This is a genomic window from Pseudomonas koreensis, from assembly GCF_025447595.1.
In the GTDB taxonomy this organism is placed as follows: Bacteria; Pseudomonadota; Gammaproteobacteria; order Pseudomonadales; family Pseudomonadaceae; genus Aquipseudomonas; species Aquipseudomonas koreensis_H.
This window is the reverse complement of sequence record NZ_JAOEJU010000001.1, coordinates 115,343-230,685: the sequence shown is the minus strand read 5'-3', so window position 1 is coordinate 230,685 and position 115,343 is coordinate 115,343. Positions and strand designations below refer to the sequence as shown.

General features: G+C 59.9%; 102 protein-coding genes, 2 tRNA genes and 1 pseudogene (1 of these 105 cut by a window edge). 41 read left to right on the top strand and 64 right to left on the bottom strand.

Annotated features, from left to right (window positions below):
* Positions 1–22 precede the first annotated feature (22 nt).
* The 4 genes from N8H71_RS00955 (at position 23) to N8H71_RS00940 (ending at position 2,076) form a co-directional block, all read left to right on the top strand.
* On the top strand, positions 23–292 hold the full coding sequence (locus N8H71_RS00955) for a FecR/PupR family sigma factor regulator (protein ID WP_262192360.1): 270 nt from the start codon (positions 23–25) through the stop codon (positions 290–292).
* A 164-nt stretch (positions 293–456) separates the two neighbouring features.
* Positions 457–951 (top strand): PaaI family thioesterase, encoded by a 495-nt coding sequence (locus N8H71_RS00950; RefSeq protein WP_262192359.1) that lies wholly within the window; start codon positions 457–459, stop codon positions 949–951.
* 24 nt (positions 952–975) lie between these two features.
* Entirely contained in the window at positions 976–1,383 is a 408-nt protein-coding gene (locus N8H71_RS00945; RefSeq protein ID WP_262192358.1) for a RidA family protein, read from the top strand.
* 30 nt (positions 1,384–1,413) lie between these two features.
* On the top strand, positions 1,414–2,076 hold the full coding sequence (locus tag N8H71_RS00940) for a glutathione S-transferase family protein (protein ID WP_262192357.1): 663 nt from the start codon (positions 1,414–1,416) through the stop codon (positions 2,074–2,076).
* Positions 2,077–2,085: 9 nt separating this feature from the next.
* On the opposite strand, the gene N8H71_RS00935 is transcribed toward N8H71_RS00940, so the two are convergent.
* Genes N8H71_RS00935 through N8H71_RS00920 form a run of 4 tightly spaced genes read right to left on the bottom strand, consistent with a single transcriptional unit; the run spans position 2,086 to position 6,320 of the window.
* Complete coding sequence (locus tag N8H71_RS00935; RefSeq protein ID WP_262192356.1) at positions 2,086–3,204, bottom strand: agmatine deiminase family protein; 1,119 nt, start codon at positions 3,202–3,204, stop codon at positions 2,086–2,088.
* A 46-nt stretch (positions 3,205–3,250) separates the two neighbouring features.
* Positions 3,251–4,354, bottom strand: a complete 1,104-nt coding sequence (locus tag N8H71_RS00930) for an extracellular solute-binding protein (RefSeq protein ID WP_262192355.1) — start codon at positions 4,352–4,354, stop codon at positions 3,251–3,253.
* Between the two features lies 1 nt (position 4,355).
* Entirely contained in the window at positions 4,356–5,264 is a 909-nt protein-coding gene (gene aguB, locus N8H71_RS00925; protein WP_262192354.1) for an N-carbamoylputrescine amidase, read from the bottom strand.
* Positions 5,265–5,267: 3 nt separating this feature from the next.
* Positions 5,268–6,320, bottom strand: coding sequence for an agmatine deiminase family protein (locus N8H71_RS00920; RefSeq protein WP_262192353.1), 1,053 nt, complete (start codon positions 6,318–6,320; stop codon positions 5,268–5,270).
* A gap of 138 nt (positions 6,321–6,458) precedes the next feature.
* Here N8H71_RS00920 and N8H71_RS00915 point away from each other — a divergent pair, with 138 nt between their 5' ends.
* Positions 6,459–7,343 (top strand): LysR substrate-binding domain-containing protein, encoded by an 885-nt coding sequence (locus tag N8H71_RS00915; protein ID WP_262192352.1) that lies wholly within the window; start codon positions 6,459–6,461, stop codon positions 7,341–7,343.
* Here N8H71_RS00915 and N8H71_RS00910 read toward each other — a convergent pair.
* Both N8H71_RS00910 and N8H71_RS00905 read right to left on the bottom strand, forming a co-directional pair.
* Positions 7,325–8,380, bottom strand: coding sequence for a radical SAM protein (locus N8H71_RS00910; protein WP_262192351.1), 1,056 nt, complete (start codon positions 8,378–8,380; stop codon positions 7,325–7,327). The genes N8H71_RS00915 and N8H71_RS00910 overlap by 19 nt on opposite strands.
* 175 nt (positions 8,381–8,555) lie before the next feature.
* Positions 8,556–9,503 carry a LysR family transcriptional regulator gene (locus N8H71_RS00905; protein ID WP_262192350.1) on the bottom strand — a complete coding sequence of 316 codons (948 nt, stop codon included), beginning with the start codon at positions 9,501–9,503 and terminating at the stop codon, positions 8,556–8,558.
* 134 nt (positions 9,504–9,637) lie between these two features.
* Between N8H71_RS00905 and N8H71_RS00900 the strand changes: the two genes are divergently transcribed.
* The 4 genes and pseudogenes from N8H71_RS00900 (at position 9,638) to N8H71_RS00885 (ending at position 11,831) form a co-directional block, all read left to right on the top strand.
* On the top strand, positions 9,638–10,042 hold the full coding sequence (locus N8H71_RS00900) for a RidA family protein (RefSeq protein ID WP_262192349.1): 405 nt from the start codon (positions 9,638–9,640) through the stop codon (positions 10,040–10,042).
* A gap of 78 nt (positions 10,043–10,120) precedes the next feature.
* Positions 10,121–10,678, top strand: coding sequence for a helix-turn-helix domain-containing protein (locus N8H71_RS00895; RefSeq protein ID WP_262192348.1), 558 nt, complete (start codon positions 10,121–10,123; stop codon positions 10,676–10,678).
* Between the two features lie 85 nt (positions 10,679–10,763).
* A pseudogene (locus N8H71_RS00890) lies at positions 10,764–11,321 on the top strand (HD domain-containing protein); the annotation flags it as partial.
* Positions 11,319–11,831, top strand: coding sequence for a GNAT family N-acetyltransferase (locus N8H71_RS00885; protein WP_262192934.1), 513 nt, complete (start codon positions 11,319–11,321; stop codon positions 11,829–11,831). The pseudogene N8H71_RS00890 and the gene N8H71_RS00885, both read left to right, overlap by 3 nt.
* Before the next feature lie 12 nt (positions 11,832–11,843).
* On the opposite strand, the gene N8H71_RS00880 is transcribed toward N8H71_RS00885, so the two are convergent.
* The 5 genes from N8H71_RS00880 to N8H71_RS00860 form a co-directional block, all read right to left on the bottom strand.
* A complete protein-coding gene (locus N8H71_RS00880; RefSeq protein WP_262192347.1) occupies positions 11,844–12,074 on the bottom strand; it encodes a hypothetical protein in 231 nt (76 codons plus the stop codon).
* Positions 12,071–13,108, bottom strand: coding sequence for a catalase family peroxidase (locus N8H71_RS00875; RefSeq protein WP_262192346.1), 1,038 nt, complete (start codon positions 13,106–13,108; stop codon positions 12,071–12,073). Before N8H71_RS00875 ends, N8H71_RS00880 begins: the two co-directional genes overlap by 4 nt.
* A 5-nt stretch (positions 13,109–13,113) precedes the next feature.
* Entirely contained in the window at positions 13,114–14,571 is a 1,458-nt protein-coding gene (locus N8H71_RS00870) for an aldehyde dehydrogenase family protein (RefSeq protein WP_262192345.1), read from the bottom strand.
* Positions 14,572–14,590: 19 nt separating this feature from the next.
* Positions 14,591–16,120 (bottom strand): GMC family oxidoreductase, encoded by a 1,530-nt coding sequence (locus N8H71_RS00865; protein WP_262192344.1) that lies wholly within the window; start codon positions 16,118–16,120, stop codon positions 14,591–14,593.
* 115 nt (positions 16,121–16,235) lie between these two features.
* Positions 16,236–17,159 carry a LysR family transcriptional regulator gene (locus tag N8H71_RS00860; protein WP_262192343.1) on the bottom strand — a complete coding sequence of 308 codons (924 nt, stop codon included), beginning with the start codon at positions 17,157–17,159 and terminating at the stop codon, positions 16,236–16,238.
* A 150-nt stretch (positions 17,160–17,309) separates the two neighbouring features.
* Here N8H71_RS00860 and N8H71_RS00855 point away from each other — a divergent pair, with 150 nt between their 5' ends.
* From N8H71_RS00855 to leuD, 3 genes are all read left to right on the top strand, one after another.
* Positions 17,310–18,239: a LysR substrate-binding domain-containing protein gene (locus tag N8H71_RS00855; protein ID WP_207985944.1), complete on the top strand. Its 930-nt coding sequence runs from the start codon at positions 17,310–17,312 to the stop codon at positions 18,237–18,239.
* A 116-nt stretch (positions 18,240–18,355) separates the two neighbouring features.
* Complete coding sequence (gene leuC / locus N8H71_RS00850; RefSeq protein ID WP_262192342.1) at positions 18,356–19,777, top strand: 3-isopropylmalate dehydratase large subunit; 1,422 nt, start codon at positions 18,356–18,358, stop codon at positions 19,775–19,777.
* Positions 19,778–19,780: 3 nt separating this feature from the next.
* Positions 19,781–20,389 carry a 3-isopropylmalate dehydratase small subunit gene (leuD, locus tag N8H71_RS00845; RefSeq protein ID WP_262192341.1) on the top strand — a complete coding sequence of 203 codons (609 nt, stop codon included), beginning with the start codon at positions 19,781–19,783 and terminating at the stop codon, positions 20,387–20,389.
* A gap of 37 nt (positions 20,390–20,426) precedes the next feature.
* Here leuD and N8H71_RS00840 read toward each other — a convergent pair whose 3' ends face one another.
* Positions 20,427–21,344 (bottom strand): LysR substrate-binding domain-containing protein, encoded by a 918-nt coding sequence (locus N8H71_RS00840; protein ID WP_262192340.1) that lies wholly within the window; start codon positions 21,342–21,344, stop codon positions 20,427–20,429.
* 131 nt (positions 21,345–21,475) lie between these two features.
* Here N8H71_RS00840 and N8H71_RS00835 point away from each other — a divergent pair, with 131 nt between their 5' ends.
* A complete protein-coding gene (locus tag N8H71_RS00835) occupies positions 21,476–22,813 on the top strand; it encodes a 2-hydroxycarboxylate transporter family protein (protein WP_262192339.1) in 1,338 nt (445 codons plus the stop codon).
* Between the two features lie 37 nt (positions 22,814–22,850).
* Here N8H71_RS00835 and N8H71_RS00830 read toward each other — a convergent pair whose 3' ends face one another.
* The 11 genes from N8H71_RS00830 to N8H71_RS00780 all read right to left on the bottom strand — a co-directional run bounded on the left by N8H71_RS00830 (position 22,851) and on the right by N8H71_RS00780 (position 38,349).
* Entirely contained in the window at positions 22,851–24,422 is a 1,572-nt protein-coding gene (locus tag N8H71_RS00830) for a diguanylate cyclase domain-containing protein (protein ID WP_262192338.1), read from the bottom strand.
* A 29-nt stretch (positions 24,423–24,451) separates the two neighbouring features.
* Positions 24,452–24,757, bottom strand: coding sequence for a hypothetical protein (locus N8H71_RS00825; protein WP_262192337.1), 306 nt, complete (start codon positions 24,755–24,757; stop codon positions 24,452–24,454).
* 46 nt (positions 24,758–24,803) lie between these two features.
* Positions 24,804–26,426: a methyl-accepting chemotaxis protein gene (locus tag N8H71_RS00820; RefSeq protein ID WP_262192336.1), complete on the bottom strand. Its 1,623-nt coding sequence runs from the start codon at positions 26,424–26,426 to the stop codon at positions 24,804–24,806.
* A gap of 195 nt (positions 26,427–26,621) precedes the next feature.
* Positions 26,622–27,275: a response regulator gene (locus N8H71_RS00815; protein ID WP_262192335.1), complete on the bottom strand. Its 654-nt coding sequence runs from the start codon at positions 27,273–27,275 to the stop codon at positions 26,622–26,624.
* 31 nt (positions 27,276–27,306) lie between these two features.
* A complete protein-coding gene (locus N8H71_RS00810) occupies positions 27,307–30,522 on the bottom strand; it encodes a hybrid sensor histidine kinase/response regulator (protein WP_262192334.1) in 3,216 nt (1,071 codons plus the stop codon).
* A gap of 81 nt (positions 30,523–30,603) precedes the next feature.
* Positions 30,604–31,800: an EAL domain-containing response regulator gene (locus N8H71_RS00805; protein ID WP_262192932.1), complete on the bottom strand. Its 1,197-nt coding sequence runs from the start codon at positions 31,798–31,800 to the stop codon at positions 30,604–30,606.
* Entirely contained in the window at positions 31,790–34,576 is a 2,787-nt protein-coding gene (locus N8H71_RS00800) for a response regulator (protein ID WP_262192333.1), read from the bottom strand. Before N8H71_RS00800 ends, N8H71_RS00805 begins: the two co-directional genes overlap by 11 nt.
* Positions 34,577–34,656: 80 nt before the next feature.
* Positions 34,657–34,971 carry a hypothetical protein gene (locus N8H71_RS00795; RefSeq protein WP_007955454.1) on the bottom strand — a complete coding sequence of 105 codons (315 nt, stop codon included), beginning with the start codon at positions 34,969–34,971 and terminating at the stop codon, positions 34,657–34,659.
* Positions 34,972–35,012: 41 nt separating this feature from the next.
* On the bottom strand, positions 35,013–35,315 hold the full coding sequence (locus N8H71_RS00790) for a hypothetical protein (protein ID WP_262192332.1): 303 nt from the start codon (positions 35,313–35,315) through the stop codon (positions 35,013–35,015).
* 109 nt (positions 35,316–35,424) lie between these two features.
* Positions 35,425–37,050, bottom strand: coding sequence for a methyl-accepting chemotaxis protein (locus N8H71_RS00785; protein ID WP_262192331.1), 1,626 nt, complete (start codon positions 37,048–37,050; stop codon positions 35,425–35,427).
* Positions 37,051–37,140: 90 nt separating this feature from the next.
* Entirely contained in the window at positions 37,141–38,349 is a 1,209-nt protein-coding gene (locus N8H71_RS00780; RefSeq protein ID WP_262192330.1) for an EAL domain-containing protein, read from the bottom strand.
* 577 nt (positions 38,350–38,926) lie between these two features.
* On the opposite strand from N8H71_RS00780, the gene N8H71_RS00775 reads away from it, so the two are divergent.
* The 5 genes from N8H71_RS00775 to N8H71_RS00755 all read left to right on the top strand — a co-directional run bounded on the left by N8H71_RS00775 (position 38,927) and on the right by N8H71_RS00755 (position 42,235).
* The gene (locus N8H71_RS00775; RefSeq protein ID WP_041475227.1) at positions 38,927–39,112 is read left to right on the top strand and encodes a DUF1843 domain-containing protein; all 186 of its coding nucleotides are present in this window, start codon (positions 38,927–38,929) and stop codon (positions 39,110–39,112) included.
* A 34-nt stretch (positions 39,113–39,146) separates the two neighbouring features.
* The gene (locus tag N8H71_RS00770) at positions 39,147–39,773 is read left to right on the top strand and encodes a DUF1842 domain-containing protein (RefSeq protein WP_007955470.1); all 627 of its coding nucleotides are present in this window, start codon (positions 39,147–39,149) and stop codon (positions 39,771–39,773) included.
* Positions 39,774–39,813: 40 nt separating this feature from the next.
* Entirely contained in the window at positions 39,814–40,392 is a 579-nt protein-coding gene (locus tag N8H71_RS00765; protein WP_262192329.1) for a DUF1842 domain-containing protein, read from the top strand.
* 103 nt (positions 40,393–40,495) lie between these two features.
* The gene (locus tag N8H71_RS00760; RefSeq protein ID WP_262192328.1) at positions 40,496–41,959 is read left to right on the top strand and encodes a GDL motif peptide-associated radical SAM/SPASM maturase; all 1,464 of its coding nucleotides are present in this window, start codon (positions 40,496–40,498) and stop codon (positions 41,957–41,959) included.
* 201 nt (positions 41,960–42,160) lie between these two features.
* Positions 42,161–42,235: transfer RNA gene (locus N8H71_RS00755), tRNA-Gln, on the top strand.
* A 51-nt stretch (positions 42,236–42,286) separates the two neighbouring features.
* On the opposite strand, the gene N8H71_RS00750 is transcribed toward N8H71_RS00755, so the two are convergent.
* The 3 genes from N8H71_RS00750 to N8H71_RS00740 form a co-directional block, all read right to left on the bottom strand.
* A complete protein-coding gene (locus tag N8H71_RS00750) occupies positions 42,287–42,679 on the bottom strand; it encodes a DUF1801 domain-containing protein (protein WP_262192327.1) in 393 nt (130 codons plus the stop codon).
* 147 nt (positions 42,680–42,826) lie between these two features.
* Positions 42,827–43,165: a hypothetical protein gene (locus tag N8H71_RS00745; protein ID WP_262192326.1), complete on the bottom strand. Its 339-nt coding sequence runs from the start codon at positions 43,163–43,165 to the stop codon at positions 42,827–42,829.
* Between the two features lie 86 nt (positions 43,166–43,251).
* Positions 43,252–43,899, bottom strand: a complete 648-nt coding sequence (locus N8H71_RS00740) for an ATPase (protein WP_262192325.1) — start codon at positions 43,897–43,899, stop codon at positions 43,252–43,254.
* A 163-nt stretch (positions 43,900–44,062) separates the two neighbouring features.
* On the opposite strand from N8H71_RS00740, the gene N8H71_RS00735 reads away from it, so the two are divergent.
* From N8H71_RS00735 to N8H71_RS00710, 6 genes are all read left to right on the top strand, one after another.
* Complete coding sequence (locus tag N8H71_RS00735; RefSeq protein ID WP_085604716.1) at positions 44,063–44,308, top strand: hypothetical protein; 246 nt, start codon at positions 44,063–44,065, stop codon at positions 44,306–44,308.
* A 51-nt stretch (positions 44,309–44,359) separates the two neighbouring features.
* Positions 44,360–45,391, top strand: a complete 1,032-nt coding sequence (gene ahr, locus N8H71_RS00730; RefSeq protein ID WP_262192324.1) for an NADPH-dependent aldehyde reductase Ahr — start codon at positions 44,360–44,362, stop codon at positions 45,389–45,391.
* Between the two features lie 154 nt (positions 45,392–45,545).
* The gene (locus N8H71_RS00725; RefSeq protein ID WP_262192323.1) at positions 45,546–46,733 is read left to right on the top strand and encodes an MFS transporter; all 1,188 of its coding nucleotides are present in this window, start codon (positions 45,546–45,548) and stop codon (positions 46,731–46,733) included.
* A 104-nt stretch (positions 46,734–46,837) separates the two neighbouring features.
* Complete coding sequence (locus N8H71_RS00720; RefSeq protein WP_262192322.1) at positions 46,838–47,722, top strand: LysR family transcriptional regulator; 885 nt, start codon at positions 46,838–46,840, stop codon at positions 47,720–47,722.
* A gap of 112 nt (positions 47,723–47,834) precedes the next feature.
* Positions 47,835–47,996: a hypothetical protein gene (locus N8H71_RS00715; protein WP_166673434.1), complete on the top strand. Its 162-nt coding sequence runs from the start codon at positions 47,835–47,837 to the stop codon at positions 47,994–47,996.
* A gap of 53 nt (positions 47,997–48,049) precedes the next feature.
* Entirely contained in the window at positions 48,050–48,640 is a 591-nt protein-coding gene (locus tag N8H71_RS00710; RefSeq protein ID WP_162130482.1) for a helix-turn-helix domain-containing protein, read from the top strand.
* A 66-nt stretch (positions 48,641–48,706) separates the two neighbouring features.
* Here the strand turns inward: N8H71_RS00710 and N8H71_RS00705 are convergent, their stop codons facing one another.
* Complete coding sequence (locus tag N8H71_RS00705; RefSeq protein WP_262192321.1) at positions 48,707–49,216, bottom strand: hypothetical protein; 510 nt, start codon at positions 49,214–49,216, stop codon at positions 48,707–48,709.
* Between the two features lie 390 nt (positions 49,217–49,606).
* On the opposite strand from N8H71_RS00705, the gene N8H71_RS00700 reads away from it, so the two are divergent.
* Positions 49,607–50,068 (top strand): DUF3574 domain-containing protein, encoded by a 462-nt coding sequence (locus tag N8H71_RS00700; RefSeq protein WP_262192320.1) that lies wholly within the window; start codon positions 49,607–49,609, stop codon positions 50,066–50,068.
* On the opposite strand, the gene N8H71_RS00695 is transcribed toward N8H71_RS00700, so the two are convergent.
* The 32 genes from N8H71_RS00695 to N8H71_RS00540 form a co-directional block, all read right to left on the bottom strand.
* On the bottom strand, positions 50,065–51,429 hold the full coding sequence (locus N8H71_RS00695) for an APC family permease (RefSeq protein WP_262192319.1): 1,365 nt from the start codon (positions 51,427–51,429) through the stop codon (positions 50,065–50,067). The genes N8H71_RS00700 and N8H71_RS00695 overlap by 4 nt on opposite strands.
* Before the next feature lie 42 nt (positions 51,430–51,471).
* The gene (locus N8H71_RS00690; protein WP_262192318.1) at positions 51,472–53,859 is read right to left on the bottom strand and encodes a TonB-dependent receptor plug domain-containing protein; all 2,388 of its coding nucleotides are present in this window, start codon (positions 53,857–53,859) and stop codon (positions 51,472–51,474) included.
* Positions 53,860–54,247: 388 nt separating this feature from the next.
* On the bottom strand, positions 54,248–54,913 hold the full coding sequence (locus N8H71_RS00685; RefSeq protein WP_262192317.1) for a sulfite oxidase-like oxidoreductase: 666 nt from the start codon (positions 54,911–54,913) through the stop codon (positions 54,248–54,250).
* 143 nt (positions 54,914–55,056) lie between these two features.
* Complete coding sequence (locus N8H71_RS00680; RefSeq protein ID WP_262192316.1) at positions 55,057–56,112, bottom strand: substrate-binding domain-containing protein; 1,056 nt, start codon at positions 56,110–56,112, stop codon at positions 55,057–55,059.
* Positions 56,113–56,143: 31 nt separating this feature from the next.
* Entirely contained in the window at positions 56,144–57,169 is a 1,026-nt protein-coding gene (locus N8H71_RS00675; RefSeq protein WP_262192315.1) for an ABC transporter permease, read from the bottom strand.
* Positions 57,162–58,718: a sugar ABC transporter ATP-binding protein gene (locus N8H71_RS00670; protein ID WP_262192314.1), complete on the bottom strand. Its 1,557-nt coding sequence runs from the start codon at positions 58,716–58,718 to the stop codon at positions 57,162–57,164. Before N8H71_RS00670 ends, N8H71_RS00675 begins: the two co-directional genes overlap by 8 nt.
* Positions 58,719–58,726: 8 nt before the next feature.
* Positions 58,727–59,398 (bottom strand): methionine ABC transporter permease, encoded by a 672-nt coding sequence (locus N8H71_RS00665; protein ID WP_279309486.1) that lies wholly within the window; start codon positions 59,396–59,398, stop codon positions 58,727–58,729.
* Positions 59,395–60,195, bottom strand: a complete 801-nt coding sequence (locus tag N8H71_RS00660) for a methionine ABC transporter ATP-binding protein (protein ID WP_262192313.1) — start codon at positions 60,193–60,195, stop codon at positions 59,395–59,397. The genes N8H71_RS00665 and N8H71_RS00660 overlap by 4 nt, the downstream gene beginning before the upstream one ends.
* A complete protein-coding gene (locus N8H71_RS00655; RefSeq protein WP_262192929.1) occupies positions 60,192–61,001 on the bottom strand; it encodes a MetQ/NlpA family ABC transporter substrate-binding protein in 810 nt (269 codons plus the stop codon). Before N8H71_RS00655 ends, N8H71_RS00660 begins: the two co-directional genes overlap by 4 nt.
* Before the next feature lie 43 nt (positions 61,002–61,044).
* Positions 61,045–62,097 (bottom strand): isopenicillin N synthase family dioxygenase, encoded by a 1,053-nt coding sequence (locus N8H71_RS00650; protein ID WP_262192312.1) that lies wholly within the window; start codon positions 62,095–62,097, stop codon positions 61,045–61,047.
* Positions 62,098–62,336: 239 nt separating this feature from the next.
* Positions 62,337–62,804: a hypothetical protein gene (locus N8H71_RS00645; protein ID WP_262192311.1), complete on the bottom strand. Its 468-nt coding sequence runs from the start codon at positions 62,802–62,804 to the stop codon at positions 62,337–62,339.
* A 21-nt stretch (positions 62,805–62,825) separates the two neighbouring features.
* The gene (locus tag N8H71_RS00640) at positions 62,826–63,167 is read right to left on the bottom strand and encodes an immunity protein Imm33 domain-containing protein (protein WP_431768296.1); all 342 of its coding nucleotides are present in this window, start codon (positions 63,165–63,167) and stop codon (positions 62,826–62,828) included.
* Between the two features lie 52 nt (positions 63,168–63,219).
* Positions 63,220–63,732: a DUF4265 domain-containing protein gene (locus N8H71_RS00635; protein ID WP_279309484.1), complete on the bottom strand. Its 513-nt coding sequence runs from the start codon at positions 63,730–63,732 to the stop codon at positions 63,220–63,222.
* 49 nt (positions 63,733–63,781) lie between these two features.
* Positions 63,782–64,045 (bottom strand): PAAR domain-containing protein, encoded by a 264-nt coding sequence (locus N8H71_RS00630; RefSeq protein ID WP_262192310.1) that lies wholly within the window; start codon positions 64,043–64,045, stop codon positions 63,782–63,784.
* 53 nt (positions 64,046–64,098) lie between these two features.
* Positions 64,099–64,659, bottom strand: coding sequence for a hypothetical protein (locus tag N8H71_RS00625; RefSeq protein WP_262192309.1), 561 nt, complete (start codon positions 64,657–64,659; stop codon positions 64,099–64,101).
* 2 nt (positions 64,660–64,661) lie between these two features.
* Positions 64,662–69,365, bottom strand: a complete 4,704-nt coding sequence (locus tag N8H71_RS00620; RefSeq protein ID WP_262192308.1) for an RHS repeat-associated core domain-containing protein — start codon at positions 69,363–69,365, stop codon at positions 64,662–64,664.
* On the bottom strand, positions 69,362–72,286 hold the full coding sequence (locus tag N8H71_RS00615) for a type VI secretion system tip protein VgrG (RefSeq protein ID WP_262192307.1): 2,925 nt from the start codon (positions 72,284–72,286) through the stop codon (positions 69,362–69,364). Before N8H71_RS00615 ends, N8H71_RS00620 begins: the two co-directional genes overlap by 4 nt.
* A 124-nt stretch (positions 72,287–72,410) precedes the next feature.
* On the bottom strand, positions 72,411–72,926 hold the full coding sequence (locus N8H71_RS00610; RefSeq protein ID WP_262192306.1) for an Hcp family type VI secretion system effector: 516 nt from the start codon (positions 72,924–72,926) through the stop codon (positions 72,411–72,413).
* A 321-nt stretch (positions 72,927–73,247) separates the two neighbouring features.
* On the bottom strand, positions 73,248–74,162 hold the full coding sequence (gene catA / locus N8H71_RS00605; RefSeq protein WP_262192305.1) for a catechol 1,2-dioxygenase: 915 nt from the start codon (positions 74,160–74,162) through the stop codon (positions 73,248–73,250).
* A 41-nt stretch (positions 74,163–74,203) separates the two neighbouring features.
* Positions 74,204–74,494, bottom strand: coding sequence for a muconolactone Delta-isomerase (gene catC, locus N8H71_RS00600; RefSeq protein ID WP_007958078.1), 291 nt, complete (start codon positions 74,492–74,494; stop codon positions 74,204–74,206).
* Positions 74,495–74,512: 18 nt separating this feature from the next.
* Entirely contained in the window at positions 74,513–75,634 is a 1,122-nt protein-coding gene (locus N8H71_RS00595; RefSeq protein WP_262192304.1) for a muconate cycloisomerase family protein, read from the bottom strand.
* Positions 75,635–75,656: 22 nt separating this feature from the next.
* Positions 75,657–76,418 (bottom strand): 1,6-dihydroxycyclohexa-2,4-diene-1-carboxylate dehydrogenase, encoded by a 762-nt coding sequence (locus N8H71_RS00590; protein ID WP_262192303.1) that lies wholly within the window; start codon positions 76,416–76,418, stop codon positions 75,657–75,659.
* A 27-nt stretch (positions 76,419–76,445) separates the two neighbouring features.
* Entirely contained in the window at positions 76,446–77,453 is a 1,008-nt protein-coding gene (gene benC / locus N8H71_RS00585; RefSeq protein ID WP_262192302.1) for a benzoate 1,2-dioxygenase electron transfer component BenC, read from the bottom strand.
* 46 nt (positions 77,454–77,499) lie between these two features.
* A complete protein-coding gene (benB, locus tag N8H71_RS00580) occupies positions 77,500–77,988 on the bottom strand; it encodes a benzoate 1,2-dioxygenase small subunit (RefSeq protein ID WP_262192301.1) in 489 nt (162 codons plus the stop codon).
* Positions 77,988–79,343 (bottom strand): benzoate 1,2-dioxygenase large subunit, encoded by a 1,356-nt coding sequence (gene benA, locus N8H71_RS00575; RefSeq protein ID WP_262192300.1) that lies wholly within the window; start codon positions 79,341–79,343, stop codon positions 77,988–77,990. Before benA ends, benB begins: the two co-directional genes overlap by 1 nt.
* A gap of 141 nt (positions 79,344–79,484) precedes the next feature.
* Positions 79,485–80,441: an AraC family transcriptional regulator gene (locus N8H71_RS00570; RefSeq protein WP_262192299.1), complete on the bottom strand. Its 957-nt coding sequence runs from the start codon at positions 80,439–80,441 to the stop codon at positions 79,485–79,487.
* Between the two features lie 189 nt (positions 80,442–80,630).
* The gene (locus tag N8H71_RS00565; protein ID WP_262192298.1) at positions 80,631–82,571 is read right to left on the bottom strand and encodes an ATP-binding protein; all 1,941 of its coding nucleotides are present in this window, start codon (positions 82,569–82,571) and stop codon (positions 80,631–80,633) included.
* Between the two features lie 350 nt (positions 82,572–82,921).
* Positions 82,922–85,048, bottom strand: coding sequence for a TonB-dependent receptor family protein (locus tag N8H71_RS00560; protein WP_262192297.1), 2,127 nt, complete (start codon positions 85,046–85,048; stop codon positions 82,922–82,924).
* A gap of 238 nt (positions 85,049–85,286) precedes the next feature.
* Positions 85,287–86,537, bottom strand: coding sequence for a hypothetical protein (locus tag N8H71_RS00555; RefSeq protein ID WP_262192296.1), 1,251 nt, complete (start codon positions 86,535–86,537; stop codon positions 85,287–85,289).
* Positions 86,458–88,203 carry an ATP-binding protein gene (locus N8H71_RS00550; RefSeq protein ID WP_262192295.1) on the bottom strand — a complete coding sequence of 582 codons (1,746 nt, stop codon included), beginning with the start codon at positions 88,201–88,203 and terminating at the stop codon, positions 86,458–86,460. Before N8H71_RS00550 ends, N8H71_RS00555 begins: the two co-directional genes overlap by 80 nt.
* 230 nt (positions 88,204–88,433) lie before the next feature.
* Complete coding sequence (locus N8H71_RS00545; RefSeq protein WP_262192294.1) at positions 88,434–88,715, bottom strand: hypothetical protein; 282 nt, start codon at positions 88,713–88,715, stop codon at positions 88,434–88,436.
* 61 nt (positions 88,716–88,776) lie between these two features.
* The gene (locus tag N8H71_RS00540) at positions 88,777–89,547 is read right to left on the bottom strand and encodes an AraC family transcriptional regulator (RefSeq protein WP_085688259.1); all 771 of its coding nucleotides are present in this window, start codon (positions 89,545–89,547) and stop codon (positions 88,777–88,779) included.
* Between the two features lie 239 nt (positions 89,548–89,786).
* On the opposite strand from N8H71_RS00540, the gene N8H71_RS00535 reads away from it, so the two are divergent.
* From N8H71_RS00535 to N8H71_RS00515, 5 genes are all read left to right on the top strand, one after another.
* Positions 89,787–91,418, top strand: a complete 1,632-nt coding sequence (locus N8H71_RS00535) for an APC family permease (protein ID WP_262192293.1) — start codon at positions 89,787–89,789, stop codon at positions 91,416–91,418.
* Between the two features lie 22 nt (positions 91,419–91,440).
* On the top strand, positions 91,441–92,367 hold the full coding sequence (locus N8H71_RS00530; protein WP_262192292.1) for a 4-hydroxyproline epimerase: 927 nt from the start codon (positions 91,441–91,443) through the stop codon (positions 92,365–92,367).
* 55 nt (positions 92,368–92,422) lie between these two features.
* Entirely contained in the window at positions 92,423–93,370 is a 948-nt protein-coding gene (locus N8H71_RS00525; RefSeq protein ID WP_085688253.1) for a dihydrodipicolinate synthase family protein, read from the top strand.
* An 80-nt stretch (positions 93,371–93,450) separates the two neighbouring features.
* Positions 93,451–95,043: an aldehyde dehydrogenase (NADP(+)) gene (locus N8H71_RS00520; protein WP_262192291.1), complete on the top strand. Its 1,593-nt coding sequence runs from the start codon at positions 93,451–93,453 to the stop codon at positions 95,041–95,043.
* On the top strand, positions 95,033–96,295 hold the full coding sequence (locus N8H71_RS00515) for an NAD(P)/FAD-dependent oxidoreductase (RefSeq protein ID WP_262192290.1): 1,263 nt from the start codon (positions 95,033–95,035) through the stop codon (positions 96,293–96,295). Before N8H71_RS00520 ends, N8H71_RS00515 begins: the two co-directional genes overlap by 11 nt.
* Before the next feature lie 15 nt (positions 96,296–96,310).
* Here N8H71_RS00515 and N8H71_RS00510 read toward each other — a convergent pair whose 3' ends face one another.
* Positions 96,311–97,486 carry a XylR family transcriptional regulator gene (locus tag N8H71_RS00510; protein ID WP_262192289.1) on the bottom strand — a complete coding sequence of 392 codons (1,176 nt, stop codon included), beginning with the start codon at positions 97,484–97,486 and terminating at the stop codon, positions 96,311–96,313.
* A 188-nt stretch (positions 97,487–97,674) separates the two neighbouring features.
* Here N8H71_RS00510 and xylA point away from each other — a divergent pair, with 188 nt between their 5' ends.
* From xylA to N8H71_RS00490, 4 genes are all read left to right on the top strand, one after another.
* Positions 97,675–98,991, top strand: a complete 1,317-nt coding sequence (gene xylA / locus N8H71_RS00505; RefSeq protein ID WP_262192288.1) for a xylose isomerase — start codon at positions 97,675–97,677, stop codon at positions 98,989–98,991.
* 142 nt (positions 98,992–99,133) lie between these two features.
* On the top strand, positions 99,134–100,135 hold the full coding sequence (xylF, locus tag N8H71_RS00500; protein ID WP_262192287.1) for a D-xylose ABC transporter substrate-binding protein: 1,002 nt from the start codon (positions 99,134–99,136) through the stop codon (positions 100,133–100,135).
* Positions 100,136–100,301: 166 nt separating this feature from the next.
* Positions 100,302–101,858, top strand: a complete 1,557-nt coding sequence (gene xylG / locus N8H71_RS00495; protein ID WP_262192286.1) for a D-xylose ABC transporter ATP-binding protein — start codon at positions 100,302–100,304, stop codon at positions 101,856–101,858.
* Complete coding sequence (locus tag N8H71_RS00490; RefSeq protein ID WP_262192285.1) at positions 101,859–102,995, top strand: sugar ABC transporter permease; 1,137 nt, start codon at positions 101,859–101,861, stop codon at positions 102,993–102,995.
* Between the two features lie 77 nt (positions 102,996–103,072).
* On the opposite strand, the gene N8H71_RS00485 is transcribed toward N8H71_RS00490, so the two are convergent.
* The 3 genes from N8H71_RS00485 to N8H71_RS00475 all read right to left on the bottom strand — a co-directional run bounded on the left by N8H71_RS00485 (position 103,073) and on the right by N8H71_RS00475 (position 106,434).
* Positions 103,073–105,349: a hypothetical protein gene (locus N8H71_RS00485; protein ID WP_262192284.1), complete on the bottom strand. Its 2,277-nt coding sequence runs from the start codon at positions 105,347–105,349 to the stop codon at positions 103,073–103,075.
* A gap of 24 nt (positions 105,350–105,373) precedes the next feature.
* A tRNA-Arg gene (locus tag N8H71_RS00480) sits at positions 105,374–105,448 on the bottom strand.
* Between the two features lie 92 nt (positions 105,449–105,540).
* A complete protein-coding gene (locus N8H71_RS00475; protein WP_262192283.1) occupies positions 105,541–106,434 on the bottom strand; it encodes a LysR family transcriptional regulator in 894 nt (297 codons plus the stop codon).
* Between the two features lie 126 nt (positions 106,435–106,560).
* On the opposite strand from N8H71_RS00475, the gene N8H71_RS00470 reads away from it, so the two are divergent.
* The 6 genes from N8H71_RS00470 (at position 106,561) to N8H71_RS00445 (ending at position 112,885) form a co-directional block, all read left to right on the top strand.
* Entirely contained in the window at positions 106,561–107,550 is a 990-nt protein-coding gene (locus tag N8H71_RS00470) for a zinc-dependent alcohol dehydrogenase family protein (protein WP_262192282.1), read from the top strand.
* Positions 107,551–107,832: 282 nt separating this feature from the next.
* Positions 107,833–108,750 carry an MBL fold metallo-hydrolase gene (locus N8H71_RS00465; protein ID WP_431768298.1) on the top strand — a complete coding sequence of 306 codons (918 nt, stop codon included), beginning with the start codon at positions 107,833–107,835 and terminating at the stop codon, positions 108,748–108,750.
* A gap of 154 nt (positions 108,751–108,904) precedes the next feature.
* Positions 108,905–110,434 (top strand): ATP-binding protein, encoded by a 1,530-nt coding sequence (locus tag N8H71_RS00460; protein ID WP_262192280.1) that lies wholly within the window; start codon positions 108,905–108,907, stop codon positions 110,432–110,434.
* Positions 110,431–111,048, top strand: coding sequence for a response regulator transcription factor (locus N8H71_RS00455; protein ID WP_262192279.1), 618 nt, complete (start codon positions 110,431–110,433; stop codon positions 111,046–111,048). Before N8H71_RS00460 ends, N8H71_RS00455 begins: the two co-directional genes overlap by 4 nt.
* 115 nt (positions 111,049–111,163) lie before the next feature.
* Positions 111,164–111,529 (top strand): response regulator transcription factor, encoded by a 366-nt coding sequence (locus N8H71_RS00450; RefSeq protein WP_262192278.1) that lies wholly within the window; start codon positions 111,164–111,166, stop codon positions 111,527–111,529.
* Between the two features lie 153 nt (positions 111,530–111,682).
* Positions 111,683–112,885, top strand: a complete 1,203-nt coding sequence (locus tag N8H71_RS00445; protein WP_262192277.1) for an NAD(P)/FAD-dependent oxidoreductase — start codon at positions 111,683–111,685, stop codon at positions 112,883–112,885.
* A gap of 164 nt (positions 112,886–113,049) precedes the next feature.
* Here the strand turns inward: N8H71_RS00445 and ycaC are convergent, their stop codons facing one another.
* Complete coding sequence (gene ycaC / locus N8H71_RS00440; protein WP_007958138.1) at positions 113,050–113,682, bottom strand: isochorismate family cysteine hydrolase YcaC; 633 nt, start codon at positions 113,680–113,682, stop codon at positions 113,050–113,052.
* A gap of 226 nt (positions 113,683–113,908) precedes the next feature.
* Here ycaC and N8H71_RS00435 point away from each other — a divergent pair, with 226 nt between their 5' ends.
* Positions 113,909–115,343, top strand: the 5' portion of a protein-coding gene (locus N8H71_RS00435; protein WP_262192276.1) for a sensor domain-containing diguanylate cyclase. It continues 167 nt past the right edge of the window; the window shows 1,435 of its 1,602 coding nt (coding positions 1–1,435); the start codon lies at positions 113,909–113,911; the stop codon falls past the right edge of the window.

Sequence of the window (115,343 nt, the reverse complement as noted above, 5' to 3'; positions counted from 1 at the left end):
TCGGCCATCGTGGAAACCGTCAATGAACGACGCAGATGAAGAAATCCTGAACCAGGCAGCGCACTGGTGCCTGCGCCTGCAAGACGAAACCTGCACGCCCGACGAACGCCAGGCGTTCCAGCAATGGATTCAGATCGACCCGCGCCATGCTTTCGAATACGCAAAGATGCTCGAGGTCTGGGAATTGAGCGATCAACTGCCGGACGAGCGCGAAAAGTCGAAAAAACGCAAAGCCACGACGCTGCCCTGCAGTTTCGAAGAGTTTCAACGCAACCTGGCGCAGCGCACCTAGTGCGCCGCGACACGCTGGGGTTGTTGATCTGACGTTAAGCTACGCCCGCCCTGGCTCGGCCAGTCCTGCACCGCCTGAGCAAACAATCGCATTGCTCAAGCTTCGTCCTTTATTCAGGGTTAGAATCCGCCCGGTTCGGCTAACAGTTTAAGGATGATCCCGGCATGTCCACCCACGGCACTTCCCTGCAAGACACCGCCGCCCCCGAGGGCGTCTGCTTCGGCTGCGGCAGCAGCAACCCGCACGGCTTGCACATCAAGAGTTTCTGGCACGAGGACGGCGTGCACATCATGGCCGAGCATGTGCCTGAAGCCAAATACTGCGGCTGGCCGGAGCTGGTCTACGGCGGCCTGATCGCCATGCTGGTGGACTGCCATTCCAACTGGACCGCGATGGCTTATCACTACCGAGCCGAACAACGGGAACCCGAAAGCCTGCCGCGCATCAACTGCGTCACCGGCAACCTCGGCATCAAGTTCATCAAACCGACGCCAATGGGCGTACCGCTGACGCTGAAGGCCAGAGTCGACGGTGAAGTCGGGCGCAAGACCCGGGTGATCTGCGAGGTGTACGCCGGGGAGGTGCTGACGGCGGTGGGTGATTCGGTGTTCGTGCGAGTGGATACCGAGCAGTTGGCAGCGGCCGCGCACGGTCGCTGAAATCCGTCATTGAAGGTAAACACGATGCCCGATCGCAAAATCATCATCCCCGACTCCATGAAAACCATCGTCGAACGCGCCGGTTACGCCCCGGCGGTTCTGGTCGGCAACACGCTTTATTGCGCCGGCCAGGTGGGCCGGACGGCTGACTTGAAGGTCATCGAAGACCCCGAACAACAGTTCATACGTGCCTGGGAAAACCTCGACGAGGTGTTGAAGGCCGGCGGTTGCACTTTCGACGATGTGGTGGAGATGACCACCTATCACGTCGACATGAGCCAACACATGCCGGTGTTTCGTGACGTGAAGAACCGCGTATTCCCCAAGGGCTTCTGCGCCTGGACCTGCATCGGCGTCAGCGAACTGGCCCATCCGGGGCTGCTGGTGGAAATCAAATGTGTGGCGGTGCGCAGGCGCGCTATACCTGAGTAACGCCATTCCCCCTCATTGAGGTGTTGAACGATGGACTTGACCCTCTACTACCACCCGTTGTCGTCCTACTGCCACAAAGCGCTGATCGCCCTCTACGAGCACGGCGTCGCGTTCGAGAAACGTTTGATCGACCTGTCCAGCGAAGCCGAACGGGCCGAGCTTCAGGCGTTGTGGCCGCTGGTCAAATTCCCGGTGCTGCGCGATCACGCCCGCCAGCGCACGGTGCCGGAGTCGAGCGTGATCATCGAGTATCTGGATCATCAACCGGGGCAGTCGAAGCGACTGATTCCCGAAGACTGGGAGGCCGCGCTGGACGTGCGTCTGTGGGACCGGTACTTCGACCATTACGTGATGACGCCGATGCAGCAGATCGTCGCCGACCGCATCCAGTCCGCCAACGGCGACCTGAGCAGTCAGCGGGCGCTGCTGGCCACGGCGTACGGCATGCTCGAACAGCAACTGGCCGACCGCGAATGGATCGCCAGCGCGGATTTCAGTCTGGCCGATTGCTCCGCCGCGCCGGCCCTGTTCTACGCCAGCACGCTGGTGCCGTTTGCCGCCGGGCAACCGCGCCTCAGTGCCTACTTCGAACGGCTGGTGCAGCGCCCGTCGTTCAGTCGGGTCATCGAAGAAGCCAAACCATGGTTCGACTTCTATCCCTTTGCCGAGGCCCTGCCCCAACGTTTCCGCTGAGGCTCGGCCTTATGCCGGCTTGTGACTGGTCACGCAGTGAATCCCGCCACCACCGGCCGCGATGGCGTCGATATTGATCTGCACCACGTCGCGGTTCGGATAGAGCTTTTTCAGCAGGTCGAAGGCCTTCTTGTCCGCGTCCTTGTCGCCAAACTCCGGGGCGATCACCGCGCCGTTGATCACGAAGTAGTTGATGTAGCCGGCCGCGAAGTCGTCGTTGTCCTTGTTGAACTTGGTCTTGCGCGGTTTCAGCGGTGGCGACACGGTGTGGATCTGCAACGAGCGACCATCGGCGTCGGTGGCCTTTTTCAGGATTTCCAGGTGCGCCAGGGTGACCTTGTTGTCGTAGGAGCGCGGGTCGGTGTCGAGGTTGGCGATGACCACGCCGGGCGTGACGAAGCGCGCGTAGAAATCGACGTGGGCGTCGGTGATGTCCTTGCCCTTGATACCCGGCAGCCAGATGATTTTGCGCAGACCGAGGCGTGCTTTCAGTTCCGCCTCGACGTCAGCCTTGCTCCAGCCGGGGTTGCGGTTTTCGTTGACCCAGCAGCTTTCGGTCATGATCGCGGTGCCGTGGCCGTCGACTTCGATGCCGCCGCCCTCGCCCACCAGTTCGCTGCGCTGGTAGGTCGCCTGCGCATCGGCCGCCACGCGTTTGGCGATCTTCGCGTCTTTCGAGTGCTGCTGTTTGTTGCCCCAGCCGCTGAAATTGAAGTCCACGGCGCCCAGGCCGTTCTTGTCGTCGATGACGAAGTTGGCGCTGATGTCGCGCATCCAGATGTCGTCGAGGTTGGCGATCTGGTATGTGATGTTGGACGTGCCGCAAATCTCTTCGGCCAGGCTGCGTTCGCTGCTGCGGCAGTAGATGGTCAGCGGTTCGTAGCGGGCGATGGCGCGGGCGATCCGGCCGAGGGCTTCCTGAACGTCTTCGGTGAAGTCTTCCCAGATCGCGTCCTGCGCGCCGAAGGCCATGTAAGCGCGTTCGTGCTTGTCGCCCTCGTCGGGCATGAACCAGCGACCTTCGCTGGCCGCCAGTACGCGCGCCGGTGACAGGCCGAGGCCCATGACGGCAGCGCCTACGCCGGCGGCGACTGAAACCTGTTTGATGAACTCGCGACGAGTTGGCATGCGTAACTTCCTGATGTGTAAGGGGCTGCCGAAGCAGCCCGAAAAATCACTGTGCAGTGGCGGTCTTGAACTTGGTCCAGGTGCGCATGCGGGCGCGCATGTCGGCCTGGGGAATATCCTTGCCCGGTATCAGACGAGCATAGGTCGCTTCGTCGAGGTAGATGTCCGGGTTGTTGCGCATGGCCTCGTCCACGCTTGGCCGGGCCTTGGCGTTGGAGGTCGGGTAACCGGTGAAATTGCTGATCGCGGCCATGTTCTCCGGGCGCATCACGAAGTTGATGAATTCGTAGGCGTATTCCGGATGTTTGGCATCGACCGGAATGGCCATGGTGTCCATCCACACCGTGGTGCCTTCGCGCGGCACGCGGTACTGGAAGCGGGTCTGCTTGCCGGCGCTGTCCGAAGTGCGCTGGGCCTGGGTCATGTCGCCGCTGTAGCCGAGGGACAGGCACAGGTTGCCGTTGACCAGATCGGTCACCGGTTGCGACTGGAACTTGCGGATGTACGGCCGCAACTTCATCAGCAAGTCACTGGCCGCCGCCAGATCCGCAGGCTTGGCGCTACGCGGGTCGCGGCCCAGATAGTTGAGCACCACGGCCAGCACTTCGTCCGGCGAGTCGATCATCGAAATCCCGCAATCGGCAAACTTCGCGGCCAGTTCCGGTTTGAACAGCATGTCGAGGCTGTTGACCGGGGCGTCGGCCATGCGCTGTTTGATCTGCTCGGCGTTGTAGGTCAGGCCGATGGTGCCCCAGGTGTAGGGCACAGTGGCCTTGTTTGAATGCTCGTAATGGCTGCGCAGTTTTTGCAGGCCGGGCTCGATGTCGTTCATCGCCGTGACTTTTGATGCATCCAGCGGCAACAGGCTGCCGGCGCGCATCAGGCGTTCGGCCACGGTGTCGCCGGGGAAGATCAGGTCGTAGCCGCTGCCGCCGGACAGCATCTTGGCTTCCAGGGTTTCGCTGCCGTCCATCACGTCGTAGATCACCTTGATCCCGGTTTCGGCGGTGAATTTGGTCAGTGTGTCTTCAGCGAAATAATCCGCCCAGTTATACAGCCGCAGGGTCTTGTCTTCGGCGTGTACGGCCGGCATCAAACCGGCCAGCGCCAGGCCCAGAGCGCCCAGCAACCACTTGTGTGAAGTAGGCATATCAGACTCCTTGAGGATTCCAGCGGGCGTTAAGGTGACGGCCGTCCTGGCTCAACAATGCGCCATACATTTCCGGGCGACGGTCGCGGTAGATGCCCCAGCTCAAGCGATCTTCACGCATGGCTGCCAGATCCAGGCTTTGCACCAAAACACCGGTGCTGGCGCGGTCGGCTTCGGCGAGCATTTTTCCCTTGTGGTTGCAGATGAACGACGAGCCGTAGAAATTCATTTGCAGCGCCGCATCGGTGCCGGCCACTTCACGGCCAACCCGGTTGGACGCGATCACCGGCAGCAGGTTGGCGGCAGCGTGGCCGCGCATGGTCATCTGCCAGTGGTCCCGCGAATCCAGATCCGCGCAGCCCGGTTCCGAGCCGATGGCGGTCGGGAACAGCAATAACTCGGCGCCCATCAACGCCAGGCAGCGCGCAGTTTCCGGGAACCACTGATCCCAGCAGATGCCCACGCCCAGACGGCCGAATGCGGTGTCCCAGACTTTGAAGCCGGTGTCGCCGGGGCTGAAATACTCCTTCTCCTGATAGCCGATGGCGTTGGGGATGTGAGTCTTGCGGTATACGCCCAACAGGCGCCCGTCGGCATCCGCCACGCTCAGGGAGTTGAAGTAGGCATTGCCGGCCTTCTCGTACCAGCTCAGCGGCAGCACAACGCCCAGTTCCCGGGCCAGCGCGGCGAAGCGCGACAGCACCTGACTGTCGCGATACTCCTCGGCCAGCCCCATGTGATGGTGACTCTGCTCGATGCAGAAATACGGCGTGGCGAACAGCTCCTGCAACAGGATCACTTGCGCGCCCTGCGCGGCAGCATCCCGCACAAGCTGCTCGGCGCGGTCGAGGTTGCTTTTCAGGTCCCAGGTGCACGGCATCTGGGTGGTGGCGACTTTGAGCAGCGTCATCGATCAACCCTCCACCGGCCAGGCTGGCTGTTGCTGGGTAATGCAGTGCACACCGCCGCCACCGTGGGCCAGATGATTGATCTGCACCGGCACCACTTCGCGTCCCGGGAACGTCTTGGCCAGCGTTTCTGCCGCCACATGGTCGGCCTCGATGCCGTACGCCGGCATGATGATCGCGCCGTTGGCGATGTAGAAGTTGGTGTACGAGGCGCAGAACACTTCGGCTTCGGTGTCCACCGCGTCGGTGGCTTCATACAGCTCGATCAGCTCGAATTTACGGCCCTGGGCATCGGTGGCCAGTTCCAGTGCACGGCGGTTTTCCCGCACGACGTCGGCGTACACCGAGCTGCGATCGTGAGTCGCATCCACCAGCAACACGCCGGGACGAGCGAAGGCGCAGACGCCATCGACGTGGCCGTCAGTCATGTCGCCAGTGACGTAATCCGGATCGCCCGGCAGCCAGATGGTTTTCTTCACGCCGAGCAGACGGCTGAAGATTTCTTCCATCTCGGCCTTGCTCACGCCGGGGTTGCGGTTGGGGTTGAGCAATACTGATTCGGTGGTGATCAACGTGCCCTCGCCGTCAACGTGGATCGCCCCGCCCTCGTTGCTCAGCGACGTGCCGAAGCACTCGCCGCCCAGGTGATTGAGCACGCGACGGGCCAGGCTTTCGTCCAGGTCATGGGCCGATTTGCCACCCCAGGCGTTGAAGCGCCAGCTCACCCCGGCCAGACCTTGGTCCGGGTGAACCACGAAGCTCGGGCCGGAGTCGCGGCACCAGCTGTCGTTGACCGCCAGCGGAATCAGTTCGATGTTCGGCCCGCACAAGGCTTTGGCGCTGGCGATGGCCGACGGATCGACGACCATTTTCACCGGCTCGAACCGGGCGATGGCGTTGGCGACGCGGGCGAAATCTTCCTGCACCAACGGCAAGGTTACGCGCCAGCCCGACTCCCACAAGGCCTTGTTGTGGGGCCAGACCATCCAGGTCGCCGCGTGCGTCACCCACTCTGCCGGCATCATCCAACCGCTGTTGTTGTTTTTGTTCTGCTGCATGGTAAAAAGCCCTTTGAGTTAAGCCATTGTGTTCAATGAAAAACAGCCTTGGCGGCGTTGATGTGCATGCTAATGGCGGTCTTAAGGGCAAACAAACGATGGATTTAGCGGAAAACTGATTAGAGGAACTTATCGATCATGCTGAAACACTGGCCACCCCTCAGCTCGTTGCGCGGCTTCGAAGCCGCCGCAAGGCTGGGCAGTTTTCACAAGGCCGCCGAAGAGCTGAGCCTCACGCAATCGGCCATCAGCCAGCAGATCCGCAGCCTTGAGGCGTACCTGGAACAGCCGCTGTTTTTCCGCAGCGGGCGCAGCGTGGCGCTGACGGACGCCGGCCACGATCTGCTCAGCACCACCCAGGCGATGCTGCAACAACTGTCGGTGGGCATCCGGCGACTGGGGCAGTACCAGAAACCCAATCAACTGGTGCTCAACACCACGCCGGCGTTTGCCCGGCACTGGTTGCTGCCACGGCTGGGAGATTTCCGCCGTCAGCATCCGAATGTGGATTTGTGGATTTTCAGCACTGATGAAGTGCCGGACATGGCCACCCAGACCATCGATCTGGCGGTACGCGACGACATCAGTTCGCAGGCCGAATGCAGCTTCAAGGTGCTGCACGCTGACCGGCTCTATCCGGCGTGTCATCCGGGCCTGCTGAGTATGCCGAGTGCGCAGCGGACAACGCTGCACGGCGAGCGGGAAATGGACTGGAGCCATTGGGCGGTGGAATCGGGGATTGATGTCGGCCAACAGGATCAGGGTTTGAATTTCTCTGATCCGGGCCTGCTGCTGGACGCGGCGTGTTCAGGTCTGGGGATTGCGCTGGTCAGCCAGTTGCTCAGCCGCCAGGCCCGGGAAAACGGGTTGTTGCAGCCACTGGTGGAGGAAACCATTCGCGGCCCGAACTGGGCGATGCTGACGCACCGCGACAGCGAGAACGACCCGATGGCGCGGTGCTTCAGTCAGTGGCTGACAGCTCAACTGGCAGAGGAGCCGCTGGCTCAGACAGCCGTCAAATGACCTGCACCCGGCCGGCCCTCCAGTCGCCCGAACAGTACGTAGTGCTGATAACCGCTGGTGAAAGCCCCGGCGGAAATCGCGTTTCTGACATCCTGGTTCAGCTCCAGATATTGTGCTTCGTCAAATTGTTCGGCACTGACTTCGCCACTGCGTCCGAGCCTGTCGCTTTCGATCGGCAAGCCCATGATCGTGCGCCGCTGGAAGTCGATAATCCGGTTGACGGCGTGGCTCTCCAGCGGTCCCCGATTGGACTGCGCCGAGTAGATGTGTAATCCGTTGTTCGCACAGCGATTGCACATGTCGACGCAGTTCGGCTGAGTGGACTTGAGCCTGGTCAGTTGTGCCAGTGGCATGTCCAGGTATTTGCCGACCTGATATTCGGTCTGATTGAAAATGGAACAACACAGGATGGTGTTGCCATTGCAGTCGAGCACCAGCCAGTCATCCTTGAGCCCGCATGCCTGTTTCGGATAATGGCGGACCAGATTGACCAGATCGTCGAAGGGCGGTAGCGCGAGCCGCTGCAGGGTCTCGCGATCAGTGTCTGTCACCGACGGGTCGCGCTCGATCAGCGCCAGCGTCTTCTCCAGCGGCATCATCACTGAATAACCGGTCGAGAACTCGAAGCCCAGATTCTGGCTGAATTCGCGCATCAGCCCTTCTTCTTCCATGTTGTCGAGGTAGCGGTGGTAGTAGACCTCGATCCGCGTGTTCAAGCCATGTTGCTGCTTGAGCTCATGCAGTTTGATCATGTTGGCCTTCACGACCTCAATGTCACCGCCCACGTGTCCCTGTTCGTAAGTCTGCTGATAAAACCCGGACAGCGAGATACGGAAAAACCATGGATTGGCGAGCATCGCCGTCTCCATGTTTTTCGCCAGATTCAAATTGGAACTGATACCGCTCTGCAAACCGGCGGCGTTGATGATCTCGACAAATTCGCCGATCCGCGGGTGGATCAACGGCTCGGTCCAGTTATAAAGAAAAATCGACTCGACCCCTTCGCTTCTGGCCTTCTCGACGATCTTCCTGAACATGTCAACTTGCATGGCTTTTTTGAAGTTGACGTTTTCCGAGTTCCCCATCGGACACGAAGGGCAGCTCAAATTGCACGCGCCGACAATATCGATGTACATATTCATTGCGAGTGAAGCTCCTTGGGTGAATAGCGGTGCATCCAGACTTGCCGACTTTATTGATCGCCGATATTCGCTATTTTTTTGACAGTCCGGGAGCGCGGCCAGCAAGTTCCGCGCCATTGGCACGCGTGGCCATCAATTCCACGATCCAGTCGATAAATACCCGTAGCTTTTGGCTGATATGCCGGTTCGGCGGGTACGCAACGTACAGCGGCATAGGGTCAAGCGCCCAACCCTCGAACAGCGCAACCAACTCACCCCGCGCCTCGTGCACCGCCGACATGTAACGCGGTAGCCAAAGCACACCCAGACCTGCCAGGCCTGCGGCCAGATAGGCGTTGCCATCATCGACCGCCAGGATATGCCGGCCCTTGATCAGCAGATTCTCCGTGGCATTGCGCAAGGCATAAGGCACCGGTTTGCCGGTGCGAGCCCAGAGGAAACCGACCACCCGATGATGGCTGTCTTCCAGCTCACGGGGATGCATCGGGGTGCCGGCGCGGGCCAGGTAACCGGGCGCGGCATACACGCCCAGTTGCAAATCGGCGACCCGCCGGGCCATCAGCGATTGATCGCGCAGCTCCCCGCCACGGATCACGCAATCGACGTTCTCATCGATGATGTCGACGATCCGGTCGCTGACGCCCATGTCGATCTGGATGTCCGGATACCGCGCGCAAAACTCGGGCAGCGCCGGCACCAGAATCAGGTTGGCCAAGGGGCTCGGCACATCGACCCGCAAGCGTCCCTTGGGCTGGGCCGCCGCGCCGGGAAGGCTGGTCTCGGCATCGTCCATGTCCGCCAGCAACTTGATCACCCGCTCGTAATAGGCCGCGCCGTCCGCCGTTACGTTGACCTTGCGTGTGGTGCGGTTGAGCAACTTCACTCGCAGGCGCGCCTCCAGTTGCTGGACGAGCTGGGTCACGGTGGTCTTGCTCATGTGCAGAGTGTCGGCGGCCTTGGTGAAACTGCCGGCCTCCACCACTCGGGCGAAGGCTTGCATCGCGTCAAAACGGTCCATATCCCACCTCTGATAGCGGCTCGATTGTTTGGGATTTGCAAACAGTGATCGCCAAGGTTGCGCGTTTATCGTGCCGGTGCAAGCCCTTAGAGTTTCTCCATCGCAGGTTTTCAACCCATTGAAGGAGACACCTCATGACCAATGCCAAGCCAAAACGCGACGTGGTTTTCCCGCCGGGACGCCATGCCCTTTACGAGCGCAATCGTTATTCGCCGGCCGTTCGTTCCAACGGTTTTCTGTTCGTTTCCGGTCAGGTCGGCAGCCTTGAGGACGGCTCGCCGGAGCCGGATCTCAAGCAACAGGTGCGACTGGCCTTCACCAACCTCAACGCGATTCTCGGCGCGGCCGGCGCCAGTTTCGATGACGTGGTGGACGTGACGGTGTTCATGGTCGACCCGCAATCCACGTTTGAAACCATCTGGGAAGTGGTGCCGGAGTTCTGGGGCGAGGCGCCGCATCCGACCATCACAGCGGTCGGCGTGACGTGGCTTTACGGGTTTCAATTCGAGATCAAGGTGATTGCCAAACTGCCGGAATGACCTGATATCGCGTCGATTTGCAGCACGGGCCGACAGTCTTCAGACTGTCGGCCCGCATTCCTTTTGCGATCCATCGCCATGTCCGACACCTTGTTGAAGCCCAGCCTGCCCGGCATCGCCCTGCGCCGCTGGCGCGTGCTGCACCGCGTCAAGCAGAGCCATGCCGCCGAGTTGTTCAAGGTTACCCAGTCGACGATTTCTCGCTGGGAAAGCGGCGTGCAGGCGATGGACCCGGACGCCCATCTTCAGCTCGAACGGCTGCTCGCGGCACGACTCGACAGCGCCGCCGATCAGGCCCTCGCACGACTGGTCACGGACAGTGCGCGCCCGGTTCACCTGGTCTGCGACCTGACCCATTGCCTGCTGGCCTGCTCCCCGGCCCGCGCCGCACAGTTCAGCAGTCCGTTGAGCGATCTGCTGGGGCAATCGCTGTGGCGCTTTGCGACGACGGAAATCCAGCACAAGGAGTCCTTGCTGGATGACACCGGTTGGCGAGAAGTCCCGGCGCCGCCGGCACTGGAATTCGTCACTGGCCGCAACGACTCGAACCTCGTGCCCATCCGCGAAAGCCTGTGCCGCTGGACGCGGATCGCGCTCTCGGATGGCACCGCTGCACGGCTGGTGGAAACGCTGTAGGCCGCGCGCCGCATATTTTATGCGTGGACGATGATCGAGGTCGCGCCTAGGCTTTGAGCCCTGCACTCTTTATCCCGGCCACTGTATGAACCTCGAAAAAATCAAGGGACGCCTCGAATTCCTGCGTGAAGCAGAACGGCTCAAGGACGTCCTCAGAAGCGCACACACTTCCTCCGGTCGCAACGAAAGCACCGCCGAACACAGCTGGCGCCTGTGCCTGATGGCGATCGTGTTCGCCGACGACCTGGCCGGGCTCGACGTGCTGAAAGTCCTGACGATGTGCGTCATCCACGACCTCGGCGAAGCCATCAACGGTGACATTCCGGCGGTCGATCAAGTCGGTTTTCCCGACAAGGGCGAACAGGAGCGCAATGACTTGCTGCTGCTCACCTGCTCCCTGGACGACGCGCTGAGAAACGAAATCCTCGCGCTCTGGGACGACTATGAAAACGCCCGCTCCCCCGAAGCCAAAGCTGTGAAGGCCCTCGACAAGCTGGAAACACTTTTACAACACACTCAAGGGAAGAATCCGCCAGACTTCGACTATGGCTTCAACCTGGCCTACGGCAAGCAATACACCAACGCCGATCCGCTGTTCGAAACCCTTCGAACCCTGATCGACCGCGATACCCGAGAGCGCATGAACACAAACATCACAATCCGCAACGAACGCCCCGAAGACATCGACACCATCGCCCGAATCACCGAGGCCGCGTTCCAGCACGAAGAGCACTCCAGCCACACCGAACAATTCATCGTCAACGCCCTGCGCCGCGCCGGCCAGCTCAGTGTTTCGCTGGTGGCGGTGGAGAACGACACGGTGGTCGGCCATGTCGCCATTTCCCCCGTGACAATCTCCTCCGGCGCTCAAGGCTGGTACGGCCTCGGCCCGATCTCCGTGTGCCCGACCCGCCAGCAGCAAGGCATCGGCTCGGCGCTGATGAAAGCCTCGCTGGCAGAATTGCAGCGCATTGGCGGGGTTGGCTGCGTGGTGCTTGGCGATCCGGGCTACTACGGGCGTTTTGGCTTCAAGGCCCATGCCGGTCTGGAGTTGCCGGGGATTCCGGCGGAGTACTTTCAGGCGCTGGCGTTTGGCGGTGAGTTGCCGGTCGGTGTCGTCAGCTACCACAAGGCTTTTGACGCCACCGAGTGAGGCGCGGATCGCTTAGCGCACCAACCACCGCGCCATCAACCGCGAACTCTGCGGCATCAGCCAATACACCATGTTGAACGATATCAACCCGGCCACCAGCATCTTGAACAACCACCCCGGCAATCGCAGGTCCGCCAGTTCCAGCAGCGCCGCCAGTGCCCACGGCATGGACACCGACAGCGGCCACACGACCAGCCATGACACCAGCCATTGTTTCCAGCGGGCGCCGGCCTCGGGCTTCATGGTTGCTGGCGCCGTTGCACGGCGCGCTGGTAGATGCGGTCGCGGGCCAGGGTCATCGGGTCGCGGCTCAGGGCGATGCCGTCGAGCAATCGGCCGGGGCTGAAGTCGAGGCGTTGCTGGGCGGTTTGCTGATCTTCAGCAGGCACCAGCAAATCGAGCGTGAAGATGCCCAGTTCGACTTCGCGGCGGTTTCTTGGCCACGGGATCGAGCCGTCTTCGACCACGTCGCCCGGTGCTGCCAGTTGCGCGATCAAACGCATCTGCGCGGGGCCCTTCGCCAGTCGAGCCGTCAGATCATCCTGCAAGTAATCGGCTGGCATCCGGGCGGCTTGCTGGTCGCTGAGCAGCGATTGTCCGGTTAACGGTTCGATTCGATAGCGAACGATCTGCTCCTGGTTTTCATGGTTGCTGAAGACCAGCGCGTTAACGCCGAAGTACTCGATGCTGGTGTAGCTCGACGGTGCCGGTTTGGGTGTTTCCAGAAAGTGTTTGGCCCTTGGATGCTCCGCCAGAAAAGCCTGCAACGGCTGCGGATCCGGCGGCGTGGCGACCGTTGCAGCGATGCCTTTCAGGAAGCCGAGAAATTCCAGAGGCGTGGCCACCGGAAAACCGTCGAACGAGTGGCCGACAATGTCGGTGAACTCGCCGTTCGGCAGTTTGAAGCGCACCGCAAGGCCGCGCGGGCTGGCCAGCGGATCGCCGTCCACCGTGGCCGGCACGCCACTGAAGTTGGAGAACCGCAGCACCACCGGCACCGGTTTCCCCTGCAAATGGGCTGCACGGCTGAGACTCGCCGCCGCCGGTGAAGCCGTGAAAGTCCCGTTCACCAACAGACCTTTGGCATGGGTCGCACGAAAGCCAGGATGCTTGCCGAACGTGGCGTACAGCGCATCCAGCAGCGCGTCGTAGAGTTTGTCCTGTGACACCGGATCAGTCCTTGTGAAAGTCAGCGGTTGTTCGCCAGCGGCATAGGCCGGGGACGCGCTCAGCGCCCCCGCCAGCACCGCGACGATCCACGGTCGGGATAATCGCATCGCGGTCACTCCTGACGCCGACCGGGATTGAGCGCGATGTGTTTGTACTCGACAAAATCATCCATAGCCGCCACGCCGTTCAGACGCCCCTGCCCCGACTGTTTGAAGCCGCCCTCCTCGAACTCGTCGTAGACCACCGCCCAGTCGTTGACCCACACCGTGCCGGCCTCCAGCTCACGGGCGACCCGCAGCGAGCGGTCGATGTCGCGGGTCCAGACGCTGGCCGCCAGACCAAACTCGCTGTTGTTGGCCAGTTCGATAGCCTCGGCTTCACTGTCGAACACCTGCAGGGTCAGCACCGGGCCGAAGGTTTCGCGCTGGACGATGGCCATGTCCGGATCGCTGACTCGCAGCAGCGTCGGCCGATAGAACGCGCCTTTGGCCAGCGGCCCGTCAGTCACCGGTCCGCCGCGCACGATGACTTGCGCACCGGCGGCAATCGCCTCTTCCACCACCTGATTGACCCGCTGCACGTTGGGCTTGTCGATCAGCGGCCCCATGTCGCTGGCCGGATCCGCCGCCGGCCCGACCCGCACCGCTTCAAGTCGAGCGGCAAGGCGTTCAGTCAACACGTGGGCAATGTCGCGCTGCACCAGCAGGCGCGAACCGGTCATGCAGAACTGACCGGAAAACACCGTGAGCGCCTTGACCAGCGTCGGCACCACGGCGTCGAGGTCGGCGTCGTTGAACACCAGCATCGGCGTCTTGCCACCCAGCTCCAGCCCGAAGCGCTTGAGGTGTTGCGCCCCCGCCGCCGAGATCGCCCGACCGGTGCCGGTGCTGCCGGTGAAGCTGATGACCGGCACCTTCGGCGACTCCACCAGATGGATCGAACCGGCCGCGCCCTGCTCGCTGAACAGGTTGATCACGCCGCGCGGCAGCGACGGCGCTTCACTCATGATCCGCGCCACCAGCGCGTTGGTCTGCGCGGTCTGCCCCGGCATCTTGATCACCGTGGTGCAACCGGCGGCCAGGGCCGGGGCCAGCGAACGGATCATCAGCACCACCGGCGAATTCCACGGCACGATGATGCCCGCGACACCGACGGCCTGACGGATCACCAGAGAGATCTTGCCGGGCCGAGGTTGCGCGGCGCGGCCATATTCGGTGCGGGCCAGCGCGGCGTAATAGCGCAATTTGGACGGCACCATGCCGACTTCGAAGGCGGCCTCGGGACGGATCTTGCCGTTCTCCAGCGCCAGCGTGTCGATCAGCTCGGCGGCGTTGAGCTCGAAGACGTCCGCCAGTTCCAGCAAGACCTGCGCACGCAGCTGACTGTCGTCTTTCCATTGGGTGTGCGTGAAGGCCCGTTGCGCAGCGTCGATGCCTTGCTGCGCTTCGGCCAGTCCGCCTTCTGCGTAGCGACCGATCAGCTCATAAGTCGCCGGGTCGATGGAATCTTTGTAGTCACCGGAATCCAGCCACAGGCCGTCGATCCAGTTCAAAACCTTGGTGTTGTTCATGGCGAAAACTTCCTTGGATTCAGGCGTAGAGAACGGCGATTTTTTCGGCGGTGGCGATCACGGTGAGGTTGGTGGCAACCGACGGCACGTCCGGGAAGATCGAGGCGTCGACCACCCGTAGGCCCTGCACGCCGATCACTCGGGCTTCGAGGTCGACCACCGCATGCGCGTCACCCGGCCGGCCCATCGGTGCGGTCGAGGTCGGGTGGTGATAGGTGTCGAGCGTGGCTTTGACGCTGGCCAGCAAGGCGTCGTCGGAGTCGTTGCCCTGCCCCGGATTCAGTTCGGAATGGATCAAACCCTTGAGTGGCGCCGTCGCCCCGATCCGCCGCGCCAGACGAATGCCGTCCAGCAGACGCTGGCGGTCCATGGGTTCGGCGAGAAAATTCAGATCGATGTTCGGCGCCACCGACGGATCGCGACTGGCCAGCGTGACCTTGCCCCGGGACAGCGGCCGGGTCAGCGCCACCGCGAGCACGAAACCGACCTGGGTCGGGCTCTGATCGTGGGGAAACAGGTGGGTCGCGGTGATGTGAATGTCCAGATCGCCGTGCTCGGCGCTGCGGCTGTGGGTCCAGAGCTTGGCGCCGATGGCCGGTGACTGGCGGCCGATCAGGTCGGGTTTGGCGGCGTAGGCGTTGTAGTAGAACGGGTGATCCGCCAGGTGTTGCCCGACCGGCAATTCGGCGACCGGCTCAATGTCCAGTGCGCGCAGATCGTCGCCAGGGCCGATGCCGGAGCGCAGCAGGATCGCCGCGCTGCCGTAACTGCCTGCCGAAAGAATCACTTCGTTGGCGCGTAATTGCTCGCCATTCGCCAGTTGCACGCCCACCGCACGTTTGCCGTCGAACAGCACCTTGTCCACCAGGCTGTCGGCGAGAATCTGCAAGTTGTCGCGGGCGCGCACCTCGTCCGTGAGGTAGGCCATGCCGGTGTTGACCCGCACGCCGTCGACGATGTTCATCGGGTACGGGCCGACGCCGTTGGCATTCGCGCCGTCGAAGTCGTCGATCATCCGGTAACCGTTGGCGACCGTGGCGTAGATGAAGGCTTTCTGCATCGGCGTGACGTCGGCGCTGCCGAGTTGACGCACCGGCAGCGGCCCGTCGTGGCCATGCAATGCGCTGGCGCCACCGCTGTGGCTTTCCAGTTTCTTGAACGAGGGCAGCAACTCTTCGTAGCTCCAGCCCGGCAGATTCCAGCGCTGGAAGTCCGTGGCTCGGGCGCGGATCGCCACCGCGCCGTTGATGGCCGAACTGCCGCCCAGCACTTTGCCGCGCAGCGCGCCGATCGGGTGTTCGACGTAACCTGGCTGGGAGCTGTAACCCCACTCGAACTGGCGATCGCCATTGGCACCGACCACATCGCTACTGGCGACGATTTCGGGATACTCGCCCGGGGCAAAACTCTGGCCCGCCTCCAGCAACAGCACCTGGCGCCCGACGTTTTCACTCAAGCGACGGGCCAGCACCGCGCCGGCGGAACCGCCGCCCACCACGATCACATCGACCGGGGCACGCGGGGCAGAATTTACAAGGGTATCGTTCATCGGTTTCTTCCCTGTCAGGCGTCAAAGCGCGCCTGTTGAGGAAGAGCTTATTGAAGGGCTCGAGGGCTCATAAGCCGGGGAAAAACGAATCGCGGTTTCGCTTTTCCCGAACGGCTCAACCGGCCGAATGGGCCGCGAGCAATTGCTCCCACACCGGTGGACTGCCGATCTGTTCGCAGAGAAAATCGGTCAGCGCCTGCAACTTCGGCGAAGCCCGCTGGGAGCGCCGGTACACTGCTGAAATATTCCCGCCCCGGGGCGCGTAAGGCGCCAGCACCTCCTGAAGTTCACCGTCCACGATAGCTTGCGCCGCCAGAAACGTCGGCAGAATCGCCAGCCCCATGCCGGCCTTCGCCGCTTCCATCAGTTGATGACCGTTGTTGGTGCGCATCCGGCAGCGCACGCGAAACGATTCCAGCGCATTGTTCACCGGCAACGTCCACATGCCGTGGGGTTCGCGGTTCACGTAGAGCATGGCGAAATGCTCGGACAGTTCCTGCGGGGTTTGCGGCGTGCCATGGGCGGCCAGGTAATCGGGACTGGCGCAGATGATGTGGCGATTGGCGGTGATGGTTTTCGCCACCAGCGAGGAGTCCGGCAACTCGCCGATGCGGATCGCCGCGTCGTAGCGTTCTTCGTGCAGGTTGACGTGGCGGTCGTCGAATTCGATGTCCAGCCGCAACTCGGGATAGCGCACCGCGAACGACGACAGGATCGGCGTCAGGTAACGAATGCTGAACGCCATCGGCGCCGCCAGTCGCAGACTGCCGCGCAGGCTCGATTGAAAGGCCTGCACCGCGTCCTCGGCCTCCTCGACCTCCGACAGAATCCGCACGCAATAACGATAAAACACCTCCCCGGCCTCGGTCAGCCGCGCCTGCCGTCCGCGTTCAAGGACGATGCTGCCGAGGCGTTTTTCCAGTTGCGCAATCCGCTGGCTGACCATGGATTTGGCGGTGCCCAATTGCCGGGCTGCCTCGGTGATACTACCGGTGTCGACCACCATGACGAACGATTGCATCTCGCAAAGCTTGTTCAAGTTCTACATCCAGTGTGTGCAAGGTTCAGGCGTCGCAATCTACGGCTCGCCCGGCTTCGGCCACCAGTACCGAAAACGGGCCGCTGCTTCCCACACAATGGACAATCGGGCTTGTATAGTTGGCGTCCCTTTTCCAGCGAATCCCGCCCCGTGCTAGACCTCAATGACCTGCAGTATTTCGTGATGGTGGTGGACCACGGTGGCTTTGCGCCGACGGCGCGGGCACTGGGCATTCCCAAGTCCAACCTGAGCCGGCGCATTGCCTTGCTCGAGGAGCGTCTGGGTGTGCGCCTGATCATCCGCAACACCCGGCACTTCTCGGTGACGGAGCTGGGCCAGACCTACTACGACCATTGCCGGGCGATGCTGAAACAGGCCGAGGCCGCCGAAGCCGCGATTGCCATGACCCGCGCCGAACCGGGCGGTGTGTTGCGCGTGACGTGCCCGACGACGCTGCTGGAAGAATGCGTCGGCGGGATCATTACGCGTTTCATGGCCATGCACCCGCGTGTCGAAGTGCATCTGGAGGCCAGCGACCGGCAGGTCGACGTGGTGGCCGAAGGCGTCGATCTGGCGTTGCGGGTGCGACCGCCACCCTTGCAGGATTCCGAGCTGGTCAGCCGGGTGTTGTCGCAGCGACCGCAATGCCTGGTCGCCAGCCCTGCACTCTTGAGCCGGCTCGGCGAACCCCGTGAGCCGGAAGACCTGTCGCGCTTCCCCAGCGCTCACCACGGCAGCCCGCAGCAGGTCTACAGCTGGACGCTGTTCCATCAGGACGGCTCCGAATTCACCCTGCAGCATCGCCCGCAATTGATCACCAAAGGCCTGCCGATGCTGCGTTGCGCGGCCATCGACAGCGTGGGCGTTGCGCAGATGCCGATGTCGCTGGTGCATGACTTCATCGAGCGCGGTCAACTGGCGGTGGTGCTGCCCGACTGGGCGCCGCGCACGGAGATGATCTATGCGGTGTTCGCCAGCCGTCAGGGCATGCTGCCGTCGCTGCGGATGCTGATCGACTTCATGGCCGAGCAGTTCGAGTTGCTGGACGATCCGCTGCGCGGAATGCGCGCAAAAGCCTGAGACCATTGCTCACGGTTCGTGTTCAGCCGCTTCACCGATGCGCTCTTGATGCCATTTCTGCGATCAATATTCTGTCCTCATGTTGTTTTTGCCCCGGACAGAAAAGAGCGCAAGCCATGCCCAGCCCGAGAACGCTGTACCAGAAGCACATCGACAGTCACACCGTCTGCACCCTCGACGATCAGGGCCATGTGCTGCTTTACATCGACCGCCAGGTCGCCAACGAATACACCAGCCCGCAAGCCTTCAGCGGTCTGCGCGAATCCGGGCGCGATGTCTGGCGGCCTGCGGCGACGCTGGCGGTGGTCGATCATGTGAACCCCACTTCACCGAAACGCATCGCGACCATGCCCGACGCCGGGGGGGCGCGACAGGTGTCGTACTTCGAAGAAAACTGCCGCGACTTCGGCATCGAGCTGTTCGATGTGCTGGACAAACGCCAGGGCATCGAACACGTCGTGGCGCCGGAACAGGGTTTCATTTTGCCGGGCATGGTGGTGGCGGCCGGTGACAGCCACACCACCACTTACGGCGCGCTGGGTGCCTTCGGTTTCGGCATCGGCACTTCGGAAATCGAGCACCTGCTGGCGACGCAGACTCTGGTCTACAAACGTCTGAAAACCCTGCGCGTGACGGTCAACGGTGAGCTCGGCGCAGGCGTCACGTCCAAGGACATCATCATGGCGCTGATCGAAAAGATCGGCGCTTCCGGGGCCACCGGTTATGCGATTGAATTCGCCGGCCCGGCCATCAGCGCCCTCAGCGTCGAAGCGCGCATGACCATCTGCAACATGGCCGTGGAGGCCGGCGCCCGTGGGGCGTTCATGGCGCCGGACGACAAGGTCTTCGCCTATCTGCAACGCAAGCCGCGAGCGCCCAGAGGCAAGGTCTGGGAACAGGCCGTCGAGCGCTGGAAAACCCTGCACAGCGATCATGGCGCTGTATTTGATCGTGAAGTCAGCCTAGACGTCGCCGCTCTGGAGCCGATGGTGACCTGGGGCACCAGCCCCGATCAGGCCTCGCCGGTCAGCGGACACGTTCCGGACCCGGCCTCGCAGCCCGATCCGATCCTGCGTCAGGGCCTGCAGCGCGCCCTCGACTACATGGGGCTGACGCCCGGCATGCCGCTGAACGAAGTAACGATCAGCCATGCCTTCATCGGTTCCTGCACCAATGCGCGGATCGAAGACTTGCGCGATGTCGCCCGCGTGGTGCGCGGCAAGCGTGTGGCGGCCCACGTGCGGGCGATGATCGTTCCCGGCTCGACGCTGGTGCGCAATCAAGCCGAAGACGAAGGGTTGGCGCAGATCTTTCTCGACGCCGGTTTCGAGTGGCGGCAATCGGGTTGCTCGATGTGCCTGGCAATGAACGACGACGTGCTCGCACCGGGTGATCGCTGTGCGTCCAGCACCAATCGCAACTTCGAAGGCCGTCAGGGCGCCGGTGCGCGCACCCACCTGATGAGCCCGGCGATGGTCGCCGCCGCCGCCATCAGCGGCCATTTGACTGACGTGCGCACCGTCGCGCTGGAGGCTTGAACCATGCAACCTTTCGACACCGTCAGCGGCAGCGCCGCGCCGTTTCTTGCGTCCAACATCGACACCGACGTGATCATGCCCAAGCAGTTTCTCAAGGGCATTGATCGCCAGGGGCTGGATCGCGGGCTGTTCTTCGATCTGCGCTTTCTCGCCTCCGGCGAACCCAACCCGCAATTCGTGCTCAACCAGCCGGCCTGGCAGGACGCGGCGTTTCTGGTGACCGGCCCCAATTTCGGCTGCGGTTCGAGCCGCGAGCACGCGGTGTGGGGCTTGAAGCAAGTGGGGATCCGGGCCTTGATCGGCACCACGTTCGCCGGGATTTTCTACGACAACTGCCAGCGTAATGGCGTGCTGGCGATTCAACTGGACGACGCGCAGTTCAAGCGTGTAGCCGAGGCGATCAGCGTTCCGGCGACCGCGCGGATCAGCGTGAACCTGGCGCAGCAGACCCTCGAGCTGGCGGACGGCACGCTGATCGGCTTCGAGATCGATCAGTTGCGCAAACAGTCGTTGCTGCTGGGACTGGATGCCATCGGCACCACGCTGCAACGCATCGAGCAGATCCGCGCCTTTGAAGCGCGGCATCTGGCGGACAATCCCTGGCTGGGCTGAACACAAAAAACGGGCGACTCACTTGAGTCGCCCGTTTTCATTCCACAGACAAATCGCGGAAGTACTCTTCCAGAAACTCCACGCACACCCGCAGTTTCGCCGACTCACTGAGCCGCACCGGATAGACCGCCCAGACGTTGGCGCTCTGGGTGTACTCCTCCAGCACCTGCACCAGTCGCCCCTGCTCAAGCATCGGTTTGACGTCCCACATCGAGCGCAACAGAATCCCGCCGCCGCTCAAGGCCCACTCCAGCACGATCTCGCCGCTGTTGGAGGACAGCGGGCCGCTGACCCGCACCGACTCTTCCTGCCCGTCCTTGGTCAGGTTCCAGATACCGAAGGCGTTGTTGCGTTCCTTGAGCACCAGACAATCGTGGTCCTTGAGCGCTTCAAGCGACTGTGGCGTGCCCCGGCGTTCCAGATATTCCGGCGTGGCGCACAGCACACGCCGGTTGCTGACCAGTTTGCGGGCGATGTGCTGACCCGGGACGTCGTCCCCGACCAGAATTTCCAGATCGAAGCCCTCGCCCACCAGATCCACCACACGGTCGAAGACGTCCAGACGAATGTCGAGTTTGGGGCATTCCCGGGACAGTTCGCAGATCGCCGGCGCCACGTGATTGCGACCGAAACCGAAGCTGCTGCAGATGTGCAGCGAGCCCGCCGGCTGGTGCCGGGCCTGGGAGATTTCGCCGAGGAACTGATCGAAATCCCCCAGCAGTTTCTCCGCCCAGATCCGCACCCGCTCGCCATCGTCGGTCAACGCGATACGCCGGGTCGTGCGGTGCAACAGCTTGGTCGCCAGCGTAGTTTCCAGCACCGAGATACGTTTGCTGACGTAGGCCGGTGAGAAGCCCAGCTCGTCAGCGGCGCTGGCAAAGCTGTTCTTGCGGATGACGGTGAGGAACACCTTGAGGTCTTCGGGCAAGGGAAATTGGTCACGATTCGTGTTCATAGGCCGCATGCTTCCGCTGTTTATCACGCATTTTGCGAAGGATACCATCGAATCACCGCCTCGCCACCCGAGCCCGGTGCACCGTGGTTTCCCGTCAATCCTCGATAAAAACAAACATGAGGACATGCGTCATGAGCGACTCCCTTGAGCAATCCCTGAACGTCGACGGCCCGCGCGCCGGCGGCTTCATCCAGCGCCTGCGCACCTACGAGATCGGCGTGATTCCGCTGCCGATCTTCCTCGGCATTGCCGTGATCGTGTTTCTGTCGGCCCACCTCGGTTTTCTGCCGAAGAACATGATCGGTGGACTGGCCGTGATCATGACCATGGGCGTGTTCTTCGGCCAGATGGGCTCGCGTCTGCCGATCCTGCGGGATATCGGTGGCGGCGCCATCCTGTGCCTGATGCTGCCGTCGGTGCTGGTGTTCTACGGCTTCTTCGGCGCGCCGACGATCGACGCGACCAAAATGCTGATGAAGGAAGCCAACTTCCTGTACTTCGTGATCGCCAGCCTGGTGGTCGGCAGCATCCTGGGCATGAGCCGGTTCATTCTGGTCCAGGGCATGATCCGCATGTTCATCCCCTTGCTGGCCGGCACCCTGGCCGCCGTCGCGAGCGGGCTGATCGTCGGCAAGCTCGCTGGGTACAGCGTCTACCACACGTTCTTTTTCATCATCGTGCCGATCATCGGCGGCGGTATCGGCGAAGGCATCCTGCCGCTGTCCCTGGCCTATTCGGCGATCCTCGGCGGCACGCCGGACATCTACGTCGCGCAACTGGTCCCGGCGGCCGTGGTCGGCAACATTGCAGCGATCATCTGCGCCGGTTACCTGGCACGGATGGCGCTGAAACGCCCGGCCATCAATGGTGAAGGCGCACTGATCCGGGCCCGGGCCGAGAACGACAAATTCAAGGTCAAGGAAGAAACCGGCACCAGCATCGACCTGCGGGTCATGGGCGCCGGGGTGCTGGTCATCTGCACCTTCTTCGTGCTCGGCGGCCTGCTGGAAAAGGTCGTCGGGATTCCGGGGCCGGTGATGATGATTCTCGCGGCGGTGCTGTTCAAATACGTGCGCGTGCTGCCGGAGAAACTGGAAAAAGGCGCGCAGTCTTTCTACAAACTGGTTTCCGCCGCCTTCATCTGGCCGGTGATGATTGGCCTGGGCATGCTGTATGTGCCGCTCGACAGCGTGGTGAAGGTGTTTTCGATCGGCTATGTGCTGGTGTGCCTCAGCGTGGTGGTGTCGATGACCGTCGCCGGTTTTTTCATCGGCAACCTGATGAAGATGTACCCCATCGAATCGGCCATCGTGACCTGCTGCCACAGCGGCCTGGGCGGCACCGGCGATGTCGCGATCCTGTCGGCCTCGAACCGGATGTCGCTGATGCCCTTTGCACAGATCTCCACCCGGATCGGCGGCGCCTCGACGGTGATTCTGGCGACGCTGGTGTTGGGGTTCGTCGCCTGAATGCTGGGGGAATGCCGGGTGATAACCATCGCCCCGGTCAGGTGGCGTATTCCGGCTGCGTATAGAACCGCACCGCATTCTTGCCGGCCTCCTTGGCTTCATACATGGCCTGATCCGCGCATTTCACCAGCAACTCCGGCGTTTTGCCGTGCTCCGGATAGATGCTCACGCCGATACTGGGCGTGACGGACACCCAGTGTTCGTCCACCAGGATCGGTTCACCCACCGACAGCAACAGCTTGCGAGTGATGGGGGCGATCTGTTCAAGCTGGTGGATGTCTTCCAGCACGATCGCAAACTCATCACCGCCCAGGCGGGCCACGGTGTCCACGTCTCGCAGGCAAGCCTTCAAGCGCGACGCGATAGTGGTCAGCGTGCCGTCCCCCACCGGATGCCCCAGGCGATCGTTGATCTCCTTGAAGTGATCCAGGTCCAGGAACAGGATCGCGACTTTCGCACCGGAGCGCTGCCCACGGGCGATGGCCTGGGTCAACCGCTCGCGAAACAGCAAACGGTTGGGCAGATCGGTCAGCGGGTCATGGGTGGCCAGGTAGCCCTGGAACTCCTGCTCGGCATGCTGTTTGGTAATGTCGCTGCACACCGCCGCGTAATGCAGCTCGGACTCGTTGAGACCGCTGATGGCCGTGATAGCCAGGGATTCGAGGTAAAGATCGCCACTCTTCTTGCGATTCCACAACTTGCCTTTCCACTGCCCTTCTTCCTTGAGGCTCTGCCACATGTCAGCGTAGAAATCACTCGATTGCCGGCCTGAGCTCCACAGGCTCGGATTCTGGCCCAGCACCTCCGATTCGGTATAACCGGTCATCGCGGTAAAGGCCGGATTGACCTTGGTGATTTTCCCCAGCCGGTCAGTGATGATCACCCCGTCCATGGTGATGTTGAACACCTGATCCACCAGCCACAGATGCTCGCGGGATTTCTGCTCCGCCGCATCGCGCTGCTTTCTCCACAGTAACGACATGCGAATGCCGGCAACGCCTCCCACGACCACCAGCACGATGAGCGCAATGGTGATGAGCAGGAACTTGTCGAAAATCACCTTGCTCTTGTTGGCAAATTGCGCGGCTTGATCAAGGTTGACGTTGATGTCCTGCGTCAACAGTTGATCCAGGTGATCCAGAAAAGGCACCCGTTGCTGGTACCAGGTCATGACCTCCTCGCTGCTATGGGTTTCCAGTAACTGCAAGGCTTGCCGCGCCATCCCGGCCAACTCGGGCAGATCCTGTTTGATCTGCTCGGCGAGCCGACTCTCTTCTTTGCTGCTGACCCCAACGGGATAATAGAGCTGCCACTCCCTGGCGATATCGTCCAGTTTCGCTTCGATTTCCTGCGCGTACTCGTCAGTCTTCCCGGGATTACGGTGGGCGAAAATCTTCCACTGCAGACGGCGGACGTTGGTCTCCGCCGAACGGATGTTGGCGAGATGCCCGATGGGGGCGGAGTTGCCGAAATACATGACCCGGATGTAACCATCGAGCCGGTTGACCGTCAGCAACACACCCAGCACCAGCAGGATCACCAACACCATTCCAAGCCCGATGACCGCATAAATGCGTGAACTGGACTTTCGGCTCAAAAAAGACCGCATGACAAATACCTGCCTTGGCCCTGCTCACATCACCGACGCTGCGGAATGTGATCATTGCTTATTATTAGTTTTAGAAGACGTGCTGCCGGCCGGGAAAACACCTTGGGACGAAAGTTCCTGTCCAGCCAGGCGTTGAGTTCATACAGCCTCACCGGTGCCATGCCGGGGTAGTCGCGCAACGCGTCAAACACCTCGTCTCGGGCATGAGGTCTGGCACGCAGATCCCGGCTTTCGATGTACTGATTGACGAACCAATGGATATCGCAGGTTTCCTTTCTCGATATATAGATCGTGCTCAAGCTATCCGGATACTGGTTCATGATCTCGGGCGCCATTGTCGACTCCTGCTGCAATGAAAGTCATAACCAAACCAACCAGCGATCAGAGGCTGAAGCGGCCGATCAACTTGTTCAGGTCTGAGGCCAGCGCGGACAGTTCGCCGCTGGCGATGAATATCTGATCCGCTGCGGCCGTGCTTTGCGCCGACAGGTTATTGATGCTCACCAGGTTCACATCCACCGACTTGGCCACTTGTGCCTGTTCTTCCGAAGCGGTCGCGATCATGCAGTTGCGTTCGTTGATGTCGGTCACGGCCCGGGTGATTTCGGTGATCGCTTCCCCTGCCTCGCGGGCAATCTTCAGGGTGCTGATTGCTTCCAGATCCGTCTGGCGCATGGAGCTGACTGCCTTCTCGGAACCGGACTGCACGTTGCGGATCATCTCTTCGATTTCCTGCGTCGAGACCTGCGTGCGATGGGCCAGAGCCCGCACTTCGTCGGCGACCACGGCAAAACCGCGCCCCTGTTCACCCGCCCGCGCCGCCTCGATCGCGGCATTGAGCGCCAGCAGATTGGTCTGCTCGGCAATGGCGCGGATGACGTCGAGTACCTTGGCAATGCTTTCCGTCTGATTGGCCAGCTGTTCGATTTCAACGCTGGTGCCCTGCACCGCGCTGCTGAGCTTTTCGATGGACACGATGGTCTCCGTGACCCTGTCCATGCCCATCTGTGCAGAACTCTCGGACTGACGGGTGGATTGCGAGGCCGCCACCGCATTACGGGCCACTTCCTCAACCGCTGCCGTCATCTGGTTGACCGCCGTGGCTGCCAGCTCGGTTTCCATGCTCTGTTGGCGAACGCCCTCGTTGGACTCGTGGGTGATCGCGCTCATCTCTTCCGCCGAGGCCGCCAGCAGCGAAGACGATTCGGAGATGTGATTGATCGTGCTTTTGAGGCTGGTGAGCATCTCGGCAGTGGACTGTTGCAGTTCGGTCAGCTCGTCATGGCCTGACACCTCGACGGTCCCGACCAGGTTACCGGCCGCGATCTTCTTGGTGGTCGCCAGCAGTTCACGCAAGGGCAGGATCAGGCTGCGGGTGAAAAAAAGCGTGAGAAAGAACGTCACGACCAGCGCAATCGCGATGACGATGGCGGTGGTCACGGTGCTTTCATGGGCTTCATCGCGCGCCGCGGTGCTGGATTTTTCAGCGCGATCCGCCATCAGGCTCTGCAGGTCTTCGGTGGACTTCAACAAGGCCTCAGCAGCGGGCGCCGAATTGGCCTTGATAAAGGCGACCAGTTCTTTTTGCGAGGCGCTTTCACCCAGCTGCAACAACTGATCGATTTTCTGGCTGAACACATCGACATTCGTATTGACGATATCGAATCGGGCCTGCTCTTCATTACCAAAGATTAACGGGACATAGGCCGCCGTGACGCTGCGCAAGGTTTCCCGGAGTTTGCGGACTTGCTCGGCGCGAGCCGTGAAATTCTGCGAATCGTCCACGGCGAAAAGCAGGTTGGCCACTCGCAACCTGTAAGCAGCCGCTTCAATCCGGGCTGCCTGGCGCACACTCGGCAGGCAGTTGTCCTGCAAATCGGTCACTGCCCACTGGACACTGTCCATCCGCCAGATGGATTGCCATCCGAGGATGACCAGCAGCAAGGAGGTAATGCCGAAACTGATCAGGGTTCGGGGAACCAGCTTTATCTTTCTGAAAAACATCCGCACCACCGCCTTGTTCGAGTCTGTCGAACGAAATTAATCAATGAGCGTTGGGTGGGCCGGTAAACAATCAACCAACGGAGTGCACGCAATTGCACGCCCGGTCACCGCCACGCTCGCGCCACATTAGCGGTCGACCGCGCGCCGGCTCTATCAGGCAATCCTGAAAATGAGGGCTGGGAAGGAAGAAACAGATTATTGGAACAGGTTGGCTTCCAGGCAAAAGGTGATCAGCTCCTGATCGCTGCTCACGTTGAGCTTGCGCATGGCCGTGACCTTTTGCGTGCTGATGGTCTTGGCACTGCGATTCTGGTCTTCGGCGATGTCCCGCAGGCTCATCCCCGAAATAAACAGACGCAGGATTTCCAGTTCGCGAATGGACAGCAACGCCAGGCGCTCTTCGACGTTCTGCTGGTTGTCCACCACCGAGAGTTTCTTCACTTCCGGGCATTCATAGTTGCGCCCCTGGCTGAGTGCATCGAGTGCCTTCTGGATTTCCAGGTGGACCTGGCCTTTTTGCACCACACCGGCCACTCCCAGATCGTACAGCCGGGACAGAATCAGGCCGTTGGAGACCATGGTCAGAATCAGTATCCGCAGGTCGGGAAAGTGCCGGACCAGGTATTTGGTCAGCTTCAGCCCATCCCCGTAGATCGAGTTCTCGGGCATGTTGTAGTCGGTGATGAGGATGTCCGGCACCCGCGCACTCAACACCTTGACCAGTTCGGTGGAGCTCGACGCCTCGCCGATGACCTCGAACCGCTGGTCACGCTCGACCAGCTCCCGCACGCCCAGCAGAACGATCGGATGATCGTCGGCGATGACGACGGTGATTTTTTGCCTACTCATTGGGATATCCATGTGAATCGATTGGCACCAGTCATATTGATTTCAACAAGTCGGACAACCCGTCCAGCGCCTGCTCTATGTCAGCGACCAGGCCGGCCTCCAGCGAACGCTCGCGGACTTGATGTTCCAGTTGCCCGAACACCGTCGACAGCTGATCCGCCCGCACCACCGACAACGCACCGCTGACTGAATGCAGCCGCTGTACGACATCGGTTTGCCTGCCATTGGCGATGGCCACGCGAACAGCGTCCATGTCCTGTTGCATCGTGCTGTGAAAAAGGCTGCGCATTGCCGCTGACAGTGTGATGGCCGGCTGGACGGGAACCGTTTCCTCCGCCTTCAATGGTTCGGCCACCGGGTCGCGCTTGTCGCTCCCGAGATGGCTCAGAGTGCTCATCAGGTCCGTCAGCCGCAGTGGCTTGACCATCCAGGCACTCATTCCGGCCGACTCGCAGCGCTCACCCTCATCGCGCATCGCATTGGCGGTGATACCGATGATCGGCACCTGCCCGTCGGTCTGGCGAATCTGGCGGGTGAGCTCATAGCCGTTCATGACCGGCATGTTCACGTCGCTGAGTACCGCATCGAAATCGTCCTGGTTCCAGACCTGCAAGGCCTGAAGGCCGTTGCCCGTGACGGTGACCTCGCAGCCCAGGGATTCGAGCTGCTCCTTGAGGATAGCCTGATTGATCAGGTTGTCTTCGGCGACCAGCACGTGCAGGTTCAGCCTCGGCAGTGCGGCCTCGGCCAGCGGCGAGAGCGCAACACCCGCAGGGTCGGTGGCCTGGAGCACGCCCTCGGCAATGGCTTGAATGTGCTGCGCACTGACCCGCGCGCCCGTGTCGGTGTGCTCAGGCACGAGCGGCCCTTCGTATTCGCAGCGCAGGACCTTGCCGTTCCACGTCAGGGGTACGTCATCCGTCGCCAGCAGATCGACCAGCAGCGCGCCGGGCGGCAGCTCTTTGGATCGGGGTGAAATCACCGTGGCGCTGGCCCCCCAGTGCGTCATCCACGCCTGAACGTTGTCCGCCAGTTCCCGAACGGGTGCGCGGATGTAGATCTGCCGTCCGCTCAGGTCCGGTCCGGCCTTTTCGGTTCGAGGGGTTTGCGGCAGCGTCAACGGCAGCACGACGGTGAGGCTGCTGCCCAGCCCCTGTTCGCTGACCACTGAGATACTTCCACCCATCAACGCAACGAACTGACTGCAAATCGACAGGCCCAGCCCGGTACCGCTGATGAGATTGCTGGTGTGTGCCTGATAAAAGGGTTCGAAAATGTGCAGCTGTTGTTCCGCGGTGATGCCGATCCCGGTGTCGGTGACCTGAACCTGCAACTGGGGGCCCTGCCCTTCGTGCTGCAGCAGCTGACAACGCAGGACCACGCGCCCGAGGCTGGTGAACTTCACCGCGTTGCTCAGCAGGTTGTTCAGAATCTGTCCCAGCTTGACGTCGTCCCCGTAAATCAGCTGTGGAATGGCCGGATCGATGCAGGCGTAGATCTGCAGGTTTTTCGAGCGTGCACCAGCAACGTGGGCGGCCACGGTGGCTTCAATCAATGCCAGCGGAGAGAAAGACACCGGCTCGAGGGTCAGTTGGCCGGATTCGATTTTCGACACATCCAGCACGTCGCTGATGATGTCCAGCACCGTCGTGGAGGAAATCTGCATGGTGCGCAGGTAATCGAGCTGGCGTGGCTCCAGCGGGGTCAGCCCCAGCAGTTCCAGCGTCCCCAGCACGCCGTACAGTGGTGTGCGGATTTCATGGCTCATCGTCGCCAGGAAGATGGTTTTCGCCTCGCTGGCTTTCTCCGCCTGTTTTTTTGCCTGGCGCAGCGCCACCGAACGTTGCTGATGCTCGGTGACATCGGAGAACGCGCAGATCAGCACGTCCTGATCCTGGTAACGGGCGCTCGCGTAGTTGACCAGGTAGTGACGCTCCTGCAACGCCATGCAGGCTTCTCCGCTCAAGGTCACACCGGGTTTGCGAAACAGCCGGGAGACTTCCTGGGCAACCACCGTGCTTTGTTGTGCCCGCTGGTTTTCCATGACCACCCCGCCGTCGGCGAGACGGATTACCACCAGCCCGGCGGGGGCGCTTTCCACGACCGAGCGATTGAAGGCCTGGCTTTCGACGAGACGATCCTGGGCAACCTTCGCCGGAATCACCACGTGCTTGCGGTAGTAGACGTATAAAAGCCGGAAGCACACCGCCAGCAAAATCGACAGACCCAACAAGCGCAGGACCGGCAACGCCGCCCATTCGGCGAGATGGCGGTAATCGACGAAATACTGCGCCACCCACCGTTCGCCCGTGGTCGACAGGTCGGCGTTGGTGATGGACAGCCCTTCGCTCGACCAGAAAAAACCCGGTGCCTCGACTGGCGTTTCGAGACGCCCGACCAGGGTTTCACCGTCAGGGCCGACCAGCGCGAAACGGCCATGAAACGGCAGCCCGGAGTCCGCCGCCCCTTCGTTCGAGTGACGGATGTCGGACAGCGTGACGACGGCCACATGATCCATACCGCTGTCGACGCGCGTGTGGTTGATCGGCAGCTCGCCGGTGACAAAGGCGGCCACTTGCAGGACAGGCTCCTGCCCGACCGTCTCCGGCACAGGCCGGACCCAGCGGACACTGCGGCTGTTCGAACGGTTCGTGTCAATGATCTGCCGGTACAGGTTCTGCAGGGTCTGGGAATAGTTCTGTCGGGTGAGCAGGTTTTCATCGCGGAACTCGCCTATTGCGGGCACCACCAGCCGGGCCGGGCTTTCAGGGCTGAAGACAAATACCTGAGGCGACAACAGGCTCGATTGGGCCCAGAACCGGCTGTAATAGTTGGTCAGGTGCCAGCCGATCGAGGACAGCGCGTTCAGACTGGTCTGGCCCTGATCGCTCGGCATCTCGACCATGAACGGCAAGGAAAACGCGCCTTCGGAAACCTGATAGACACTGTTGTGTGCGTCGCTGAATTGCAGGTTCTGCTTGAGCCCGCTCGGCACGCTGGCCATCGCTTCCGTCGGGGCGACCAGTCGATCGGAGATCGCCTGCAGGAACACCTCCTGCTCGCGCAGGTTTTTCATCACCCGCACAAAGTGTGCGTCGGCCTTTTCCCGCTCGCTGTCGAACAGGCGCATGATCGCCCAGGCGTTCGTCACCACCAGCACGAACACCAGCCCCAGCGACAACAGCAGTCCGCTGCCCAGGCGCATCGAGCTTCTGGCCAGCGATCCAAACAGACTATCGGTATTCATTGCGTGTCTCGAAAGCTCCTGCACCACTGGGGTTCATGGTTGAACCATAGACAACGTTTTCACCCCGGCCAGCGCCGGGGTTCAAATGCCGTCGCGCCTGCCGGGGCCGTCCGCAGACAGCAGGCCCAGAAACTGTTGTGAATGCACCGCTTTGGAAATCAGGAACCCCTGCACCTGATCGCAGTCAAGCCGACTCAGGAGCGCGAGTTCCCCGGCTGTTTCCACGCCTTCGGCCACGACGTTCAGGCCAAGCCGCTTGCCGAGGGCGACGATGCTGCTCAGGGCCGCCTCCAGGTTCTCGTTCTCGACGCAGCCGCTGACCAGCGAGCGGTCGATCTTGAGCTCGGTAAAGGGCGTGGAAACCAGATTGAAGTAGGAACTGTAGCCTTTGCCAAAATCATCCTGAGCCAGACCGAAACCCTTGAAGCGCAGCCGGCAGACGCCTGCGAAATAATGGCCCTGGTGCTCGGTGGCGGAGCTTTCCATCAATTCGAAACTGATCTTCGACGGAATGCCGCCTCGTGCCAGGACGAGATCGTGAAGGCGATCCGGCAAGTCATCACTGGCCAGCAGGTGCGTCGGCAGGTTGATCGAGACCGGCACATCGTAGCCCTGCGCTCGCCAGGCCGATTGAGCGCTGATGGTGTGGGCGACAAACTCCATCAACAGCGCCTCTTCCAGATTGTGCCGGATGATGCCCGGCAGAAAGTCCCTGGGCATCAACAGGTCGTCGATGCTTCGGCGCCATCGAGCCAAGGCCTCCGCCGCGACGATGCGCCCCGTCGCCAGTGATTTTTTTGGCTGGAACCACGGCTGGATCTGACCGCTGCTGATAGCCGCGGTCAGGTCGCCGGAACTGAAATGGGTGGGCGCCTTCAACGCTGTAAAAGCGCCGTTACCCGCTGCAATGGCGTGTTTGATCGTGTCCTGCAGGGCTTCGAATCTGACGGGTTTGCTCAGCACGCCCGCAACGCTGAAGCCCAGGCTTCGGGCCGCCAGGCTGACACTGCTCAGCATGCGCCCGTAGGCGATGCTCATGAATGCCAAGACCGGTTTGTACTCAAGTTCCGCAAGGTGCTGGACCAGTTGCACACCGTCCATGCCCGGCATCATCAGGTCACTGAGCAACAGGTCAAAGTGCCGGCTCTTGAGCAGTTCAAGCGCGTGGTGTCCATTGACCGCCGGCTGGACGCAGACGCCGCCCAACGAGCCGAACATCTCAAGCAGGTACTGAAGTTGAAAGGGGTTGTCCTCGACAACCAGCACGCTATAAGCCATCGACATTCACCCTTTCGTAGTGTTGCAGGCAATTGAACAGCGCACCCAGGCCAAATGGTTTCACCAGCAATTGCTGCATGCCGGCCCCCAGGCAACGGTCACGTTCGTCACGCATCGCATTGGCAGTCGCGCCGATGATCGGCGCGGTACAGCCGAGGCTGCGCAATCGACGGGTCAGGTCGTAGCCATTCATGCCCGGCATATTGATGTCGGTCAGAATCACGTCGAAGTCGTCGGCCGCCCACAGCACCAGCGCTTCAGAGGCATCGCTCGCCAGCACGACCTGACAGCCCAGCTCTTGCAGCTGATCCTTGAGGATCAACTGATTGATCAAGTTGTCTTCGACCACCAGCACCTTGATCGACAGTTTCTCGCAGACGTCCGCCTCCAGCAGGCGTTGCGGATGATCAACGCTTCCCTGGGCCTGAATGACTGCATCGAACAGGCCGTTGAGATCATTGAGCTCGACGTCCCAATGATTGAACGTCTGCCCTTCCGCCTGGCATCCATCGGGGCTCACCACAATGCTCGCGCCTTTCCAGTCGCAGCAAAGGAGGCCTTGTGCCTGGGGGTGTATTTCGATCAGCACCGCCGACGGATCCGCACCGGTCAGGGGCGGCTTGCCGATCTGCGCCCTGGCGCCCACCGTTCGTAGCCAGCCTTCAACGTACTCCGCCATCTCCAGCACAGGCGAATACACATACACCGGTGCCTGGGAAAACCCGCGTTTGAGCTGAACCTCGGCCGTTGTCGAGACGCACTCCAGCGCAACGTCCAGGGTAAAGCTGCTGCCCAGCCCCGCCGCACTGACCACCCGAATGTTGCCATTCATCAGCAACGCCAGCCGCTGACAGATCGACAACCCCAGCCCCGTTCCGGCAACCACGTTGGTGGCACTGCCGGTCTGGTAAAACGGCTCGAACAGAAACACCTGATCCTCATGGGTGATGCCAGGGCCGGTGTCCGAGACTTGCCAGCAGACCTCCAGACAATCCCCGGCCGCCGCGCCCGCCCTCACCCGCAGGACAACCTGCCCGCTGTCGGTGAATTTGACGGCATTGTTCAGCAGATTGTTGAGGATCTGCCTGATCCGGGTCACATCCCCGCGCAATACGGCGGGCAGACCGGGATCGATCCACGAATAAAGCAGCAGCCCCTTGCTGCGCGCTGCCCCCCGATAGCTCTGCACGACGCTGTAGACCAGGTCCAGCGGTGAAAAATCGTGGATCTCCAGGGCCAACTGACCGGCCTCGATTTTCGCAACGTCCAGCACGTCGCATACCAGGTTCAACAGCGCCGTCGAAGAGCTTTCAATCGCGTGCAGATAGGATTTCTGCTGGGCCTTGAGTTCGGTTTTGCCCAGCAGTTCCAGCGTACCGAGCACGCCATACAACGGTGTGCGGATTTCATGGCTCATGGTGGCGAGGAACAAGGTCTTTGCCTCGTTCGCCGCGTCGGCCATCTGTTTGGCCATGGCCATCGCCGCTTCCACCTGTTTGCGCGAACTGATATCGCTGAACGCGCAGAACAACACGTCTTCGCCGTTGTAGCGTGTCGGCACGAAGCTGAGGTAGAGATGACGGCCATTGCCGGCCTGGAACTCGTCCGACTGGTTCGTTTCGTTCTCGTCGAACGCCCGCTCGATCCAGCCGTGGCACAGGCGTTCGCGCTCGTTGCACTCGCCCAGCCACTGCTCCGACAAGCGGTTTTCCAGCACCACCTGCCCGTCGGCACGCCGCAGAACACAAAGAGCAACCGGTGCGGTCTGGATCACCGCCCGGCTGAACGCTTCGCTTTCGATCAGCGCATCAATGCGCTCGGTGGCGGGTGTTATCAGGCGGCGTTCGATACGTGACACCAGTCGGTTGACCATTAGTGTGATGAACGCAATCAACGCGATCGAAATCGCCAGCGGCCACCAGAGCACATGCATCAAGGACAGCAGGTCAATCGAGTAGTAGATCTGCCAGTTGGAAAATCCCAGTTGCCGGCGCATGACCAGCCGATCCGGAACGGCGCCCGGGCCTGAGAATCCGAAGTTCTGGCCGATCTCCAGGCGCAGAGCGGGCGAAGGCAGCGCCACCCCGGCACTGCTCATCATGATTTCGCCACTGGCATTGAGCATCATGAACTGCCCGGCCGTATCGTCATGCAGGGTGTTGGTGACGTCGGATGCATCCATTTCCATGCCGATCCAGCCTGATTGCGCACGACTGCGATCCATCAGAGTGAACACATAGATGCGCGGCGGTGAGGCACTCTGATCGCTCATCCAGACTTCCTGGCTGACGGCCGGCATCTGTTCACCGAGTTGGTGCAGTCGCTGCAGGATATCTCCGGACAACGGTGCAATTGGCGCCGAACTGCCGTTCAGATAAAACGCCGGAAAGTCAGGCTCATCCGTCACATACACCAGGTTGATCCGGTTTTTTTCAAGAAACTCGACGGCGCGCTGCGAGAGCGGCAGGTTCCACGGTCTGGCGGCGTTGGCGGCGCCCGCCTCGTTCGCCGCATTGAGTTTGTCGAGTGCCGAGAACGCCAGACATCTGAGCAACACTTCGCGCTGAGTGAAAAACACCCGCGCATGGGTGATGGCGTCACTCATGTAGCCTTGGCGCCGCGAAATCTCGCTGCTGAACACGGAACTGAGCGTGACGATGGCACCGGCGACCATGCCCAGCACGAGCAACTGGGCAAACAGGCGCAACAACCTGCGCGCCGCTTTCGGCGTAGAAAAATAGGCATCGGCAGGCTGGAGAAATTGCTTGAGTTTCATGGCGCAAGGGTAGAGCCCGGCCCCCGCCGCACACCATCAGGCAAACCTTAAAATGAGCCGCCCCGGCACGCCGTCCTGATTCACTGCGCCTTGCGCGCAGCGTTTCTCAATCGGCTCAAACCACCGCCCGGTCCAAGGAATCGGTCCATGGAGTGAAGGTGTTCCAGCTGCATATGTGCGGTGAACAGGTCAATCAGGTCAACGATCTCCGGTCCAACCTTTTCACCGCAGTACAGCACCGCCGCCAGCCGCCCCATGATTTCGGCGTTCAGGCGCGAACGCTCGCGCACTGCATGGGGCGTCGCGTCCTTTCCGATGTCTTTGTAAACGACCGGGATCAACGCACCGCCAATCGCGTCGATCAACTCCCGCATGTCCAGATCGGCAATCTTCATGGGCACCCTCCTGCAAAAATTCTGTTTCCTGTAAGGCCCGGTCAACGCAACAACAGGGCGGTGATACAGGCCCCGATCGCCGCGCCGATGCCGGCAGACAGGCCGGCGACCAACGCTGCCTGCAGCATGGCGCTAAGAAAAATCTGCCGTGACTGTTTTTCGAAGCGTTCCATGCCGGCGCGCTGCTTGACCTCCGCCGTGCTCAATACGCTGCGAAGCTGTCGGTGCGCCTGCACCAGTTCGGCGTTGGCCGACAGCATGTTCACGGCCAGGTCGTTCGCCGCTTTCGATGCAGCGTTGCCGATCGCCGTGACGCCGACCATCGCCCTGTTCAGTTCAGCCACGAATGGATCGACACCCGGCAAAACCCGCTCGGGCGGCAATTCCTTTGCAATCGCTGGCTCACACACAATGTCTGCGCCCATCACTTACCCCAGCCTGTGAATGTGAGTCTCAAGTCCTGAATCGTTTGGTCAGGTCTGCCATGGCAATCGCCAGTTTCGACAGTTCGTTGCTCGCCATCGCGGTCTGATTCGCCCCGGTCGAGGTCTGCATCGACAGATCGCGGATGCTGACCAGGTTGGTATCCACCGAACGCGCGACCTGCGCCTGCTCTTCCGAAGCGGTGGCGATCATGAAGTTTCTTTCGTTGATCTCGGTGATCGTGCGCGCAATCTCCGCCAGCGCCGAACCCGCCTCATGGGCGATGCTCAAGGTGTCCTGGGCGTTGACGCAGCTGTTGGACATGGCCAGCACAGCCTGATCCGCCCCCGCTTGAATATCGGCAATCATGTTTTCGATTTCTTTGGTGGACTCTTGCGTACGGTGAGCCAGCGCCCGGACTTCATCCGCAACCACGGCAAATCCTCGCCCCTGGTCTCCCGCTCGCGCCGCTTCGATTGCAGCGTTCAAGGCCAACAGATTGGTTTGCTCGGCGATGGCACGAATCACGTCCAGCACTTTGCTGATGCTCTGGGCCTTGACCGCCAGCCCCTCCACTTCCCCGCTGGTTTTTTCCACCGTGGCGGTCAGGCCCTGAATCGCCTTGACCGTCTCCGTGACGCGCTGGGATCCGGTGCGGGTCGAACGCTCCGACAGCTGCGCGGATTCGGACGCAGAGGCCGCGTTCCTCGCCACCTCTTCCACCGCGACGGTCATTTCGTTGACCGCCGTAGCGGCCTGCTCGATTTCGTTGTTCTGGCGCTGAATCCCGGCACTCGACTCTTCGGTGACGGAATACATTTCTTCCGCTGCCGAGGCCAGTTGACTGGACGAATCCCCCATGTGGCGAATGGTGTCGCGCAGACTGGCCTGCATCGCGGCAGTCGACGCCATCAGATCGGCGAGCTCGTCTTTGCCGGTGATTTCAAGATCGGATCGCAGATCGCCTTCGCTGATGCGTTTATTGACGTCCAGCACTGCCAGCAACGGAACCGTGATGCTTCGGGCAAAGACAATACCCAGGAAAACACTGATCAACAGCACAGACAGACCAATCCCGATGACCGTCTTGATCGAACTCTGGTAGATCCCTTCTGACTCGATACCGGATTGCTGACCACCCAGGCGGTTCAACTCGACAAGTTTGCCGACGGCGACCTGAAGTTCGTTGGTCGGTTGCCGGATATTCTGATCGATGTATCGGGCAGCGGCGGTTGCATCACCCGACTGTGCCAGCGACAGGAAACCGTCCAGCTTATTGTCGTAGTTGGCGACCCCGGACTTGACCTGTTCGTAGAGGGCTTGCTCTTCCTTGCTGCTCACCTGCCCCTGATAACCCTCCACCAGTTCTTTCAACTTGACCCGGGTGGTGGCCAGGGTATCAGTGGAGATTTTCCGGACATCATCACTGCTGGTATTGATCAACCTGAAACTTTCCAGGCGCAGGGTCAGTACCATCGAATTGATCAGGCCGGCCTGACGGACGCTTTCCATCCAGTTCTTTTCAATCTCCACGGCGGCCGCGCGCACCCGCCCCATCTGCGACAGCGCGATCCCGCCCAGCGCCACCACCAGCACATTTATTATGAAAAAAACCAATATGGCCCGTTGAACGAGCCTGAACTTCCTAAGCAGCATATTCTCAGTCCTACATGAAACCGACCTGACCTGTTCATCAGCGGTAGTTGAGTCTATTAACGAGAAATGCAGAAAACGATCAGGCGATCCTTAATTGCCAGGCGGCAAGTTGCAGCCGCCATCACCTGCGAGCAAGTCGATAACACCCTGTTCATCGAGCAGACCGGCAATCAATCCGCCCTGGACTTCATCGCAGCCGATCTGTCGCAGTAACTTCAACTCCTGCGCTGTCGTCACGCCTTCGGCAACGACCGTAAAACCCGACTGCTTGCTTTCGAACACGACGCTGGCCAACGACGCCGCCAGTCTTTCATTGGTGATTGCGCTTCGAAGTAGCGGCAGAAAGATTTTGACGTCGGTGAACAACCGCACATCCAGCCGGAAATAAAAACTGTATCCCTGGCCGGCATCACTGTGAGTCATCGCGAATCCGTGCAGCCCCAGTTGATAAATCGACTCGGTGTATGGCCCCAGACTCTCGCGCCTCAGGCACTTGCGCAGATCCAGCCCGATAGAACCCGGGTCCCCTCCTCGCAGGATCACTTGCTCATAGAGGCGATCCGGATAGTCGGCGCCATCGAGCAGATAAAGCGGCAACTTCAGCCAGACAGTTATGTTGTGCCCCCGTTGCCGCCACGCCCGCTGAACAGCGATGACCTTGTCCAGAACCTGATCGAGCTCCGGCTCGGTAGACTCCCGTTCAAACACCGCCTCGACGGCCACAACCCGGCCGTCCTGCAGGTTGATCCGGGGTTTGTAGCGGATCTGAAAGTCTGGCGACGGGTTGAAATCCTGATCATGCGCCAACAGCTGTTCTGCCCGAGCCACCGCGCGCAGGGCCAGTGATTTGATCTGTACGCTGCGCAAGTCAGCGACGTCGGCCGGTCTGGATATCGAACCGACCACCGGGAAACCGAGGTTGCTGACCGCCAGAATCGCACTGACCGTCCGTTGCCTGGAACGAGCGTTGACGATCGCCAGAGCGGGCCTGTGCGGGAGCGCTGCGGCTTTGCGAATCAACGCCGCCCCCTCTTGCTCCAGCAACTCCAACGGCCCCAGGATCATGTCGGCCGGACGTTCATTCAGCCGCTCGACGGCCTCTCGCAGGGTTGCTGCGTTCTGCAGGGTCACGTCGCCCATGCTCGCCTTGATCGCCTGTAAAAAGCGGCTGGAGGATGCATCCAGCCCGACCACCAATATCGTGTAGAACAAGGCCAGCCCTCCTCGGCGCGCAGCTCGGAGTGTCCGGTTCCGAACGCCTGCCAACCCTGCGAATGGTCTTTTATCGGGTTTTATCAATCCATAAGCCGATCCTGAAAAAGCATGCGCGAGCCGTTGCAGAGCCCGTTTGCCTGAGCGGCATGACCGTTCGGCGCTTTTTCTGGCAGCCCTGCACAAACGGGTCTAGGGTTGCGTGGCTGGCAAAATGCTGGCCACTTGGCAAACGTCGCTCGACGAGCGCCATCAGCGGCACTGGAAGAAAAATCAGGGATGGTTTTTGTGCTTGCGCGGGTATTGCACTCTTGAAGAGTGAACGACCTATCCCTGTGTTTCGTTGCTTTCTATCAAGGACAGAAAGATGACCAACGTACAGGCGAGATTCCCCCGTTTGCCCCATCGGCAACCCCCTTCACTGACACCCGAGGCCAGGCCTGACGGTTTTGGCTGACGACGCTTGCGCGTGAGCCGGCGCTGCGGCGTCGCCCCTGCGCGAACCCTGTTTGCGGATTGATCAGATCCCGACGGATCAGGTTGTCACGTCGCCGAGAATCCCGGTTGCCGGAATTCTGGCCGATGTCGTTCGCCTGCCTGTCAGGAAAGGCGCCCCTTCTGCGCAAGGGGTCGAGCGGCACACACCCACGAGGAAGGCCTCGATATGACCGGTTCAAACCACAACATCCCGCCCTACGGCGTCGCCATCCAGAGCGCGATTACCGGCGGCGATCTGCAGCAGATGAAGACTTTGTTGAAGCAGCGCGATTCAACGAAGCCGGAAGCGAAGGAGCTACAAACCGCGTACGAAAAACTGGCCAAAGAAGTTTCTCGACTGGAAAAACCCTAAGGCCATTTCCCACACTGCAATGGAGGCAATCAACATGTCAGCTACTCAGCAAAATGTCGGCTTGTTCCCGGTGAGCTACCGGATCGGTACAGGTCAGCCGGGGGCGCAGAGTCTTGCGCTGAACCTGCTGGTGTCCACGCCACAGCAGCATGTCACCGGCAACGCTGCCGTAACTCAGGCAACCAATCCGCCGCTCGACATCGACTCGGACGTCTGGGGCGAATACACCTACATGACGGTGATGAAACCCGGTGTCAGCAAGATCCTGATCACCGCTCAAGGCAACCATGGCGGCCCTGGCTCCAACTCGATCATCAACTTCAAGATCCACCTGGTGGTCGGCACCGACTGGCGCGAAGGCGTGGCCAACTATGAGTACTTCGACGGCCAGCGCTGGCACGAACTGAACAACGTGCCGGCGCATCTGGTGGAGGTGCCGTCGAACGTCCTTCAGCCGTTCAATCCCGGCCCGGTGATCGAGCCGCACAAACCGGTTCTGCCGCTGTATGCCGCGCCGATTCAGGGCGCCATCGCCAGCGGTGATCTGGCCCAGATGAAAAGCCTGTCCGCCCAGGCCAGACAGCAGCTGGAGCAACTGCCGCTGTTGCGCAAAGCAGTGGACGACGCCAACAAAGAAATCAGCCGCGTGCAAAGTCGCTGATCGGCAATTGGAACCATAACTTTCACAAGGGAGCAGCATCATGTCGATCGGACTTTTTCACACCCGCCTCATCGCCAGTAACTCACTGCTGGGCGCACCGGTACTGACCCTCGATATCGTGGTCGATACCGTCCGCAAAAAAATCAGCGGAACCGCGAGCGTGTTTCAAAGCACCTGGCCACCGGTGAATTTCCATGCCCGGGTCTGGGGCGATTATTCCGAGGCCAGGCTCACGCCATCCACCGAGACCTACCTCATTCTCACCCTCGACGGCAGCCCGAGCGGCCCGCTGAGTCAGATCGCCCAGACCTTCCACCTCAAGGGCATTCTGAACGACTGGACCAGCGGCTTTGTCGATTACCGCTACAACGAAGGCGGCCAGTGGCAGGACGTGCGGCACGTCGCCGTGCATCAGGCGCCGAGTGTCGAACCTCTACCGCCCGAGCATCATGTCCATCCGCTGTATGCGGTGGCCGTGCAAACGGCTCAGGCCAGCGGTGATCTGGCGCAGTTGAAAGTCGCCGTGCAGCAAGGCGAACAACAGCTGGCCCACGAGGACGCCTTGCGCAGTGCCCTTGCGCAGCTGAACGCGGAAATCGCGCGACTGGAAGCGCGCTAAGCGGTACGGCCCGGGCGCGGTCATGGGTGACCGCGCCCGGTCTTCCAGCCAATCGAGGTCAGTCCAATCGTGCCGCGCACAGGCCCGTGCGCAAGGATCTCCCATGACAGACAACCGCCCTGCCCGCTACCTCAGCGACACCGATCTCAAACGCTACGTGCCGGTGCACGTGGTCTGGGAAATCACCCTCGCCTGCGACCTCAAGTGCCTGCATTGCGGCTCCCGCGCGGGGCATCGGCGCCCCGATGAACTCAACACCCGCGAATGCCTCGACGTGATCGATTCCCTCGCCGCCCTCGGCACTCGCGAGATCACCCTGATCGGCGGCGAAGCCTATTTGCGCAAGGACTGGACGCAACTGATCCGCGCCATCCACGACCACGGCATGTACTGCGCGATCCAGACCGGCGGGCGCAATCTGACGCCGGCGAAGATGCAGGCAGCGGTCGATGCCGGGCTCAACGGAGTCGGCATTTCCCTGGACGGACTCGCGCCGCTGCACGACAAAGTGCGCAACGTGCCCGGTTCGTTCGACAAGGCCGTCGACACCCTGCGCCGGGCCAAGGCGTCGGGGCTGGCGGTGAGCGTCAACACCCAGATCGGCGCGGCCACGTTGCCGGACCTGCCGGAGCTGATGGACACCATCATCGAACTCGGCGCCACCCATTGGCAGATCCAGATCACGGTGGCCATGGGCAACGCCGTCGACCATCCGGAGCTGTTGCTCCAGCCTTATAAGCTGCTGGAAGTGATGCCGCTGCTCGCCCGGTTGTATCGCGAAGGACTGGAACGCGGATTGCTGATGAACGTCGGCAACAACATCGGTTATTACGGCCCTTACGAACATCTGTGGCGCGGCTTCGGTGACGAGCGCGTGCACTGGAGCGGCTGCGCGGCGGGCCAGACCGTGCTGGCGCTGGAAGCGGACGGCACGGTGAAAGGCTGCCCGTCACTGGCGACCGTCGGTTTTTCCGGCGGCAACGTGCGCAACATGAGCCTGCACGATATCTGGCATTACAGCGAAGGCATGCACTTCGGTCGCCTGCGCTCGGTCGATGACCTCTGGGGCTACTGCCGAAGCTGTTATTACAACGACGTCTGCCGGGGCGGCTGCACCTGGACGTCGCACTCGCTGCTGGGCAAACCCGGCAACAATCCTTACTGCCATTACCGAACCCTGGAACTGCAAAAACAGGGTTTGCGCGAGCGCATCGTCAAAGTCGAAGACGCCGCCCAGCGCTCGTTTGCGGTCGGACGCTTTGACCTGATCACCGAACGCATCGACACCGGCGAAAAAGTCAGCAGCGTCAGCGACAGCGGGCAAGTGATCAAACTGGCCTGGATCAATCAGGGCCAGTCCTCCCCCGAGGAAGGGCGCCTGCCGACGCAACTGGCCCTGTGCCGCGACTGCCTGCAATACATCCACCCCCACGAATCAGTCTGCCCGCACTGCCACGCCGACGTCGCCGCCGCCGAGGCCCGGCACCTGACCGACCGGGCCCGGCAGCAGGCGATCATGACCACGCTGACCGGTTTGCTGGCGGGAGTGCCGAGTACATCGGTCTGAAATCAGGTTCAAGCGCCTGCGGGTTTCGGGGCGCCTGGACCGGTCATGCGTTCTGAAAATATGGCCGTTTCAACCGCTCCGGGAATAAGTAGCTGTTTTCCCTGAAATTTATTTGTTTCAGGGGTTCACAGAACGCAAGAGCGCTGGTAAAGTGCCGCCCACTGTTGCAGAGGTCCTCCCGGGACTGAAACCAATAGCTACAGGGGCGTCGCCAAGCGGTAAGGCAGCAGGTTTTGATCCTGCCATGCGTTGGTTCGAATCCAGCCGCCCCTGCCATTTTCTTCCTCGTTTCACCCTCCTCCGCATCACCTGCGCCTAAACGGCAAATCACTTCTTTGAATTCAATGTAATCGCCGAACGCACCAGCGCTTTCAGAGCCTTGGCATCTATTTTGTCGTTCTCGTGAATATCAATCGCCCGCCGGGTGTTGCCCTCCAGACTGGCATTGAACAGTCCTGACGGATCCTCCAGCGCCGCGCCTTTGGCAAAAGTCATTTTCACCACGGCCTTGTAAGTTTCCCCGGTGCAGATGATGCCGTTGTGTGACCAGACCGGAACACCCCGCCACTTCCATTCCTCGACGACTTCCGGATCAGCCTCGTGAATGATCGCGCGGATCTCGGCCAGCTTCTGGCCGCGCCAGTCGTTCAGTTCCTTGATTCTGGCGTCGATCAGCACAGAGGGATTCTCAGTCGCCGCGCCGCTGCTGTCCTTCTTCATATCCTAGTTCTCCCGAAACCCTTTTCCGCTATCCAGCGTAGCGCCGACTGCGCCAAATGCCGGGCAAAAAAAAGCCCCGCAAGGTGCGGGGCAAAGAATTGGTTGGTTGCGGCCAACCAAAGGAGCATCTTCAAAAGCGTTCAGCGATTACAGGCATTCCTGCGCGGCACGTTCAAAACTCGAGGGCATCAGGCTCGATGCCAGCAAATGGCGTTCATACAGAAAGACCTTGCCACCGTCCTGAGCCTTATAGGCTTCGAGCACGTTGTCCGCCGCGACCTTGCTCGGCACCACGATGCGATAACTGCGCTGGGTCTGCGAAACCGTTGGATTCAGCGCGCTGCCCTGCAATTTCGGCACGACACATTCAGCGTATTGGGCAGGTGTCTTGTGGGTCTGCAAAACCTGAGTCGGATCGTTTGGAGCCGTCGCACAACCGCTCACAAAAGCGGCAAACGCCATGGCAGGAACAAAAAAAGCACGCATGGAAAAAATCCTGAAAATAAAAGTTTCGGTTCTTCGGCAACGTTCAGTGTCACGGGCACTGCCGTTGCCGTTTTTGATTAGGGTGTTCAGCCTGCACTCACCAAGGCTTTGAGCGAGTCGTCGAACTGCTTCAAGGCACTCAGTTGCAGGTCGCGCTGCTGTTCGATCCCGGCAGCGATTTCGGGCGCTGCCTTGTTGTGTACCCACACCGACGGCAGTTGCTTCTCCACCGCGCCTTCGGCCTTGCCGATGTATTGCAGGTTGGCGTCGTAGAAGCGTGCGGCGAAACGCGCTTCGACCTGACTGTTGCGCTGGGTCAGCAACTGGTTGTGGGTGTCGAGCATCACCACCACATCCGGATGCGCCTGCATCAGCGCATCGAGGCTTTCGTAGACAGTCACCGAGAGGAACTGCTGTTGCAGCGAGCTCATCAGCCAGTCGATGGCCAGTTCCGGATCGGAGCTGTCGACGAAGGCGTCACGAATCCGCGCATCGAGCGCATCCTTGGCACCGTTCACCGCCACATCGTGGTACCGCTCGAGGTATTGCAAGTTGTCCAGGGTGTTCTCGCTGTACAACACACCGACGGTTTGCGAGTGCTGCAGCGAGGCGCTGCTGCCGGCGACGGGCAGAAAATGGCACGATTTGGCGTCGTCTGCGTAAGCCGGGGCTACGGTGGCGGCCACCCCGCCCATCAGCAGGGCGACTACAGCCAGTCGGGTCAAAGTCTTCATCGCGCAATTCCTTCAGCGGCGTGTTCGATGGAGGCGATTTTCCGCCCATCGGCGTCAAAGCAGAACTTGCGTTTCTTGATGGTCACTATTACTTGAAGCAATAGTTGAACCGCGTGCAGACTGCGCCACACTCAATCACAACGAAAACAGATGAGGATTACCCGTGCGAACCTTTGACCTGATCCGCGATGCCGTCCTGCCCGAATTCCGCGACCGGGTGGCCGAATACCTGGTCGAATACGAAACCGTGCTGGGCCAATCAGCGGACAATTCGGAGTCGGTGCGGGCCGCGGCCAATCAGTTACGCGGTTATCTGCGCGGCCTCAATACCACGCGAGTGCTGGGCATGGCGGATTGGGAAGAACTCGATCGGCGCGTGCTGAACACCTGGCTAGCGCCCGCTCGATGACACGCTAGACTCTTCAGGCTGCGCCCGCAGCGCCAGATCTGGAGGTGTCCCATGAGCAATAACACCGAACCCACGACATTCACCGGCTGGGCCGCCACCTCGGCCGGCACGCCGCTGGAGCGCTTCAGTTACGACCCTGGCCCGCTGGGAGATGAAGAGGTCGAAGTCGCCGTGGAGTACTGCGGCGTCTGTCACTCCGACCAGTCGCTGATCGACAACGACTGGGGCATCAGCCAATACCCGTTCATTCCCGGCCATGAAGTGGTCGGCCGCATCGTGCGCACAGGCCCGCAGGTGCGCGGTCTGGAAGTTGGCCAGCGCGTGGGGATCGGCTGGTACAAGGGCAGCTGCATGCATTGCTCGTCCTGCATCGGCGGTTCCCATCACCTTTGCGCCACCGCCAAACCGACGATCATCGGCAGTCATGGAGGATTCGCCGATCGCCTGCGCACCCACTGGGCCTGGGCGCTGAAACTCCCGGACAACCTCGACCCGGCCCTCGCCGGTCCGTTGTTCTGCGCCGGCTCCACGGTCTTCAATCCGCTGGTGGAGTTCGGCATCAAGCCGACTGACCGGGTCGGCGTGGTGGGCATCGGCGGCCTCGGTCACCTGGCGCTACGGTTTCTCAATGCCTGGGGATGCGACGTCACTGCCTTCACCTCGTCCCTGAGCAAACAGGACGAAGCCAAGCGCCTCGGCGCCCACAAGGTCGTCGCCTCGACCGACAGCGAAGCGCTGAAAGCGATTGCCGGCACTCTCGACTTTCTGCTGATCACCGCCAACGCCAACCTCGACTGGACGGCCATGCTCGCCACCCTGCGCGGCAAGGGCCGACTGCACTTCGTCGGCATCGTGCCCGACGCGATCCCGGTGCACGTGTTCAATCTCATTCCTCAACAGAAATCCCTGTCAGCCTCCCCGGTCGGCTCGCCCGCCACGGCAGCGACCATGCTTGAGTTCTGCGCGCGGCATCAGATCCTGCCGCAGGTGGAGGAATTTCCGATGAGCAAGGTCAACGAAGCCGTCGACCATCTGCGCAGCGGCAAGGCGCGGTACCGGATTGTGTTGAACGCCAGCAAATGAACCCAGAGGCGCGTGAGTCAAAAACTCACGCGCCTTTTTTTTGCGCTTATTGAAAACCCATCAATATTTTTATACCTGCACGCCAAAAACAGAATTTCTTTTATAGATACGCAATACCTAGCCTCTCGCCATCTTCCACTTGCGAGAGGCTCCCATGCCATTTGTCATTTACATCTTCACCCTCAGCGCCTTCGCCCTCGGGCTTGCTGAATTCGTGCCGATCGGCCTGACCGAGGTCATGGCGCAAAGTCTCGGCGTCAACGTCGAAGCCACCGGCGCAACTATCACTGCCTATGCCTTGGGCGCCACCGTTGCTGCACCGATCTTCAGTGCACTTACGGCCAGTTGGTCACGCAAAAACGTGATGCTGGCGACGGCGCTGGTGTTCAGTGCCGGCAGTCTGGCCGCAGCGTTTTCCAGCACCCTGACGCTGATGCTGATCGCCCGCTTCATCGCCGGCATGGGGCATGGTCTGTTCTTGGCCGTGGCGTCCAGTACCGCCGCGCGACTGGCGGGTCCCGGCCGGGCAGGCAGCGCCGTCGCCGTGGTGTTTGGTGGTTTTACGCTGGCAATGGCGATCGGCGTGCCGATCAGCACCTATCTGGGCGGCGTGATGTCGTGGCGTCTGGTGCTGGCCGCCATCGCGCTGTTCGGTGCGATCGGTTTCTTTGGACTGCTGTTCGGCATGCGCGATCCACTGCCGACCGCCGCCGACAGCGGTTCGGCAATCAACAGCCTCAAGGCATTGTTGAATCGCAAGCTGCTGGCCGGTGCGCTGGTCACGGTGCTCGGTTACGCCGGTTCGTTTGTGGCCTACACCTACATCGCTCCGGTGCTGACGGATGTCACCGGCACCACCGCCGCCACCGTCGGCGTGTTCATGTTGCTGTACGGCGTGATGGCTGCCATCGGCAACGTGCTCGGCGGCAAACTCACCGATGCCTGGGGCGTCGACCGTGCCAGCGCCACGCTGATTGCCGGCATCGCGCTGGTCACCGCGGGCATGTGGGCGTTTTCCGGTTCGGCGGTGTTGATGGGCGTGCTGGTGGCGTTGCTCGGAATGTTCAGCTTCGCGGCCGTGCCGGCCTTGCAGGCGAGACTGATCGGGATTGCCGAGCAGCATGCGCCTCACGCCCACGGCGTCGCAGCAGGCCTGAACATTGCCGGGTTCAACTCCGGAATTGCCCTCGGCTCGGTGGCCGGTGGCGTGACCATCAGCCAGATTGGCCTGAGCTACGTCGGCCTCGCCGGCGCCGTGGTTTCGGCACTGGGTTTGCTGCTGATTCTCGGGCAGATGTCCGCGAGCTCCGCACCGCGTTATCGCCCGGCCGATAACGCCTGATCGGCCTCGCTTCGGGAAACGCTGCAACGGCGTTTTCCCGAGGCGAGCACTCCTGTCACCCGCCATGGTAAAAAACAGACTCAGCCCCCGGACGTCGCCAACCCATGAGCCACCTCACGCACCTGCGAACCTTCCTCGAAGCCTACCGCGCCAAGTCGTTTTCCAAAGCTGCCGAGCATCTGGGCATCACCCAGCCGGCGGCTTCGATGCATGTCCAGGCTGTGGAAGCGCTGGTGGGCAAACCGCTGTTCCATCGACTGCCACGAGGCGTTGAACCGACTGAAGCCGCCGATGAGCTGGCCCGCTCGGTCGCACCTTACCTGGATGGTCTGGAAAACAAGATCGCCTCGCTGCGCCCCGGCCTGCTCAAGGGCGGCACGATTCATCTGGTCGGCCCTTCGGACTTCATTCACTCGCAAGTCGCCGCCCGCCTCGCACCGTTGATGGATGAAGGATTTTTGCTGCGTTTTCACACCGGCACGAGAAAGCGCATCTACGAGATGCTCGAATCAAAGCAGATCGATTTCGCAATCACCGCTTCCCTGCCCGACGAGCAGACCCATGGGTTCGCCCATCTGCTGACCGAACGCATGCTGCTGGTCTACGCGCCGAGCCTGCTTGATCGCTTGGGCCAACACCCGACGCAGGAGCAACTGACTCAAGTCCCGCTGATTGCCTTCGACGAAGACCTGGCGCTGGTGCGTCCGCTGTGGTCGTCGATGTTCCAGATCGCTCCGCAACTGCAAGCGGCGCTGACCATTCCGGACCTGCGGATCATCAAGGACCTCGCCATCGGCGGCCACGGCTGGACGGTTCTGCCGGATTATCAGTGTGCCGATGCGATTGCCGCTGGCCGCCTGATTTCCCCGACCGTACCGACTGAAGCGCCGGTCAACGTGCTGTATCTGGTGTGGCGCAAGAGCGCGCTGCAGAGTCCGAGCCGGGTGTATGTGCGGGATTTTCTGTTGAATGCATTCGCCCCGATGTGACAAACCAGAAAATAACCAAAAAGCATTAATAAATAAACAATCAGTATTTATCGTTATAAAAATCTCGGCGTACTCTCACCTCATCCCGTCATTGAACACAGTGAAGTGCGCCATGAAACCGACTGACAACCTGATCGACTTCGCCGTCTACCGCAAACGCCGCCACGCCCAGCAACAGGCCCGGCTGATGTGGGAAATGTATGCGCGCAATGCCGGTTATCAGGCTTACCAGTGGGTGCAGGCCGCTCGTTCCGGCGAGACGCGTCAAGCGTGAACGCCCGTGAACCCTCGCGCTTTCTGGCGAGCGCCGACGAACCTGTGCTGGACCTGAACAACCTCGACTCCCTGGAAGAAGACCCGATCTGTGAACGCGTCGCGCAGAACCTGCAACGCCTGCGCGGCAAGCGGCATCTGTCGCTTGATGCCCTCGCCCGCCAGTGCGGCGTGAGCCGGGCGATGCTGGCACAGATCGAATCCGGGCGCAGCGTGCCGTCGATCAAGGTGCTGTGCAAAATCGCCAAGGGTTTGAAGGTGTCGGTGGCGGCATTTCTTGAACACCGCGCGTTTGAAGGCGTGGCCGTGTTGTCGGCGAGCCAGAGCAAGCGGCTGGTCAGCGCGAGTGGCGCCTTTGTCAGCCGCGCGCTGTTTCCATTTGATGTAGCGCGCCAGTCGGAATTCTATGAACTGCGCCTGAGCCCGCTGGGCGAGGATCAATCCGAGGGGCATGGTCCAGGCGTGCAGGAAAATCTGGTGGTGGCCCAGGGCGTGCTGGAGATCAGCGTCAACGACGAGCGCTATCTGTTGTCGACGGGTGATTCGATCCTGTTCTACGCCGACCAGCCCCACCGTTATCGCAACCCCGCCGACAGTGAAGCGGTGGCGTATCTGGTAGTGACCTACCCCGAACGCCTGGACTGATAAACAGACAGACAACAAAAAGCCCGACCGGGAATTTCCCGGTCGGGCTTTTTCATGCCTGAAGAATCAGCAGGTGCAGCACATCATCGGCATGCCGTTGCAGCTCATCATCATCGGCATGCTGCAGTCGTTCATCATCTTCATCATCAGGGCGCAGCAGTTCTTCATCATGTCCATGTTCATGCCCGGCATCGGCATGATTTTGCACATCATGCAGTCGGCCATCATCGTGCATTCCATCACGCACTTCATCGATGGCATCGGCATGCCCATAATCGGCATCGGCATCATCATGTTCATCATCGGCATGGCCATGGCCGCCGGGGACATGCACATCATGCTCATGTTGCCGCAATGCATCATCATCGGCATGCCGCAGTCCATCATCATCTGCATCATTTCAGCGCTGTTCTTGAACATGGCCATGTCCATGCCAGCGGCCGGCATCATCTTGCACATCATGCCGTCGTCCATCATGTCGCAGCTCATGGTCGCCATCATCATCGGCATGCCCGTCATCGGCATCATCGGCATGTTGGCGTTCATCGGCATTTGCATCTGCATGGCGTTCATCATGGTGTAGCTCCCTGAGGATTAAGAACTGGATGAGAAGTTGATGGGGCGGATTCTAAGGATCGGGAAATCCGCAACAAGCTGTCCATCGAGCAGCAAAAACTGCTGTTCAAACGCTTCAAGTGCAGCGTTCCGTGCGACTTGAACCGCTGCAGCAGCATATTAGACGCAATGACAGATCCGCCAAATGCGCTAGCAGGTTTTTAAATGTCATGGATATTCGATCCAACACCAAGCAAATAACTTAAAGAAATAATCGTTCTAACCAGCGGGCATTATTTTCACTTTGTTTGCTTATTCCATTAGTTCAGCGACGATCCACTTTTTAATCTTTTATTGCTATTAACCGTCCCCTCTATAATTCGGGACAGTTCTTAACAATAAGGAAGTTCCATGCCGCAACGTTTTCTACTGGCCGCACTGTTCCTGGCGGTCGCCGGGTGTGCCAGCCCTCCTCCGGTTTCCGTGCATACCAAAGATCCCGTCAGTTCGACCCTGCAAGGCGATGCCACACGACCGGCGCAAGCGCAGTGGGTACGCACCGAGTTGTACTTCTCGGTGGGGCCGCTGGAAGGCAAGGAAGGTGTGGTGAGCCCGGCGCGCTGGCGCGAGTTTCTCGATCAGGAAGTGACGACGCGGTTCCCGGACGGGTTCAGCGTGTTCGATGCCTATGGGCAGTGGAAGGACCACGACGCGAAAGTGCCCGAGCGACTGGCGACCAAGGTGATTGTGATCCTGCACGAAAGCAGCCCGAAGCGTGAGCGTGACATCGAGGCGATTCGCCTGGCGTACAAGCGCATCACGGGGGATTTGTCGGTATTGCGGTTGTCGCAGCCGGCAGCGGTGTCCTTCTAATCGGCAGCCCGTTGCTGAGCCTGCCGAGGTGTCGACACCAGGCGGCTCAACCCGGCCAGCAACAACGCGCCAACCACCAACACCCCGATCCCCAAAAACGCCCCCAACCCCACTACTGTCACGCTGGAATACAGCATGTACACGCATAGCCCAAAAAACAGCAGCGGCAACAGCGGATAAAACGGCACCCTGACCGGCCGGGGCACCTCGGGGAAACGCCTGCGCAGGATAATCAACGCGAGGCTGCTCAGACTCAGGAACAGCCAGTACACCGGCGTCAGGTACTCGACCATGGTGTTGAAACCACTCTGGGTAAAACTGCCGAACAGCACCAGCAACAACGCCACCGCTCCCTCCGCCAGCAACGCCTTGCGGGGTACGCCGTCGCGCTCATCCCATTCACCGAAGCGTCGCAACTGCGGCACATCGCGGGCGGCGGCGTAGGTGGTGCGGGCGCCGACCAGCAAGGTCGAATTGATGGTGGCGATGGCCGCGATGCCAACCATCAACAGAATCAGCAGCACGCCGGGTGCACCGAAAGCGCGGTTCAACAATTCCACCGCCGGCGCGTTGCTTGCCGCCAGGCCGTCGAATCCAAGCCCTTGGACGAACGCCCAGTTCAGCGCCAGATAGATCACCATCAACACCGTCAGTGCACCAAGCATGGCGATGAAAATGCCGCGTCGACCGTCGCGCACCTCCGCCGATAACGTCGCCGCATCGCTCCAGCCGCCGAAGGCCAGAAACACGAAGATCATCGCCGCAGAAAACCCTGCCGCGCTGGTGTGTTCGGGCATCACCGGATCACTGGGCAGCGTCGGTTCGATCCCTTGCCACGCCAGCCAGACCCCGGCGCTGGCAATGCTCAGAAACCCGAGAGCAAGCAGCCCGACCAGCACAGTCTGAGTAATGAAACCAATGTGCTTGCCCGTCAGATTCAGCAGCACCAACGCGGCAATGATCGCACCGGCAAACACCCCCGACCCGTAATGCCCCAACGGCACGACCGCGTTGAAGTAGTCGGCAAACATGAACGCCGACAACACGATCCACCCGGTGTGCATCACCGAGAATCGCGACCAGGCAAACAGGAACCCCATGCGCTCGCCGTAAGCGGTGCGCAGGAAATGATAGTCACCGCCCGGATGCGGGAACGCGGTGGCCATCTCGGCAAAGCACAAGGCCCCGGCCATCGACGCCAGTGCGCCGAGCACCCAGACCCAATAGAAATGTTCCGGCCCGACGTTCAAGGCAACGGTCGGCGCGGTTTTGAGAATGTCGGTGGTGATGACCATGCCCAGCGTGATCAGCAATGCCTGGAACACCGGCAGGTGCCGCTTGGGGCCATTGGTTTGAGTCATGAAGGTTCCCGCTGATGATCCGCCATCCATGGCGGAAAAGACTCAGAAGCCGTAAGTGGCGGTGGCGTAGTAGTAAGCGCCGTTGGTGCCGATCGGCGACAGCACGTCGTACGGCAGGTTGCCGCCGTAGTTGATGGCCGAGCCCGAGCGTTCCGGGTAGTTGTCGGTCAGATTGTTGCCGCCCAGGGCGATGCTGAATTTCGGGGTGAATTTGTAGGTCACCTCGGCGTCCAGTTGCCACACCGCGCCGTAGGTTTGCTCAGGCTGCGAGTCGCCGAAATCGAACACCCGAGTGGTCTCGCCCTGGCGGGTCAGACGCCCGAGCAGGCCCCAGTGTTCGCTGGTCCAGTTGGCGGAAAACACAAAGCGATCCTTGGGCGCGGCGTCGGTGAGGGTGTTGCGTTCCTCGACGCCGACCAGCGCGTCATTGCCGATCCCTAAGGCGGTCAGCTGCGACGGCGTGCCCTTGGTGCTGGTGACCTTGGTGTGGTTGTAGGTGTACGCGGTGGTCAGGCCCAGTTGCCCGTCGTAGAACGGCTGATGGTAGTTGAGCACCAGTTCGGCGCCGTCGGTGCTGGTGTCGGCAGCGTTGGTGAAGAAGTTGACGTCATGGACGCCCGGCACGCCGAAGTTGTCGTTGATGTAGCTTTCCAGCGCGTCGCTGCCGATTCGCTGCGACAGGGTGATGCGGTCTTTGACGTCGATGCGGAACACATCGAGCGACGCATCGAAGCGTTCGTTCAACTGGAACGTCAGGCCGAGGCTGAAGTTCTTCGAGGTTTCCGGATCAAGCTTTTCCGCGCCCAAGGCACGGGCAATCGGATCGTTGACCGACAGCACGCGGATATCGGTGAGCGTGCCGCCGTCGCCGAAGTTGCTGGTGGTGTTCTGGAAACCGCTCTGGGCCAGCGATGGCGCGCGGAAGTTGTTCGACACCGCACCGCGCAACGCCCATTGATCGGTCAACTTGTAGCGACCACTGAGCTTGCCGGTGAGTTTGCTGCCGGCGTCGTCGTAATGTTCCCAGCGCGTGGCGGCGTCGACGAAGAAACGGTCGGTGAGATCACCGGACAATTCGGCGTAGGTGCCGAACACGTTGCGATCCAGATCCGACTCTTCACTCGGGCGCAGACCGTTGGCGCCATCGGCCCCGGAACCGATGTAGGAGGCCTCGTCCCCGGCAAACGTCAGGTAGTTTTCGTAGCGATATTCACCGCCCACCGCCAGTACGAACGAGCGGCCGCCGAGGCGTAATTCGCGGCTGAAATCCAGGTTGGTGGTGGTCTGGCGCAACTCATAATCGCCAGTATCGAAGCGGGTCGGCGAGTCTGCGCCGAGGCTGACGTTGAGGGTGCGACGGGTCGCCGATTCGAAGCGGTTGCGACCGTGGGTCACGCTGCTGTCGAAATCCCAGTCGTCGCCGATCAGGCCTTTGTAGCCGGCGGTGGCGGAGATGTCGGTGTTGTCGCCCAGCGATTGCGGCAAGTAGCCGTTGGGGTAGAACTGCGGCTGCTCGGACGGGTAGCGATAGAACTCGGCGCCGGTGGTGCGACGTTCGTTGTAGGTGCCGAAGCTGTAGGCCTTGCCGCCGGCCAGCGGCAATTCGCCGTTGAACCAGGCGTTGACGTCCCGCGCCACGCCGTCGCCCATTACGTAGTTGCGCTGGCCCGGGGTGTCGGCGAAACCGTCGTACCCGGCGCGGTTGGTCGGGTTGCGATCCTTGTACTCGGTACCGCCGCGAATGAACCCGCCCTCCTCACCCAGCCGCGTGCCGATCTTGGCCGTGGTCACGCTGTTCTGGCCGTCGGTGGTGGTTTTGCCGATGGCGTCCTGGTGGGTGTGGTAGGCGCCGTAGCTGGTGGAGACTTCGCCGCCGTCGGGGGCGTCGTCGAGGATGATGTTGATCACCCCGGCAATCGCGTCCGAGCCGTACTGCGCGCCGGCGCCGTCGCGCAGTACTTCGATGCGTTTGATCGCGCTGATCGGGATCGAGTTGAAGTCCACCGGTGCCGTGCCGCGACCGATTTTCGACGAGTCGTTGACCACCGCCGAGGTGTGACGGCGCTTGCCGTTGACCAGCACCAGCACCTGATCCGGACTCATGCCGCGCAGCTGCGCGGCACGCACGTGGTCGGCGCCGCCGGAGTTGGACTGGCGCGGAAAACTGAACGACGGCAACAGCGTCTGCAACGCCTGGCCCAGCTCGCCGCCACTGGCACCGGCGGTCTTCAGGTCCTCGGCGCTCAGCACATCCACCGGCACCGGCGAATCCAGCACCGTGCGTGCGGTGCCCCGGGTACCGGTGACCAGCACGGTACCCAGCCGTGTGTCATCGTCGACGCGCGCGGAAGTCTCTTCAGCTTGCGCAGGAAGTTGCCAGATTGCACTGACAACAGCGATGGCGAGTAATGAACGCGAACGGTGAATCATGCGACAGCTCCTTGAATCGCAGTTAATAACCGGCCGCTGCCGAATCATGAAGTGTCGGCAATCAGTGCACGGCAATTTTTGCTGTAGTTTTGATATTCGGAAAGGCAGCGAAGTGCGTTGAGCAACTATCGACTGTTAGAGCGCAAGAACCCCAAAGTTAGTAGAACCCCCTGTTTACCGATCCTAGACGAGCGGTCACTTGCCGCAAAAGAACCAATAACGCTTAGGTTATGCCCGACAAACGGAGTGTTGCCCGAGCAACACTTGTGTTGACTAAACAACATTAACACTCAACTAACCAATAACTAACCACGCACAAAAACGCACTCCACGTTGTTGTAGAGAGCGTTATTAATCTGTGTTTTTTTCGGTGCGAAGTTAGATGCCGTCAGTCGAAGTCCTTTTCCCGCCAGGCATCTTCGGCAATGTCCAGCGCATCGCCGCTGAAACGCTGTTCAATGAATGGATCGGCGTGCAAGTGAAAGCCGTTGCGCTCCCAGAATCCCGGTTGTTCCTGATCGGTGAATTCGAGCCCGCGCAGCCATTTCGCGCTCTTCCAGAAGTACCGCCCCGCCACCACCAGACGCAGCGGCCAGCCATGCTGCGCGGTCAGCGGCTGACCGTCGTAATGGGTGGCCAGCAGGCTGTCCGGGTGCAGCAGGTCTTCGAGATGCAGGTTGGTCTGGTAATCGTGATCGGCGTGGGCCATGACGAAGGACGACGTCGGCCGGATGTCCAGGGCCTGCAACAAGTCTTGCAGGTGCACGCCGCTCCAGCGGGTGTCGAACTTCGACCAGCGTGTCACGCAATGAATGTCGCATTGCAACTGGCGTTGCGGCAGCGCTTGCAGATCGGCGTAGGTCAGCTCGACCGGGTTGGCCAAGGTGCCGAACAGGCGCAACGACCACGTCGCCAGGTCATAGGCCGGCACCTCGCCTTCGTGCAGGATCGGGAAACGCTCCGTCAGCACCTGCCCCGGCGGCAGCCGTTCGCCCAGCGCCACATCGGCTTTCGGCGAACGGCTCTTGCGCAGACGCGCAGCCTTGTTGTGCATCGTTACTCCTCAAATTGAACAACGACCCTGTGGGAGCGAGCTTGCTCCGGGCGGCGATCCGACGAAAGCGGTGGGACCACCAGCGAAGATGCTGGATTGGACGGCCCCTTCGCGAGCAAGCTCGCTCCCACAGTTTTTGAATTTCAGTTCGCCACGGGAATCCACGGTGCCCGCGCGACATTGGCGGTGTCACCGAAGGCTGGCAGTTTCTGCCCCAGGTCCCGTACGTTTTTCACGTCCAGATCCAGCAGTTGTTGACGGGTGATCAGGGTCGGTGGCACCAGCACCCGATGCCCCGGATTTTCCCCGGCGATCAACATCGCCAGGCTGCGCACGCTGATCGCCCCGGCGACTTGCGGATTGACCGCAGCGGTGGCGGCCCAGGCGCTGTCCGGTTCTTTCATGATCTGGATATCGGCGGTGGAAATGTCGGCGCTGTAGATCTTCACCTTGCGGCTCAGACCGGCCTCGTCCACGGCGATCTTCGCGCCTTTGGCGAACTCGTCGAACGGCGCGAAGATCACGCTGATCCCCGGATTGGCCCGCAGCACGGCACTGGCCTGATCGGCCACCGAGTTGGCAATCGGCGGGTTGAGCGTGCCGAAGCGCGCCTTCTCGACGATCCCCGGATTGCTCGCCTTGACCTGGCTCCAGATCTCGTCGCGGCGCTCCATCGGCGTGAAGCCGCTGATGTAGACGTACCCGGCGTCGAAACGGGTGCCGTTGTCCTTCACCGCTTGATCGAGTGCCAGCCGCGCCAGTGCGTGGTGATCCTGCTCGACCTGAGTCACCTGCGGCGTGTTCAGATCGACGTCGAAGGCGACGACCTTGATGCCTTTGGCGAGCGCCCGATCAATCGGCCCCTTGAGGGTTTCCGCGAGACCCAATTGCACGATGATCCCGTCGACACCGAGGTCGGCGGCCTGATCGATCATCTCGCCCTGGCTCGCCGCCTGTTGCCGCGCGTCGAACACCCGCAGATTGGCGCCCAGCGCTTCGGTCTGTTTTTCCACGCCGCGCAGATAGGCTTCAGGGAAATCCCCGGAAAACAGATAGCCGACCAGTGCGATCTGTACCTGACCTTTATCGAACGGCGCCGGTGCGCCGGGCAAGGCCTTGGCCTGCGCATTGAGGGCCAGCGCCGAGAGCAACGCCCCGGCGAGGCAATGACGTGCAAACTGCTTGATTGAACCGTGCATGGATCTTTCCTTGAAGCATCAATAAAACGGCTCAGCGCGCCCGATGCGCGAGGCCGAAGGTGAACATCAGGGCCAGCACCAGCACCAGTCCCTTGACGAAATCCTGCGCGTAATACGGCGCGTTGAGCATGGTCAGGCCGTTGAGCAACGAAGCCACCAGCAACGCGCCGACCAGCGTGCCGAACGCGTTGGGCTTCTTCGCCCCGAGCACGGCAAAACCGATCAGCGCAGCGCCCAGCGCATCGAGCACCAGACCGTTGCCGGAGCTGACATCGCCGCGCCCCAACCGCGCCGCCAACAACAATCCGCCCAGCGATGCCAACAACGCCGACAGCACATAAGCGAGCAGTTTGAAGCGCTGCACCGGCGCACCGGCCAGACGCGCCGCCTGTTCGTTGCCGCCAATCGCATAGAACAACCGGCCGATGCGCGTGCGTTCGAGAAACAGCCACACCACCACCGCGACCACTGCCGTGATCAACACCGGAACCGGCATGATGTCCCACAACCGTCCACGGCCCAGCGCCAGAAACAGCGCACTGAACGAACCCTCGGCTTCATCGCCGTTGGGCAGGGTCATGCCCACCGCAATTGAACGACCGCCCGTGGGAATAAGTTGCACGCCGATCACCAGGAACATGCTGCCGAGCGTGGCGAGAATGTCCGGCACGCGCATCTTCACGATCAGCCAGCCGTTGAGCAGCCCGACCAGCGCGCCACCCGCGAGACTGATCAGCACCGCCGGCACCGCGCCCCAACCGAGCACCACCATCACGTAACTGGCGATCATCAGGCTCATGGCCGCCACCGCGCCAATCGACAGATCCAACCCGCCGACAGCCATGGTCAGCGTCACGCCCAACGCCAGCAGCGCGACAATCGATACCGACTGCAGAATGCTGAACAGATTGCCAACGCGCAGGAACGCCGGTTCCGCCACACTGAAAAACACCACGATCAACGCCAGCACCCACAACAGGCCGTAGCGGATCAACGCTTGCACGAAGCGCTCGGACGGCGCCGGGGCGGATGACAACAGGGAACTCGAATCAGGCACTCGCTCTACTCCTTGGCGCGGCTTGAACAACAGAATTTTGCGGATCGCTGCCGGCCAGCGCGGCGACCAGGGTGGCGCGATCCAGCCCGGCACGCGGGTACTCGGCCACCACGGCGTGATCGCGTACCAGCAGAATCCTGTCGGCGATCTCCAGCGCTTCATCGACGTCCGAGCAGATCACCAGCGTGGCGCGGCCAGCAGCGCTGTCGCGCAGCAGTTGGCCAATCTCGCGCCGGGCACGCACATCGACGCCCTGAAACGGCTCGTCGAGGATCAGCACCCGGCCTTCACCGAGCAACCAGCGACCGAGCACGACTTTTTGCTGATTGCCGCCGGACAACGCGCTCATCGGCACATCGATGCCGGCGGTCTTGATCCCCAGCGCTGCGACTTGCGCCTCGACCGCCGCCGCTTCGGCACGGTTGCGGATGAAACCGCCACGGGTGAAGCGTTCGAGAAACGGCAAGGTCAGGGTTCGCCGCAATGAAAAATCCGGCACTAGCGATTGGCTCGCACGATCCTCGGCGGCGAAGAACACACCGCTTTGAATTGCCTGGAGTGGCGAGCCCGGTTGCCAGTCGGTGCCGTCCAGTTGCAGAGAGCCGGACACCGGTTTGCGCAGACCGAACAGCACTTCGGCGATCTCGCTTTTGCCGGCGCCGAGCAATCCGGTCAGCACCACCACTTCGTTTTCGTGCAGGGTCAGATCAAAAGCCTGGGTGCGCGGCAGGATTTTCACGTCGCGCAGTTTCAGCACTTCGCGCCCCGCCGCTCGCGGCGTGTAGACGTGAGCTTCCAGCGCCTGACCAAGCATTGCTTCCAATGCCTCGGGCAATTGCCGGGCACTGAACTCACCGGCCAGTTGTCCGTCACGCAACACCACGGCGCGGTCGGCCACTCGTTGCAGATCGGACAGCCGATGAGAGATGTACAGAATCGCCACGCCACGGCTACGCAAGGTGTCGATCAGACCGAACAGGCGCTGCGCCTCGGTATCCGACAAGGCTGCCGTGGGCTCGTCGAGAATCAGCAGTCGCGGTTGCAGGGCAAAGGCGCGGGCCAGCACCACCAGTTGCCGTTCGGCCTGGCCGAGGTGTTCGATCGGCTGCTCCAGCGGCAGCACCAGCCCGAGGCCGGCAGCGATGCTCGCGGCGCGCTCCAGCAGGCGTTTGCGATTGAGCCAGAAGTCCGCATCGGGGCGGCACAGTTCATCGAGCAGCAGGTTTTCCGCCACGCTCAATCCGGGCGCGATGCCTTCGTTGATCTGCTGATGAACCGCGACGATGCCGAAGCGGCGCGCCGACAGCGGTGAACTGAAGTGCCGGGGCTGTCCATCGATCCAGATCTCGCCGCCATCGTGGGATTGGCTGCCGGCGAGGATCTTCACCAGCGTCGACTTGCCCGCACCGTTGGCGCCGAGCAGCGCGACCACTTCGGCGGGAAAAATATCCAGGCTGACCCGGTCCAGCGCCCGGTTCGAGCCAAAGGTCTTGCTCAGTTCACGTACACGAATCAGTGGTTCGGAGACCACGGCGACAGGCGCACCCATAAAATTCCTTAACGTCGATGAGCCAGCAAACGCACCAGTCGATCGCCCAGGCTTTGCACGCCCTGGACGAGGATGACCAACACCACGACGGTGGCGACCATCACTTCATTGTTGAACCGTTGATAGCCGTAACGGATTGCCAGATCGCCCAGCCCGCCGCCACCGATGACCCCGGCCATGGAAGAAAAACCGATCAGCATCACCAGCGTCAGGGTGATCCCCGCCAGCAAAGCCGGCAGCGCTTCGGGCAACAGCACTTTGAAAATCACGTGGCGGATGTCACCGCCCATGGCGAGGATCGCTTCGATCCGGCCCTTTTCGACTTCGTCGAGGGCGTTCTCGACGATCCGCGCAAAAAACGGAAAGGCGCCGATGGTGATCGGCACCACGGCGGCGGTGCTGCCCAGGGTGGTGCCGACCACCAGCCGGGTCAGCGGAATCAGGGCAATCAGCATCACCACGAACGGCAGCGAACGCCCCAGATTGATGATCGCGCCCAAGGCTTGATTGAGCCTCGGCAACGGGTACAGGCCCTGCCGCCGACTGATGAACAGCAACACCCCCAGCGGCAAACCGATCAGCAAGGTGAACAGCCCGGCGAGCAGCACCATGTACAGGGTTTCGCCGGTGGCGTTGAGCACCAGTTGCAGGATTTCATTCCAGTCGATCACGCGGTTCATGAGTGGGCCGCCCGTACGCCGTATTGCCGCAGAAAACTCAAACCGGGCGCGTCATGCCCCAGCGGCAAGCCGCAACTGGGTCGCAGTGAAGCGCCAAGGGCCGACTGCGGATCGGCGAGCAATCGAGCGACCGGCCCCGCCTCCACCAGTTTTCCATTGGCCATGGACGCGGCGTGATCGCAGATCGACTTGACCACGTCCAGCTCGTGGGTGATCAGGACGATGGTCAAACCGAGCTGGCGGTTGATGTCACGCAACAGCTCCAGAATCGATGCAGTGGTTTCCGGGTCGAGGGCGCTGGTGGCTTCGTCCGACAGCAGATACGCCGGACGCGCCGCCAAGGCCCGGGCGATCCCCACCCGCTGCTTCTGTCCGCCGGACAGTTGCGATGGAAAGGCTTCGGCCTTGTCGCCCAGCCCCACCAGATCCAGCAGTTCCCGAACCCGTTCGTGGCGCTGTGGTTTGGCGACTTTGGCGATTTCCAGCGGCACCGCGACGTTGTCGAACACGTTGCGCGAATGCAGCAGATTGAAGCCCTGGAAGATCATGCCGATGCGCTGACGCTGGCGGCGCAACTCACGGTCGGACAGCGCCGTGAGGTCTTCGCCGTCCAGCAGAATCCGCCCGGTATCCGGGCGCTCGAGCAGATTGAGGCAACGCAGCAACGTCGATTTACCCGCGCCACTGCGCCCGAGAATTCCGTAAATCGCGCCATCGGAAATGCTCAGCGACACCTGATCCAGCGCCGGGGTCGACGCTGACGGATAGGTCTTGCTCAACTGCTCGACGACGATCATGGCTTGGCATCCGCCACCGGGATCACCGAGCCTTTGAAGTTCTCGGCGATGTATTTGGCGACTTGCGGCGAGGTCAGGTCCTTGGCCAGTTGCTGGATGCGCGGATCGTTTTCCAGTTTCGGCGTGGTCACCAGAATGTTGGCGTACGGGTTGTGTTCGGCCTTCTCCAGCCCCAGCGCATCCTTGGCCGGCACCAACCCGGCTTCCAGCGCGTAGTTGCCGTTGATCACCGCCAGGTCCACGTCGTCCAGCGCGCGGGGCAGTTGCGGCGATTCGATTTCCAGGATCTTCAGGTGTTTCGGGTTTTCGGCGATGTCCTTCGGTGTCGCCTGATCGGCCGCCGGATCATTGAAGCCGGGCTTGAGTTTGATCAGGCCGTTGTCCTGCAACAGGTACAGCGCGCGGCTCAGGTTGGTGACGTTGTTCGGCACGGCGACCGTGCCTTTGTCCGGCACCTGGGCGAAGGTTTTGTGGCGATGGGAATAGATCCCCAGCGGTTCGATGTGCACCATGGCGGCCACCGCGAGTTTTTCGCCGAGGGCCTTTTCCTGGGATTGCAGGTACGGCAGATGCTGGAAGTAGTTGGCGTCCACATCGCCGTGCACCAGCAGTTCGTTGGAGTTCACGCCCTGCGGGATTTCGATCACCTTGAGGTTGAGCTGTGGATCGAGTTTCTGGATGTACGCCAGAATCTGCGCGTGGGGCACCGGGTCGGCGGCAACGCGCAATGGCTCCAGCGCCTGAGCACTGAACGAAGTCACCAGCGCGCCGAGAACGGCCAGGGTCAGGCCTGCTTTTTTCAACACTGTTTTTTTCAACATGGGAAAGCGACCTTTTGCGAGTGATGGATCAGGCGTTGGCGGTCTTGCGAAGCGGTGTCGGGGTGCTCGACGCATCGGCATAAAAGCGCTGCGCGACATCGGGATGGGAGCGCAGTCGGCCCTTGAGATAATTCCAGCCAACATCGCGAAACAGCGGATTGAGCGGATCACTCGCCGGGCCCCGCGCCTCACGCAACAGCGCCGTCGGCAAGGGGTACAGCGGCACCACCGCATCCAGTTGCGCGCCGAGGAAAAACGCGATGGACAAGCGCTCGCTGCCCACCGGTGGCGACACCACTCGATGCACCGTGGCACGCAGATAACCGTTGGTGGCCAGCTCCAGCAGCTCGCCGATATTCACTACCAGCGTATTGTCCCGAGGCAGCGCATCGATCCAGCGCCCGTCTTCGATCTCCACTTGCAAACCGGCCTGCCGGTCTTGCAGCAGGAAGCTGAGAAAACCCGAATCCTTGTGCGCGCCGACGCCCTGATTGCTCGCTGTCGAGGCTTGCCCCGGATAGCGCATCAGCTTGATGTGTTCGTTGGGTTTATCGCCGTACAACCGGTCAAAAGCGTCTTCCGGTAGCGACAATGACTGGGCGAATGCGCGCAACAGGCGCAGCGACATTTGGGTCATCGCCTGCTGCCAGTCGAGCAGCAGCGGCTTGAGTTGCGGCAACGCTTCGGGCCATTGATTCGGCCCTTGCAGCCGCGCCCACAACGGACTGTCGGCGTTCAACGGCAAGACGTCGCGCTCGGCGCCCAGATCGAACTGTTCACGTTGATCGGGTTGGCCACGGGTGATCTCCGAGGCGGCGCGGTTGTAGCCACGAAAATGCGGCGAATTGATCATGCCGACGGCGTTTTTCTCGCTGTCAGGCAAGGCGAAGAACTGGCGCGCGTAGTCCTGCACTTGTTTGAGCAGGCTGGTGTCGATGCCATGGCCGGTCAGGTAGAAAAAGCCCACATCGCGGGCGGCGTGACGCAAGTCATCGAGAAAGGCCTGGCGTTGCGACGGCGTACCGTCGAGCAGGGACAGGTCGAGGATGGGTAATGCGGTGATATCTGAGGTGTGCGGCATGATTCACTCCCGTGTGAATCAAACCTGAAGAGTCCGTGATCGATTCAGCGTGTGCCGTCATGGCAATCGGGAGGTCTATCGGTTTGATGCTTTTGATTCGTCTATGAAACAAAACTAAACGATATTAAAAACACCGAACAAATATCTTTTTTGCATTAGCTTAGTTCTGTCTTTCGAAGGGGCTCCACTGACCTCAGGACCGATCGCGGCAATCGCGTCGATCCTGAAGCAGCTGACTACTACAGACCGACTCGCTTCAACCCTTCGCGCATGCCCTGATCCGCCTGTTCGCACCATTGTTTGAGTGTGAGGTTCGGCGGCAGGTTGCTTTCCAGGCTCTTGTATTCCCCATCCGTGAACACTTCGCCTTTACGGCCAGACTGTTCGCTCTTGTCGCCGTCACGCTTGTCGAAATCGCCAGGCATGTTGCCCACGAATGCGACCATCTTGTTGGCGTTCTCGGTGCTGTCCGCTTTCAGGAATCCCTTGTCGACACAGCTTTTGATCAGGCCGGACATATTGCGGCCGTTGTCGTATATCCCTTTCAGGGTGGCGGCGTCCTGCCCTTCGGCGTGGGCGAGACTGCAAGTGCCAAAAGCTGCGGCCATGGCGAGAATCAAAGAAGCGGTCTTCATATTTATTCCTTTAAATGTTGGAGGGTTTTGAACTCGGTTTTGGTTGTCGTCAAAGCGGATTGCATCTTTCATCTTGTCACTCCTTTGACCAGGTCACTCCTCCATCCAGACGTCTTCGTACCCTTGGGTATCGATGATGAATTTTGCCCCCGTGGGCAAACACAGATAATTCATCACCAGCGGAAGCATTTCGGGTAAGTGTTCAATACAAACCGGCTGGAAAAAATCAATTGCCGCTGAATGCGTGCCGCCGTGGATGAACCAGCTGACATTCCCCCCATCCGGCAAACGAACGCGTGTGCCATAAATGGGTGTGTTTCCTAGCGACTCAATGGCGATAGCGACCATTTCCTCGGGAGGAAGCACAGACATCCCGTATTTCTCACAGATCGCGTTCTGCGCAGCACTGGGACAAACCCGCTCATGTTTGCTCACAGCTACTCCTTGTTTATTGATCCGATTCGACTCGATTGTGGACTCAGGGTCATCAGCCTTCGAGCCACCAGTTCAACAGCGTCTCGTCATCATCGTCATCCAGGTTCTGATAGATGTTGGCGTAATACCATTGAATCCCGGTTCTATCGCGAAATCGGTCAAAAACCTCGTTGATCTTGTTCATCCCGTTGCTCGCTGGAACAGCCAACGAAAGATTGCCCTCAAACACACCGTCCAGCGTTCCACCCAGTTCACACCGGACATCGCCTTCCAGCTCGGCGATATTCGCAGCAGGAATGGAGTCGGCGTAGATGTGAATGCAAAAGTTGCCACCTCGTTCAAGCACTACCGCATGGGTGTTTTTGTTTTCGATTGAGATGACGTCTCCACGGGCCATATTCAGCGCCAGCCCGGGCGAGGACAGCAGTTCATAGGCTGTCGTGCCTAAATGACGAGCCGGGAGTTCCTCGTATACCGGGCCATCAGAGCTATTACCTGCAAATACGTGAATATGAACAGGACTGGTTTTATTAACTATTCGATAGCCCAGTTTTGCGTCTTTCATATTGATATCAACCCGAGCCAGACAAGATTCCTTATCGAAATTCAGTGATTCAACTGACAACCGCCCCTTTCGGGCCGCTGGAAATCAGCGCGGCACCACAGGCAGTTTTCATACCGTCGAGCGCGATGGGCACCCCATCGACGGTATAGGTGTTGCTGCCCTCGGCAATCGGGAAAATCCCCTTGCACAATGGGCAACTGACCTTGTGACCGACTCCGGCTATAGGCTTGCCATTGAGGTCGGTGCGGGAGAAGGCTTCGAGGACTTTGCCACCGTGGGTGGTGGAGTCGCCGAGGCGGATTGCATCTTTCATGCGGTACTCCTCTGAGTTGTGGATTGGCGACTCGCCGACTGACGATCACAGAATCACACCACTTCTATCTCATTCGAAAAATCGAACCCCTTCAGTCCAGATTGCTCTACCTGTTCCTTGAACCGTTCCGTCACAAAGATGCGCTTGATGTCTTCCTCAATCACGAACATGTTTCGCTCGGGCAGGTGTTGAGCGACGAGAACCGCTTTTTCGACTAATAGCCCGTTGGGATATTCCCGGTACTTTGATCGCTCCATGTCCAGGCATTTTTTTACCGGATCGATCGGGAAGTAGCCGGAAAACGATTTGCGCTTGCTCTCGGTAATGACGGGCAAAAACTGCCCATGCTCAGCCAGAAAGTGTTCGGAGAGAGCCTCGACGGCATCCTCGCTGAAGATGACAAACGGGAACAATGCGCAACTGACATCAAACTGGAAGTTCTTCTTGCCGCTGTCGCTGGCAGTCAAGATCAGTCTGACAGGCTCGATACTCTCATCGAACGGTTTCCACTGCTGCGCCATGGCACGGCTGATAATGCTTTGCTGGTCGGCCGGGTAATCTTCAATAAATGAAGAATAGTCTCGGGTGTTCGATTTCAAGGTGAAGATTTTCATAGTCAATTACCCAGGACGTTGGCCCATTCAGCATTTCTTTGAGCGGATTGCAACGTCCCTCGCAAGGTTCCGAGTTCTGTAAGGACAGCCTGTTTGCCACCCAGGGTATCTGCCGCGATGATCCGAGTATTCACTGTATCGATGTAGGCATTGGGATGGCGCCCACAGTGTCTGATGCCCGGCATGTTATCCACGTTGTCCTTGTTTGGTAGAAAGACGCCGTTTACGCCGGAGTCGACCGGTATATCGTGCTTGTCCAGAATGTCTCTAGCGGGTTTGGCCCTCGCGGAGTTCTCCCCGACGATATGGTGTGCGGCCGAGTTGGCAGGTGTAGGGATGCCATCGGCATTCATTGCCGCTGCCAGTTCTTTTGAAGTCAGCCCTAATGGATCGATCCAGCCAATCGGGTTTACCGCATACGCATACAGATTCAAACCACCGGCGTAACTGACCGGGTCTTTGCTGATGAACCGCCCGATGGCGGGATCATAGTATCGATACCGGCTGTAATGCAGCCCTGTTTCATGGTCGTGGTATTGCCCCTGAAACCGGATCGGATTGGTTGTCTGATGCTGTATGGCCGATGGCCCAAGGTGTTCACGGACTTCGCCCCATGCCTTGTATTGCGCGCTCCAAACGATGTTGGCGTGTTGATCGGTCAGTTCCTGCGGAGTACCAAGGTGATCGCATTGATACCAGGCGAGAGCGTCAAAGGGCTGCGCCAGCTGTTTATGGGTCCAAACCGGATCCTCTTCCAGACTGTAATCGCCACTGTATTCAGGCAAGTCCAGCAAACTGATGGGCTGATGCCGCACTGCCTGCACCAACGGAATAAAAGTGCCCGGTTCATAGACGTAGTGCACTGTGTGTCCGACGGTGCCGTCAAGTTGAGCGGGACTGCTTTCCCAAGCCAGATGATCACCATCCCAACCGTACAGCGTGAAACCGCAGTTCATCTCTGACTGTTTACGTGCAAGCTCATTACGATTCCACTGGGAACCGGCTTCGGGACGCTGTTTGTAGTGAACCCTGGAGTCTTTGTAAAGTCGGCGTCCCAACGCATCGTAGGCATAGTCGACGGCCAGACGGGCATCGTCAAAATGTACCAGACGGTCGAAAAGATCCCACTGCAAGCGGCTGTAATGCCCGTTTTGCCAACGCAGAATCAAATTTCCACGGTCGTCGTAGTCATAGTGCTTACCCGAATATTCTCGCAACAGATTGTCCAGCAGCCTGCTGCGGGTTTGATCCTGATCCAGGGGGCGCAGAGGTTTTTGTGTGTGCTCATCGAGCAAGTTACTGGCCGGATCGAACGCAAACGTTTCCACGCCCAGACGGCTGGTGGCTTTGATAAGGCGCCCCACTGGATCGTATTGGTAAGACAGATGCCCACGACGGGTATCGGCGATATCGATCAACTGACCTACCGCGTCATAGGTGTACTCGCGCTTCAGCAAGATGGCCTTGTCATCGCTGCGGCCAAATGCCTGTTCCTGCAAGCGCCCGATCGGGTCCCACGTCTGCTTCTGCCAGAGCAGGTTCCCCTGATGACGAGCCACCTCCCGGTGCATATCGTCTCGCTCGTAACTCACCAGCTCATGATCATCCAGCCGCACACCCAACAGATGACCGCTGCCATACGTCAGCCAGCTGATGCGGTGACCGTCGGGGCGAACGGTGGCCACCCGCTGGTTCAGCGCATCGTATTCGTGCAACCAGACCGCAACTGCCGGCTGCTTGAGCCCAAGATAATGCTGATGTTCACGCAACAGGTTGCCGGCCGGATCGTGAAACCACTGCAGCCGGCTGTCAGCGTTGCACGCCATGATCAGCTTTCCGTTTGCATCATAATCAAACGACTCGCTTTGCGACTGTTCGGCCAGTTCAGCGCGACGCTCGGTGAGCCGTCCCATTGCATCGAACGTCAACGCAATCTTGCGTTCGCCGTTCAGAATGCTCGTCAGTCGACCCGTTTCAGGCGCGTACTGATAGCGTGTGACTCGCCCATCGAAACCGCTTTCCTCCAGCACACGCCCCATCGAATCATAATGAAACTGCGCGCGGCGATCATTTTCGTTCTCCAGGGCAGACAACCGCCCGAGACGATCCCAACGATAACGAACAGTTTGGTCAGCTGCATCCGTTCGCTCATCAATCAGGCCGACGGCGTTGTAATGCCAGGTTGTACACTGACCCAGTGCATCGATATGAAGGAGGACGCGACCTTCAGCATCACGCTCAAAGCGGTCTTCGGTGTTGTCCGGATACCTGATGAGTACCAGTTGGCCTGCTGCGTATTCATACTCAGTGGTCTCACCGGCAGGATTGGTAAAGCCAATCAACTGCCCGCGTTCGTCATACGCCCAGGCACTCTTTTTTCCAGAGCAGTCGACGTACTCGATCAGTTGTCCGGCCTCGTTGTACTCCAGCTTCCTCTCGGCGCCGTTGGCATCTTTAACCGCTTTGGGCAGACCTGCTGCGGTGTAGGCATATTCCGTCTTGTTACCCAACGGGTCGACTGACTCCACCAGATTCCCCTGGTCGTCGTAGCTGCGCTGCCATTGCCCGCCCTCGGCATCGCTGATCTTGACGAGCTGATTCTTATCGTCGTAGGCGTAATGCACCACGCTGTCGTCGGCACGGATGTGCTCAAGCACGTTGCCACGCTCATCGTAACGGTAACGGTCCGTTGTGCCATCGGTGTGGACATGACGAATGACGTTTTTGGCTTCATCGCGAAACAGCCACTCAGAGCGCTCATCGGGATGACGGATGCGATAGGTGTAGCCGAGAATGTCGTAGTAATGCCAGGTCTCATTGCCATGGGCGTCCGTCACATATGTCAGGCGGATGTTTTCATCCCATTCCAGCCGCGTGTCGTAACTGCCGTCATCCGCCCACTCGTGGACGGCCTTCGCTTTCGCGTCGTGACCTTGCCACTGCAGATTCATGCCGCGCCCGGTTCGATCGGTGTAGCGGGTGATCAAGTGATGCTGATACTGATAACTCCATGCTGCACCGTTCTCGTCCTGCGCCTGAACCAGATCACCCGCGTCATCGTACTGGTAAGCACATAACTGCCGTAAAGGAACTCCGTCGCGAACTTCCCAAAAACCTGTCACGCGGCCCCGGTCATCCACCAGCGTAGCCAGTTGCAGATGAACCTTTGTCACATCCCCTTGATAGGTAATCAAGTCCGACAATACATGTTCGTCGCCGTGACGGTGCTCATAGTGCAACATCATTCCCGCGCCGCTGCGCAGCTCGATACCGCTGAGGACATAGCGCATGCCACGGCGGATGTAGACTTCCTTGCGCTCGAAGCCGCGGCAAAGGATCAACTTGCCCTCTTGCGCATGTAACAGGGTCAGGTTCTCAATCGGGTCGAAATGAGCTTCACCGATTTTTGGCAAAGGATAATGGTGGCTGCGACCATCTGCTGCGTGGAACAGTACACCGTCTTCTGTCACATCGATTCGGGTGGTGAACTCGGTTATCCAGCGAGCGCCCAGACTGCCTGTATCGTAGGCATCCAGACGTGAACAGTAGGTTCTCCCCCACGTCACCGAAAATGGACCTGCAAGAGAAAAGTCATTGTGGGTAACCGACTCGGATCCCAAGGCGAAACTGATACTGCGGCCCGTGATCGGGCAGACCACATTCTTCTCGGGATTGGGATGCGCCGAAGCAGGCGCCTGTTGCCCGGTCGCCTCCAGGCGACCGTCACCCGCCTGATGCCTGGCCTGTGAAGTCGCGTTAGGCTTCACGCCCGCCGACTGTCCATGTGCCTTGCGCTTGCGAAAGCCCGCCACCGCGCCGGACAACATTTGCAAAAGCCAGCCTATCGAATGCTGCGTCGCGGGATCCGCGAGCCTGCCTAACTGACGAGGCAATTCCGCACCCATCTCACGCAGGATTTTGGTGTTGCCGAGCACCAGTGCCTTGGCTTTATCAGGAAGCAGATTGTTCGCGGCACTATTGGCTACACCTTTACCGACAGCCTTGTAGGCACTGAAGGCGGCGCCAAACATGTTACTGATTGCCGCCTTTGGATCATGAAGCAGTTGGCCACCCGCCGCGCTCAGCTTTGAACTCGCCACATTGAGATCGCCTTTGGCGTCAAGCTTGCCATTGACGACCGCGTCCAGGCCTTTGGCAATTTCGTTGACAGCGTTTTGTCCGAGCTTTCCGGCGTCGTCGAGAATCCCTGCAACCTTGGGCTGGGCCTGTTTCACAAAGTCATCGATGGTGCCGACAATGGTCGCGTTCAAATGTCCGACCAACACTTGTATCAACGAGTCACCCAGCAAAGCCTTGGCGCTGTTTCGCAGTTCCTGGCGAACCAGAAACAGGGTCGGGCGCAAACTCATTCTCGCCGCCGCCATGGTCGGTGGCGCAGGTAAAACACCAATCAGATTGATGCCCAGACTGACCCAGTCAAGCAGTTCACGCTGCTTGCTTCTGGCGAGCGTCACGATGTCGCCGAGTGCATCGACCAACGCCATGATGTTGCCCACCACGGGCAAGGCGCCGGCAACACCTTTGATGCGTTCTAGGGTCACGACACCGCCGCTGATTGACTGCAGCCAAGCGTCGAATTGCGCGGCCCCTCGGCCAACATCCTTCGCGTCAATGGTGTTGAGGGGAACAATTGCTATCTGAGGTTCACGAGGTTTCTCTACCGACGCCGGAGTTGGAACAGTCATGAAAAGACCTCACCAGTCAATGAACTCGCCACAGGGCCTGGCCCCGAAGTATTAATAGGCGTCTTCGGAAGCATTACCGCCGGCAAGGTCGGCAACTTGCCGCTCTTGCTCGCCGCCCCGAGAATCCCCGACGCACTCGGCAATGCCGCATTCGCCAGTTTTGGCAGCCCGGCCGCTCCGCCCTGCACTACGCCCTTCACCTGCTGCGCCGTTTGCATTGCACCTTGCGCGGTCTGCATTGCACCCATCCCTGTCTGCGCCATTTCCTTGCCCTTCTCCAACAAGTCCCAGTTCTTGCTCGGCAGCGCTTGCGCGACCATGGCCTGCACCTGACTCGGAATGTCTTCGGCACCCGGCGGATTCAACGGCCATTCCGGTTTGCCGATGTAGCTGCCGTCGCTCCAGGTGTCCGCCGGATCCTGGCCGAACAGCACCCGCGCCGGGCCCGGTGCGGCACCGGCAACGCTGGCAAAACCCTTGGCGTCGAGCTTGCCCTTGATGCTTTTGCCCAGCGCATCGATGACTTCGTAATCGCCGTCCTTGATGCCCTGTCGCCCGGCGTACTGGTTGAACAGTTCGAGATTGCCCTTGCCCGGTTTCGGCGGATCCGGGAACACGCCGGCCAGGCTCTTGGCGCCGGTGTAAGCAAAGTTCGCCGCGTGGGCGGTGTACGGGCCGCTGGTGGCGTGCGTGATGCCGCCGGCGTTGTAGGTCGTGGCGCTGCCGCCGCCCTGGATCACCAGTTCGGTCTTGGCGGTGATGGTGATGCGGTCGGCGTTGGCGGTGATGTTGAGTTTGGCCAGCAGGTTGATGCTGTCCTTGAGCGCCTTGACGTCGATGTCGCCGGACGCCGCCACCAGCCGCCAGCCCATGCTCTGCACGAACAGACGCATGCCGCGACTGGCACTGGCCAGCAGGCGTTTGCCGATGGAAAAACTGGTGTGCCCGGTGCTGCTCAGCGCCAGGTGTTCGCCGGTGGCGATATGGCTGGAACGCGGAGTGGTCAGGGCGATGCCGGCAGGACTGGCGAGCACCAGATGCGGCTCGGTGAACTCGGGGAATTCGTTGGCGGTGAGATTTGCCGGGCCGCTGCCGAGCACGCCTTGGTGCTGGGCGTGCAAGGCTTTGGCTACGTCGTCCTGGTCGCCGGCCTCTTGGGCTTGTAGCTCTTTGGCTTGTGTGGCGAAACCATCTTGCTGATCGCTGGCAGTGGCCAGGCGTTCGGCGGTTTCCGGCAGGTCCTTGTGGTGTTTCGATTCGTTCGGGCGCGGCTCGGTGGTAATCAACAAACCGGCTCCGGCACGCACGGCGCCGTGGCGGTCGGTTCTTAACTCAAAACCTTCGCCGCGTGGCTGCCCACCTGAAGGACGTGGATGGGTCAGGTAACCGAGGTTGATCGCACTCGCACCATGATCACTGCGCAGCGCAATGCTGATTTCACTGGTGGTGTCATCGATGCGCAGTTCGTTGGCGCGACTGCCCTTGTATTCCTTGCTCTTGACCGTGGCCAGGGTCTTGAAGTCCGGCAGTTTGTACGGCGGCAGGTTGGCACCGTGGTACAGGCAACCGGTGATCAGCGGCTGGTCGGGATCGCCTTCGAGGAAGGTGATCAGCACTTCCATGCCGACCCGCGGAATATTGATCGAACCGAAGGTTTCGGCGGCCCAACTGGAGGCCACGCGCATCCAGCAGGTGGTCTTGTCGTCGTGCTGGCCTTCACGGTCCCAGAAGAACTGCACCTTTACCCGGCCGTACTGGTCGCAGAAGATCTCTTCGCCTTCGGGGCCGGTGACCACGGCGCTTTGCGAACCGAGGACTTTGGGCTTCAGGTGGTCCAGCGGCGGACGGTACGGCACGTCCCACGGGATCGCGTTGAAGCGGTTGCGATAGCCCTGATGGAAATCGTCCTTCAGGTCAGTGGTGTCGCTGGTCACCGACTCTTCCAGCACTTGCGGCTGCTTGCCTTCGTGGAAGATTTCAGTGAGCAGCCACAGGTCGTTCCACGTCGGATTGGCGTGGTCGGTCAGGGCCAGAAAATGCCCGGTGACCAGGATCGGCTGGTCGCTGTTGCCCTCAGCCAGGCGGTAGTCGCTGCGATGGCGTTCGAGGTTGCGGTTGGCCAGGTGCTTGCCACGCTCGCGATCCACGAAACGGCCCGGGTAATCGTAATCTTCCAGGTCCGGCTGGGCGCTGCTTTTGCCGTCGCTTTCCAGCTCGATCTTCGGTTTGACGAAGTCGTAATCGCGCCGCGTGGTGCGGCTGGTGCGGGTGGCAATACGCAGGCCGAAACGCTTGACCACCGGTTTGTCCGCCACAAGTCCGGAGTCCTGCTGATAGGCCACCGGCGCGAGTTTCGGGAACACCGTCTGGTCATCGCCAAAGGTCAGTTTGTGGCCGCTGGCGGTGTGCTGGAAGTGGTAGTGAATGCCTTCTTCTTCGCACAAGCGCTGGACGAAATGCAGGTCACTTTCGTCGTACTGCGTGCAGTAGACACGCTCGGGATAGATCGCGCTCAGCTGGAAGTGGTAATCGCTGGCCAGAATGCCGTGTTCTTCCAGCACCTGGCTGATGATCTGCTGCACGGTCATCTGCTGAAAGATGCGCTGGTTGAAGCGGTGCGCGAGATACGAAAGCTGCGGTCGCAGGGAAATCCTGTAGCGGGTCAGGCGCTTGCCCGCCTCGCCCTGGGCGATGCTGTAGATCAGCCCGTGGATCCCGGTGCTGCTCGGCGACAGTTGAAGAAACGCCAGTTTGTGCAGCAGGCTTTCGAGGTTGATCGAGGCCTTTTCGCTGACCAGTTCCAGCTCGAATTCGAAGGGGGTGTTGAGGGCTTCCCGACCGGTGAACGACAGGACCTGAAAGTCGCTGTCCGCGCCATCGATGGTCAGATTGAAATGAGGCTGGTTGGCCGGTGAGAACATTCCCTTGTCCCTCGCACAGTGCTGCGACGCCGTCAGATCGCTAAGGATCTGGCGGAAAAAATCTTTAAAAACTCATGATCTCGGCCAGCAGCGCTGGCCGAGACGGTACAACCATCAGCCGCGATTAAACGACTGGAGCACGCCAGTCATCGGAACCCGAAGTACCGGAGACTTCGTGGGTCCAGGTGATTTTGCGGTAGGTGAACTGCACTTCTTCCAGGTGGGTGAAGTGCGCGTTGCCTGGATCCTGGCAGTTGTGCATTTTGTTGTTGATGGCGACGATGATCGCGTCTTCCAGTTTGGTGGTGTAGTAGTGCTCTTGGGTGCCTTGCGCCGAAGTGCGGTACCACTGGATAACGATTTCGCTCATGCGCTCGCCGGAAGTCAGTGCTGCTTGCAGCAGTGGCGAAGCCTTGTCGTAGACCTTGGTGATCACAACTGGCTTGTGAACGCGCTGACCGGTTGGCTGACCGGATTGCGGGTCACGCGGGATGATCACGTCGTGGGTAAACGCCTGAACCATGACCTGGTCTTCGTGACCTTCCTGGTAGGTGTTGCCAACGGAGTCGGCAGTGAAGGCGCCGGCAGTGATCAGGCCTTGTTTTTCGCCGGCAACCGACATGTACGCTGGTGTTGCCATGGGGTGTGCTCCTTGCTCAAAAGACAGGACCGGACGGCGTGATTGCCTGTCCAGGTGGCAAAGGAGTTAACAAAAGTCGTGCCAGCAGTTACATGGTCGTTACCGATCAAAGGTTTATGAAATTGACGTGGGAAGTTTTCGTTTTTTTCTGTAGGAAACAGCAAAAAAGTGCGCAAGAAGTTGCGCAGTACTGTGCAACTTCTTGCGCACTTGGCTGGAGGCTTTGATCGGCGTGGCCTGTAGCGGTTTTTACCGCGATTTTATTACGGGCAACTGCGCAACTTCTTGCGCAGTTCCGCCAATCCGATCAGACCTGTTGACTCAGGCGTCCTGCAACGCCCGTGGCCGTTGACTGCGCTGCTGCGCCGCCGCATCCGGCGCCTGCTGCAACTGGAAGTCGAACTTCAATTCGGCTCGGCGTCCCGCTACATCCTCCAGAAACTTGACCTCGCCGACCAACCCTTCACGCGTCGCGTACGCAAAGTCATCCCACAGGTATTTGTCTCCCGACAGATTGATCTGCGTCGTCAGGTGCCGATGCCCCGGTGCGCAAATGAAGAAATGAATATGAGCCGGACGCTGGCCGTGGCGGCCGAGCAGGTTCAGGCATTCCTGGGTCGGGCCTTGCGGGTCGCAGCCATAACCGGAGGGCACGATGCTGCGGGCGCGGTAGCGGCCTTCGGCGTCGGTGATGATGCGGCGGCGCAGGTTGTACTCGGACTGGCTCTGGTCGAAGAACGAATAAGTGCCCTTGGTGTTGGCGTGCCACAGGTCGACCGTGGCGCCGGCCAGCGGCTTGCCCTGTGGGTCGAACACCTGGCCTTCAAGCAACATCAGCGTGGCGACAGCCTCCTCGCTGCCGTCGTCCATCCGGCATTCACCTTCGTACAGCGGCGCGCCGGCCACGTATAACGGGCCTTCGATGGTGCGCGGCGTGCCGCCGGTCAAGCCGATTTGCGCATCCTTGGCGTCCTGCAGCAGGTCGAGAAAGTGTTCGAGGCCTAGACCGGCCACCAGCAACCCGGCTTCCGAGCGGCCGCCCAGACGGTTGAGGTAATCGACGGCTTTCCAGAATTCGTCTTCGCTGATCTCAAGGTCTTCGATGATCCGGGCGGTGTCCTGCAACACCCGCAGAACGATGGTTTTCAAGCGCGAGCTGCCGCCATCGTTGGCAAAACCGGCGGCTTCTTCGAAGAACTTTTGCAGTTCGGCAGTGTGGGCAATCTTCACGGTCATGGTGTTCACCTCATCTTGTTGTTGTGGGGGCGAGTCCGGGCTCAGCGGTCGTCGGCGTGGATCGACGAGGGATGGCGGCAGAGGCCGTCGATCTCGATTTCCATGTAGGGAAACAGCGGCAGCAACATCAGGGTGTCGTGCAGCGCTTCGACGCTGGGCACGTCGAACACGCTGTAATTGGCGTAGTGCCCGGCGATACGCCAGAGGTGGCGCCACTGGCCTTCGCGTTGCAGGCGCTGGGCGAGTTCCTTCTCGTCGGCCTTGAGCTTTGTGGCAACGGCCGGGTCCATGTCGGCGGGCAATTTCACGGTCATTTTTACGTGGAACAGCATGGCGTTCTCCTTGGGGAATCAGTGCCGGCGAAAACGCGCCAGACGCTCTTCATCCAGCGTCAGGCCCAGGCCCGGGGTGCGTGGAATGTGCAGCTGAAAGTCGCGGTATTGCGGGCGCTCGGTGACGATGTCTTCGGTCAGTAACAGCGGACCGAACAGCTCGGTGTCCCAGGTCAATTGCCTGAGCGTGAGAAACGCATGGGCCGAGGCCAGGGTGCCGACGGAACCTTCGAGCATGGTGCCGCCATACAAAGCGATGCCGGCGGCTTCGGCGATTTGCGCGGTGCGCAACACGGCGCGCGGCCCGCCGTTCTTGGCGATCTTCAGGGCGAATACGCTGGCGGCGCCGTCGGCAGCGAGGCTGAACGCGTCCTCCACGCTTTCGATCGATTCATCGGCCATGATCGGCGCCGGGCTGCGCTGGTTCAGGCGAATCTGCCCGGAACGATTGACCCGCGAGATCGGCTGCTCGATCAGATCGATGCCGTTGTCGCCGAGCACCTGACAGCCGCGAATCGCCTGGGATTCGTCCCAGTACTGGTTGACGTCGACCCGCACACTGGCGCGCTCGCCCAGGGCTTTCTTGATCGCCACCACGTGCTTCAGATCCTGCTCCAGCGGGTTGGCGCCGATCTTCAGTTTGAAGATCCGGTGCCGCCGCGCTTCCAGCATTTGCTCGGCCTCGGCGATGTCGCCGGCGGTGTCGCCGCTGGCCAGGGTCCAGGCCACTTCGAGGCTGTCGCGGACCCGGCCACCGAGCAGTTCGCTCACCGGCAGGCCGAGGCGTTTGCCATGGGCATCCAGCAATGCGCTCTCGATGCCGGACTTGGCGAAGGTGTTGCCCTTGGCGATCTTGTCGAGCTTCTGCATGGCGGCGTTGATGTTGTCCGCGTCCAGGCCGATCAGCGCCGGCGCCAGGTGCGCGTCGATGTTGGCCTTGATGCTTTCCGGGCTTTCATAGCCGTAGGCCAGGCCGCCGATGGTGGTAGCTTCGCCAATGCCCTCGATACCGTCGCTGCAACGCAGGCGCAGGATCACCAGCGTCTGGTTCTGCATCGTGTGCATCGCCAGTTTGTGCGGGCGGATGGTCGGCAGGTCGACGATGATCGCCGACAGGTTTTCAATCAGGATCCGGTTCATTTCAGTGTCCAATCAAGCGTGATCAACCGAGGTCACCGCCACCGACCGGCAGGGTTACACCGGTGATGTAGGAGGCGTCGTCCGAGGCGAGAAACAGGATCGCGCCGACCTGTTCGTCAATGGTTCCGTAGCGTTTCATCAGGCTGCTATCGAGGGTTTGCGCGACGATTTCCTGATACCAGGCCTGCTCCTGCGCAGACTGTTCGGCGGTGTTACGCGGGATACGCCGGGGCGGCGCTTCGGTGCCGCCGGGCGCGGTGGCGTTGACCCGGATCCCGCGCTCGGCATTTTCGAATGCCAGGCAGGCAGTCAGTGCATTGATCCCACCCTTGGCCGCGCCATACGGGACGCGGTTCAGGCTGCGGGTCGCAATCGACGACACATTGACGATCGCGCCGCGCCCCTGCTTGAGCATGTACGGCAATGCGGCGTGACAGCACCACAGCGTCGGGAACAGCGAACGGCGCACTTCGGCCTCGATCTGCTCGACTTCGTAGTGCTCGAACGGCTTGGCCCAGATGGTGCCGCCGACGTTGTTGACCAGCACATCCAGGCGCCCGAACGTATCGACGGCGGCGCTCATCACCCGGGCGCAATCAGCGTATTGCTCAAGATCGGCGGTCAGCGACAGCACACCCTCGCCTTGCAGTTCGTGAACCAGTTCGGAGCGGTCGACGGCAATGACCTGCGCGCCCTCCTCCAGCAATCGCTCGCACACCCGGCGACCGATGCCCTGCGCCGCGCCGGTGACCAGCGCGACCTTGTTGGCGAATCTGTTGCTCATGACAACCTCGCAATTCAGAAAGAAAACTCAGGCCGCCGCGAATTTCTCGTAGTAGAAGTTCGCCGGCGTGATGCCCTGCTCGCGGATGTACTGGCTGACGGCCTCGACCATCGGCGGCGGGCCGCACAGGTACACGTCGACATCGCCTTCGTTGAGGTGGCGCGGCTCGATGTGCTGGGTGACGTAGCCCTTGAGCGGGTGCAGGCTCTGCGGATTGGCCACGCAGGCACCGAAGCTGAAATTCGGGATGCGCGCGGCGAAGGCTTCGAGGCGGTCAAGCTCGACCAGATCGAAATCGTTGGTCACGCCGTAGATCAGGTGAACCGGGTGCTCGCTGCCCTGCTCGGCGATTTTCTCGAGCATCGCCGTGAACGGCGCCAGCCCGGTGCCGCCGGCCAACAAAAGCAACGGACGCTTGATCTCGCGCAGGTAAAAACTGCCCAGCGGCCCGGCCAGATTCAGGCTGTCGCCGGCCTTGGCCAGCCCGGTGAGGAAGCTGCTCATCAAGCCGCCGGGGACATTGCGGATCAAGAAACTGACCTCGCCGTTCTTCTGCAGCGAGCTGAAGGAATAAGCGCGGGATTGCTCGCTGCCCGGCACTTGCAGATTGACGTATTGCCCCGGCAGGAACGCCAGTTTGCTCAGGGATTCGCCCTTGAGCGACAACGCGATGGTGCTCTCGGAGAGCTGACGAACATCGCTGATCGACGCCTGAAAACTTGCCTGTTCGGTCTTGCACACCTGCGAGCCCGCCGGCACCCGCACCACGCAGTCGCTTTCGGCGCGCATCTGGCAGGTCAGGACGTAACCCTGGGCCAGTTCGTCTTCACTCAGGGCGTCTTCGATGAAGTTGTCGCCCATGTCGTAACGCCCGGCCTCGGCGAAACATTTGCAGGTGCCGCAGGCGCCGTCGCGGCAGTCCAGCGGGATGTTGATGCCCTGGCGGTACGCCGCGTCGGCAACGGTTTCGTGGCCCGAGGCCTCGATGAAACGGGTCACCCCGTCTTCGAAATTCAGTGCGATCTGGAAACTCATTGTGCACCTCGCTCACAGCGTCGAGCCCGGCTCGCCGCCGTCTCGATCAGATGTGGTAGATGTCGATGACCTGACGGACGTAATCGTTCTTCAGCACGACTTTCTTGGCCTTGATCAACGGCTGTTCGCCGCGCAGGTCGAGGGTGTAGAAGCTGGTGCCGAAATAACTGTCGGTGACCTGATAGCGAAAGCTCAGGGTGTGCCAGTTGAAGCGCACCCGGCATTGCCCTTCGCCCTGCTCGACGATCTCGATGTTGCTGAGGTTGTGCGAGGTGCGGGTGTCGGGGATGGTCGCACTGGAGCGCTCGGTCTTGATCCGGAATACCCGGTCTTCGAGACCGCCACGGTTGCCGTACCAGATCAGCGAGATTTCGCTTTGCGGGTCTTCGGTCAGCGCGTCGTGGTCGTCCCAGGCCGGCATCCAGAAACTGGCGTCGCCGGCGTAGAGTTCCAGCCACTGATCCCACTGGCCGTCGTCCAGATAGCGCGCTTCGCGGTAGAGGAAATCGCGCACGGTGTCGTAGAGGTTGCTCATCACACAGCCTCCACGGGAATCAGGTTTTTATCGGTGGAAGCAGCCTTGAGCATGGTTTCCTGCCAGTACTTGTGTTGCAGCACGAACAGGCCTTCGTCTTCGGTGCGCATGCCGGACAGCAACGGCTTGAGGTCGATTTCCTCGGCCGCCGCGTCTGCGCCTTCGACCCAGTGAGTTGCGCCACGGGACATGTCGTTCCAGCCGCGCCCGGCGCCGTAGCCGGTCTGGCACGAGCGGAATTCTTCGAGGTCATCCGGGGTGGCCATGCCGCTGACGTTGAAGAAGTCTTCGTATTGGCGAATGCGCTTGGCCCGGGCTTCCGCGCTTTCACCTTTGGGGGCGATGCAGTAGATGGTGATCTCGGTCTTGTCGACGGAGATCGGCCGGGCGATGCGGATCTGCGAGCTGAACTGATCCATCAGGTACACGTTGGGGTACAGGCACAGGTTGCGCGAGTTCTTGATCATCCAGTCGGCGCGGGCCTGGCCGAAATCCCGCGCCAGTTCATCACGGCGCTCGTAGGCCGGGCGGTCTTCAGGGTTGGCCCAGCGAGTCCAGAGCAACAGATGACCGTGGTCGAACGAGTAGAAACCGCCGCCCTTCTTCGCCCAGCTGCCGGCGCTCATGGTCTTGATTTCTTCGCCGGCGTCGCGCTGCTGACGCTGGTTCTGGGTGGCGGCGTAGTTCCAGTGCACGGAGCTGACGTGATAACCGTCGGCGCCATTTTCAGCGGTGAGTTTCCAGTTGCCTTCATAGATGTAGGAGCTGGAACCGCGCAGCACTTCCAGGCCTTCGGGGGACTGATCGACGATCATGTCGATGATCTTGGCCGACTCGCCCAGGTGCTCGGCGAGGGTTTTCACATCGGCGTTCAGGCTGCCGAACAGAAAGCCGCGATAGGACTCGAAACGCGCGACTTTGGTCAGGTCGTGGGAGCCTTCGCAGTTGAAGCCTTCGGGGTAGCCGGCCTCGCTCGGGTCTTTGACCTTGAGCAGTTTGCCGCTGTTGTTGAACGTCCAGCCGTGGAACGGGCAGGTATAGCTGGAACGATTGCCGGACTTGTGCCGGCAGAGCATGGCGCCGCGATGGCTGCACGCATTGAGAAAGGCATTGAGTTCACCGGCCTTGTTGCGGGCGATGAACACGGGTTGGCGGCCCATGGTGAGGGTCAGAAAATCGTTGGCGTTGGGGGTCTGGCTTTCGTGGGCGAGGTAGATCCAGTTGCCTTCGAAGATGTGCGCCATCTCCAGTTCGAACAGCCGTGGATCGGTGAACATCTCCCGCTTGCAGCGGTAGGCACCCTTATCGGGGTCCTCTTCAAGCATGGCATTGAGGTAGTCGATTCCCAGGGACATGGCCGGGGCCTCCATTGTTATTGTTCAGGCCAGGTCAGATTAGGGAGGCAACGCGGGCGGCAATATCCGAATCCTGCAGAGCGCTATCCGTTTTGTGCAGGACAGCGCGGCAGGTACTTCAGATTGTTTCGGGGCGGGGATTCAGTGGCGGCGCTTGAAGGTCACGGACGGCAATTCGCCGAACTGCTGGCGATAGCTTTCGGAGAAACGCCCGAGGTGCAGGAAGCCGTAGTCCAGCGCCAGTTCGGTGAGGTTGCGCACCGGGCAGCTCGGATCGCTGAGGCAGGCATGAATGCGCTCCAGCTTGCGCTGGCGGATGTATTGCATCGGGGTCACGCCGAGCTGGCGTTCGAACAGCGCGTACAGGGAACGCGGGCTCATGTTCGCCTGGGCCGCCAGGTGTTCGGCGGGCAGATCCAGCTTCAGGTTGCGCTCTATGTAATCGAGGATCCGCTCGAAACTGACGCTCGGCGAATTCAGGCATTCACGGCTGACGTTGGTGTTCATCAGCGAGACCAGTTTGCTGCCGACGATCTGCGCGTAGTGCTCCTGCACCCGCAACAACGGATCGCTGGCTTCGGCTTCCTGGCAGATCATGCCCAGCAGATTGGTAAAGCCTTCCAGCTCGTCGAGCCGGTAATGATTGCGCAGAAACCGGATGCCGCCGGCAGGATGCAGCCAGCGCTGCTCGTCGCACACTGACTCCAGCACGCTGACCGGCACCTTGAGGATGAATTTCTCGCAATCGTCGGAGTAGGTCAGGTCGACCGGATCGTCCGGGTTGATCAACAACAATTCGCCCGGCACCAGATGATGCTCGCGCTTGTGCCCGCGCCACAGGCAGTTGCCTTGCAGCAGGACTTGCAGGTGATACACGGTTTCCAGCGCCAGCGAAGTCACCCGAACGCTGCCGCCATAGCTGATGCGGCACAGATCGAGGTCGGCGAGTTTGCGGTGGTTGAGGCTGGCTTGCGGGTGGGTGGTTTTGGACAGGCCGATGAAATGCTGGCCGACGTGCTGGTTCACATAGTCGGAGACGGCATACGGGTCAGCGTGGCGAAACACGCTGCTGCGGTCGCTCAGCAGGCGGCTGTCCATGGGCAAGGCACTCGATCTTGTCGTTATGGTGATGGTCACGGTTTACGCCATCACCGGTCACAGTACGCCGGCGGGCAGGATCGGGCAATTGGACGAAGGTTTGGCTGTCCGGTGATCGAACGGTTTCATGAAATCGTGCCGGCAAACATACGGCACGACTGAATCCGGACCAGCGCCACGCCAAGAACATCAGTCCAAAGCGCCACTCTCGATTTGGACTTGAAGTTTTCTAAATGCATCGCAAAAAAAATTAGGAATAAATTTCCCCTCACTCAATGTCAGCATGGACTTTTTGACAATCAAGCCCATCAGTCTCTCCACCTTGTTTTTTATCAGGCCGCGCAAATCATCAAACTCCGAAATTATCAACTCTGCCAGATCATGCCCTCTCATCTGCAAATATTCTTTATCACCCTTCAGGCTAACACCTGAAATATACTCAACCTGGACATCATTTGCGCTCGGCCTTTTAAACAACTTGCAAACAAACCAATTCATGGATTCTTGCAGATGCTCAGGAGTGCGCAACCATTCGCCCCACCCGACATCTGCACCGCAGTACTCAGAAATCGGGTATTTACCTTTACACTCAAGATGCAACAACAACATTATACAAATAGGATCCAATGCGATATTTTCCAGAGAATAGGCGCTACCCTCACCCAAAACCACAACATTCTTTCCGGCAGTGTTCTTTCTGTCCCAATCAATAAGCCCCCGAACTGTTCTATCACCCTCAGAAGATAATGCCTCCACCATCCCCTTCACTTGTTCGCAGTTACCCATACCATTTACCAGATTCAAAAACTCATCAATCTTGTCTTTTTGAATCGCCTTTCCAAAAACCTGATTAAGTTTGTCAGAAATCTGCTGAGGGGGCATTTTTGGACCAGAACTGACGAATGTCAGAGCGATTCTTGAATCTAAAAAGCTAGAGCTATGGGGAATTGCACGGTAGACGGACTGATAAATTTCAGCATCATAAAAGCTCTCAACCAGCACCAGCCGCCTATTGAACGGATTCACGGATATCTGCGTTACGCCCTCAAGCAAAGTTGAAATCGCCAAATCCTTATCAACAGCGGAAACAACACCATCAGAAAGAGCATATAAAGAGTCATCTGGAGAAAGTGCAACTGTAGTAGGAGAATGCGTCGTTATTAATATTTTCGCGGAGAACTCACGACTAAACGAGTCCAGAAAGCTGATTAACTGAACGACCATAGATGGATGTAAAAAGGCGTCTGGCTCATCCATCAACAAAATTTTTGGCACGGCATCAGAGTTAGTGGCTGAAAACTGCGTAGCAAATGTCACCAAGGCGAGCCAAAGCAGAGCTTGCTCCCCAGACGAAAGATCACTCTCCTTAATTGGTGCTCCCGTTTCCCCCTCGTAGAAGCAGGCAATGTACTCATCTCCCGCTTCAGACGCTCCTGGAATTCCAACTGTTACCTTCCCGTTAAACGTTTTATCCAATATTTCATTTAGTACAACCCAAGGTTGACGACCATAGACAGCCTCAAACTCGTCATCGCTTACATGGTACGTTAACTTACCCCTAACATCCGAAAGCCACATTGCATATTCATTATCATGAAGCCTTTCAATATACCTGGTAAATATGGCGGTAATATTTTTCGAACCAAACAATTGAACTTCATAACCGTCATAATGATTTGAAATTTCATCATCACTAAGCTGACTTGGTTTTTTTGAAAGCTTTTCGGCAATACTACGAATTATGCGATGCGCTTCCTTGTATCCTATATCATTAGCGCCGAACCTTAAACTAGGCGTTTCTATACGATACCTATCAAGCTCCCGATCAAACTCAGGCTTATTTAACCTAAATCTGTCAAGGAGTGACTTCTTGCGAGCAGACACCTCCGACAAAACATACCGAGATTCAAGCTTTGGGACTAATGCCCCATGCGAAACAAAAAAAATCTCATCTCTGGAAATGTCAGGATCAGAAACAACCTCCACATCACCACTCTTTATACTTTCAAAAAGTCTGGTTTTACCACATCCATTTTTCCCAATCAAAACCGACACAGGCGTCTTTATTGAAAACGCCTCTTTAAGTTCAAAACCTTTAAACGCTTTATATCCGACAAATTTAACATCCATATACAGACCCACACCCTACAACCCAGGAAACTAATCCATAATAGCCTGCACCATCTGGGAAAACAAATCCATCACCCAGATAACAATAACATCCGACACAGACATCAACACTCATCAAGCACTGCAACCACTAAAAACAGACCAATATCATACGGACAAAACAGAATGAATAACCCACCTTTTCAGCCCAACATTTCCGACATGCAGCCAGCGCTCAAACCACTCAAGAATCGCCAAAATCTTAATGCCAAAAAACCTATAGCAGGCAATTCCTATCAAACTAACATTCGGATACTTTCAATCATGCTCTAAATATACGACTTCAAAAAACTGGCCGTAACATGAACACCTCAGAGCAAACTCCACGACACCCCGACATACATCGCCATGCCCTCACCCGGTGTGGAGCGTGCCGCGTCCAGGCCTTTATCGTCATAGCCCGGCGTGACGGTAGCGGCGTAGTGCTTGTCGGTCAGATTGCGCATGTCCAGCCAGGTCTGCCAGTCGCCCTTGGGTGCGTTGTAACCGAGGGTCGCACCGAAGGTCGCGTAAGGATCGGCGTAATAGCTGTTGGCGTAATCCACCGCCGTTTTCGAGACGAGTTGGGTGTTGACTGCCGCGAAGAAACCTTGCGGGAAGTCATAGCGCAGTTCGCCCTGGTAGTAATGCATTGGCAGGCCCGGCAAGCGGTTGTCGCCGAAGCGATCGTCGTCGCGGTAGTGGAAGTCGCTGAAGGTGTAGGCCTGGCGCAGGCTCAACTTGCCGCCATCGTTTGCTGACCACAGGTTGCTATTGAGGCTGGCTTCAATACCTTGGTGCACGGTCGGGCTGGCGTTGAGCTCGTAAGGCGTGGTGGCGTTGGCGTCCGGCAACACCGAAAGCAATTCGTGGCGCACCTGGGCGTAGTACCACGCCAGGCTCCATTCGCCGAGCGCGCTGTCGCCACGGCCGCCGAGTTCCAGAGTGGTCGCGGTCTGGTTCTGCAGTTTGATGGGGTCGCGTTGGGTGCCGGTGGCGGCACCGCTGCCGGCCGGGAACCGCACGTTGGAGCTGTAAATCAGCGACCACGGATGCGGCGCTTCGACCGAGCGGCTGAGGTTGCCGAACAGTTGCAGGTCCGGCGTCACCTGATAGCGCAGGCCCAGACGTGGTGCGTAATCCCAGTCGCCGAGGCTGGTCTTGCCGCCGCCTTCCGGGTAGGTGACCGCGCTTTCGCGGCGGGTGTAGATCGCGGCGAGGCCGGTGGTCAGCCACAGGTCGTCGGCGATTTCCAGGTCGTTGCCCACGTGCAGGACAGAATCCGAACCCTGATAAGTGAAGTTGCGCATGTGGGTGCCCGGCGCATAACCGGCGGTGTTGCCGGTGGGAATCCGCACCAGTTCGCTGGCACCGTCATTGGGCAGGTGTTTGGTCACCCGCAGGCCCACGGAGCTGTTGCTCTCCATCCCCCAGAGCGTGTCGCGGCGCTTGTAGTCGAACGTGCCGCTAACATCGGTGTAAGCGACCTTCAGGCGATTGGGGCCTTCGCGCAGGTCCATCGGGTAATCGTGATAAACCAGACCGGTCTGGATGCTCGAATCGTCGTCGATGTAGTACGTGGTCTTGTTGCCGATGAAGGTGCTGCCGGGCTGATCGCGGCTGTCGTTGCGCGTCACGTAGGCCGGGTTGGCCGCGCGCGGATCGTGTTCGATGGAGTGCTTGGTCACCCGCCCGGCGAGGTCGTTGTCGGTCTCGCGGTGACGAATGTAGAAGCGGGTTTCCAGATTCGGATTGAAGCGATAACCGAAGTTGGCAATCACGCCTTGGCTCTTGCTGGCGGTGTGATCCTGATAACCGTCGGAATGCGCGTCGGTCATCGACAGGTAGTAATCGAAGTCACCCAGCACCTGACCAGAGCTGATTTGCCGCTGGGCATAACCGTGGCTGCCCATGACGTAACGCACATTCAGCAGTGGCGCGTTGTATCCCGTGTGGCTGACGTAATCGACAGCACCGCCAAGGGCCAGCGCACCGCGATCAAAACCGTTGGCACCGCGCAGGACTTCCACATGGTCGAGCCACAGCGGCTCCAATAATTCGTAAGGCGTGCCGCCGGGGCCGGTCAGCGGCAGACCGTCGAGCATCGTGTACAGCCCCGAGGCGTGGGCGCCGGGGGCACGATTGATACCCGAGCCACGGATTGAAATCTTCGTCCCCTCGTTGCCCGCCGACTGGGCATAGACACCGGGCTGATACGCCAGCACGTCCTGATTGCTCGCGACTCGGCCCTGCAATGGCTGGCGCATATCGACCACATTGCTGCCACCCGGAACCTGGGCGAGACGAGCCTTCGCCTCTTCCACCGACGCGTCATCACCGCTCTGATCCTCGGCCCCGATCAGCACTTGCCCCAGTTCCAGCCCCTGGGATTGCGCCTTGACCGGACAGACAAGGGCCAGCCCCAACAAGGCAGCGGGCAGGGTTTTGAGCGAAGGCATCGGGTGAACTCCAGACAGGCGGGAACGGACAGTGACAACTGCGACGTATGAAAGAACGAAGGAAACACATGGCGATTTGGTTTTTTGTCAGGTAAACAGGCGGCTGAAATGCCGGACTTTGATTTGAACAAGGGAGATGCAGGAATAGCCGAAGAAATCTGGAGTGATTCTGGCCGGAAGAGTCCAGCGCCACCGCTCATTGAAGTGGCGTCCGGAAAACTCATATGACCGCCTCATCTCAGGCGATGGGAGCAGGGACGACCTCCAATGATTGGTTGAATAGATCATTCAGTGCATCCACCATGAATTTCTGCGCTCGAACCTTAGTCACAGGCCTACGTAAATCGATATAACTTCGATAAGGATGAGTTCCGAAATCGACTTCCCCCAATCTCCCAACCTCTTTTAGCCAAGCATGCGCTTCATACTTGTCGGCAAGCCACTCGCGCAAATCTTCCGTCCCGTCGTAGAGTGCCTCGAGTTTGAACATTTTCACGTGGCCATCCTTGAGATCACAAGCTTGAGGCAAAATCTCAATGCTCATGTTATCTCGGATATCACCACCGGGTAGAAATCCAAACTTGAATACCGTCCCATGTTCGAATCCGATCGAATATGGATTCAGTCGTCCCAACATTGAATTATTACGCTTATGGCGCTGATTGCAGATCCATCCCGCCGGCATCAGGTTATACAAACTGATGGCCAGGAAAGGGAACCGAGACTTGGGAAAAAAATGATCAAGCTCAGGACGAACATTGATCTTTGGAATAGATTGAACAGATTCAATACCGCAATAAGGACATACCGTAACTGCTAACTGATCAATAATTTTTTGCGCAAATTCTCCGGCAACCACTTCATAATCGAAGCATCGGACAAGATCATTAATCCATTTCGGAAAAATCTCCCTGTCGGCCTCAGTAACCGGCGACTTTCCTTTTTGCGCATTAATCAAGCGGCAGAGATAACGCCTTTTTTTAGAGCGAGTTTCACTAGAGCCCAGCAATTTCAGGTAATGAGGCGTCAGATGCAAAGAGTGCTCAGAAGTCAACGTTTCAAGTGCATCAATAGTTTCTTCAATCGCACGATCAAACTCAGCTCTCTCAACAGAGGATGAAAGATCCAGATATCGAGCCTGCTCGGGTAAAGTAATTCTTTCCAGCAAAAAACTATAGCAATAGCGCTCAGCGATAGCAGGAAATTTATCAAATAGTCCGACTGCAATATTTTCCAAGACTTCGGGTCGTTCCGTCAGCATACGTATCAATTCAACTTTGGTGAACGCATTGCGCACCTCCCCCCTCTGTGCGGCCGGAACCTTAGTCAGCATTTCGCTGATGCGAGGCAAAACAACCTTATCCAAGGCAAACTCGAGATAGGACTCAATGAAAACCGCGCTATATAATTTATTTATTTTTATCATGACTAAGCAAAAAATTTCTGACATGGACATTGGAAATTTTTCCGATGAGATTGAAATCTTCATCGGTTAGATTCCCTCCCCGAGCACGTGCAATAATTCTATCCAGCCTCTGCTTCGCATGTTCACCAAAGGTAGATTTCAGATGCATACCATCCATATAAATATCGCCAATGGCATTGCCAAACCCGAACGACTCGACTACCTCAGTCTGGCCATCCTGATCTTTTCGCAAAGAGATGATATTATCCGGCAAAAAATCACTAATGATAATTGGAGAGTGCGTGCACAAGACAATCTGGGGGCTGGTGATATTTTCGTATGACCGCATGTTATCAAGTTGATTTAACAGGTCGTACAAAAACGTCCTCTGCCATTCCGGGTGCAAATAGAGGTCAGCCTCATCTATGACAATAATATTGCTGTCTTTTCCAGACTCTTTCAAAAAAGCGTAAATCTCTGCAAAGAGATGTATCCTGGCCAACTCTCCCGTGCTAATACCTCTCCACCCCCAATTCATGTTCGCGGAGACATTACCCGGCAGATCACCTATAAGATTCGTAAGTTTCTGAATGGCGAAGTAGTCTGTCGTGGTAACGCGATTCAAATCAAGAGACTCACCATCAAAACAGTGATCACAAATAGCTTCGGCGATACTGTCAAATATCGACAAATAGCCTTCCAAGTGCTTTTCAACCTTCTCAACCGCGATCTGCACATCAATCGGCGACAAGATTTCTTCACCACTAACCAATACCCGAGCAACATCCGTCGAACGCATGCGGTGCAATGTATGCCGCAATCGATTCGCGTCGTTCATATCAGGCCCATTCTTCAAATCGACCTCAGAAAACTCCCGCACGAGTAGCCGAAGAAACAACTTCTTTGATATCCCTGAATCAATCGCCAGCGCGCTCAGTATCGACAATGAGTTAAGCGCTACCAAGCTCTGAAATACAGAACCAAGACTCAAGTCATCATCAAAACTTACTTTGTGACTCCTTTTTCCGTACCACTCCTTAACTAATCCAACTCGATCACTATCACTCAAAGACATCCGATCAAGCACGCCTTGCAAAATACTGACTGGTGAACTGGAAAAGGAAAATGCAAACGCAACTTCCCCCATGGAATCATTCTGGATCTGGCCATCAGAAAAATAATCAAGCATTTTCTCAAAATACTGCTTCCGCCGCTTGATGCTTTTTACATTCTCGCGAACAGTCAACTCCTTAACATACTTCCCCGACTTGCGAGAAGACAATGTCAGCAAGCCTTCATCCGCAGGAAGATTATTAACCTTTACAAGGCTAACCCGCCACCTTGATAAAAAATCACTATTATCGCTTACAAATAACCATGGAGAGTCAGCGTAAACCTTCTCGACATCGGCCATATCCATATTAATGCCACAAATAAAGTATTTATCGTCGTGTTGGTCATAGAAAACCACAAGCGCTCTAGAGTCGGTACTAGCAGTCAGTAACTCAAGAACCTCCAGAACACTGCTTTTCCCCACACCATTTGGACCAATCAACGCAGAGCAATGAAAACCGCCATAATACTCTGCATCAATCTGTTTACGACGAAGCGTTAATACACTACTGAAAAATTCACCCTGAAAATTTCCATTTATGGGAACGTTAAGTTCACTCAAGGCTTTATGTTCTGCAATGAAAAGGTGTGCGAGAAGCATGGCATAACCTACATTATTGACGACCTGAAACGGCAAACCTTAACCACCAAGGCTATACCCTTTCACTCTTGACTTTAGATGAGGGAGCTACAGAAAATTCTACACCCCAACACAGATAGTGGCATTTAACCATCTCACCTCACTGCCTGGATATTTTTTTGCACTTGCGCCAGAAAACATTGCTATTTGGTCAAGGCAGTCATCAATAATCTTGGCGACAGTTTACTGTGGCTAAAGACGCTCAATGTTCTTCTCGAAGTCCTCGCTTAGTTCTTGCACTTGGCCAACACCACCTGACAGGTATCCGGCGTTCCCCCGGAGCGCCCAGCGTAGCGCATGCAATTGGCCATGGATTTTTGCCGGGCCATGTTCAGGCTGGAGCCCCAGGCCAGACCACCCTCCCCGACCGTCGGCAACGCCTTGGCGTAACAGCTGTCGCCAACGCCTGATGCCGGGTAATGCGTTCTGTTCGAGCATCCCGAAGCCAGCATCACGCTGAAGGCGATCAAAAGCCACGCCGAGCAGTGAAGCGCGATTGTTCTGCTCATCCCGTTTCCCCCCTCGAAAGACGACCGCGATCCATTGAGTCTAGACGCTGCGACCGGACATTCATTGGGCGGTCGCCTGCCGATACTGACGCGGTGTGAAACCGGTCGACGCCTTGAACTGGCGAGTGAAGGCGCTGTGATCGGTGTAGCCGCATTGCAGCGCCACCTCGGTGATCGGCAGCTCGGTGTGCAACAGGCGGTGGGCATGTTCCAGCCGCACTTTCTGAATCATCTGCCTCGGCGTCAGGTGGAACACCCGTTTGCAATAGCGTTCCAGTTGCGCCACCGAAATACCGGCAATCCGGGTCAGTTCGCCCAGTGTCACCCGACGATTGAAATGCGCGCGGATGTGTTCGTCGACCGCCGCCAGGCGCTGAAATGCCGGGTGGGTTTCGCTGGCCGATTGCAGGTCCACCGAAATCCCCGCGAGGCCAATGATCTCGCCGTCGCGGTTGTACAGCGGACGTTTGTGCGTCAGACACCAGCCCGGTTCGCGACTGCCGTACAGGTGCAGTTCCAGCTGATCCTCCAGCAAAAACCCCTCTTCCAGCACCCGCCGATCCTGTTCGGTGTAGCCCGGCCCCAGTTGCGCCGGAAACACCTGCGCACTGGTTTTCCCCAGCAGCGGTTTCAGGTCCTTCAGGCCACAGCGCTGCACCAGCGTGCGATTGGCCAGAACGTAGCGCGCCTGCACATCCTTGATGAAGATCGCCGCGTTCGGAATCACGTCCAGCATCGGCAACAGCGGTGCCACGCCGGCCAGCAGCGCCTCGAGGGTATGCGGCCGATGGCGCTCATCGCCCTGGCAGAGGATCGCAAACGCGTTCTGCATGTAAAGGTCTTCCCCGGTGAGTGGATCGGCCTGAAAACGTGCCCGCCCGGAGGCGTTCGCGTGCAGATTGCAGCAACGTTCGAAGCGTGTCGAGCGCCGCTGTCTTTCTTCGCAACTGTGCCGATTTCGTCATCCTGACCTGCGCAAAACATCAATCGCCCGACGCCCGATGAGTTCACTGTTTAGCCGTTCCAGTGACTCACACCTGCCTATCCAATAACTCACAAGAAGGCGATGCCATGTCAGGCCAAGGCAAGTTCAAAAAACAACTTTCATTGATCGACCTCACCTTTATCGGATTGGGGGCGATCTTCGGTTCCGGCTGGTTGTTCGCAGCCAGCCACGTGTCGGCGATTGCCGGGCCGGCGGGGATTTTCTCCTGGTTGCTGGGCGGGTTCGCCGTGTTGCTGCTGGGCATCGTCTACTGCGAACTGGGCGCGGCATTGCCAAGGGCCGGCGGCGTGGTGCGTTACCCGGTTTACAGTCACGGGCCGCTGCTCGGTTACCTGATGGGTTTCATTACGCTAATCGCTTTTTCCAGTCTGGTAGCCATCGAAGTCGTCGCTTCGCGCCAATACGCCGCAGCGTGGTTTCCCGACCTGACCAAGGCCGGTAGCGGTGACCCGACCCTGCTCGGCTGGCTGGTGCAGTTCGGCCTGCTCTGCGTGTTTTTCCTGCTCAACTACCGCAGCGTGAAGACCTTCGCCAAGGCCAACAATCTGGTCAGCGTGTTCAAGTTCATCGTGCCACTGCTGGTGATCGGTGTGCTGTTCACCTTCTTCAAACCGGAAAACTTTCAGGTTCAGGGCTTCGCCCCTTTCGGACTCTCGGGCATCGAGATGGCCGTCTCCGCCGGCGGCGTGATCTTCGCCTACCTCGGCCTGACCCCGATCATCTCGGTGGCCAGCGAAGTGAAGAACCCGCAACGCACTATCCCGATTGCGCTGATCCTGTCAGTGCTGCTGTCCACCGCGATCTACGTGTTGCTGCAAACCGCCTTCCTCGGCGGCATCCCGACCGAACTGCTCGCCAATGGCTGGGCCGGGGTTTCCAAGGAGTTCGCCCTGCCGTACCGCGACATCGCCCTGGCGCTGGGCGTGGGCTGGCTGGCGTATCTGGTGGTGGCGGACGCGGTGATCTCCCCCAGCGGCTGCGGCAACATCTACATGAACGCCACGCCACGGGTGATCTACGGCTGGGCGCAGACCGGCACGTTCTTCAAAGTCTTCACCCACATCGACGAGAAGTCCGGCATCCCGCGTCCGGCGCTGTGGCTGACCTTCGCCCTGTCGGTGTTCTGGACCCTGCCGTTTCCGTCCTGGGAAGCGCTGATCAACGTGGTGTCCGCCGCGCTGGTGCTGAGCTATGCCGTCGCCCCGGTGACTGTCGCCGCGCTGCGTCGCAATGCGCCGGACATGCCGCGCCCGTTCCGGGTCAAGAGCATGGGCGTGCTGGGGCCGGTGTCGTTCATCATCGCTGCGTTGATTGTCTACTGGTCGGGCTGGAGCACTGTGTCCTGGCTGCTCGGCCTGCAAATCCTGATGTTTGTCGTGTACCTGCTCTGCGGTCGCTTTGTGCCGACGGCTCATCTGAATCTTCGCCAGCAGGTGCGCTCCTCCGCATGGCTGATCGCGTTCTACGCCGTGACCATCGTCCTGTCGAAACTCGGCACCTTCGGTGGCCTGGGCATCCTCACCCATCCATTCGACACCCTGGTCGTCGCGGCCTGCGCGATGGGGATCTATTACTGGGGCGCGGCCACCGGCGTACCGGCGCATCTGGTGCGTCTGGAATCCGAAGAGGATGAAAGCGAAGTCGCTTCGACGTCCCCTGCCTCCGCCGCCAATCCGCGCACTGCCGGCGCTTACTGAAATCACTCAACGGAATCTTTCCATGAAACGAGTACACGTCATTGATTCCCACACCGGCGGCGAACCCACGCGCCTCGTGATGAAAGGTTTTCCCGATCTGCCCGGCCGCACCATGGCCGAGAAGCGCGACGCCCTGCGCAACCAGCATGACCAATGGCGCCGCGCCTGCCTGCTGGAACCGCGGGGCAACGATGTGCTGGTGGGCGCGCTGTATTGCGAGCCGGTGTCACCGGACGCCACCTGCGGCGTGATCTTCTTCAACAACGCCGGTTACCTCGGCATGTGCGGCCACGGCACCATCGGCCTCGTTGCATCGTTGCAACATCTGGGTCTGATCGCACCGGGCGTGCACAAGATCGACACTCCGGTGGGCCCGGTCAGCGCCACGCTGCATGAGGACGGCGCCGTAACCCTGGGCAACGTGCCGGCTTTTCGCTCACGCAAACAGGTGGCGGTGGAAGTGCCGGGGTACGGCCGCTTTCTTGGTGATGCTGCCTATGGCGGCAACTGGTTTTTCCTGGTCTCTGAACACGGACAGACGCTGACGATGGACAACGTCGAAACCCTGACCGACTTCACCTGGAAAATGCTCAAAGCCCTTGAGGACCAAGGCATCCATGGCGAGGACGGCGCAATCATCGACCACATCGAACTGTTCGCCGATGACGCCGAGGCCGACAGCCGCAACTTCGTCATGTGCCCCGGCAAAGCCTACGACCGATCCCCCTGCGGTACCGGCACCAGCGCCAAACTCGCGTGCCTGGCCGCCGACGAAAAACTCGCGCCGGGCGAGCGCTGGGTGCAGGCGAGCATCACCGGCAGCCAGTTCGAAGGCCGCTTCGAATGGGAAGGCGAGCGCATCCGCCCCTACATCACCGGCCGAGCCTACATGACCGCCGACAGCACGCTGCTGATCGACGAAACAGATCCGTTCGCGTGGGGCATCTGAGCCGCTGCGCTGCATTTTCAAACCCATCTGAATGACCGTTCCAAGGAGAACAATAATGAGCGACAACATCTTCACCGGCTGCATGCCCGCCCTGATGACCCCGTGCACCGCCGCGCGCAAACCGGACTTCGATGCGCTGGTGGCCAAGGGTCGCGAACTGATCGACATCGGCATGAGCGCGGTCGTGTATTGCGGCTCCATGGGCGACTGGCCGCTGCTCACCGAAGCCGAGCGCCAGGAAGGCGTGGCGCGGCTGGTGGCGGCCGGGATTCCGACCATCGTCGGCACCGGCGCGGTCAACACCCGTGAAGCGGTTTCCCACGCGGCCCATGCGGCGAAAGTCGGCGCGCAGGGTTTGATGGTGATTCCTCGGGTGCTGTCCCGTGGCGCTTCGGCGGCGGCACAAAAAGCCCACTTCGCGGCGATTCTGCAAGCCGCGCCGAACTTGCCGGCAGTGATCTACAACAGTCCTTACTACGGCTTCGCCACCCGCGCCGACCTGTTCTTCGAACTGCGCCGCGAATACCCGAACCTGATCGGCTTCAAGGAGTTCGGTGGTGGCGCCGACCTGCGCTACGCCGCCGAGAACATCACCTCCAAGGACGATGCCGTGACCTTGATGGTCGGTGTCGACACTCAAGTGGTGCACGGCTTCGTCAACTGCAACGCCACCGGCGCCATCACCGGCATCGGCAACGCCCTGCCCCGCGAAGTGCTGCAACTGGTGGCCCTGAGCAAGCAGGCAGCCAAGGGTGACGCCAAGGCCCGACGTCAGGCGCGGGAGCTGGAATCGGCGTTGGCGGTCCTGTCGTCCTTCGATGAAGGTACGGATCTGGTGCTGTATTACAAACACCTGATGGTGCTCAACGGCGACAAGGAATACACCCTGCATTTCAACGAGACCGATGCGCTCAGCGACTCGCAACGCCGTTACGCAGAAGCCCAGTACGCGCTGTTCCGTCACTGGTACGAGAACTGGTCGGCGGAACAGAACTTCGCCTGACCTGCCGCTGTGCTCAAGCCCGCCGCCAACCACGGCGGCGGGCCTTATTCGTGACCTGCTTTATTGATAAGGAATGCGCCATGACTCTGACGGGCCAACTGCTGATCGGTCAGCAAACCCTCACCGGCGACCGCGACGTCATCCACGGAATCAATCCCGCCACCAACACCCCGTTGGAACCGGCCTATGCCGGCGGTTCTGCCGAGCATGTCGAGCAGGCCTGCGCACTGGCCTGGGCGGCGCTCGACCGTTATCGCGAGACATCGCTCGAGGCACGGGCCGAATTCATTGAAACCATCGCGAGCGAAATCGAAGCCCTCGGCGACGAACTGCTCGACCGCGCCATGGCCGAAACCGGCCTGCCGCGCCCGCGCCTGTTGGGTGAACGGGGTCGTACGTGCCAGCAACTGCGGCTGTTTGCCCGCACCGTACGGGCCGGTGAATGGCTGGATGTACGAGTCGACAGCGCACAACCGCAGCGCCAGCCGATACCGCGTTCGGATCTGCGTCAGCGGCAGATTCCATTGGGGCCGGTGGCGGTGTTTGGCGCGAGCAACTTTCCACTGGCGTTCTCGGTGGCCGGTGGCGATACCGCATCGGCGCTGGCCGCCGGTTGCCCGGTGATCGTCAAGGCTCACAGCGCACATCCCGGCACCAGCGAACTGGTTGGCCGCGCGGTTGCGCGGGCGGTCAAGGCCTGTGGTTTGCCGGAAGGTGTGTTCTCGTTGTTGTACGGCTCCGGGCGTGAAGTGGGGATTGCGCTGGTCAGCGATCCACGGATCAAGGCTGTCGGCTTCACCGGTTCGCGCAGTGGCGGTCTTGCGTTGATCAAAGCGGCTCAAGCTCGGCCCGAGCCAATTCCGGTGTATGCGGAAATGAGTTCGATCAACCCGGTGTTGCTGTTTCCGGCAGCGCTGCAGAATCGCGCCGAGTCATTGGCCCAAGGTTTTGTGGCTTCGCTGACATTGGGCGCCGGCCAGTTCTGCACCAATCCCGGTCTGGTCATCGCCCGCAAGGGGCCAGCACTGGACGACTTCATTGGCGCCACCACCGAACTGATCCAGCGCAGCCCCGCACAGACCATGCTCACGCCGGGAATCTTCAACGCCTACGAATCCAGCGTGAATGCCCTCGCGGAAAATACCCGGGCGCGGATTGCCGCCGTCGGCCAGCGAGCAACGGATCCGAATCAGGGCCAGGCTCATGTTTTTGTCACCGACGCCGCCGACTTTCTCGCCGATCACGCGTTGCAGGCCGAAGCCTTCGGCGCCGCGTCCTTGATCGTGCAATGCGCCAGCGACGCTGAAATCCGTCAGGTGCTTGAACAGCTGGAAGGCCAACTGACCGCCACGCTGCATCTCGATAACGAGGATCTGGTACAAGCCCGCGCATTGCTGCCAACCCTGGAGCGCAAGGCCGGACGCCTGCTGGTCAACGGCTGGCCGACCGGGGTCGAAGTCTGCGATGCGATGGTGCATGGCGGGCCGTTCCCGGCGACCTCCGATTCGCGCACCACGTCGGTAGGCACCGCTGCGATCCTGCGTTTCCTGCGCCCGGTCTGCTATCAGGATTTCCCCGACAGCCTGCTGCCGACCGCACTCAAACACGCCAATCCACTGTCGCTGCGTCGCTTGCTCGATGGCCAAAGGGAAACCGCGAAAAATGCCGAATAACCCGCACGACATCGCTGTGGTCGGCGCCGGCATCATCGGCGTCGCGAGCGCCCTGCGCCTGGCCCGTCAGGGCTTGCGGGTGGTGGTGATCGACCCACAGGAGCCGGGCCACGGCGCCTCGTTTGGCAACGCCGGGCATCTGGCGACCGAGCAGGTGTTTCCGATTGCCGACAGTTCTATCCTCAAGCGCCTGCCGGCCATGCTCATGGACCCGATGGGCCCGCTGCGCCTGGACTGGAAATACCTGCCCCGCGCCCTGCCCTGGTTTGCGCGGCTGTTGCTGAACCTGCGTTCGGCGCCGTTCCAGCGCACCGTTGCCGGATTGCGCGCGCTGAATGAAAGCTCGCTCGACGCCTGGCAGCGCTTGCTCAATGACATCCAGCGTCCCGATCTGCTGAAGGTGGAAGGTTCGCTGCTGGTGTTCGAACGCCCCGACTCGCGTCCGGCCCTCGAAGCCTTACAGCGCCGCATGCAACAGCAACAGGTGCCGGTCGATTGGTGGCAGGCTGGTGCGGTACGCGAGATCGCGCCTCAACTCAGCGAGCAGATTCAGGGCGGACTGTTTTTCCCGAACACCGGGCACTTCATCGATCCCTACCGCGTCGTGCGAGAGTTGGTGGAAGCGGCGAAAGCCAGCGGCGTGCAGTTTGTGAAGCAGGCAGTTCAGGGGGGGCAGTTGCACGAGCACGACGTCAGCCTGACGACCGGAACCGGCACACTGTCCGCTCGTCAGGTGCTGATCGCCTGCGGCGCCCACTCGGCAAAACTCACCGCCGCACTGACCGGCAAAAAGGTCCCGCTGGACACCGAGCGCGGCTATCATCTGATGTTGCCTCACGAACACAACCGACTGCCCTTCCCCGTCACCTCACTGGAACGCAAGTTCATCATGACCCCGATGTCTGAGGGGCTGCGGCTGGCCGGCACCGTTGAGTTCGCCGGACTCGAGGCACCGCCGACCATGGGCCGTGCCTGGCAGTTGCATCGGTTGAGCAAGGGGTTGTTTCGCAAGGATCTGAATGTGGACGCGGCCACACCGTGGATGGGATTTCGGCCTTCGCTGCCGGATTCGTTGCCGGTGATCGATCGGGTGTGTGACGGGAAGGTGCTGCTTGCGTTCGGGCATCAGCATCTTGGGCTGACACAAGCGGCGGTGACGGCGGAGATGGTTGGGGGGATGGTTTTACCCGGGACGCAGAGCGAGGCTCGCCTGATTCCTGTGCTTGAGCCCTATCGACTGGACCGTTTCTGAGTCTCACCCGCCCCGCTATCGGGCGCCCTGCTGGTATTCACGGGGCGTACACCCGAACTCGCGACGGAACACGGTGTGTAGATATTGTGCGGATTTGAAACCGCACGAGCGGGCGACGTCCGCAATCGCCGTGTCGGTTTTTTCCAGCCCGCGAGTGGCCGCCGCCAGTTTGAAACGCAGAATCTCGTCGTGCACGCTGCAACCACGCACCGCGCGAAAGTGCGACTCCAGCGATGAGCGCGACACGCCGACATAAGCCGCCACTTGCGCGGTCTTGATGCCCTGACAAGCATATTGGCGGATGAACAGCAGTGCCTGCATGACGTAAGGATTACCCAACGGTTGATGCAAGCTCGACACCTGCACGTTGATCGCCTCAGGCGGGATCAGGAAATGCTCGCCCGTTGATGGCTTGCCGTGCAGCATCTGGTGCAGCAATTGCGCGGCGGTGCGGCCCATGGTTTCGGTGCCCTGGATGACCGAGCTAAGGGGAACCCGGGTCAGGCTGCGTGTCAGGGGATCGTTGTCGATGCCGATCAGCGCCACCTGCTCCGGCACGGCGATTCCGGCGGTCAGGCAGGCTTGCAGCAACTGCCGGGCACGGGCGTCACTGACCGCGATGATACCAATGGGCTTGGGCAGACTCTGTAGCCAGGCAATCAGCTGTTCGACCGCGCTGTCCCAGAGCGGCGCACTGGTGCCCATGCCGCGATAGACCTCGGCGTGCAGGCCGTCGCGTTGCATCAGTCGCTGAAAGGCTTTTTCCCGCTCCTGTGCCCATCGATTGGCCTGCGCTTCGGGCAGGCTGAAGCAGGCGAACCGTTGCAGCCCGGCCTCGATCAAGTGCTCATAAGCCATGGTGATCAGCGCGTTATTGTCGGTCGCGACGTACGGAATCCCTTTGGGATAAGCCCGCTCATCCTGATAAGAACCTCCCACCGCCACCACGGGCAGCTTGATGTCCGCCAATGCCTCGCCAATCAGCGGGTCGTCGAAGTCGGCGATGATCCCGTCACCCTGCCAGCGCTCGATGCCTTTCAACCGGCAGAGAAAATCCTCTTCCAGAAACAGGTCCCAGGACGCGCGGGTGCTGCTCAGGTAATTACCGATGCCACTGATGATGCCGCGGTCATAGATCTTGCTCCCGTTGAACAACAGGGCGATGCGGTGAACAGGCGGTACGGTTTTCATTGTTTTTATGCTTGTTCCGGGCCCCTTGCCTTAGAGGCGGTCTGCACAGACTAGGCGCGCAGAGGGCGAATCTCAATACGCAAAATCGCACTCCGTGTTGGTGATTTTCGTAATCGGCAGGCACGGGGCCGTTGCTAGTATCGGGACACGCCCAAGAACAACAACCAAGAACAACGAGGACATTGCCAATGCCGTACTTCCCCGATGTCGACCGGATTCGCTACGAAGGTCCTGCCAGCGATTCTCCCCTTGCCTTCCGTCATTACGACGCCGACAAAATCATCCTTGGCAAACCCATGCGCGAACACCTGCGCATGGCTGCCTGCTATTGGCACACCTTTGTCTGGCCGGGCTCCGACGTGTTCGGTGCAGGGACTTTCAAGCGTCCTTGGCAACACGCCGGTGACCCCATGGAACTGGCCATTGGCAAGGCTGAGGCCGCGTTCGAGTTTTTCTCCAAGCTGGGTATCGATTACTACTGCTTTCACGACACGGACGTCGCCCCCGAAGGCCACTCGCTGAAGGAGTACCGCAACCACTTCGCGCAAATGCTCGATCATCTGGAGCGCCATCAGGAAGAACGCGGAATCAAGCTGCTGTGGGGCACCGCCAATTGCTTCAGCAATCCGCGCTTTGCCGCCGGCGCCGCCAGCAACCCGGACCCTGAAGTGTTCGCCTGCGCCGCTGCCCAGGTCTTCAGCGCCATGAACGCGACTCAACGCCTCAAGGGCTCCAACTACGTGTTGTGGGGCGGCCGCGAGGGCTACGAAACCCTGCTCAACACTGACTTGAAACGTGAGCGCGAACAACTGGGTCGCTTCATGCGCATGGTGGTCGAGCACAAGTACAAGATCGGTTTCAAAGGCGACCTGCTGATCGAACCCAAGCCGCAGGAGCCGACCAAACACCAATACGATTACGACAGCGCCACGGTGTTCGGTTTTCTCCAGCAGTTCGGTCTGGAAAAGGAAATCAAGGTCAACATCGAGGCCAACCACGCGACCCTGGCCGGTCACAGTTTTTATCACGAAGTGGCGACGGCCGTCTCGCTGGGGATTTTCGGCAGCATCGACGCCAATCGGGGCGACCCGCAGAACGGCTGGGACACCGATCAATTCCCCAACAGCGTCGAGGAAATGACCCTGGTCACCTATGAAATCCTCAAGGCCGGCGGTTTCGGTAACGGCGGGTTCAACTTCGACTCCAAGATGCGCCGCCAGAGCCTCGACCAGATCGATCTGTTTCATGGTCACGTGGGCGCCATGGACGTCCTTGCCCTGTCGCTTGAGCGGGCCGCTGCCATGGTGCAGAACGACCAGCTTCAACGACTCAAGGATCAACGCTACGCCGCCTGGCAGCAGCCGTTCGGCCAGGCGGTTTTGGAAGGCGAGTTCAATCTCCAGTCACTGGCCGAGCACGCCTTCGCCAACGAACTGAACCCGCAGGCCGTCAGTGGCCGGCAGGAAATGCTCGAAAACGTCGTCAACCGGTTTATCTATCGCTGATCGCCAACGGGGACTGCGGGCGCTGTGACATTTGCGCGACAAATCTGTAGTCCGTTGCGTCTGCTGATTCTCTACAGTTCCTCCAGCCCGATATTCATCGTCAGGCCGTGTCTTTCAAACAAAAATAAAAGGACGCACCACTATGAAGAACGTAAAACGCACGTTGCTTGCCAGCGCCCTGGCTCTGCTCTCGTTGCCGGTAATGGCCGATTCTGCCCATCCGAAAATCGGTTTTTCCATTGACGATCTGCGCCTGGAACGCTGGTCCCGTGACCGGGATTACTTCGTTGCCGCGGCGGAAAAAATGGACGCCAAGGTCTTCGTGCAGTCGGCCGATGCCAACGAGCAAAAGCAGATTTCGCAAATCGAAAACCTCATTTCCCGTGGCGTCGATGTCATCGTCATCGTGCCGTTCAACGCCACCGTGCTGACCAATGCGGTGGCCGAGGCGAAGAAAGCCGGGATCAAGGTCGTGTCCTATGACCGCCTGATACTCAACGCCGATATCGACGCCTACATCTCCTTCGATAACGAAAAGGTCGGGGAAATGCAGGCCAGCGGCGTGCTGCACGCAGCGCCCAAGGGCAATTACTTCCTGCTGGGTGGCGCGCCCACCGACAACAACGCGAAAGTCCTGCGCGAAGGTCAGATGAAAGTGCTGCAACCGGCCATCGACAAGGGCGATATCAAGATCGTCGGCCAGCAATGGGTGAAGGAATGGAACCCTACCGAGGCGCTGAGCATTGTTGAAAACGCCTTGACCCGCAACGACAACAAAATCGACGGCATCGTCGCCTCCAACGACGCCACGGCGGGCGGCGCCATTCAGGCCCTTGCCGCTCAGCAACTGGCCGGCAAGGTGCCGATCTCCGGGCAGGACGCGGACCTGGCAGCGGTCAAACGGGTAATCGCCGGCACGCAAACCATGACCGTGTACAAGCCGCTGAAACTGATCGCCTCCGAAGCCGCCAAACTCTCGGTGCAACTTGCTCGCAACGAGAAACCCGCCTACAGCTCGCAGTACGACAACGGCAGCAAAAAAGTCGACACCATCCTGCTCACCCCGACCCCGTTGACCAAGGACAACATCGACCTGCTGGAACAGGACGGCTTCTATACCAAGGCGCAGATCGCCGGAAAGTAACCAAGACAGCAATCCCTGGTTATGCGAAACCCCTTGTGGGAGCGAGCTTGCTCGCGAAGACGGTGGTTCAGCCTGCATCGCGTTTGAATGTGCTGACGCCTTCGCGAGCAGGCTCGCTCCCACAAAGATCAGTGCCATGTGAGTCTTTGTTATGCGAGCCCTGCCCATGTCCGACTACCTGCTGCAAATGAACGGCATCGTCAAAACCTTCGGCGGTGTCAAAGCGCTCAACGGCATCGACCTCAAGGTCAGGCCGGGTGAGTGTGTCGGGCTGTGCGGCGAGAATGGCGCCGGCAAGTCCACGCTGATGAAAATCCTGTCTGCGGTCTATCCCCATGGCACCTGGGACGGTGAAATCCTCTGGGACGGTCAACCGCTCAAGGCGCAATCGATCAGCGAAACGGAAGCCGCTGGCATCGTCATCATTCACCAGGAACTGACGCTGGTTCCCGACCTCTCGGTGGCCGAAAACATTTTCATGGGCCATGAGCTGACGCTGGCGGGTGGGCGGATGAATTACCCGGCGATGATTCACCGCGCCGAAGCCCTGATGCGTGAACTGAAAGTGCCGGACATGAACGTGTCGCTACCGGTTTCGCAATACGGCGGCGGTTATCAGCAACTGGTGGAAATCGCCAAGGCCCTGAACAAACAGGCGCGCCTGCTGATCCTCGACGAGCCGTCATCAGCCCTGACCCGTTCGGAAATCGAGGTGTTGCTGGACATCATCCGCGACCTCAAGGCCAAGGGAGTGGCCTGTGTCTACATCTCCCACAAACTCGATGAAGTGGCCGCCGTGTGTGACACCATTTCGGTGATCCGCGACGGCAGACACATCGCAACGACCGCCATGGAAAACATGGATATTCCCCAGATCATCACCCAGATGGTCGGCCGGGAAATGAGCAACCTCTACCCCACCGAGCCGCATGACATTGGCGAGGTGATCTTCGAGGCGCGCCACATCACCTGCTACGACGTCGACAATCCCGCACGTAAACGGGTCGACGATATTTCGTTCACCCTCAAACGCGGGGAAATCCTCGGCATCGCCGGGCTGGTCGGTGCAGGCCGCACCGAGCTGGTGACCGCGTTATACGGCGCCTACCCCGGTCGTCATGAAGGTGAAGTGTGGCTGGATGGCCAACTCGTCGACACCCGCACGCCGCTCAAATCAATCCGTGCAGGCTTGTGTCTGGTGCCCGAAGACCGCAAGCGCCAGGGGATCATTCCAGACCTGGGTGTCGGCCAGAACATCACCCTGGCCGTGCTGGACAGTTTCTCGAAACTGACCCGCATCGATGCCGAAGCCGAGCTGGGCAGCATCGATCGGGAAATCTCGCGCCTGCACCTCAAGACCGCGAGCCCGTTCCTGCCGATCACCAGCCTGTCCGGCGGCAATCAGCAGAAAGCCGTGCTGGCCAAGATGCTGCTGGCCAGACCCCGCGTCCTGATTCTCGACGAGCCGACCCGAGGCGTGGATGTCGGCGCCAAGTACGAGATCTACAAGTTGATGGGAATGCTGGCGGCCGAAGGCGTGTCGATCATCATGGTGTCTTCGGAACTGGCCGAAGTGCTCGGCGTTTCCGACCGCGTACTGGTGATCGGCGAAGGCCGGTTGCAGGGCGATTTCATCAACCATGACCTCACTCAGGAACAGGTGCTCGCTGCCGCACTCAGCCAGCCTGACAGCCATAACAATAAAGATCGGAAGTCCGCGTAAATGAATCAGGTCAAACAACTTTTCACCCGCTACAAGATGCTCGCGCTGGTGTTTGCCGTGGCGGTTATCTGGCTGTTCTTCAGCTGGCAGACCGAGGGCGGATTCCTGACACCGCGCAACCTCTCCAACCTGCTGCGCCAGATGTCCATCACCGGGATTCTCGCCTGCGGCATGGTACTGGTCATCATCAGCGGCGAGATCGATCTGTCAGTCGGCTCCTTGCTGGGGCTGCTCGGTGGCGTGGCAGCCATTCTCGATGTTGTCTACCACGTACCGCTGCTGGCGAACCTGAGCCTTGTTGTGGTGTGCGGACTGCTGATCGGCCTTGCCAACGGTTACATGGCGGCCTATCTGCGCATTCCGTCGTTCATCGTGGGGCTGGGGGGCATGCTGGCTTTTCGGGGCATTCTGCTGGGGATCACTGGCGGCACAACGATCGCCCCGGTGTCACCGGAACTCGTCTACATCGGCCAAGGGTATTTACCGCACTCCGTCGGCACTAGCCTAGGCGTTGTCCTGTTCGCACTGACGCTGTTCCTGACCTGGAAACAACGGCGAAATCGCGCCCTTCACGGCCTCGCGGCACACTCGCTGGTGCGTGACGTGGCACGCGTGTTGTTGATTGGCGCGGTGCTGGCCGCCTTTGTCCAGACCCTCAACAGCTATGACGGGATTCCCGTGCCGGTCCTGCTTCTGCTGATCCTGCTGGGCGGATTCAGCTACGTGACCAGCCAGACCGTGTTCGGCCGACGCGTCTATTCCGTGGGCAGCAACATGGAAGCAACGCGCCTTTCCGGCATCAACGTGCAGGCCGTAAAACTCTGGATTTTCGGAATCATGGGCGTGATGTGCGCCTTCGCCGGGGTGGTCAACACCGCCCGCCTGGCCGCCGGCTCGCCCTCGGCCGGCAGCATGGGCGAACTCGACGCCATCGCGGCCTGCTTCATCGGCGGCACCTCGATGCGCGGCGGCTCCGGCACGGTCTACGGCGCCCTCCTCGGCGCGCTGGTCATCACCAGTCTGGACAACGGCATGTCGATGCTCGACGTCGACAGTTACTGGCAGATGATCGTCAAGGGCAGCATTCTGGTGCTGGCTGTTTGGGTGGATGTGAGTACGCGGACCGGGCGGCGGTGAAATGAAGGCATCTCTGGAAATGCGAAAAGCCTGCTTTTGAAGGCAGGCCTTTCGTTTCGCCTGGAGCTTTCCGATATCTAGGAAGGCATCAGCCAGTGCCGTTCAGTGGTCCACCCGAGAAAAACCTTACTTCCCTCACGCTCTTGGTGAGCCAAAGTCAACCGACTTCCAGATACCGCCATGCGCAACCCGATCATGGCGGGAAGAAATCGCTCCTGAAATGCACTGGATTGAGCCGCAAAATGCACCTCAATGTTTCCAAGCACACTCTCCAACCGGGACTGATCCAGCATCGACAGGTAAAACATCATCTGGCGCCACGCATACGCTGTGTTTTTCAACATGACCAGACGTGCATGGTAGAACTTGATCTGCATCTGCTGCCGACTGCATATCCATTTGAAACATGCCTCGGCCATTGAGCCCAAACGGTCATGTAGCAACCTCTTCAGGCCCAAATCATCAAACAGGATTGCCAGGTTTTGCGTGGTCAATATCTGTTGCTGTTCGATGATCGTGCCGTTGTTTGCCGGACTCCATCTACCGATATCGGCATTCGCCCGCCGCGCGCACAAACCAGCCAGCACATCACTATTGCTTCGTGAATTTCGCTGCTCGGATAGTGCAGCCAACTGATCCATATCGATATCGTAATAGCGTGCGTAAAGAGATCCGCCCATCAACCGGACTGAACGCTTGGCAGCCTTCACGAACTTGCCGGAGAAAGCGCCCATGAAAATGTCAGCCGCGATCTCTTCTACGAAGGGCAGATCCAGCTTGGCCGATTCGGCAAGCGAGGAAAACTCCTGAAGCAACTTGTTTGGCAGAATGGCCTGAGGAAATGCAGCAAGGGTCAACGCGGACGCTTCGATCAAAGCCTGTCTGGCACCTTCAATCGCCAGAGCACCAGCCTCGTACTCGGTCTCCAGGGCTTTCACCCAAGGCAAGTCATCGATTTTCACCTGACGCTGCATGTTCAGCAGCAATAGAGAGCGTCGACACCTGAAAGCACGATAGGTAGCGACGGACAGTGCCCGCACCGCGACATCTCGATATCCGGCGCTACAGATCTGTGCCGTCATCGCCGGCAGCACTTTCGCCACTGTATCTGCGGATGTGATGACGCCATGGTCAATCAACTCTGCAACCGTTCCCTTTCGGCAACGTTCGAGGCGTCGACGAACCGAAGGAGGAATAGTCTCACCCTCCTTCAATGAATAAACCTTCGCCTCTTCGTTGGTGATAGGCGTCAGTAACGGCGCGAAATCAGAGATGCCTTCCGAGACTGGATATCTCGCCAGGCGCGCGGAAGCAGCCTTGGCAATCAGATAGTGTGCCGAAGCTGATACGTGATGACGCTGCTGTGCGCGCTTGCTGGAATGATCTTCTGACTCTGGATGTCCATGCTTGGCTACAAAGTCGTCGACGATTCTGCGAATGCGCCCAACCTGGCGCCCCGTTAGCGATGCTGGATCAATGGCGCATTGCTTGAGCAGCGCCAGCAATTCCGCCACCCGATCCCTTGGGTCACTTGTGCGGCGAGGATCAGCCTCAGTGGCGTTATCAAACTCTGTACAAAGCACCGAAGCGCGCTCGAACCAGCCTTCAGGGTAATACCTGCAAGGCCAACCATCGTTGTACGTCAGAAGGAAAAGCGAGACCGCCGCGTCGTAGAGAGGCAACCTGCGCTCAACAACATGCTTTTGAACGGTAAGACGAGGCTGGGGTAAAAGGACGGACAGGCGCAGGCTGATTTGGCCAGCGTTGAAAACTTCAACTTCAACCATCGAGAGCGGGCGCTCGTTGGCTGCCGCGGGAAAGAAACGCACTCGTTCGAAGAAAGGAGCGATCTGCTCAATCAACGTCCTGGCTTCTTCGACGCGTTGTTGCCCCAGAAACCAGGCCACTGTCAGCAACGCAGCCTCTTCCGGTACATCGATCCGATAGTCTTCGTTCGTCAATCGCTCTTGCAGCGTTCTGACGCCTTCGTCTGAAAGATGCCACCTATTCAAATCGAGCCGTTCGTAACCCGCTCGAATGCCGGGAATCGATGACGCCAACTGGCGCTCATGAGCGGTCAACTCGCCACCGGCCAGAAGGTTGCCCGTTGCAAAGCCGCCAGTGGCCACTTCCAGCGTGATCCATTCGGGCAGGTCGGCAAACGGAGTCCGCGAGCCATACAGTGCACGGCCATGCATCAGGTTTTCGAGAACCTTTTGCCAGCGTTCGATCCGGGCAAGTGCTTTCGGACTGGCGTCGTTGTCGCGTGCAGTGAGCGCGCGAGACAGTTGAAAGTGCGCATAACCGGCGTTTACTCCGATGAGCGCATCCGATTCACCCTCAAGCCTGGACATACTTCCTTGTGACCTACTATGTAGTGGGTCCGGGGGCTGGATTCGAACCAGCGCCCACCCGGTTAGGAGCCGAGTGTTCTACCGCTGAACTACCCCGGAACAGAGCGCGCATTGTCGATGAGTGGCGAAAGTATGTGAAGCCCGGATTCGGGGAAATTGTTGCGACAGATCTCTGATCGTTCAGTCATCACTCAACGCAGCTCTTGTCCAAACGCTACACGCACAAAATCAATAAAACTCCGCACCTTCGGCGTCAGCCGCCGATCCGGCGCGTACAGAAGGTTCATCGGCGAAACCGGCACCTTGTACTGCGGCAGCAGACTGACCAGCGTGCCGCTTCGCAATGCATCCTTGACCAGCTCCAGCGGCAACATCACCACACCCAGCCCTGCCACGGCCCCGGACAGCAACGGATCGCCCTGATTAATCGTCAAACGGCTTTTAATCGGCACATCGATAACACCTTCCGGGCCTTCGAAGCGCAGGTGTGAGCGTCCGTCCGAGTAGGCGAATGCCAGGCATTCATGCTCCTGAAGATCCCAAGGGGTGGTGATGGGTGGGCGACGTGCGAGATAGGACGGCGCCGCGCACAGCACCATGTGATACGGCGTCAGCGGCAAGGCCTTCAGACTGCTGTCCGCGAGTTCGCCGATGCGAAAGACCACGTCGTAGCCGCCGTCCAGCAGATCGACCAGTTCATTGGACAGCGTCAGGTCCACGGACACCTGCGGATACCGGACCATATACTCCAGCAACCGGGGCGACAGCGTGCTGACGCCGAAGGTAACCGGCGCATTGATCCGCAACCGGCCGCTGGGCACGCCTCGGGTCACGGCGGCCATTTCTTCGGCGGCGTCCATGTCGGCCAGGATCAGCTTCGCCCGTTGATAGAACGTGCGGCCGAAATCGGTAAGGCTTTGCTTGCGGGTGGTGCGATTGAGCAGCGAAACGCCCAAGTGTTGCTCGAGCATTTTCACCTGTTTGCCGACCATCTGAGGGGACAGATTGAGTTCATCCGCCACGGCGCTGAAGGAGCCCAGCTCCACGGCTTTGACGAAAGTGGACATCAGTGTGAGACGATCCATTGGAAACTCGTTGTTTCTAGTGTTGCGCCATCCTAGGCCTTTATCCGACCCCGGCCAAAGCCTAAATTGGTGCCCACTCCACTGAACCACCAAAGTGGGATTTCATTGATAAGCGAGGAGGCATACATGGCACGCATTGTCAGGATTCATGAATACGGTGACGCGAGCGTCCTGAAACTGGAAAACGTCGACGTCCCGGCGCCCGCTGCGGACGAAGTGCAGATCGAGGTCAAAGCCTTTGGCCTGAATCGCGCCGAAGTGATGTTCCGCAATCATGCCTATCTGCAGGAAGCGGAGTTTCCCAGCCGTCTCGGCTACGAAGCTGCCGGTGTGGTGGTCGCGGTCGGCGCCAGCGTCAGCGAGTTCAAGGTCGGCGATGCAGTCAGCGTGATTCCGCCGCTGGACATCGCGCGCTGGGGCACCTACGGCGAGCTGGCGAATGTGCCCGCCTACCTTACCGTCAAACATCCGCAGAACCTGTCGTTCGAACAAGCGGCAGCGTCCTGGATGCAATACGTCACCGCATGGGGGGCTTTGGTCGAACAGGCGAAACTGCACACAGGCGATTTCGTACTTGTCACTGCCGCCTCCAGCAGTGTCGGCCTGGCTGCGTTTCAGATCGCCCGGATGGTCGGCGCCACCGCGATTGCCGTGACCCGTACCCGCGCCAAGAAGCAGGCCTTGCTGGACGCCGGTGCGGCGCACGTGATCGTCAGCGACGAGGAGGACATGGTGGCTGCGGTCATGAAATTGACCGATGGTAAAGGTGTGCGAGTGGTGTTCGATCCGGTGGGTGGACCATCGTTCGAGCCGCTGACTCAAAGCATGGCCCGAGGCGGCATCTTGCTCGAGTACGGCGCGCTGAGTCCTGAACCCACACCGTTTCCGTTGTTCACCGTGCTGGGTAAAAGCCTGACGCTCAAAGGCTATCTCTACGCCGAAATCGTCGCGGACGCGGCCACCCTTGCACGCGCCAAAACGTTCATTGTCGAGGGGCTGGCATCCGGTGCTTTACAACCGATCATTGCCCGGACATTCGCCCTGGATGACATCCAGGATGCGCACCGTTTTCTTGAAGCCAATCAGCAGGTCGGCAAGGTTGTGGTGACAGTCTGAGGTGAACTCAAAATGCCCGGAGCAACGCTTCGGGCATTGGCTGCTTCATGGATAGAAGCCGCAGCCCCGTTGGCCCTGCCCTATACCTGAGTATGCCCGTGGATACCCATGTATGGTGGTTCGCGAACGCCTTGCGATGGACACTGATCCGGCAGAAACGCCCATTCCCTATTGCCGGGAGTGCGCCTTTCAACCGTGATTTCTACGCCAGGCTTTCGGAGAACAACCATGACAACGCAACTGAACGCTCTCAGCCAGAATGATGAAACCGGCCAGCAATGGATGGGCCAGCACTCCTCGAACACCGATTCGCTCAAGTCGGCGCCCGAGGATCTGGTGCCGTCGCGCTATGCGGTGCGTGTCGGTGAAATCGACGTGCTGGTGGTCAGCGATGGTGTGCTGCCGCTGCCGACCGAAACCATGTCCACCAATGCCGACCCGGCGGCACGCGCGGCCTGGTTCAAGGACATGTACCTGGGGCCGGACGCGTTCGACTGGGCGCTCAACGTGCTGGTGGTGCGCAGCGCTGACCAGGTGATTCTGGTCGACGCCGGGCTGGGCGGCCAGTTCCCCGGTTTCCCCCGCGCCGGTCAATTTCCCAAACGGCTGGACGCCGCCGGGATCAGCCTTGAGTCGGTGACCGATATCATCATCACCCACATGCACATGGACCATGTCGGCGGCCTGCTGGTCGATGAAGTGAAAAACCGTCTGCGTCCGGATGTGCGCATCCATGTGGCGAAAACCGAAGTCGACTTCTGGACATCGCCGGACTTCTCCCACACCGCCATGCCTTCGCCAGTGCCAGACGTTCTGCGGATCACGGCCCAACAATTCATCGAGCACTATCGCGACCGGGTGCGGACCTTCGACGACGAATATGAAGTGGCGCCGGGTGTGGTGGCCAAAATGACCGGCGGCCACACGCCGGGACACAGTGTGGTTTACGTGACCTCCAACGGCGAGAAACTGACTTTCGCCGGGGATGCCCTGTTCCCGGTCGCCTTCGACCATCCGGACTGGCACAACGGTTTCGAACACGATCCCGAAGAGTCGGTGCGCGTTCGGGTCCGCCTGATGCAGGAAGCGGCCGCGAGCGGTGAGCTGTTCGTCGCGACGCACTTGCCCTTCCCCTCCGTTGGCCGGGTTGCGCTGAACGGTGACGCATTCCGCTGGATCGCGGCTTTCTGGGACTATTGAGAGCCCGTTAAAAGCGGCCTGCGTCTGTTTCGGGCGCAGGCCGTCTGGCAGGATTTCAGGGATATTTGTCCTATCGGGCAGCCTCGATTGTTTTTAGAGTGGGCCGGCATCGTCTCGAACCCGAAAAAACAAGAAGGGCATGGCCGACATGAACATGAACAGGTCTGCCAACACGGACAACTGGCGTCTGCGTCTTCAGCTGGGCGTCGGCAGGCTGTTCTTCAAACACCTGCGGCCGAATACATTTTCGCCCGGTACACACCAGAACCCGGTGTTCACCTCACTGGGCTGGGTCGTGGGCGTGATCGTGGCGTGCGGCATTTTCGTCATCAACTCCGAGACCCACACCGACTGGGCGCCGACCATCCTCTACATCACCCTCCTGCTGATGGCCGCCAACCTGTTTTCGATCAGCGTGGTGATCACCGTTGCAGTGTTCTGTATCGGCCTGCTGACCGCGCTTTATGTCTACAACGGCGGCTATCATCAGTGGAGTTCGACCACCGGCTATTTCCGCTGTCTGACGGCGTTGTCGGCCATCACCTTTCTCGCCGTGCGCAGCAAGCATGCTGCCGACTGTCTGCGGCAGAACGAGGCGTATCTGCTGGGCGCGCAACGCCTGAGTCAGACTGGCAGCATCGGTTTTCACGGTGACAGCGAGACGATGACCTGGTCTGACGAGTCGGCAAGGATCTTCGAATATCCGCTGCACGTTACGCCGACCACGAGCCTGGTCCTCGCCCGGATTCACCCCGAGGATCAACTCCTGGCACGAGCGGTATTTGCCCAGGCAGCACGCCATCAGCCGCAAATCGAAATCAAACTGCGCCTGCGCATGCCGGACGAACGCATCAAACACATTCACATGATTGCGACGGCCCTCTCCTCGCATCAGGGGCGAACCGAATACCTCGGCGCAATCATGGATGTCACAGCCAGCAAGCAGGCCGAAGAAGCGCTGTTTCATGCCCGCACGCAACTGGCCCATGTCACCCGCGTCACCTCATTGGGTGAACTGGCCGCCTCGATTGCCCACGAAGTCAACCAGCCGCTGACGGCCATCACCAGCAGTGGCGAAGCCTGTCGCCGCTGGCTGGAACGCCCGCAACCTGATCTCAAGGAAGCGCTCGACTCACTCGATCGAATCGTCGCGAGCGCCTGTCGCGCCAGCGACATCATCAGCCGGATCAGGGCAATGTCGCGCAAGTGCGATCCCCTGCGTCAGCGTCAGTCGCTGGATGACATCGTCAGCGAATCGCTGTGTCTGGTGAGGCAGGAAATCAGCCATCACGGCATCAGTCCCAAGGTTGAACTGGCTGCTGGCGCGGGGCTGGTCAATGTGGATCGGGTTCAACTTCAGCAGGTGATCATCAACCTGATCATCAATGCCTGCCATGCGATGGAGGTCGTTGGAGTGGGCCAGCGAATTCTGCATGTCCGCTCCTGGATCAGCGCCGATGAAGTAGTGCTGGAGGTTGCGGATCAGGGACCCGGCATCAGCGCCGAAGTATTGCCATCGTTATTCAATCCATTCTTCACAACCAAGGAAAAAGGACTGGGCATGGGACTATCGATCTGCCGCTCGATCATCGATTTTCATGGCGGGCGAATCTGGGCAACCAGCACCGTCGGCCAGGGAGCGTCATTGCGATTCGCACTGCCGTTGCAGGACGCCACGCCATGAGCAAAATCATCAACAACCAACCATTCGTATTCATCGTCGATGACGATGCACCGCTGCGTGAGGCGTTGGGCAGCCTGTTGCGCTCGATCGGATTGCAGGTGGCGCTGTTCGGCTCCGTCGCCGAATTCATGCAGTACCCGCGTCCGGATCTGCCTTCATGCCTGGTGCTGGATGTACGGTTGCAAGGCACCAGCGGGCTGGATTTTCAGAATGAACTGGTGGCGGCCAACGTCAGCCTGCCGATCATCTTCATGACCGGGTACGGCGACATCGCCATGACGGTCCGGGCCATGAAGTCCGGTGCCGTGGACTTTCTCGCCAAACCGTTCCGCGAGCAGGATCTGATCGATGCGGTGTCCACGGCTCATGCAAGGGACAGAGCGCGTCGCGAATCCGAGCGCGACAACGAACACTTGCGCAACCGCTTTGCAACGCTGACGCCTCGTGAGCAGACCGTCATGTCGCTGGCCGTGTCAGGGCTGATGAATAAACAGATCGCGGCAGAAATCGGCTTGAGCGAGATCACCGTGAAGATTCATCGCGGCCAGGCCATGCGCAAGATGGCAGCAAGAACGTTCGCCGATCTGGTGCGAATGGACGCGGCGTTGAAGTGAACCTGCGATGAGCACGGCGTAATACCCATGTATGGTGTGCGGCGATTCTCTACAGCGTATTTTGCAACCTGGGGCTGACTTCATTCCCGCCCCGTGCGAATACGCAGGTATTGAAATGTCCTCTACCGCTGTCATTACGATTGTCGATGACGATGAATCCGTGCGCACTGCTCTCGATGGCCTGTTGCGGTCGAGTGGTTATACCGTGCGCACTTACGCCAGTGCCGAAGCATTCCTTGCGTCCGATGGACCGGACGTTGCGTCCTGTCTGATTTCCGATATCCAGATGCCGGGGATGTCGGGCATTCAACTGCATAAAATCCTGCTGGAAACGGGCACGAAAATCCCGACCATTTTCATCACCGGCAACCCCAATATTGCCCTGCTTCCTGAGGCCAGGTGCTTGCCCGTTTTCCCCAAACCCTTTCATTGCGGCGAGTTGCTGAAGTGCATCGAACGCCTTCTCGGCGACCGCTCTTAATACTTCGGTATAGTTTTCTAAAACCCATGGGTGCCCAGACTAACCCCATGTTGAATGGTTCGCTCCCCTCGCCCTCATTAACATCCTCTCCAGCGACGCAAACCTCGCCCTGTTACAACCCACCCATTCATTCCTGCAGGCTGGAGAACACTCATGAAACAGCAAATTCTCATCATCGGCGCCGGGTTCGCGGGTGTCTGGAGCGCACTGAGCGCTGCCCGCCTGCTGGACCAGCATGATCGCAATGACGTTCAGATCACGGTGCTGGCACCGCAAGCAGAACTGCGCATTCGCCCACGTTTCTACGAGCCGGACGTACACACCATGAAGGCACCGCTGGGTGATCTTTTTGCGGCGGTCGGCGTGAAGTTCGTGCAGGGCGTGGCCGAGAGTATCGAGTCGGGCAACAAGCAAGTGGTCTACCGCGATCTGTCGGGCACCCAGGGCACACTCAACTACGACCGCCTGGTGCTCGCCGCCGGCAGTCGCCTGATGCGTCCTGATCTGGCCGGTTTCGCCGAGCATACCTTCGATGTCGATGAAATCGAGTCGGCCACACGTCTCGAAGCGCATATCCGCGCCCTCAAGGATCTGCCGGACAGCCCGGCGCGCAATACCGTTGTGGTGGCCGGCGGCGGCTTCACCGGGATCGAAACCGCCACCGAAATGCCGGCCCGCCTGCGTGCCGTGCTGGGCGACGACGCCGACATCAGGGTGATCGTGGTGGATCGCAGCAAGGACATTGCCGCGACCATGGGCGACGGCATTCGTCCGTCCATCATCGAAGCGTCCGAGCATCTGGGCATTGAGTGGGTGGTGGGCGCAAGCGTCGCCTCGGTCGATGCCGGCGGCGTGACCCTGGCGGGCGGCCAGCGCATCGAATCCAGCACTGTGATCTGGACCGTAGGCTTCAAGGCAAGCCCGTTGACCGAGCAAATCAACGGCAGCCGGGATCGTCAGGGTCGCCTGTCGGTCGATGGCCACCTGAAAGTGCTCGGCAGCAGCGGAATCTATGCCACGGGCGATGTGGCCTATGCCGCCACCGACGATCTGGGCAACTTCGCCGCGATGTCCTGCCAGCACGCTATCGCGTTGGGCCGTTACGCCGGCAACAACGTGGCAGCGGACCTGATCGGGGTCGAGCCGATGACCTACAGCCAACCCAAATACGTGACCTGCCTGGACCTCGGTGCCTGGGGCGCCGTGTACACCGAAGGCTGGGATCGCCAGTTGAAACTGGTGGGCCAGGAAGCCAAGGAACTGAAACAGCAGATCAACTCCGTCTGGATCTACCCACCGGCGGCTGACCGCGCCACCGCCCTGGCAGCGGCCGACCCGCTGATCCCGGTGGCCTGATAGCGCAAAACCGCTGCTCCGATACCCTGCCCGGCCAACTCCTCCTTGTTGAGCCGGATCTTCCCAGACGCCCACCTTGATATTTTGGTGGGCGTTTTTTTTTGGTTTTCTGCAAACAACAAAAGCCTGCTTTTCAGGGCAGGCTTTCGTTTTTACGCGTCAGATTATTTCTGATGAGCCGTCAGTGCCGCGTAGCCATTCATCAGGTTGCGATAGTTGGGGATGCGCTGCGACAGCAGATTGCCCAGGCCTTCGATGTCGTTGCGCCAGTCGCGGTGCAGTTCGCAGGCCACCGAGAACCAGTTCATCATTTGTGCGCCGGCCTGGGTCATGCGGTTCCACGCGGCTTGCTGCACTGTGGTGTTGAAGGTGCCGGAAGCGTCGGTCACCACGAACACGTCAAACCCTTCCGCCAGCGCCGACAGGGTCGGGAACGCTACGCACACGTCGGTCACGACACCGGCAATGATGATCTGCTTGCGGCCGGTGGCCTTGATCGCCTTGACGAAGTCTTCGTTGTCCCAGGCGTTGATCTGGCCTGGGCGGGCGATGTACGGCGCGTCCGGGAACATTTCCTTGAGTTCCGGCACCAGCGGGCCGTTCGGGCCTTGTTCGAAACTGGTGGTGAGGATGGTCGGCAACTCGAAGAATTTGGCCAGATCGGCCAGCGCCAGCACGTTGTTCTTGAACTCGTTTGGCGAGAAGTCCTGAACCAGAGAAATCAGGCCGGTCTGGTGGTCGACCAGCAGAACCACGGCGTCGTCTTTGTTCAGGCGGTTGTAAGTTGGAGTGCTCATGTGTGAATCCCTTTTTAGTTGTGTGAGTTCGTTTGCGTTCAAGATGGGCACAGATTACTGACTCGCCTGAAAGCGATAAACCGTCTGAAAAGCGTTTCACCGTCAACCAGAAAAGGACAATCAGCCCGAATCAATCTGTCGATAACAGTGCTGGCCCCGATTAGCCGCCGATCCTTGTCATACTGTTTGCCAGCTGAAGATTCACAACGCTTTCAAGGAACAGTCGATGCCCGGACGCTCTCCACAAACGCCTGCCACAGACGAGCCAACGCGCACGTCCATCAAAACGGTGAGGGCCGGCTCGACGTTCCGGCTGACCGTGAGCTTCATGCTGATGGTGGTGGTGGCCTTTCTGGCGGTCGAGAGCTGGCGCACGTGGCGCGACTATCGCTCAGTGTTTTCGTCCGCGCGCGACTCGGTGACCAACCTCGCTCGCGCTACCGCGCAGCATGCCGAAGACACCATTCGCCAGGTCGATGTGGTCACGGCGGGGCTGGCTGAACGGGTCGAAGGCGATGGCCTGCAAAACCTCGACGTACCACGCATTCATAAATTGCTGGTGCAACAGTCGAAAATCATGCCGCAGTTGCACGGCCTGTTCATCTACGGCCCTGACGGACACTGGATCGTGACCGACAAAGAAGTAACGCCCGAGACGGCCAACAATGCCGACCGCGATTACTTCCAGTACCACCGCGACCATGATGATCGTCACGTGCGTATCGGCCAGGTGGTGGAAAGCCGCTCCACTCACGACCTGATCATTCCTATCTCCCGCCGCCTGAACAATCCCGACGGCTCATTCGCCGGCGTGCTGCTGGGCACGGTCAAGGTCAGCTATTTCGTCGACTATTACGGTGACTTCCGGATCGATGACAAAGGTGCGCTGGTGCTGGCCATGCGCGACGGTACGATCCTGGTACGAAGGCCGTTCATTGCATCGGTGGTCGGCAAGAGCCTGGCCAACAGCGAGATCTTCAAGACTTATCTGCCCAACGCCAGCGAAGGCGTCGCTCAAGTCAGGGCCGTGGTCGACGACACCGAGCGTCTGTACGGCTACCGCGCGCTGAGCACCTATCCACTGGTGGTGGAGGCCGGTTTGTCCCGGGATTCGATCATCGCGCCGTGGCGCCAGGACCTGCTGAAAAACGGTTTCGTGCTGGTGTTCCTGATTCTGGTGCTGGCCTGTTTCGGGCTGATCGTGCTGAGCCAGTTGCGCCAGCGCATGGCTATGGAGCGGGAGATTCGCTCGGCCCACAAGACCATGCGCGACATGGCGCTCACGGATAGCCTCACCGGTCTGGGCAACCGTCGGCGCCTGGATGCGGCACTCGCCGACGAGATTCGCCTCGCCCGACGTCAGGGCACCCCACTGTCGCTGATCATGCTCGATGTCGACTACTTCAAACGCTACAACGACCAGTACGGCCACGCCGCTGGCGACGACTGCCTGATCGCGGTCGGCGACGGTATCCGCAAAGCGGTCAAGCGGCCCTCGGACCTGGCCGTGCGCTACGGCGGCGAGGAATTCACCGTGCTGCTGCCCGATACCGACAGCACCGGGGCGATTCAGGTGGCCGAAGACATTCTGCAGACCATTCGTTCACTGAAACTGGATCATGCCGGGCACCCGCTCGGATACGTCACCGCCAGTGCAGGGA

Excerpts from the sequence above, each read along its gene's own strand:
- N8H71_RS00955 (WP_262192360.1), top strand. The coding sequence starts at position 23 with ATGAACGACGCAGATGAAGAAATCCTGAACCAGGCAGCGCACTGGTGC.
- N8H71_RS00950 (WP_262192359.1), top strand. The coding sequence starts at position 457 with ATGTCCACCCACGGCACTTCCCTGCAAGACACCGCCGCCCCCGAGGGC.
- N8H71_RS00945 (WP_262192358.1), top strand. The coding sequence starts at position 976 with ATGCCCGATCGCAAAATCATCATCCCCGACTCCATGAAAACCATCGTC.
- N8H71_RS00940 (WP_262192357.1), top strand. The coding sequence starts at position 1,414 with ATGGACTTGACCCTCTACTACCACCCGTTGTCGTCCTACTGCCACAAA.
- N8H71_RS00935 (WP_262192356.1), bottom strand. The coding sequence starts at position 3,204 with ATGCCAACTCGTCGCGAGTTCATCAAACAGGTTTCAGTCGCCGCCGGC.
- N8H71_RS00930 (WP_262192355.1), bottom strand. The coding sequence starts at position 4,354 with ATGCCTACTTCACACAAGTGGTTGCTGGGCGCTCTGGGCCTGGCGCTG.
- aguB (WP_262192354.1), bottom strand. The coding sequence starts at position 5,264 with ATGACGCTGCTCAAAGTCGCCACCACCCAGATGCCGTGCACCTGGGAC.
- N8H71_RS00920 (WP_262192353.1), bottom strand. The coding sequence starts at position 6,320 with ATGCAGCAGAACAAAAACAACAACAGCGGTTGGATGATGCCGGCAGAG.
- N8H71_RS00915 (WP_262192352.1), top strand. The coding sequence starts at position 6,459 with ATGCTGAAACACTGGCCACCCCTCAGCTCGTTGCGCGGCTTCGAAGCC.
- N8H71_RS00910 (WP_262192351.1), bottom strand. The coding sequence starts at position 8,380 with ATGTTCAGGAAGATCGTCGAGAAGGCCAGAAGCGAAGGGGTCGAGTCG.
- N8H71_RS00905 (WP_262192350.1), bottom strand. The coding sequence starts at position 9,503 with ATGGACCGTTTTGACGCGATGCAAGCCTTCGCCCGAGTGGTGGAGGCC.
- N8H71_RS00900 (WP_262192349.1), top strand. The coding sequence starts at position 9,638 with ATGACCAATGCCAAGCCAAAACGCGACGTGGTTTTCCCGCCGGGACGC.
- N8H71_RS00895 (WP_262192348.1), top strand. The coding sequence starts at position 10,121 with ATGTCCGACACCTTGTTGAAGCCCAGCCTGCCCGGCATCGCCCTGCGC.
- N8H71_RS00885 (WP_262192934.1), top strand. The coding sequence starts at position 11,319 with ATGAACACAAACATCACAATCCGCAACGAACGCCCCGAAGACATCGAC.
- N8H71_RS00880 (WP_262192347.1), bottom strand. The coding sequence starts at position 12,074 with ATGAAGCCCGAGGCCGGCGCCCGCTGGAAACAATGGCTGGTGTCATGG.
- N8H71_RS00875 (WP_262192346.1), bottom strand. The coding sequence starts at position 13,108 with ATGCGATTATCCCGACCGTGGATCGTCGCGGTGCTGGCGGGGGCGCTG.
- N8H71_RS00870 (WP_262192345.1), bottom strand. The coding sequence starts at position 14,571 with ATGAACAACACCAAGGTTTTGAACTGGATCGACGGCCTGTGGCTGGAT.
- N8H71_RS00865 (WP_262192344.1), bottom strand. The coding sequence starts at position 16,120 with ATGAACGATACCCTTGTAAATTCTGCCCCGCGTGCCCCGGTCGATGTG.
- leuC (WP_262192342.1), top strand. The coding sequence starts at position 18,356 with ATGCCCAGCCCGAGAACGCTGTACCAGAAGCACATCGACAGTCACACC.
- leuD (WP_262192341.1), top strand. The coding sequence starts at position 19,781 with ATGCAACCTTTCGACACCGTCAGCGGCAGCGCCGCGCCGTTTCTTGCG.
- N8H71_RS00840 (WP_262192340.1), bottom strand. The coding sequence starts at position 21,344 with ATGAACACGAATCGTGACCAATTTCCCTTGCCCGAAGACCTCAAGGTG.
- N8H71_RS00835 (WP_262192339.1), top strand. The coding sequence starts at position 21,476 with ATGAGCGACTCCCTTGAGCAATCCCTGAACGTCGACGGCCCGCGCGCC.
- N8H71_RS00830 (WP_262192338.1), bottom strand. The coding sequence starts at position 24,422 with ATGCGGTCTTTTTTGAGCCGAAAGTCCAGTTCACGCATTTATGCGGTC.
- N8H71_RS00825 (WP_262192337.1), bottom strand. The coding sequence starts at position 24,757 with ATGGCGCCCGAGATCATGAACCAGTATCCGGATAGCTTGAGCACGATC.
- N8H71_RS00820 (WP_262192336.1), bottom strand. The coding sequence starts at position 26,426 with ATGTTTTTCAGAAAGATAAAGCTGGTTCCCCGAACCCTGATCAGTTTC.
- N8H71_RS00815 (WP_262192335.1), bottom strand. The coding sequence starts at position 27,275 with ATGAGTAGGCAAAAAATCACCGTCGTCATCGCCGACGATCATCCGATC.
- N8H71_RS00810 (WP_262192334.1), bottom strand. The coding sequence starts at position 30,522 with ATGAATACCGATAGTCTGTTTGGATCGCTGGCCAGAAGCTCGATGCGC.
- N8H71_RS00805 (WP_262192932.1), bottom strand. The coding sequence starts at position 31,800 with ATGGCTTATAGCGTGCTGGTTGTCGAGGACAACCCCTTTCAACTTCAG.
- N8H71_RS00800 (WP_262192333.1), bottom strand. The coding sequence starts at position 34,576 with ATGAAACTCAAGCAATTTCTCCAGCCTGCCGATGCCTATTTTTCTACG.
- N8H71_RS00795 (WP_007955454.1), bottom strand. The coding sequence starts at position 34,971 with ATGAAGATTGCCGATCTGGACATGCGGGAGTTGATCGACGCGATTGGC.
- N8H71_RS00785 (WP_262192331.1), bottom strand. The coding sequence starts at position 37,050 with ATGCTGCTTAGGAAGTTCAGGCTCGTTCAACGGGCCATATTGGTTTTT.
- N8H71_RS00775 (WP_041475227.1), top strand. The coding sequence starts at position 38,927 with ATGACCGGTTCAAACCACAACATCCCGCCCTACGGCGTCGCCATCCAG.
- N8H71_RS00770 (WP_007955470.1), top strand. The coding sequence starts at position 39,147 with ATGTCAGCTACTCAGCAAAATGTCGGCTTGTTCCCGGTGAGCTACCGG.
- N8H71_RS00765 (WP_262192329.1), top strand. The coding sequence starts at position 39,814 with ATGTCGATCGGACTTTTTCACACCCGCCTCATCGCCAGTAACTCACTG.
- N8H71_RS00760 (WP_262192328.1), top strand. The coding sequence starts at position 40,496 with ATGACAGACAACCGCCCTGCCCGCTACCTCAGCGACACCGATCTCAAA.
- N8H71_RS00750 (WP_262192327.1), bottom strand. The coding sequence starts at position 42,679 with ATGAAGAAGGACAGCAGCGGCGCGGCGACTGAGAATCCCTCTGTGCTG.
- N8H71_RS00745 (WP_262192326.1), bottom strand. The coding sequence starts at position 43,165 with ATGCGTGCTTTTTTTGTTCCTGCCATGGCGTTTGCCGCTTTTGTGAGC.
- N8H71_RS00740 (WP_262192325.1), bottom strand. The coding sequence starts at position 43,899 with ATGAAGACTTTGACCCGACTGGCTGTAGTCGCCCTGCTGATGGGCGGG.
- ahr (WP_262192324.1), top strand. The coding sequence starts at position 44,360 with ATGAGCAATAACACCGAACCCACGACATTCACCGGCTGGGCCGCCACC.
- N8H71_RS00725 (WP_262192323.1), top strand. The coding sequence starts at position 45,546 with ATGCCATTTGTCATTTACATCTTCACCCTCAGCGCCTTCGCCCTCGGG.
- N8H71_RS00720 (WP_262192322.1), top strand. The coding sequence starts at position 46,838 with ATGAGCCACCTCACGCACCTGCGAACCTTCCTCGAAGCCTACCGCGCC.
- N8H71_RS00715 (WP_166673434.1), top strand. The coding sequence starts at position 47,835 with ATGAAACCGACTGACAACCTGATCGACTTCGCCGTCTACCGCAAACGC.
- N8H71_RS00705 (WP_262192321.1), bottom strand. The coding sequence starts at position 49,216 with ATGATGAACGCCATGCAGATGCAAATGCCGATGAACGCCAACATGCCG.
- N8H71_RS00700 (WP_262192320.1), top strand. The coding sequence starts at position 49,607 with ATGCCGCAACGTTTTCTACTGGCCGCACTGTTCCTGGCGGTCGCCGGG.
- N8H71_RS00695 (WP_262192319.1), bottom strand. The coding sequence starts at position 51,429 with ATGACTCAAACCAATGGCCCCAAGCGGCACCTGCCGGTGTTCCAGGCA.
- N8H71_RS00690 (WP_262192318.1), bottom strand. The coding sequence starts at position 53,859 with ATGATTCACCGTTCGCGTTCATTACTCGCCATCGCTGTTGTCAGTGCA.
- N8H71_RS00685 (WP_262192317.1), bottom strand. The coding sequence starts at position 54,913 with ATGCACAACAAGGCTGCGCGTCTGCGCAAGAGCCGTTCGCCGAAAGCC.
- N8H71_RS00680 (WP_262192316.1), bottom strand. The coding sequence starts at position 56,112 with ATGCACGGTTCAATCAAGCAGTTTGCACGTCATTGCCTCGCCGGGGCG.
- N8H71_RS00670 (WP_262192314.1), bottom strand. The coding sequence starts at position 58,718 with ATGGGTGCGCCTGTCGCCGTGGTCTCCGAACCACTGATTCGTGTACGT.
- N8H71_RS00665 (WP_279309486.1), bottom strand. The coding sequence starts at position 59,398 with ATGAACCGCGTGATCGACTGGAATGAAATCCTGCAACTGGTGCTCAAC.
- N8H71_RS00660 (WP_262192313.1), bottom strand. The coding sequence starts at position 60,195 with ATGATCGTCGTCGAGCAGTTGAGCAAGACCTATCCGTCAGCGTCGACC.
- N8H71_RS00650 (WP_262192312.1), bottom strand. The coding sequence starts at position 62,097 with ATGCCGCACACCTCAGATATCACCGCATTACCCATCCTCGACCTGTCC.
- N8H71_RS00645 (WP_262192311.1), bottom strand. The coding sequence starts at position 62,804 with ATGAAAGATGCAATCCGCTTTGACGACAACCAAAACCGAGTTCAAAAC.
- N8H71_RS00635 (WP_279309484.1), bottom strand. The coding sequence starts at position 63,732 with ATGAAAGACGCAAAACTGGGCTATCGAATAGTTAATAAAACCAGTCCT.
- N8H71_RS00630 (WP_262192310.1), bottom strand. The coding sequence starts at position 64,045 with ATGAAAGATGCAATCCGCCTCGGCGACTCCACCACCCACGGTGGCAAA.
- N8H71_RS00625 (WP_262192309.1), bottom strand. The coding sequence starts at position 64,659 with ATGAAAATCTTCACCTTGAAATCGAACACCCGAGACTATTCTTCATTT.
- N8H71_RS00620 (WP_262192308.1), bottom strand. The coding sequence starts at position 69,365 with ATGACTGTTCCAACTCCGGCGTCGGTAGAGAAACCTCGTGAACCTCAG.
- N8H71_RS00615 (WP_262192307.1), bottom strand. The coding sequence starts at position 72,286 with ATGTTCTCACCGGCCAACCAGCCTCATTTCAATCTGACCATCGATGGC.
- N8H71_RS00610 (WP_262192306.1), bottom strand. The coding sequence starts at position 72,926 with ATGGCAACACCAGCGTACATGTCGGTTGCCGGCGAAAAACAAGGCCTG.
- catA (WP_262192305.1), bottom strand. The coding sequence starts at position 74,162 with ATGACCGTGAAGATTGCCCACACTGCCGAACTGCAAAAGTTCTTCGAA.
- catC (WP_007958078.1), bottom strand. The coding sequence starts at position 74,494 with ATGCTGTTCCACGTAAAAATGACCGTGAAATTGCCCGCCGACATGGAC.
- N8H71_RS00595 (WP_262192304.1), bottom strand. The coding sequence starts at position 75,634 with ATGAACCGGATCCTGATTGAAAACCTGTCGGCGATCATCGTCGACCTG.
- N8H71_RS00590 (WP_262192303.1), bottom strand. The coding sequence starts at position 76,418 with ATGAGCAACAGATTCGCCAACAAGGTCGCGCTGGTCACCGGCGCGGCG.
- benC (WP_262192302.1), bottom strand. The coding sequence starts at position 77,453 with ATGAGTTTCCAGATCGCACTGAATTTCGAAGACGGGGTGACCCGTTTC.
- benB (WP_262192301.1), bottom strand. The coding sequence starts at position 77,988 with ATGAGCAACCTCTACGACACCGTGCGCGATTTCCTCTACCGCGAAGCG.
- benA (WP_262192300.1), bottom strand. The coding sequence starts at position 79,343 with ATGTCCCTGGGAATCGACTACCTCAATGCCATGCTTGAAGAGGACCCC.
- N8H71_RS00570 (WP_262192299.1), bottom strand. The coding sequence starts at position 80,441 with ATGGACAGCCGCCTGCTGAGCGACCGCAGCAGCGTGTTTCGCCACGCT.
- N8H71_RS00565 (WP_262192298.1), bottom strand. The coding sequence starts at position 82,571 with ATGGATGTTAAATTTGTCGGATATAAAGCGTTTAAAGGTTTTGAACTT.
- N8H71_RS00560 (WP_262192297.1), bottom strand. The coding sequence starts at position 85,048 with ATGCCTTCGCTCAAAACCCTGCCCGCTGCCTTGTTGGGGCTGGCCCTT.
- N8H71_RS00555 (WP_262192296.1), bottom strand. The coding sequence starts at position 86,537 with ATGAAGATTTCAATCTCATCGGAAAAATTTCCAATGTCCATGTCAGAA.
- N8H71_RS00545 (WP_262192294.1), bottom strand. The coding sequence starts at position 88,715 with ATGAGCAGAACAATCGCGCTTCACTGCTCGGCGTGGCTTTTGATCGCC.
- N8H71_RS00540 (WP_085688259.1), bottom strand. The coding sequence starts at position 89,547 with ATGCAGAACGCGTTTGCGATCCTCTGCCAGGGCGATGAGCGCCATCGG.
- N8H71_RS00535 (WP_262192293.1), top strand. The coding sequence starts at position 89,787 with ATGTCAGGCCAAGGCAAGTTCAAAAAACAACTTTCATTGATCGACCTC.
- N8H71_RS00530 (WP_262192292.1), top strand. The coding sequence starts at position 91,441 with ATGAAACGAGTACACGTCATTGATTCCCACACCGGCGGCGAACCCACG.
- N8H71_RS00525 (WP_085688253.1), top strand. The coding sequence starts at position 92,423 with ATGAGCGACAACATCTTCACCGGCTGCATGCCCGCCCTGATGACCCCG.
- N8H71_RS00520 (WP_262192291.1), top strand. The coding sequence starts at position 93,451 with ATGACTCTGACGGGCCAACTGCTGATCGGTCAGCAAACCCTCACCGGC.
- N8H71_RS00515 (WP_262192290.1), top strand. The coding sequence starts at position 95,033 with ATGCCGAATAACCCGCACGACATCGCTGTGGTCGGCGCCGGCATCATC.
- N8H71_RS00510 (WP_262192289.1), bottom strand. The coding sequence starts at position 97,486 with ATGAAAACCGTACCGCCTGTTCACCGCATCGCCCTGTTGTTCAACGGG.
- xylA (WP_262192288.1), top strand. The coding sequence starts at position 97,675 with ATGCCGTACTTCCCCGATGTCGACCGGATTCGCTACGAAGGTCCTGCC.
- xylF (WP_262192287.1), top strand. The coding sequence starts at position 99,134 with ATGAAGAACGTAAAACGCACGTTGCTTGCCAGCGCCCTGGCTCTGCTC.
- xylG (WP_262192286.1), top strand. The coding sequence starts at position 100,302 with ATGTCCGACTACCTGCTGCAAATGAACGGCATCGTCAAAACCTTCGGC.
- N8H71_RS00490 (WP_262192285.1), top strand. The coding sequence starts at position 101,859 with ATGAATCAGGTCAAACAACTTTTCACCCGCTACAAGATGCTCGCGCTG.
- N8H71_RS00485 (WP_262192284.1), bottom strand. The coding sequence starts at position 105,349 with ATGTCCAGGCTTGAGGGTGAATCGGATGCGCTCATCGGAGTAAACGCC.
- N8H71_RS00475 (WP_262192283.1), bottom strand. The coding sequence starts at position 106,434 with ATGGATCGTCTCACACTGATGTCCACTTTCGTCAAAGCCGTGGAGCTG.
- N8H71_RS00470 (WP_262192282.1), top strand. The coding sequence starts at position 106,561 with ATGGCACGCATTGTCAGGATTCATGAATACGGTGACGCGAGCGTCCTG.
- N8H71_RS00465 (WP_431768298.1), top strand. The coding sequence starts at position 107,833 with ATGGGCCAGCACTCCTCGAACACCGATTCGCTCAAGTCGGCGCCCGAG.
- N8H71_RS00460 (WP_262192280.1), top strand. The coding sequence starts at position 108,905 with ATGAACAGGTCTGCCAACACGGACAACTGGCGTCTGCGTCTTCAGCTG.
- N8H71_RS00455 (WP_262192279.1), top strand. The coding sequence starts at position 110,431 with ATGAGCAAAATCATCAACAACCAACCATTCGTATTCATCGTCGATGAC.
- N8H71_RS00450 (WP_262192278.1), top strand. The coding sequence starts at position 111,164 with ATGTCCTCTACCGCTGTCATTACGATTGTCGATGACGATGAATCCGTG.
- N8H71_RS00445 (WP_262192277.1), top strand. The coding sequence starts at position 111,683 with ATGAAACAGCAAATTCTCATCATCGGCGCCGGGTTCGCGGGTGTCTGG.
- ycaC (WP_007958138.1), bottom strand. The coding sequence starts at position 113,682 with ATGAGCACTCCAACTTACAACCGCCTGAACAAAGACGACGCCGTGGTT.